This window comes from Martinezella sp. CNPSo 3795 (assembly GCF_057784475.1).
In genome coordinates, this window is record NZ_JBXSOQ010000007.1 from 1 (window position 1) to 114,206 (window position 114,206).

General features: G+C 60.6%; 102 protein-coding genes, 1 tRNA gene and 1 pseudogene (1 of these 104 running past the window's edge). 47 read left to right on the top strand and 57 right to left on the bottom strand.

Features of this window, described 5'->3' with window-relative positions; all coding sequences use genetic code 11:
* The 3 genes and pseudogenes from AC13QY_RS19555 to dapF all read right to left on the bottom strand — a co-directional run.
* Positions 1 to 567 (bottom strand): annotated as a pseudogene (locus AC13QY_RS19555) (signal recognition particle-docking protein FtsY); the annotation flags it as partial.
* Positions 568 to 585: 18 nt separating this feature from the next.
* Positions 586 to 1,860, bottom strand: a complete 1,275-nt coding sequence (gene mtaB / locus AC13QY_RS19560; RefSeq protein ID WP_269244565.1) for a tRNA (N(6)-L-threonylcarbamoyladenosine(37)-C(2))-methylthiotransferase MtaB — start codon at positions 1,858 to 1,860, stop codon at positions 586 to 588.
* Entirely contained in the window at positions 1,857 to 2,762 is a 906-nt protein-coding gene (gene dapF / locus AC13QY_RS19565) for a diaminopimelate epimerase (RefSeq protein WP_069614770.1), read from the bottom strand. The genes mtaB and dapF overlap by 4 nt, the downstream gene beginning before the upstream one ends.
* Before the next feature lie 430 nt (positions 2,763 to 3,192).
* On the opposite strand from dapF, the gene AC13QY_RS19570 reads away from it, so the two are divergent.
* A complete protein-coding gene (locus tag AC13QY_RS19570; protein ID WP_162746327.1) occupies positions 3,193 to 3,636 on the top strand; it encodes an SRPBCC family protein in 444 nt (147 codons plus the stop codon).
* Between the two features lie 173 nt (positions 3,637 to 3,809).
* Here AC13QY_RS19570 and AC13QY_RS19575 read toward each other — a convergent pair whose 3' ends face one another.
* On the bottom strand, positions 3,810 to 4,826 hold the full coding sequence (locus AC13QY_RS19575) for an MBL fold metallo-hydrolase (RefSeq protein ID WP_269244566.1): 1,017 nt from the start codon (positions 4,824 to 4,826) through the stop codon (positions 3,810 to 3,812).
* A complete protein-coding gene (locus tag AC13QY_RS19580) occupies positions 4,823 to 5,812 on the bottom strand; it encodes a hypothetical protein (RefSeq protein WP_269244567.1) in 990 nt (329 codons plus the stop codon). Before AC13QY_RS19580 ends, AC13QY_RS19575 begins: the two co-directional genes overlap by 4 nt.
* Before the next feature lie 378 nt (positions 5,813 to 6,190).
* Here AC13QY_RS19580 and ffh point away from each other — a divergent pair, with 378 nt between their 5' ends.
* The 10 genes from ffh to AC13QY_RS19630 all read left to right on the top strand — a co-directional run bounded on the left by ffh (position 6,191) and on the right by AC13QY_RS19630 (position 16,713).
* The gene (gene ffh, locus AC13QY_RS19585; protein WP_269244568.1) at positions 6,191 to 7,771 is read left to right on the top strand and encodes a signal recognition particle protein; all 1,581 of its coding nucleotides are present in this window, start codon (positions 6,191 to 6,193) and stop codon (positions 7,769 to 7,771) included.
* Between the two features lie 15 nt (positions 7,772 to 7,786).
* Positions 7,787 to 8,089, top strand: a complete 303-nt coding sequence (locus tag AC13QY_RS19590; RefSeq protein ID WP_069614775.1) for a chorismate mutase — start codon at positions 7,787 to 7,789, stop codon at positions 8,087 to 8,089.
* A gap of 124 nt (positions 8,090 to 8,213) precedes the next feature.
* The gene (rpsP, locus tag AC13QY_RS19595) at positions 8,214 to 8,573 is read left to right on the top strand and encodes a 30S ribosomal protein S16 (protein ID WP_069614776.1); all 360 of its coding nucleotides are present in this window, start codon (positions 8,214 to 8,216) and stop codon (positions 8,571 to 8,573) included.
* 185 nt (positions 8,574 to 8,758) lie between these two features.
* The gene (gene rimM / locus AC13QY_RS19600; protein WP_269244569.1) at positions 8,759 to 9,340 is read left to right on the top strand and encodes a ribosome maturation factor RimM; all 582 of its coding nucleotides are present in this window, start codon (positions 8,759 to 8,761) and stop codon (positions 9,338 to 9,340) included.
* Between the two features lie 24 nt (positions 9,341 to 9,364).
* The gene (trmD, locus tag AC13QY_RS19605; protein ID WP_269244570.1) at positions 9,365 to 10,057 is read left to right on the top strand and encodes a tRNA (guanosine(37)-N1)-methyltransferase TrmD; all 693 of its coding nucleotides are present in this window, start codon (positions 9,365 to 9,367) and stop codon (positions 10,055 to 10,057) included.
* Positions 10,058 to 10,326: 269 nt separating this feature from the next.
* Positions 10,327 to 10,863, top strand: coding sequence for a 50S ribosomal protein L19 (rplS, locus tag AC13QY_RS19610; RefSeq protein WP_069614778.1), 537 nt, complete (start codon positions 10,327 to 10,329; stop codon positions 10,861 to 10,863).
* 324 nt (positions 10,864 to 11,187) lie between these two features.
* Positions 11,188 to 11,985 (top strand): transporter substrate-binding domain-containing protein, encoded by a 798-nt coding sequence (locus AC13QY_RS19615; protein ID WP_145321986.1) that lies wholly within the window; start codon positions 11,188 to 11,190, stop codon positions 11,983 to 11,985.
* Between the two features lie 34 nt (positions 11,986 to 12,019).
* Positions 12,020 to 12,898 (top strand): amino acid ABC transporter permease, encoded by an 879-nt coding sequence (locus AC13QY_RS19620; protein ID WP_113352922.1) that lies wholly within the window; start codon positions 12,020 to 12,022, stop codon positions 12,896 to 12,898.
* A 267-nt stretch (positions 12,899 to 13,165) separates the two neighbouring features.
* A complete protein-coding gene (gene leuC / locus AC13QY_RS19625; RefSeq protein ID WP_069614781.1) occupies positions 13,166 to 14,575 on the top strand; it encodes a 3-isopropylmalate dehydratase large subunit in 1,410 nt (469 codons plus the stop codon).
* A 257-nt stretch (positions 14,576 to 14,832) separates the two neighbouring features.
* Positions 14,833 to 16,713: an ABC transporter ATP-binding protein gene (locus AC13QY_RS19630; protein WP_488493811.1), complete on the top strand. Its 1,881-nt coding sequence runs from the start codon at positions 14,833 to 14,835 to the stop codon at positions 16,711 to 16,713.
* 142 nt (positions 16,714 to 16,855) lie between these two features.
* Here AC13QY_RS19630 and AC13QY_RS19635 read toward each other — a convergent pair whose 3' ends face one another.
* Positions 16,856 to 17,758, bottom strand: coding sequence for an EamA family transporter (locus tag AC13QY_RS19635; RefSeq protein ID WP_488493812.1), 903 nt, complete (start codon positions 17,756 to 17,758; stop codon positions 16,856 to 16,858).
* Positions 17,759 to 17,840: 82 nt separating this feature from the next.
* Between AC13QY_RS19635 and AC13QY_RS19640 the strand changes: the two genes are divergently transcribed.
* Positions 17,841 to 18,329, top strand: coding sequence for a MarR family winged helix-turn-helix transcriptional regulator (locus AC13QY_RS19640; protein ID WP_488493813.1), 489 nt, complete (start codon positions 17,841 to 17,843; stop codon positions 18,327 to 18,329).
* Here the strand turns inward: AC13QY_RS19640 and AC13QY_RS19645 are convergent.
* On the bottom strand, positions 18,302 to 19,231 hold the full coding sequence (locus tag AC13QY_RS19645; protein ID WP_488493814.1) for a LysR family transcriptional regulator: 930 nt from the start codon (positions 19,229 to 19,231) through the stop codon (positions 18,302 to 18,304). The genes AC13QY_RS19640 and AC13QY_RS19645 overlap by 28 nt on opposite strands.
* A 137-nt stretch (positions 19,232 to 19,368) precedes the next feature.
* Between AC13QY_RS19645 and AC13QY_RS19650 the strand changes: the two genes are divergently transcribed.
* On the top strand, positions 19,369 to 20,823 hold the full coding sequence (locus tag AC13QY_RS19650) for an MFS transporter (RefSeq protein WP_488493815.1): 1,455 nt from the start codon (positions 19,369 to 19,371) through the stop codon (positions 20,821 to 20,823).
* 42 nt (positions 20,824 to 20,865) lie between these two features.
* On the opposite strand, the gene AC13QY_RS19655 is transcribed toward AC13QY_RS19650, so the two are convergent.
* Positions 20,866 to 21,762 carry a LysR family transcriptional regulator gene (locus tag AC13QY_RS19655; protein ID WP_488493816.1) on the bottom strand — a complete coding sequence of 299 codons (897 nt, stop codon included), beginning with the start codon at positions 21,760 to 21,762 and terminating at the stop codon, positions 20,866 to 20,868.
* Positions 21,763 to 21,828: 66 nt separating this feature from the next.
* Between AC13QY_RS19655 and AC13QY_RS19660 the strand changes: the two genes are divergently transcribed.
* Positions 21,829 to 22,488 (top strand): NADPH-dependent F420 reductase, encoded by a 660-nt coding sequence (locus tag AC13QY_RS19660; RefSeq protein WP_488493817.1) that lies wholly within the window; start codon positions 21,829 to 21,831, stop codon positions 22,486 to 22,488.
* A 188-nt stretch (positions 22,489 to 22,676) separates the two neighbouring features.
* On the opposite strand, the gene AC13QY_RS19665 is transcribed toward AC13QY_RS19660, so the two are convergent.
* Entirely contained in the window at positions 22,677 to 23,507 is an 831-nt protein-coding gene (locus AC13QY_RS19665; protein ID WP_488493818.1) for an aldo/keto reductase, read from the bottom strand.
* A 143-nt stretch (positions 23,508 to 23,650) separates the two neighbouring features.
* A complete protein-coding gene (locus tag AC13QY_RS19670; protein ID WP_488493819.1) occupies positions 23,651 to 24,199 on the bottom strand; it encodes a L,D-transpeptidase family protein in 549 nt (182 codons plus the stop codon).
* A 148-nt stretch (positions 24,200 to 24,347) separates the two neighbouring features.
* Between AC13QY_RS19670 and AC13QY_RS19675 the strand changes: the two genes are divergently transcribed.
* Positions 24,348 to 25,031: a response regulator transcription factor gene (locus tag AC13QY_RS19675; RefSeq protein ID WP_069614787.1), complete on the top strand. Its 684-nt coding sequence runs from the start codon at positions 24,348 to 24,350 to the stop codon at positions 25,029 to 25,031.
* 7 nt (positions 25,032 to 25,038) lie between these two features.
* Positions 25,039 to 25,494 (top strand): cyclic nucleotide-binding domain-containing protein, encoded by a 456-nt coding sequence (locus AC13QY_RS19680; RefSeq protein WP_113352930.1) that lies wholly within the window; start codon positions 25,039 to 25,041, stop codon positions 25,492 to 25,494.
* 118 nt (positions 25,495 to 25,612) lie between these two features.
* Here AC13QY_RS19680 and AC13QY_RS19685 read toward each other — a convergent pair whose 3' ends face one another.
* The 6 genes from AC13QY_RS19685 to tesB all read right to left on the bottom strand — a co-directional run bounded on the left by AC13QY_RS19685 (position 25,613) and on the right by tesB (position 33,210).
* Positions 25,613 to 26,416, bottom strand: a complete 804-nt coding sequence (locus AC13QY_RS19685) for an exodeoxyribonuclease III (protein ID WP_183809642.1) — start codon at positions 26,414 to 26,416, stop codon at positions 25,613 to 25,615.
* 202 nt (positions 26,417 to 26,618) lie between these two features.
* Positions 26,619 to 27,287, bottom strand: a complete 669-nt coding sequence (locus AC13QY_RS19690; RefSeq protein WP_113352970.1) for an outer-membrane lipoprotein carrier protein LolA — start codon at positions 27,285 to 27,287, stop codon at positions 26,619 to 26,621.
* A 136-nt stretch (positions 27,288 to 27,423) separates the two neighbouring features.
* On the bottom strand, positions 27,424 to 30,093 hold the full coding sequence (locus AC13QY_RS19695) for an FtsK/SpoIIIE family DNA translocase (protein WP_488493820.1): 2,670 nt from the start codon (positions 30,091 to 30,093) through the stop codon (positions 27,424 to 27,426).
* Between the two features lie 273 nt (positions 30,094 to 30,366).
* The gene (locus AC13QY_RS19700; RefSeq protein ID WP_113330874.1) at positions 30,367 to 31,734 is read right to left on the bottom strand and encodes an ammonium transporter; all 1,368 of its coding nucleotides are present in this window, start codon (positions 31,732 to 31,734) and stop codon (positions 30,367 to 30,369) included.
* A gap of 27 nt (positions 31,735 to 31,761) precedes the next feature.
* The gene (locus AC13QY_RS19705) at positions 31,762 to 32,112 is read right to left on the bottom strand and encodes a P-II family nitrogen regulator (protein ID WP_015341499.1); all 351 of its coding nucleotides are present in this window, start codon (positions 32,110 to 32,112) and stop codon (positions 31,762 to 31,764) included.
* A gap of 213 nt (positions 32,113 to 32,325) precedes the next feature.
* Positions 32,326 to 33,210, bottom strand: coding sequence for an acyl-CoA thioesterase II (gene tesB / locus AC13QY_RS19710; protein ID WP_488493821.1), 885 nt, complete (start codon positions 33,208 to 33,210; stop codon positions 32,326 to 32,328).
* An 83-nt stretch (positions 33,211 to 33,293) separates the two neighbouring features.
* Between tesB and AC13QY_RS19715 the strand changes: the two genes are divergently transcribed.
* Together AC13QY_RS19715 and AC13QY_RS19720 are read left to right on the top strand one after the other, a co-directional pair.
* Positions 33,294 to 34,508, top strand: coding sequence for a ubiquinone biosynthesis hydroxylase (locus AC13QY_RS19715; RefSeq protein ID WP_488493822.1), 1,215 nt, complete (start codon positions 33,294 to 33,296; stop codon positions 34,506 to 34,508).
* 126 nt (positions 34,509 to 34,634) lie between these two features.
* On the top strand, positions 34,635 to 34,931 hold the full coding sequence (locus AC13QY_RS19720; RefSeq protein ID WP_488493823.1) for a hypothetical protein: 297 nt from the start codon (positions 34,635 to 34,637) through the stop codon (positions 34,929 to 34,931).
* 244 nt (positions 34,932 to 35,175) lie between these two features.
* On the opposite strand, the gene AC13QY_RS19725 is transcribed toward AC13QY_RS19720, so the two are convergent.
* From AC13QY_RS19725 to AC13QY_RS19745, 5 genes are all read right to left on the bottom strand, one after another.
* Complete coding sequence (locus AC13QY_RS19725) at positions 35,176 to 35,991, bottom strand: hypothetical protein (protein WP_488493824.1); 816 nt, start codon at positions 35,989 to 35,991, stop codon at positions 35,176 to 35,178.
* Between the two features lie 596 nt (positions 35,992 to 36,587).
* Complete coding sequence (locus AC13QY_RS19730; protein ID WP_037154712.1) at positions 36,588 to 36,776, bottom strand: Trm112 family protein; 189 nt, start codon at positions 36,774 to 36,776, stop codon at positions 36,588 to 36,590.
* A 9-nt stretch (positions 36,777 to 36,785) separates the two neighbouring features.
* Positions 36,786 to 37,445, bottom strand: coding sequence for an LON peptidase substrate-binding domain-containing protein (locus AC13QY_RS19735; RefSeq protein ID WP_488493906.1), 660 nt, complete (start codon positions 37,443 to 37,445; stop codon positions 36,786 to 36,788).
* 253 nt (positions 37,446 to 37,698) lie between these two features.
* Positions 37,699 to 38,670 carry a thioredoxin gene (trxA, locus tag AC13QY_RS19740; RefSeq protein ID WP_113420384.1) on the bottom strand — a complete coding sequence of 324 codons (972 nt, stop codon included), beginning with the start codon at positions 38,668 to 38,670 and terminating at the stop codon, positions 37,699 to 37,701.
* A gap of 159 nt (positions 38,671 to 38,829) precedes the next feature.
* Positions 38,830 to 39,339: a prolyl-tRNA synthetase associated domain-containing protein gene (locus tag AC13QY_RS19745; RefSeq protein WP_488493825.1), complete on the bottom strand. Its 510-nt coding sequence runs from the start codon at positions 39,337 to 39,339 to the stop codon at positions 38,830 to 38,832.
* Positions 39,340 to 39,583: 244 nt separating this feature from the next.
* Here AC13QY_RS19745 and AC13QY_RS19750 point away from each other — a divergent pair.
* Positions 39,584 to 39,658, top strand: a tRNA-Gly gene (locus AC13QY_RS19750).
* A 198-nt stretch (positions 39,659 to 39,856) separates the two neighbouring features.
* The gene (locus AC13QY_RS19755) at positions 39,857 to 40,498 is read left to right on the top strand and encodes a DUF1007 family protein (RefSeq protein WP_488493826.1); all 642 of its coding nucleotides are present in this window, start codon (positions 39,857 to 39,859) and stop codon (positions 40,496 to 40,498) included.
* A gap of 21 nt (positions 40,499 to 40,519) precedes the next feature.
* Here AC13QY_RS19755 and AC13QY_RS19760 read toward each other — a convergent pair whose 3' ends face one another.
* On the bottom strand, positions 40,520 to 41,266 hold the full coding sequence (locus AC13QY_RS19760; RefSeq protein ID WP_488493827.1) for a phosphatase PAP2 family protein: 747 nt from the start codon (positions 41,264 to 41,266) through the stop codon (positions 40,520 to 40,522).
* A gap of 402 nt (positions 41,267 to 41,668) precedes the next feature.
* On the opposite strand from AC13QY_RS19760, the gene AC13QY_RS19765 reads away from it, so the two are divergent.
* Positions 41,669 to 42,517, top strand: a complete 849-nt coding sequence (locus AC13QY_RS19765) for a MipA/OmpV family protein (protein ID WP_113352939.1) — start codon at positions 41,669 to 41,671, stop codon at positions 42,515 to 42,517.
* Here the strand turns inward: AC13QY_RS19765 and AC13QY_RS19770 are convergent.
* The 12 genes from AC13QY_RS19770 to AC13QY_RS19825 form a co-directional block, all read right to left on the bottom strand.
* The gene (locus tag AC13QY_RS19770) at positions 42,458 to 43,789 is read right to left on the bottom strand and encodes a class I SAM-dependent methyltransferase (RefSeq protein ID WP_488493907.1); all 1,332 of its coding nucleotides are present in this window, start codon (positions 43,787 to 43,789) and stop codon (positions 42,458 to 42,460) included. The two genes, AC13QY_RS19765 and AC13QY_RS19770, sit on opposite strands and share 60 nt — an antisense overlap.
* Positions 43,790 to 43,797: 8 nt before the next feature.
* Positions 43,798 to 44,229 (bottom strand): DMT family transporter, encoded by a 432-nt coding sequence (locus AC13QY_RS19775; RefSeq protein ID WP_113330890.1) that lies wholly within the window; start codon positions 44,227 to 44,229, stop codon positions 43,798 to 43,800.
* Positions 44,229 to 45,377 carry a peptidogalycan biosysnthesis protein gene (locus tag AC13QY_RS19780; RefSeq protein WP_488493828.1) on the bottom strand — a complete coding sequence of 383 codons (1,149 nt, stop codon included), beginning with the start codon at positions 45,375 to 45,377 and terminating at the stop codon, positions 44,229 to 44,231. The genes AC13QY_RS19775 and AC13QY_RS19780 overlap by 1 nt, the downstream gene beginning before the upstream one ends.
* On the bottom strand, positions 45,358 to 46,173 hold the full coding sequence (locus AC13QY_RS19785; RefSeq protein ID WP_113330892.1) for an alpha/beta fold hydrolase: 816 nt from the start codon (positions 46,171 to 46,173) through the stop codon (positions 45,358 to 45,360). Before AC13QY_RS19785 ends, AC13QY_RS19780 begins: the two co-directional genes overlap by 20 nt.
* On the bottom strand, positions 46,163 to 47,035 hold the full coding sequence (locus AC13QY_RS19790) for a fatty acid desaturase (protein ID WP_113330893.1): 873 nt from the start codon (positions 47,033 to 47,035) through the stop codon (positions 46,163 to 46,165). Before AC13QY_RS19790 ends, AC13QY_RS19785 begins: the two co-directional genes overlap by 11 nt.
* On the bottom strand, positions 47,032 to 47,385 hold the full coding sequence (locus tag AC13QY_RS19795; RefSeq protein WP_069614805.1) for a DMT family transporter: 354 nt from the start codon (positions 47,383 to 47,385) through the stop codon (positions 47,032 to 47,034). The genes AC13QY_RS19790 and AC13QY_RS19795 overlap by 4 nt, the downstream gene beginning before the upstream one ends.
* Positions 47,382 to 48,335 carry an arginase family protein gene (locus AC13QY_RS19800; protein ID WP_488493829.1) on the bottom strand — a complete coding sequence of 318 codons (954 nt, stop codon included), beginning with the start codon at positions 48,333 to 48,335 and terminating at the stop codon, positions 47,382 to 47,384. The genes AC13QY_RS19795 and AC13QY_RS19800 overlap by 4 nt, the downstream gene beginning before the upstream one ends.
* Before the next feature lie 4 nt (positions 48,336 to 48,339).
* Positions 48,340 to 49,758, bottom strand: a complete 1,419-nt coding sequence (locus tag AC13QY_RS19805) for an aspartate aminotransferase family protein (protein ID WP_488493830.1) — start codon at positions 49,756 to 49,758, stop codon at positions 48,340 to 48,342.
* A 20-nt stretch (positions 49,759 to 49,778) separates the two neighbouring features.
* Entirely contained in the window at positions 49,779 to 50,462 is a 684-nt protein-coding gene (locus AC13QY_RS19810) for an MtnX-like HAD-IB family phosphatase (protein ID WP_113352947.1), read from the bottom strand.
* Positions 50,463 to 50,566: 104 nt separating this feature from the next.
* The gene (locus AC13QY_RS19815) at positions 50,567 to 51,943 is read right to left on the bottom strand and encodes a sensor histidine kinase (protein ID WP_113330897.1); all 1,377 of its coding nucleotides are present in this window, start codon (positions 51,941 to 51,943) and stop codon (positions 50,567 to 50,569) included.
* Positions 51,940 to 52,596 (bottom strand): response regulator transcription factor, encoded by a 657-nt coding sequence (locus AC13QY_RS19820; RefSeq protein ID WP_069614823.1) that lies wholly within the window; start codon positions 52,594 to 52,596, stop codon positions 51,940 to 51,942. The genes AC13QY_RS19815 and AC13QY_RS19820 overlap by 4 nt, the downstream gene beginning before the upstream one ends.
* Positions 52,597 to 52,757: 161 nt before the next feature.
* Entirely contained in the window at positions 52,758 to 54,167 is a 1,410-nt protein-coding gene (locus AC13QY_RS19825) for an aminotransferase-like domain-containing protein (RefSeq protein ID WP_488493831.1), read from the bottom strand.
* A gap of 108 nt (positions 54,168 to 54,275) precedes the next feature.
* Between AC13QY_RS19825 and AC13QY_RS19830 the strand changes: the two genes are divergently transcribed.
* The 4 genes from AC13QY_RS19830 to AC13QY_RS19845 all read left to right on the top strand — a co-directional run bounded on the left by AC13QY_RS19830 (position 54,276) and on the right by AC13QY_RS19845 (position 57,849).
* Positions 54,276 to 55,139, top strand: coding sequence for a DMT family transporter (locus AC13QY_RS19830; protein ID WP_152094831.1), 864 nt, complete (start codon positions 54,276 to 54,278; stop codon positions 55,137 to 55,139).
* A gap of 83 nt (positions 55,140 to 55,222) precedes the next feature.
* Complete coding sequence (locus AC13QY_RS19835; protein ID WP_488493832.1) at positions 55,223 to 55,687, top strand: nuclear transport factor 2 family protein; 465 nt, start codon at positions 55,223 to 55,225, stop codon at positions 55,685 to 55,687.
* Between the two features lies 1 nt (position 55,688).
* Positions 55,689 to 56,252 carry a TetR/AcrR family transcriptional regulator gene (locus AC13QY_RS19840; protein WP_488493833.1) on the top strand — a complete coding sequence of 188 codons (564 nt, stop codon included), beginning with the start codon at positions 55,689 to 55,691 and terminating at the stop codon, positions 56,250 to 56,252.
* A 280-nt stretch (positions 56,253 to 56,532) separates the two neighbouring features.
* Positions 56,533 to 57,849 carry a glucoamylase family protein gene (locus AC13QY_RS19845; RefSeq protein WP_488493834.1) on the top strand — a complete coding sequence of 439 codons (1,317 nt, stop codon included), beginning with the start codon at positions 56,533 to 56,535 and terminating at the stop codon, positions 57,847 to 57,849.
* Positions 57,850 to 58,514: 665 nt separating this feature from the next.
* Here the strand turns inward: AC13QY_RS19845 and AC13QY_RS19850 are convergent.
* From AC13QY_RS19850 to AC13QY_RS19860, 3 genes are all read right to left on the bottom strand, one after another.
* Entirely contained in the window at positions 58,515 to 59,504 is a 990-nt protein-coding gene (locus AC13QY_RS19850) for an Ldh family oxidoreductase (protein ID WP_488493835.1), read from the bottom strand.
* Positions 59,505 to 59,588: 84 nt separating this feature from the next.
* Complete coding sequence (gene amaB / locus AC13QY_RS19855) at positions 59,589 to 61,124, bottom strand: L-piperidine-6-carboxylate dehydrogenase (protein WP_488493836.1); 1,536 nt, start codon at positions 61,122 to 61,124, stop codon at positions 59,589 to 59,591.
* Positions 61,125 to 61,161: 37 nt separating this feature from the next.
* The gene (locus tag AC13QY_RS19860; RefSeq protein WP_488493837.1) at positions 61,162 to 62,445 is read right to left on the bottom strand and encodes an NAD(P)/FAD-dependent oxidoreductase; all 1,284 of its coding nucleotides are present in this window, start codon (positions 62,443 to 62,445) and stop codon (positions 61,162 to 61,164) included.
* A 207-nt stretch (positions 62,446 to 62,652) separates the two neighbouring features.
* Here AC13QY_RS19860 and AC13QY_RS19865 point away from each other — a divergent pair, with 207 nt between their 5' ends.
* Positions 62,653 to 62,889, top strand: coding sequence for an Lrp/AsnC ligand binding domain-containing protein (locus AC13QY_RS19865; RefSeq protein WP_015341532.1), 237 nt, complete (start codon positions 62,653 to 62,655; stop codon positions 62,887 to 62,889).
* A 562-nt stretch (positions 62,890 to 63,451) separates the two neighbouring features.
* Positions 63,452 to 64,654, top strand: a complete 1,203-nt coding sequence (locus tag AC13QY_RS19870; RefSeq protein WP_488493838.1) for a glycosyltransferase family 4 protein — start codon at positions 63,452 to 63,454, stop codon at positions 64,652 to 64,654.
* Here AC13QY_RS19870 and AC13QY_RS19875 read toward each other — a convergent pair.
* The gene (locus tag AC13QY_RS19875; protein WP_488493839.1) at positions 64,621 to 65,475 is read right to left on the bottom strand and encodes a glycosyltransferase family 2 protein; all 855 of its coding nucleotides are present in this window, start codon (positions 65,473 to 65,475) and stop codon (positions 64,621 to 64,623) included. The two genes, AC13QY_RS19870 and AC13QY_RS19875, sit on opposite strands and share 34 nt — an antisense overlap.
* Positions 65,476 to 65,677: 202 nt before the next feature.
* Here AC13QY_RS19875 and AC13QY_RS19880 point away from each other — a divergent pair, with 202 nt between their 5' ends.
* From AC13QY_RS19880 to AC13QY_RS19895, 4 genes are all read left to right on the top strand, one after another.
* Positions 65,678 to 67,177, top strand: a complete 1,500-nt coding sequence (locus AC13QY_RS19880; RefSeq protein ID WP_488493840.1) for a lipopolysaccharide biosynthesis protein — start codon at positions 65,678 to 65,680, stop codon at positions 67,175 to 67,177.
* A 10-nt stretch (positions 67,178 to 67,187) separates the two neighbouring features.
* On the top strand, positions 67,188 to 68,978 hold the full coding sequence (locus tag AC13QY_RS19885) for an alpha/beta fold hydrolase (protein WP_488493841.1): 1,791 nt from the start codon (positions 67,188 to 67,190) through the stop codon (positions 68,976 to 68,978).
* 63 nt (positions 68,979 to 69,041) lie between these two features.
* Entirely contained in the window at positions 69,042 to 69,710 is a 669-nt protein-coding gene (locus AC13QY_RS19890; protein WP_095433066.1) for a response regulator, read from the top strand.
* Entirely contained in the window at positions 69,700 to 71,115 is a 1,416-nt protein-coding gene (locus AC13QY_RS19895; protein WP_488493842.1) for a sensor histidine kinase, read from the top strand. Before AC13QY_RS19890 ends, AC13QY_RS19895 begins: the two co-directional genes overlap by 11 nt.
* A gap of 357 nt (positions 71,116 to 71,472) precedes the next feature.
* Here the strand turns inward: AC13QY_RS19895 and AC13QY_RS19900 are convergent, their stop codons facing one another.
* The 4 genes from AC13QY_RS19900 to AC13QY_RS19915 form a co-directional block, all read right to left on the bottom strand.
* Entirely contained in the window at positions 71,473 to 72,354 is an 882-nt protein-coding gene (locus tag AC13QY_RS19900) for an ABC transporter permease (protein WP_113352962.1), read from the bottom strand.
* A gap of 13 nt (positions 72,355 to 72,367) precedes the next feature.
* Positions 72,368 to 73,186: an ABC transporter ATP-binding protein gene (locus AC13QY_RS19905; protein ID WP_113249660.1), complete on the bottom strand. Its 819-nt coding sequence runs from the start codon at positions 73,184 to 73,186 to the stop codon at positions 72,368 to 72,370.
* Positions 73,187 to 73,295: 109 nt separating this feature from the next.
* The gene (locus AC13QY_RS19910; protein ID WP_069611619.1) at positions 73,296 to 74,309 is read right to left on the bottom strand and encodes an ABC transporter substrate-binding protein; all 1,014 of its coding nucleotides are present in this window, start codon (positions 74,307 to 74,309) and stop codon (positions 73,296 to 73,298) included.
* 196 nt (positions 74,310 to 74,505) lie between these two features.
* On the bottom strand, positions 74,506 to 75,519 hold the full coding sequence (locus tag AC13QY_RS19915; protein ID WP_488493843.1) for an ABC transporter substrate-binding protein: 1,014 nt from the start codon (positions 75,517 to 75,519) through the stop codon (positions 74,506 to 74,508).
* 273 nt (positions 75,520 to 75,792) lie between these two features.
* Between AC13QY_RS19915 and AC13QY_RS19920 the strand changes: the two genes are divergently transcribed.
* The 3 genes from AC13QY_RS19920 to AC13QY_RS19930 all read left to right on the top strand — a co-directional run bounded on the left by AC13QY_RS19920 (position 75,793) and on the right by AC13QY_RS19930 (position 77,421).
* Complete coding sequence (locus AC13QY_RS19920) at positions 75,793 to 76,101, top strand: hypothetical protein (RefSeq protein WP_113331586.1); 309 nt, start codon at positions 75,793 to 75,795, stop codon at positions 76,099 to 76,101.
* Between the two features lie 186 nt (positions 76,102 to 76,287).
* Positions 76,288 to 76,746, top strand: a complete 459-nt coding sequence (locus tag AC13QY_RS19925; RefSeq protein WP_488493844.1) for a helix-turn-helix domain-containing protein — start codon at positions 76,288 to 76,290, stop codon at positions 76,744 to 76,746.
* A 435-nt stretch (positions 76,747 to 77,181) separates the two neighbouring features.
* Positions 77,182 to 77,421 (top strand): hypothetical protein, encoded by a 240-nt coding sequence (locus AC13QY_RS19930; protein ID WP_092719326.1) that lies wholly within the window; start codon positions 77,182 to 77,184, stop codon positions 77,419 to 77,421.
* Between the two features lie 205 nt (positions 77,422 to 77,626).
* On the opposite strand, the gene AC13QY_RS19935 is transcribed toward AC13QY_RS19930, so the two are convergent.
* On the bottom strand, positions 77,627 to 78,304 hold the full coding sequence (locus tag AC13QY_RS19935) for a TetR/AcrR family transcriptional regulator (protein WP_233788632.1): 678 nt from the start codon (positions 78,302 to 78,304) through the stop codon (positions 77,627 to 77,629).
* A 101-nt stretch (positions 78,305 to 78,405) separates the two neighbouring features.
* On the opposite strand from AC13QY_RS19935, the gene AC13QY_RS19940 reads away from it, so the two are divergent.
* From AC13QY_RS19940 to AC13QY_RS19955, 4 genes are all read left to right on the top strand, one after another.
* Positions 78,406 to 79,710: an efflux RND transporter periplasmic adaptor subunit gene (locus AC13QY_RS19940; RefSeq protein WP_113331583.1), complete on the top strand. Its 1,305-nt coding sequence runs from the start codon at positions 78,406 to 78,408 to the stop codon at positions 79,708 to 79,710.
* A gap of 9 nt (positions 79,711 to 79,719) precedes the next feature.
* Positions 79,720 to 82,863 (top strand): efflux RND transporter permease subunit, encoded by a 3,144-nt coding sequence (locus AC13QY_RS19945; RefSeq protein ID WP_145635868.1) that lies wholly within the window; start codon positions 79,720 to 79,722, stop codon positions 82,861 to 82,863.
* 113 nt (positions 82,864 to 82,976) lie between these two features.
* Positions 82,977 to 83,255, top strand: a complete 279-nt coding sequence (locus tag AC13QY_RS19950) for a FitA-like ribbon-helix-helix domain-containing protein (RefSeq protein ID WP_488493908.1) — start codon at positions 82,977 to 82,979, stop codon at positions 83,253 to 83,255.
* Positions 83,252 to 83,677, top strand: a complete 426-nt coding sequence (locus AC13QY_RS19955) for a PIN domain-containing protein (protein ID WP_488493845.1) — start codon at positions 83,252 to 83,254, stop codon at positions 83,675 to 83,677. The genes AC13QY_RS19950 and AC13QY_RS19955 overlap by 4 nt, the downstream gene beginning before the upstream one ends.
* Positions 83,678 to 83,783: 106 nt before the next feature.
* Here AC13QY_RS19955 and AC13QY_RS19960 read toward each other — a convergent pair whose 3' ends face one another.
* The 4 genes from AC13QY_RS19960 to AC13QY_RS19975 all read right to left on the bottom strand — a co-directional run bounded on the left by AC13QY_RS19960 (position 83,784) and on the right by AC13QY_RS19975 (position 92,833).
* The gene (locus AC13QY_RS19960; protein WP_145635865.1) at positions 83,784 to 86,894 is read right to left on the bottom strand and encodes an efflux RND transporter permease subunit; all 3,111 of its coding nucleotides are present in this window, start codon (positions 86,892 to 86,894) and stop codon (positions 83,784 to 83,786) included.
* Positions 86,891 to 90,010, bottom strand: a complete 3,120-nt coding sequence (locus tag AC13QY_RS19965) for an efflux RND transporter permease subunit (protein WP_488493846.1) — start codon at positions 90,008 to 90,010, stop codon at positions 86,891 to 86,893. Before AC13QY_RS19965 ends, AC13QY_RS19960 begins: the two co-directional genes overlap by 4 nt.
* Entirely contained in the window at positions 90,007 to 91,509 is a 1,503-nt protein-coding gene (locus AC13QY_RS19970; RefSeq protein WP_488493847.1) for an efflux RND transporter periplasmic adaptor subunit, read from the bottom strand. The genes AC13QY_RS19965 and AC13QY_RS19970 overlap by 4 nt, the downstream gene beginning before the upstream one ends.
* Positions 91,510 to 91,723: 214 nt before the next feature.
* Complete coding sequence (locus AC13QY_RS19975) at positions 91,724 to 92,833, bottom strand: RHE_PE00001 family protein (protein ID WP_488493848.1); 1,110 nt, start codon at positions 92,831 to 92,833, stop codon at positions 91,724 to 91,726.
* Positions 92,834 to 93,004: 171 nt separating this feature from the next.
* Here AC13QY_RS19975 and AC13QY_RS19980 point away from each other — a divergent pair, with 171 nt between their 5' ends.
* Positions 93,005 to 95,512, top strand: coding sequence for a heavy metal translocating P-type ATPase (locus AC13QY_RS19980; RefSeq protein WP_488493849.1), 2,508 nt, complete (start codon positions 93,005 to 93,007; stop codon positions 95,510 to 95,512).
* 339 nt (positions 95,513 to 95,851) lie between these two features.
* On the opposite strand, the gene AC13QY_RS19985 is transcribed toward AC13QY_RS19980, so the two are convergent.
* Positions 95,852 to 97,042: an acetyl-CoA C-acyltransferase gene (locus AC13QY_RS19985; RefSeq protein WP_488493850.1), complete on the bottom strand. Its 1,191-nt coding sequence runs from the start codon at positions 97,040 to 97,042 to the stop codon at positions 95,852 to 95,854.
* A 167-nt stretch (positions 97,043 to 97,209) separates the two neighbouring features.
* On the opposite strand from AC13QY_RS19985, the gene AC13QY_RS19990 reads away from it, so the two are divergent.
* Together AC13QY_RS19990 and AC13QY_RS19995 are read left to right on the top strand one after the other, a co-directional pair.
* Positions 97,210 to 97,437: a type II toxin-antitoxin system VapB family antitoxin gene (locus tag AC13QY_RS19990; RefSeq protein WP_152094421.1), complete on the top strand. Its 228-nt coding sequence runs from the start codon at positions 97,210 to 97,212 to the stop codon at positions 97,435 to 97,437.
* Complete coding sequence (locus tag AC13QY_RS19995) at positions 97,437 to 97,832, top strand: type II toxin-antitoxin system VapC family toxin (protein ID WP_488493851.1); 396 nt, start codon at positions 97,437 to 97,439, stop codon at positions 97,830 to 97,832. The genes AC13QY_RS19990 and AC13QY_RS19995 overlap by 1 nt, the downstream gene beginning before the upstream one ends.
* A 23-nt stretch (positions 97,833 to 97,855) precedes the next feature.
* On the opposite strand, the gene AC13QY_RS20000 is transcribed toward AC13QY_RS19995, so the two are convergent.
* The 7 genes from AC13QY_RS20000 to hutI all read right to left on the bottom strand — a co-directional run bounded on the left by AC13QY_RS20000 (position 97,856) and on the right by hutI (position 105,683).
* Positions 97,856 to 98,161 (bottom strand): hypothetical protein, encoded by a 306-nt coding sequence (locus AC13QY_RS20000; RefSeq protein ID WP_112341489.1) that lies wholly within the window; start codon positions 98,159 to 98,161, stop codon positions 97,856 to 97,858.
* 103 nt (positions 98,162 to 98,264) lie between these two features.
* Entirely contained in the window at positions 98,265 to 99,704 is a 1,440-nt protein-coding gene (locus AC13QY_RS20005) for an MFS transporter (RefSeq protein ID WP_488493852.1), read from the bottom strand.
* 197 nt (positions 99,705 to 99,901) lie between these two features.
* Entirely contained in the window at positions 99,902 to 100,564 is a 663-nt protein-coding gene (locus tag AC13QY_RS20010) for a sulfite oxidase-like oxidoreductase (RefSeq protein WP_488493853.1), read from the bottom strand.
* Between the two features lie 78 nt (positions 100,565 to 100,642).
* A complete protein-coding gene (locus AC13QY_RS20015; protein ID WP_488493854.1) occupies positions 100,643 to 101,206 on the bottom strand; it encodes a HutD/Ves family protein in 564 nt (187 codons plus the stop codon).
* A gap of 1 nt (position 101,207) precedes the next feature.
* Entirely contained in the window at positions 101,208 to 102,893 is a 1,686-nt protein-coding gene (gene hutU, locus AC13QY_RS20020; RefSeq protein ID WP_113331567.1) for a urocanate hydratase, read from the bottom strand.
* A 1-nt stretch (position 102,894) separates the two neighbouring features.
* Positions 102,895 to 104,430, bottom strand: a complete 1,536-nt coding sequence (hutH, locus tag AC13QY_RS20025; protein ID WP_488493855.1) for a histidine ammonia-lyase — start codon at positions 104,428 to 104,430, stop codon at positions 102,895 to 102,897.
* Entirely contained in the window at positions 104,427 to 105,683 is a 1,257-nt protein-coding gene (gene hutI / locus AC13QY_RS20030) for an imidazolonepropionase (protein ID WP_488493856.1), read from the bottom strand. Before hutI ends, hutH begins: the two co-directional genes overlap by 4 nt.
* A gap of 101 nt (positions 105,684 to 105,784) precedes the next feature.
* On the opposite strand from hutI, the gene AC13QY_RS20035 reads away from it, so the two are divergent.
* Together AC13QY_RS20035 and hutC are read left to right on the top strand one after the other, a co-directional pair.
* Positions 105,785 to 107,128: a formimidoylglutamate deiminase gene (locus tag AC13QY_RS20035; RefSeq protein WP_488493857.1), complete on the top strand. Its 1,344-nt coding sequence runs from the start codon at positions 105,785 to 105,787 to the stop codon at positions 107,126 to 107,128.
* A 79-nt stretch (positions 107,129 to 107,207) separates the two neighbouring features.
* Positions 107,208 to 107,927, top strand: coding sequence for a histidine utilization transcriptional repressor HutC (gene hutC, locus AC13QY_RS20040; RefSeq protein ID WP_113331602.1), 720 nt, complete (start codon positions 107,208 to 107,210; stop codon positions 107,925 to 107,927).
* A gap of 17 nt (positions 107,928 to 107,944) precedes the next feature.
* On the opposite strand, the gene AC13QY_RS20045 is transcribed toward hutC, so the two are convergent.
* Positions 107,945 to 108,097: a hypothetical protein gene (locus AC13QY_RS20045; protein WP_173002556.1), complete on the bottom strand. Its 153-nt coding sequence runs from the start codon at positions 108,095 to 108,097 to the stop codon at positions 107,945 to 107,947.
* 312 nt (positions 108,098 to 108,409) lie between these two features.
* Here AC13QY_RS20045 and AC13QY_RS20050 point away from each other — a divergent pair, with 312 nt between their 5' ends.
* Entirely contained in the window at positions 108,410 to 109,024 is a 615-nt protein-coding gene (locus tag AC13QY_RS20050; protein WP_488493858.1) for a single stranded DNA-binding domain-containing protein, read from the top strand.
* 96 nt (positions 109,025 to 109,120) lie between these two features.
* On the opposite strand, the gene AC13QY_RS20055 is transcribed toward AC13QY_RS20050, so the two are convergent.
* The gene (locus tag AC13QY_RS20055) at positions 109,121 to 109,591 is read right to left on the bottom strand and encodes an Lrp/AsnC family transcriptional regulator (RefSeq protein WP_488493859.1); all 471 of its coding nucleotides are present in this window, start codon (positions 109,589 to 109,591) and stop codon (positions 109,121 to 109,123) included.
* Between the two features lie 149 nt (positions 109,592 to 109,740).
* Between AC13QY_RS20055 and AC13QY_RS20060 the strand changes: the two genes are divergently transcribed.
* From AC13QY_RS20060 to AC13QY_RS20070, 3 genes are all read left to right on the top strand, one after another.
* The gene (locus AC13QY_RS20060; protein ID WP_069611656.1) at positions 109,741 to 110,490 is read left to right on the top strand and encodes a tryptophan 2,3-dioxygenase family protein; all 750 of its coding nucleotides are present in this window, start codon (positions 109,741 to 109,743) and stop codon (positions 110,488 to 110,490) included.
* Between the two features lie 408 nt (positions 110,491 to 110,898).
* On the top strand, positions 110,899 to 112,257 hold the full coding sequence (locus AC13QY_RS20065) for an Nramp family divalent metal transporter (RefSeq protein ID WP_488493860.1): 1,359 nt from the start codon (positions 110,899 to 110,901) through the stop codon (positions 112,255 to 112,257).
* 132 nt (positions 112,258 to 112,389) lie between these two features.
* On the top strand, positions 112,390 to 114,206 hold the 5' portion of the coding sequence (locus AC13QY_RS20070) for a peptidoglycan DD-metalloendopeptidase family protein (protein WP_488493861.1). The gene runs 55 nt beyond the window's last position; only the first 1,817 of its 1,872 coding nucleotides appear in the window; its start codon is at positions 112,390 to 112,392; its stop codon lies beyond the right edge, outside the window.

The window sequence follows — 114,206 nt, forward strand, 5'->3', positions numbered from 1 at the left end:
GGGGGCTTCGACCGAGGGTTCGCTGCTTTCGGATGAGGGTTCCGGGGAGGCCTCGGTTTCTATGCTTTCCGACGAAGATTTCGAGTTCGTCGGAACCTCCTCACCCCCCTCTGTCCTGTCGGACATCTCCCCCACAAGGGGGGAGATTGGTTCGTTGGGGCGCTCTTCCGAAATTACATTCGCTTCAGGATCGGCAGGTTGCTCCGGTTCGATCGCCTGAAGATCGTCGTGCTGTTCTTCCGACTCGGATTCGAGGGAACGGGCAGCCTCAGCGGCCTCAATCTCCTTCGCGTCAGACGCATCTGCCTGGCTTTCAGCCTGTTGCTCCTGCTCGGCCGGCGCGGCATCCTCCAACCGATCTCCCCCCATGTGGGGGAGATGTCCCGAAGGGACAGAGGGGGACGGCGCAGGCTCGGCAGGTTCGGAAGCCGGCGAAACATCTACAGCAGGCGCTTCCTGTTCTACAACAGGCACCTCAACCCTCGCCAAATCCTCCGCAGGCGCCTGCTCCTCAGCCGGCTTCTCACGGCCGAAGGTGAAGACTTTTTTAATGAAACCGAGCGCCATGAAGTGTCCGTTGAAGCATTAAGCCGCGTCGGCGGCCAGAAGTTGCATGTCGAGATGCTTGCCATTGTGGCCGGTGATTGCGACCTGCACAAGGTCGCGCGGGCAAAGGCCAGGAGCGGCGACAAGCGTGAAGTTTTCCGTATGCGCCAGTCCGCCATTCTCCACAAGCAGCCATTGCCGTGTGCCGACCATCTTGTCCAGATGGGCTTGGTGCAATCTCTGCCCGGCCTCGCGCAGGCGGGCGGCGCGCTCCTTGATCACGCCGCGATCGAGCTGCGGCATGCGGGCGGCCGGTGTACCGGGGCGTGGGCTATAAGGGAAGACGTGCAGATGCGCGATACCGGCCTCCTCTGCGAGACCGATAGCATTGGCAAACATTTCTTCCGTCTCTGTCGGAAAGCCGGCGATCATATCGGCGCCGAAGCTCGTCTCCGGGCGCAGACGGCGCACATCCTCGATGAAACGGATAGCATCGGTGCGCGAGTGCCGCCGCTTCATGCGCTTGAGGATCATGTCATCGCCATGCTGCAGCGACAGATGCAGATGCGGCATGAAGCGCGGCTCGTCGGCGATGAGATCCATCAGATGCCGGTCGGCCTCGATGCTGTCGATGGAGGAGAGACGCAACCGGCGGATCTCCGGAATCTGCTTCAGCAGCGTCTTGGCAAGCAGGCCGAGCGTCGGCGTTCCCGGCAGGTCGGCGCCATAGCTCGTGGCATCGACGCCGGTCAGCACGATTTCGCGATAGCCGCTTTCGACGAGATTGCGGGCTTGATCGACCACAGCGCCCATCGGCACCGAACGTGAATTGCCGCGGCCATAGGGAATGATGCAGAAGGTGCAGCGGTGGTCGCAGCCGTTCTGCACCTGGATGAAAGCCCGCACATGGCCATCGATATGGCGGATCATCTGCGGCGCAGTCGCCCGCACGCTCATGATGTCGTTGACGCGCAGCTTCTCTTCGGCCGACACACCGAAATCCGGAAGCGCCTGGTAGGAGGCGCTCTTCAGCTTCTCCTCGTTGCCGAGCACGGCATCGACTTCCGCCATTTCGGCGAAGGTCTGCTTCTCGGTCTGCGCGGCGCAGCCTGTGACGATGATGCGGGCATGCGGATTGTCGCGCCGCGCGCGGCGGATTGCCTGCCGCGCCTGGCGCACGGCCTCGCCCGTCACGGCGCAGGTATTGACCAGAATGGCATTGTTGAGCCCGGCTTTCTCCGCCTCGGCCCTCATCACTTCGGATTCATAGGTATTGAGACGGCAGCCGAAGGTAATGACCTCGACCCCGCTCACCGCGCCTGAGCCCCCTGCTCCGGATCGCGCGAAAAGCTGCCCGTCACCGGATCAACGGTGCCGGACCACTCCCATTCGGCAGGCCCGGTCATCACGACATGGTCGTTACTATCCAGCCATTCGATGGTGAGCTTGCCCGGCGCGGGTGCGGAGGCAACCTCGATCGTCACCTTGCGGCCGGTGCGGCCGGTGCGCGCGGCGCTGACGGCGGCAGCACAAGCGGCCGAACCGCAGGCAAGTGTCAGGCCGGCGCCGCGCTCCCAGGTGCGGGTACGCAGCGAAGATGGGGACAGCACCTGTGCGAGCGTGATATTGGCGCGCTCGGGAAACATCGGGTGGTTTTCGAGCAGCGGGCCGAAACGATCGAGATCGAAGGACATCGGGTCCTTGTCGACCCAGAAAATCGCATGCGGATTGCCCATCGACATCGCCGAAGGCGAATGCAGGACCGGATTGTCGATCGGCCCGATCTGCAGCTCGATGCGGCTGGTATCGGAAAATTCCTCGGCAAGCGGGATCTTGTCCCAGTCAAAAACGGGCGTGCCCATATCGACCGAGATCGTGCCGTCCTCATGCTCTCTGGCATTGAGGATTCCGGCGACGGTCTGGAAGGTGAAAACCTTCTTGCCGGTTTCGGCCGCCAGCGCCTGTACGACGCAGCGCGTGCCGTTGCCGCAGGCCTGCGCCTTGGTTCCGTCGCAGTTCAGAATGTCGATCCAGGCATCGGTGCCCTGCAGCTTCGGATCGTGGATCGCCATGATCTGGTCGAACTGGGTGGCCGGATCGGCATTGAGCGCAATCGCCGCCGCGGGCGTCACCACATCCTTGCGGCCGCGCATGTCGATAACCAGGATCTTGTTGCCAAGCCCGTTCATCCTCGCGAATTCGACCGTATTGCTCATGAGATCATTCCTGTTGTCGAGCTGTATATGGCGGAAATGCGGGGGAATTACCAGTGGTGCGTGAAGGACGGCACTTTCAAGATTTACCAGAGTGATCCGGGCCGTCTCTATCCTTCGAGGCTTCGCTCTTCGAGCTCCGCACCTCAGGATGAGGCGGGGTTAACATCGTCGCTGCGCCATGATTTGTGCTGCAGTGCCTAGTTTCCGGAAATGTATGGTCGACACAAGAGATTAGCCCTCATGGTGAGGAGGCCTGCAGGGCCGTCTCGAACCACGAGGGCGGGTGGCTCGTCCTTTGACCACAGCGAAGACCTCACCCAGAAACCTTGACGGAATTCATTTCGAGAAAAAATCATCCATCGATGTCGGATTATCAAAAGCTGCCACGTCCTAGGCTCGTCCACTCCGTCAAACCATAGGGATTATGACCATGCCGAACACCATACGCCTGCACCGCGTTCTGGCCACCAGCCCGGAAAAGGTCTATCGCGCATTTATCGAGGCCGACGCACTTGCCAAGTGGCTGCCGCCGAACGGCTTTACCTGCAGCGTGCACCACTTCGAGGGAAAAGTCGGCGGCACGTTTAAGATGTCGTTCCGCAACTTCACGACCGGCGAGAGCCACTCTTTCGGCGGCGATTTCCGCGAACTGATCCCGGGCGAACTTGTGCGCTACACCGACAAGTTCGACGATCCGAACCTACCCGGCGAAATGGAAGTGACCGTGACCTTGAAGAAGGTTCTCGTCGGAACCGAGGTCAACATCACACAGGCGGGCGTACCCGATGTCATCCCGCCGGAAGCCTGCTATCTCGGCTGGCAGGAATCGCTGATCAATCTGGCGAAACTGGTCGAGCCTGAGATTAAGCAGTAAGGCTCGCCGACGCACGACGCAATCCTTCTCCCCTCGGGGAGAAGGTGCCGACAGGCGGATGAGGGAGCTTGCCCGAGCACACTGAACTCAATGAATTCGAGGCGACTTAACCCCCTCATCCGACCCTTCGGGCCACCTTCTCCCCAGGGGGAGAAGGGATATTTGGCGCCCCCTCACACAATCGGCACATCGAAAACTTCGCCAGCCCGGAGCGGGCGAAAGCGATCCGGCTCCACACCCTCGGCCTTCAGCGCGGCATCCAGCGCCTGAACGGGCGCATCGATGCCCTCGTCCGTCAGCTGGAAGGTCGCGAAATGATGACCGGCGACATAGGCTGCATTGCAGAGCTTCATGCCCTTCACCGCCTCTTCCGGATTCTGGTGCTGGCCCTTCATGAACCAGCGCGGCTCATAGGCGCCGAACGGCAGGATTGCGAGGCGGAAGCCGCCATGTTTTTGCCGGGCGGCCTCATAATTGATGCCGTCGTGAAAGCCCGTATCACCGACATGGTAGATCTTGCCCGCTGGCGTGTTGAGCACGAACGCCGCCCAGAGCGCCATGCGCCGGTCGCCCATGCCGCGCGCCGACCAGTGATGGCAAGGTCCGACATCGATGATCACACCGGCCTTGAGGGCGATACGATCGCCCCAGTCGACAACAGTGATGTCGGCATCTGGAACGGCGCGGCGGATGATCGTGTCGTTGCCGAGCGGCGTGACGATCTTTGGCCGGTGCGCCTGCTGCAGGCGGGCAAGGGTCACGAGATCGAGATGGTCGTAGTGATTATGCGTCACCAGCACGAGGTCGATATGTGGCAGGTCCTCGAAGCGGATGCCAGGCGGCACCACGCGCTTCGGCCCGACGGAGCGGAAGGGGCTCACCCGCTCCGACCAGACCGGGTCAGTCAGAACGTTCATTCCTGCAATCTGCACCAGCATCGAGGCGTGCCCGACCATAGTCACCCGCATCTGATTGCCGAAGACATGCCGGTCGGGCTTGGCCAGCGGAAAGGCGCTGATGACAGGATGGGGCCAGCGCACCCTCCCGCCGCCGAGCTGCCAGCGCAAAAGATCGAACGCGCCGCCAGGCTCGACGCCGCCGGGATTGAAGAAACGTTGGCCATCGAAGTGGTCGGATACCGGACCCTGATAGTAGGGGTTTTTCCTAGCCGAGCGGGATGAGCTTGTCATGCCTTGTCCGCTCCTTGCGCGCCCGTCGCTTCGCCGGCCGGCACACCAATCCTGGCGAGCCATTCCACCACCTTCTGCGTCGTCAGCGCCTCATCGAGCACGACGTTCGCCGGCATTGCGAATAGCTGCGGCGTGAAGAAACTCGTGTCCCACAATGCCGCGCCTGCCACCGGCGGGGAAAGCAGGATGACCTGCCGGCCATCGATGCGCGAAATCGTCTCGACAGAGGCCTCGCCGGAAATGTCGACAAGAGCTGGCTCATCCGGCCGCATCGTCTGATAGCACCACCAAGGCTCGTCATTGCCCTCTTCTGCCACGGTCACGCAGCGCGCCATATCGACAATGAACCTGTTGGGCGTACGGCCGCCCGGCAATCTCTCGCCGAAGGCTGCCTGGATAAGCGTGAACAGATGAAAGCAATTGACGATATTCTCATACCGCAGACGAAAGCCCTGGCGGCTCGGTAGATGCAGCACCAGCAGATCGTCGCTGCGGCTCAACAGCACCTGACGGACCCAGGCGGCACCCGGCGTATAATCCTGCAGTTCGGCAAGCTGCGCCATCAGCGCCTTGTCGCCAGCCGCAAGCTTACGCTGCTCCGGCATGCCGGAAAGATGCGAAACCGCCGATTGGCCAAGCAGCTGGAAGGCGTCGAACAACTGCCTTTGCCGCGGGCTCAGCTCCTTGCTGCCGGCAAAGCCGCGATGGATCTGCGGCAGCCAGGCCAGATAAAGCTCCCATACGGCCGGACCGCTGCGCTCCACCGCGCCACCCTTCTCGACGATGGTGCCGAGCATATTGGCAAGGATCGCAGCACCCGGTGGCGGCAGGCGGCCAAGCTCGCGCGCTGCCCGCGCCGCGATCTTCGGCTGGGCCACGGCAGTCGCGTAGAAGGCCTGCGCCACCGCGTTGAAACGGGCGTCGACCCGGCCACCGGCATAGTTTCGGCAGGCGGCGAGGAGATCGGTCAGGGCTGCATCATTCATTCGGAACTGTCTCGGGGAATCATTTGGCGGCCGGGGATCGATACAACAATTCGAAGACGGTGGTATGGTCAAATCGACATCGATATTGTGATGTCATCCGTGCATTTCAGGCATTTCGGCCGCCTTGGGTTGACTTTGCCGGCCTTTTCCTGTTTATCGCCCGCAATCTGCGACGAGCACAAGCCTCCGAGCCACCGACCGGGACCCATTAAGGTATAAAGAGATCCCGGAGGTCAACACCCGACAGCGCGATGCGCCCTCGGGTGCTTTTTGGCTTTGCGTCTTGTTTTCGTCATGGAAAAGCACGACGTTTTCGGGCGAGGAACCGCGCAAACTTGCGCCAAGTCCAAATCCCAAGCGATCGATAAGGAAGAAACGATGTTTGAAAACCTCCAGGACCGTCTTGGTTCCATTCTGAATGGACTGACAGGCCGCGGCGCGCTTTCGGAAGCCGATGTTTCCGCGGCACTGCGCGAGGTTCGCCGCGCGCTGCTCGAAGCCGACGTGGCGCTTGACGTCGTGCGCTCCTTTACCGATCGCGTCCGCGAAAAGGCCGTCGGCGCCGAAATCCTGAAGTCGATCAAGCCCGGTCAGATGGTCGTCAAGATCGTCCATGACGAGCTGATCGAGATGCTCGGCGGCGAAGGCGTCGGCATCGACCTGAATGCGCCCGCCCCGGTCGTCGTCATGATGGTCGGCCTGCAGGGCTCGGGTAAGACCACTACCACGGCCAAGATCGCCAACCGCCTGACCAGCCGCGACCGCAAGAAGGTCCTGATGGCCTCGCTGGACACGCGCCGTCCGGCCGCGCAGGAGCAACTGCGCCAGCTCGGCGTGCAGACCGGTATCGACACGCTACCGATCATCGCGGGCCAGTCGCCGACCGACATTGCCGCGCGCGCCGTGCAGGCCGCCAAGCTCGGCGGCCATGACGTCGTCATCCTCGACACCGCCGGCCGTACGCATATCGACGAGCCGCTCATGGTCGAGATGGCGGATATCAAGAAGAAATCCAATCCGCACGAAATCCTGCTGGTCGCCGATAGCTTGACCGGTCAGGACGCCGTCAATCTCGCCCGCAATTTCGACGAGCGCGTCGGCATTACCGGCCTCGTGCTGACCCGCATGGACGGCGACGGCCGCGGCGGTGCCGCCCTTTCGATGCGCGCAATCACCGGCAAGCCGATCAAACTGATCGGCGTCGGCGAAAAGATGGGCGAGCTGGAGGAATTCCATCCCCGCCGTATCGCCGACCGTATCCTCGGCATGGGCGACATCGTCTCGCTCGTCGAGAAGGCGGCCGAAAATATTGACGCCGAAAAGGCAGCCGCCATGGCCGCCAAGATGGCCAAGGGCAAGTTTGATCTGAACGATCTGGCCGACCAGCTGAAGCAGATGCAGAAGATGGGCGGCATGGGCGGCATTATGGGCCTGATGCCCGGCATGTCCGGCATGAAGGACAAGATGGCTGCTGCCGGCCTCGACGACCGCCTGTTCAAGCGCCAGCTCGCCATCATCTCCTCGATGACCAAGGCCGAGCGCGCCAATCCGGATCTCCTCAAGCATTCCCGCAAGAAGCGCATCGCAGCCGGCTCCGGCACCGATGCCTCCGACATCAACAAGCTTCTGAAAATGCACCGCCAGATGGCCGACATGATGAAGATGATGGGCGGCAAGGGCAAAGGCGGCATGATGAAGCAGCTGATGGGCGGCCTTGCCGGCAAGATGGGTCTCGGCGGCGGTATGGGCGGCATGCCCGACCTGTCGAACATCGACCCCAAGCAGCTCGAAGCCCTGCAGAAGCAGGCCGAAGCAGCTGGCCTCGGCCGTCCCGGCGGCCTGCCGGGTGGTTTGCCTGGCCTGGGTGGCGGGGGCGGTTTGCCGGGCCTCGGCGGCGCCAAGCTGCCTGGTCTCGGCGGTGGTTTCCCGGGCCTCCCCGGTTTGCCGAAGAAGAAGTGAGAGGGATCGCTGACCATGATTGATCCAGACGTCAAAGCCCAACTGGGCAAATACCGCCAGTCGATCGACAATATCGATGCTGCACTGGTGCACATGCTGGCCGAGCGCTTCCGCTGCACCAAAGAGGTCGGCGTGCTGAAGGCCAAGTACGACCTGCCGCCGGCCGACCCGGCACGCGAAGAATTTCAGATCGAGCGTCTGCGCCGCCTGGCAAAGGACGCCAATCTGGACCCGGATTTCGCCGAGAAGTTCCTGAACTTCGTCATCAAGGAAGTCATCCGGCATCATGAACAGATCGCTGCGGATTTCAAAGGGTAACCCCCTGGCCGCATGATCCCGAAGACGCAGGACGTTTTCAGGGGATCACGCAGCAAGAAAAAAGCAGCGCGACGTAACCATACCGCACAACGAAGCGGTCAAGAAAAGCCTAAGGAGAATGAACATGGCATTGAAAATTCGTCTCGCCCGCGGTGGCTCCAAGAAGCGCCCGTACTACCACGTTGTCGTAGCCGACGCTCGCTCGCCGCGCGACGGCCGTTTCCTGGAGACTCTGGGCTCCTGGAACCCGATGCTTGCCAAGGACGACGCCAAGCGCGTTGAACTGAAGGTCGAACGCATCAAGCACTGGCTCGACCACGGCGCACAGCCGACCGACCGCGTTCTGCGCTTCCTCAACGAAGCCGGCATCGCAAAGCGCGAAGCCAAGAATAACCCGGAAAAGGCAAAGCCGGGCAAGAAGGCTCAGGAGCGCGCTGCCGAAAAGGCACAGAAGGCTGCTGACGCCGCTGCTGCTTCCGAGTAATCGGACCCCGCATTGATTGAAAACGGGTGGCATGGCGACATGCCGCCCGTTTTTTGTTTCCCATCGGCAAATGTTCAGCCTATGAGAGAACCAAAGACAGCGCCGCGTGTCACAAATGAGTGCCAAGGTCGGTCGCTGTAGCATTTTGGATCTGCTGCATAATCCCGGCAATCGGCGAAGAGACCATGACGAAACTGCAAAATCCGGTATTGATGGCCACCATCGGCGCCGCACAGGGCCTGAGGGGCGAGGTGCGTGCCCGCGCCTATACATCCGATCCGACCGCGCTTGGCGATTACGGCCACCTGCACAGCATGGATGGCCGCAGCTTCGAAGTTCTGGAAATCCGCGAGGCCAAGAATGTCGTCATCGTGCGCTTTCGCGGCATCAACGACCGCAATGCCGCCGAGGCACTGAACGGCCTGGAACTCTATGTCGAGCGCGACAACCTGCCGGATGACGAGCTCGACGACGACGAATTCTTCTACACCGATCTCGAAGGGCTGGAAGCCGTCGACGACCAGGGCGTCGGCTACGGCACCGTCAGCGGCATCTATGATTTCGGTGCGGGCGACCTGCTGGAGCTGAAGGGGCCGGGCAAGCGGCCCGTGCTGATCCCCTTTTCCGAAGCCGCCGTGCTCGAAATCGATCTCGAGGGCGGCAAGATCCTGATCGATCCGCTGGCCGCCGGCCTGATCGACAACCCCGACGATCTTATCGGCAAGCCGGCAAAGCCGGAAAAGCCCCAAGGCAAGCCGAAGAAGTGATCCTTATTGGGAAGTGACCGCGCCATGAGTTTTCGGGCGACTATCCTGACGCTCTATCCCGAGATGTTTCCCGGCCATCTCGGCACGTCGCTTGCCGGCAAGGCGATGGAACGCGGGCAATGGTCGCTGGACACCGTGCAGATCCGCGATTTCGCCACCGACAAGCACCGCACCGTCGACGACACGCCGGCCGGCGGTGGCGCCGGCATGGTGCTGAAGCCTGACGTTCTTGCCCGCGCGATTGACCATGCCAGCGAAAACGACAGCCGCCCCCGCCTGCTGATGAGCCCTCGCGGCAAGCCGCTGACGCAAAAGCGCGTGCGCGAGCTTGCAGGCGGCGATGGCGTCATCATCGTCTGCGGCCGCTTCGAAGGCGTCGACCAGCGCGTCATCGACGGCCGTGGCCTCGAGGAAGTCTCGATTGGCGACTATATCCTCTCGGGCGGCGAGCCGGCCGCCCTTATCCTGCTCGACGCTATCGTCCGCATCCTGCCCGGCGTCATGGGCAATGATCTTTCCGGCCTGCACGAAAGCTTCGAAGGCGGCCTGCTGGAACACCCGCACTATACCCGCCCGCAAATCTGGGAGGGCCGAGAGATCCCCGCCATTCTCACCTCTGGCAATCACGCGGCGATCGCCAAATGGCAGAGGGAGCAGGCTGAGAAGCTGACGAAAGAGCGGCGGCCGGATTTGCTGGACGAGTTGCGAAAGAAGTAGCGACAACACGTCTGGATGAACGACATTGGTTCAAGCGCGCCGCAAAACTGGCGCTAATCGCCACTTAATTCAGCCGCAAGGGGTGACAAAGGCGTGACAATAGGGTATGTGCGCGCCCGGCATGGGAAGTTTCCCATCAACCAGCAAAGAAGAGCAGACGTATTCGCTCCTGCCTGAACGGGCATATTATCCGAGGCGTGATCTCCGGGTCCGACCAAAGATAGAATGATGAGCGCTCTGGCTGTTGAACCAACAACGAGGTTGATACTATGAACATCATTCAGCAGTTGGAAGCCGAACAGGCTGCCAAGATCGAAGCCAAACGCACGCTTCCCGAATTTTCCGCTGGCGACACCGTTCGCGTCAACGTGAAGGTCACGGAAGGCAACCGTACCCGCGTTCAGGCCTATGAAGGCGTTTGCATCGCTCGCTCCGGCGGCGGCCTGCAGGAAAACTTCACCGTTCGCAAGATCTCCTACGGCGAAGGCGTCGAGCGCGTATTCCCGGTTTACTCGCCGATGATCGAAAGCGTCGAAGTCGTTCGCCGCGGTAAGGTCCGTCGCGCCAAGCTTTACTACCTGCGCGACCTGCGCGGTAAGGCTGCCCGTATCGTCGAAAACACCGGCACTCGCGCCCGCAAGCTCAACGATGCCGAGCGTCAGGCTCTGGCCGATGAGAAGGCACGCATCGAAGCCGAGAAGGTTGCAGCCGCTCAGGCGCTCGCAGCCGAGAAGGCAGCAGCCGAAGCCGCAGAAGCAAAGGCAGCTGCAGAAGCTGCTGCTGCAGCCGAACCGGCAGCAGAATAAGTTTCGATCCACTTGGGATCGCAAAGCTTGAAGGCGGCCCTCGGGTCGCCTTTTTGCTTCCAGCCGTTGGCGTCCGACAAACGGAAATTTCTCCGTCAGCCGTCTGTTTTAGAGTTGCTTTTCCATTTTTCTGATTGCAGCCAAGGCAACAGCCTTGCCAGCAGCTTTCCAAATATGACAGTTTTCCGCCAGCCTGGCGTTGGATGATTTTAGGTCAAATCGACCCCAAATCTGAATCAGCGCCAGAATCAAATAATGAGAGCATGATGTCGTCCGAAAACCGCTGACACTTTTCGGCATCATGCTCTAATCGGGGAGATTTTCATGGCATTCCGTCGTTCGTTCCTTCTGGGCCTTGGCGCCCTCGTGCTTGCACCTTTCGCCGCCTTCGCCGCCGATCTGCCGAACCTGAACGGCAGGACCGTCGTCGTCGTCACAGAGAACGCCTATCCGCCGTTGCAGTTCATCGACCCAAAGACGAACAAGGCGATCGGCTGGGAATATGACGCGATGAACGAGATCGCCAAGCGTCTGAACTTCAAGGTCGAGTACCAGAACACCAGCTGGGACGCGATGATCCAGGCCGTTTCCGAAGGCCAATACAATATCGGCATGACCGGCATCACCATCAAGGAAGACCGCAAGCAGAAGGTCGATTTCTCGGATCCCTATATGCGCTCGCAGCAGTTCATGCTCGTGCGTGGCGACGAGAAGCGCTTCACCGATGCCAAGAGCTTCGCCGCGGTCAAGGAGGCCCTGATCGGCGCGCAGCCGGGCACGACGCCCTTCTACACCGCCGTCTATGAAGTCCTCGACGGCAACGAGCAGAACCCGCGCATCAAGACCTTCGAAACCTTCGGTGCGACAGTGCAGGCACTGAAGACGGGAGACGTCGACATGGTGCTGACCGATGGCACCGCCGGCAAGGGCTATGTCGATGCCTCCAACGGCGGTCTGAAGCTGGTCGGCGGCCCGCTCGGCACCGAGGATTTCGGCTTTATCTTCCAGAAGGGTTCCGATCTCGTCGCCCCGATCAACGCCGCCATCGCCAGCCTCAAGGCCGACGGCACGCTCGACGCGCTGAACAAGAAGTGGTTCCTCGACTACAAGATGGGCCAATGAGCTCTGAAGACCGATATATTGGAAGCCCGCTCTGATGGCACCTTTGGCAGGTCCGGGCGGGCACCGCGGCAAGGAAGACTTTCCCTGGTGGCTGGTCGCCCTCGCTATCCTCGGCATCGCCGCCTCATTCGCAATTGCAGCGAACGGCCTCTATGCCCAGATTTTCTCTCTTCTGCTGAATGGCATCGGCGTCACGGTCTTCGTGACGCTGGTCGCCTTTACGCTGGCCATGCTGCTCGGCCTGGCACTGGCGCTGCTCGGCCTTTCCGATTTCCTCGTGCTCAGGCAGATGGCGCGCTTCTATATCGAGATCGTGCGCGGCATCCCGATGCTGGTGCTGCTCTCCTATGTCGCCTTCGTCGGCACGCCGGCCTTCGTCGCTGTCTATAATTTCATCACGTCTCCATTGGCCTCCGCTGGCTGGACGACACCGCTCGTCACCCGCGATGTGCCTTTCGTCTGGCGCACGATCATCGCGCTGACGATTGGCTATTCGTCCTTCATCGCTGAAATCTTTCGCGCCGGCATCCAGGCCGTCGACCAGGGCCAGATCGAAGCGGCAAAAGCGCTAGGCCTCAGCCGCTTCCAGCGCTTCCGGCTCGTCGTCTTCCCCCAGGCGATCCGCGTCATCTTGCCGCCGCTGTCGAACGATTTCATCGCCATGGTGAAGGACAGTTCGCTCGTGTCCGTGCTCGGCGTCGCCGATATCAGTCAGCTCGCCAAGCTCTATTACTCGGCCAATTTCCGCTACTTCGAAACGCTGTCGATCCTCGCCTTCATCTATCTGCTGCTGACGATCGGTCTCTCGCTTTTACTCCGGCAGCTCGAAGCCTGGATGCGCCGCCGCTCCGGCAGCGACCGCTCCGCCTTCCCCCGTCTGGCCGCGGGCCAGCCGCCCGGCGCGCAAGTATGATGGCCAAAGGCGACCGTACCGATACTGCCTATCGTCGCCATTGCCGAAGGTTTTGAAAATTGATATGAGCATGGCCATGAGTAAGATCATGAGCAAAGACGGACGTTACGTCACGGCTTTCGTGCTGCAGGACCATAAGCGCCTGCCGGCACGTTTCTTTGCGATGATTTCGGGCGCGCTCAACAGCCGACTTCGCTGATCACACCCGAGGCCGGCGGTCCTGATCCGTCACCCCCCCTTCGATAATGCCAATATGGATCTGTAGCCATGAGCGCTCCACGCACACTGTACGACAAAATCTGGGACGACCATCTGGTCGACGCCCAAGACGACGGCACCTGTCTTCTCTATATCGACCGTCATCTCGTTCACGAGGTGACGTCGCCGCAGGCTTTCGAAGGTCTGCGCATGTCCGGCCGCAAGGTTCACGCGCCGCAAAAGACGCTGGCCGTCGTCGACCATAACGTGCCAACCTCGCCGGATCGCCACCTCGGCATCAAGAACGAGGAAAGCCGCATCCAGGTCGAACAGCTCGCCAAGAATGCCGCTGAATTCGGCGTGGAATACTACTCCGAAAACGACAAGCGTCAGGGCATCGTCCACATCATTGGCCCCGAGCAAGGCTTCACCTTGCCCGGCATGACCATCGTCTGCGGCGACAGCCACACCTCGACCCACGGCGCCTTCGGCTCGCTCGCCCATGGTATCGGCACCTCCGAGGTCGAGCATGTGCTCGCCACGCAGACGCTGATCCAGAAGAAGGCCAAGAACATGCTGGTGCAGGTCGACGGCCAGCTGCCGCCGGGCGTCACCGCCAAGGACATCATCCTCGCCATCATCGGTGAAATCGGCACCGCAGGCGGCACCGGCTACGTCATCGAATATGCCGGCGAAGCCATCCGCTCGCTGTCGATGGAAGGCCGCATGACCATCTGCAACATGTCGATCGAAGGCGGCGCTCGCGCCGGCCTGATCGCTCCGGACGAGGTCACCTTCGAATATATCAAGGGCAAGCCGCGCGCGCCGAAGGGCGAGGCGCTGGAGCAGGCAATCGCCTACTGGAAGACGCTGAAGTCGGATGAAGGCGCACATTACGACCGCATCGTCAAGCTTGATGCCGCCAACCTGCCGCCGATCGTGTCCTGGGGCTCCTCGCCGGAGGACGTCATCTCCATTCAGGGTATCGTTCCGAACCCGGATGAGATCCAGGATGAAACCAAGCGTGCTTCCAAGTGGCGTGCGCTCGACTATATGGGCCTGAAGCCGGGCACGCCGATGACCGAGATCAACATCGATCGCGTCTTCATCGGCTCCTGCACCAACGGCCGCATCGAAGACCTGCGCGCCGTTGCCAAGGTCGTCGAAGGCAAGACGGTGGCTTCGACCGTCGACGCCATGATCGTTCCGGGCTCCGGCCTCGTGAAGGAACAGGCGGAAGCCGAAGGCCTCGACAAGATCTTCAAGGCTGCCGGCTTCGATTGGCGCGAGCCTGGCTGTTCCATGTGCCTCGCCATGAACGACGACCGCCTGAAGCCGGGCGAGCGCTGTGCTTCAACCTCGAACCGCAACTTCGAAGGCCGCCAGGGCTTCAAGGGCCGCACGCATCTGGTTTCGCCGGCTATGGCCGCCGCCGCCGCGATCGCCGGCCACTTCGTCGATATCCGCGAGTGGAAATGATCTGCTTCGATTGATTGACTGCAAAAGGCGGCCTCAGAGCCGCCTTTTTTCTCTGCTGTGAAAATTCTCCCACCTGAGCCGTCTATCTCAGAATTCAGCGACAGCTCTCAGCCCTACCGCCTCAGGCCCGGCTTTTGCGACACCGCTCCCCTTATATATTCTGAAATTTCTATTTGAGATTGCAGCCGGAAGATGATTTTATGCCGCCCGTCTGACTCATTCCCCGCGAACCTCCCGATTTTTGATCCGAGAGGCCCATGTCGATTTCAGATAAGATCTACCGCCCTTTCGAAAGGTTGATCCGGCCGCTCGACATCCCCTACCGGCCACTGACTCCCTCGGGGCCACTGGCCGTTCTTCTTCACTTCATTCTCATGTTTCGCGGCATCCTGATCACGCTCGCCCTCTGCACCATGGCGATTGAAGTCATGAGCCTGACCATCGTTTGGGGCCTGTCCGTCATTGTTGATGGTGTCACGCAGCAGGGTGCTGCCGCTTTCCTGCACAATGACCGGATGCTGCTGATCTTCCTTGGGCTGATGCTTTTCCCCTGCATCCCGATTGGCTCTTTCCTCGTCAATACGTTGAACTCGCATACGCTTGGCATCGGCATGCCGGCCGCCATTCAATGGCAAGGCCACAGGGCGGTGGAGCGGCAGGATCTCGCATTCTTCCACGATCTCTATGCCGGCCAGGTCGCCTCGCGCCTGCAGCAGGTAGCCTCAGCCGTCCAGCAGCAGGTCGTTTCGGCCTTCCAGTCCATTCCGCGCTTTATCATGCAGATGGTCGGCTCCGTCATCCTTCTGGGCGCGCTCTCCTGGCAGCTTGCCCTTCCGTCCATCATCTGGATCACGCTCAACGTGCTTCTCGCCGTCAGGCTGGCACCTGTCTTCACTGAGCGCTCACGCCGCTCGGCCAAGCGTCGCAGCCTGATTTCCGGCGCCATCACCGATCTCTACGCCAATATGCAAATGGTCAAGCAATTCGCCGCGGAAGACAGCGAGGCCGGCGCCATCAGAGGCATAATCGGCAAGGCGATCGAAGCTCAGCAGAGCGAACAACGCATCTACCGTACCGCTGAGGTCATCGTCGTCGTTCTCAACATGATGCACTGGCTGGCTATCCTGTCGATCGGCTTTACCGGGCTCGTGGATGGCTTCGTCACGATCGGCGAATTCACCGCCGCCGTTTATGTTCTCAACCGCCTCTCCGGTCACACATTTACTTTCCTGCAGATGGGCCAGCAGATCTTCCAGGCGATCGGCACGATCAAGGACGCCATGCCAGTCATGACGACGCCGCCTACCATTACCGACGGGCCGGACGCGCGGGATCTTGTCGTCCCGAACGGCGAAATCCGCTTCGAGAATGTTCGTTTCGCCTACAAATCTGGCAAGCCCGTCATCAATGACCTTTCGCTGACGGTGCGGCCGGGCGAAAAGGTCGGCCTCGTCGGCCTCTCAGGCGCGGGTAAGACGACGCTCGCCAACCTGCTCCTGCGCTTCTACGAAATTAAGGACGGCGCGATCCTGATCGACGGGCAGGATATCCGCGCCATCACGCAGGCAAGTCTTCGCCGCGCGATCGGCGTCATCGCGCAAGATGTGGCGCTGCTGCATCGTTCGGTCGGTGACAATATCCGCTACGGACGGCCGGAGGCGACCAAGGACGAAATCGAGGAGGTCGCGAAAATGGCTAGCGCCGATGCCTTCATTGCCGATCTCGCAGACAGCGAAGGCCGCAAGGGCTATGACGCCTTCGTCGGCGACCGCGGCATTAAGCTTTCCGGCGGCCAGCGCCAACGCGTGGCCATCGCCCGCGCCCTGTTGAAAGACGCACCGATCCTGGTGCTGGATGAGGCAACCTCGGCGCTGGACAGCGAATCCGAAGCCGCCATCCAGGATAGGCTCAATTTGGTGATGGAGGGCAAGACGGTGATTGCCATCGCTCATCGCCTCTCCACCATTGCGAAGATGGACCGCATCGTTGTGCTCGATCACGGGCGCATCGTGGAAGAAGGCAGGCCCGAGGAACTGGCCGAACAGAATGGCCTGTTTGCCCGCCTGTGGAAACGCCAGACCGGCGGCTTCATTCCCGAAGACATCAACGAACTCCTGCCGACATCGTCTACGAGCTGATGTCAGAAGTCTGCAGGCAACTGCTGCCTCAAGCATGTCGCGCAAAAATACGAAGCGGTTTTACGATAACGACATGCGCAAAATCACGAGCCCCGAGCGCGGCGAGCGAATCTGAAAGATCGCCAAGCGCCTTAGCAGCCTTCTATCCCCTCGACGCGGCTGCGGGGCGCCCGGTGGGTGTTGATTTTTCGGTGGATGGGGCCTGCTGCGCCCGCTGGCTCAGCCAGACGCTGCCGAGCACGACGACAATGCCGAAGATCTGCATCGTGCTCAGCTGCTGGCCGAGCACGACCCACCCCAGGATCACCGCCGTTGTCGGACTGAGAAAGCCAAGCGGCGAGACCATCGAAGGCTCGAGCCGGGACAGACCCCGGAACCAAAGAATATAGGTGAGTGCTGCGCCGATCAGCCCGAGATAGGCGAAGCCGAGAATGTTGGCGCCGGTCAGATGCGGTAGTGGCGGCTCCAGCAGCAGCGCCACCGGTAGCAAAAGCACGCCGCCTGCAGTCAGCTGCCATGCCGTAAAGGTCAGCGGCGAGACATCAGGCCGCCAGCGGCGGCTGAGCACAGTGCCAGCTGCCATAGAGAAGGCACCGGCAATACCCGCAGCGATGCCGATCGGATCGAGCGTCGCATTCGGCGTCAGGATCAGCAGCGCGACACCGCCGATGCCGGCAATGGCGGCAACAATCGAAAGGCCGCGGATCGGCGATCCCAGCAGCAAGCGCGCCAGCACGATGACGATCAGCGGCTGGACTGCACCGACCGTCGCGGCCACACCACCGGGCAGGCGATAGGCCGAAATGAACAGCAGCCACCAGAAGACGGAGAAGTTCAGTGCGCCGAGGGCCAGCGTTTTCAACCACCAGATCCCGCGCGGCAGCCGCCGCACGATCACAAGCAGCAGCAGCCCGGCCGGCAGGGCGCGCAGCATAGCGACCGTGAGGGGATAGCCCGCCGGCAGCAGTTGCGTCGTTACCAGATAGGTGCTGCCCCAGATCGCCGGCGCGATGGCGGTCAGCAACAGGTCGAGATTGCGGTTCATGATCTTGGCCTCGAATTTATCTCGACCTCAAGATAACCTGAAATACCTTGACGTCAAGATAAATTCATGGCGAAGTTCCGGCATGGATCGCATCGACAAAATTCTCGCCCAGTGGCGCCGCGAACGACCGGATCTCGACACCACGGCCATGGGCCTGTTCGGGCGCTTGCGCAATCTCGCGCTCCATCTCTCGCGCGAGATTGAGAAGACCTTCGGCCGCTTCGGCCTGAACTCGGCAAATTTCGACATGCTGGCGACCCTGCGCCGCTCGGGCGAGCCTTATACTCTCTCCCCCAGCGACCTTATGGAGACGATGATGGTCTCGTCGGGCACGATGACCAATCGCATCGATCAGCTGGAGAGGGCCGGCCTCGTCGCTCGCAGCCAGAACCCGGATGATGGCCGCAGCTTCCTGATATCTCTGACGCCGAAAGGCTTCGAGCTTATCGATGCGGCGGTGACGGCGCATGTCGAAACACAGAAACGCCTGATCTCCACCCTTTCCGAAGGCGAACGCATGGCTCTTGACCGCCTGCTGCGCAATTATTTAGCCGACTTCGAATCTGATTGATCGCTCCGACGCGATCCGGCGCAGACGTCGCGAATGCAGCCCCTCAGCCAGCGGTGCGCCGGGTCCGCATCCATGCGCGGATGCCAGAGCAGCGAGATCGTCACATCGGATGTCGGCACCGGCAGCGCGAAACTATGCATGCCGACACGCAGATTGCCCGTATAGCGCTCCGGCACACTGACGATCAGGTCGGAGGTGCGCGCCAAGGCCAGCGTCGCCGAGAAGCTGCCGACAATCGTTGCGATCTGCCGCGCCAGCCCCAGTTTCTCCAGCGCCTCGTCGATCTGTCCCTTCTGCAGGCCACGCCGCGAAACGAGAATATGCCGGCCGGAGGCATAACACTCCGGGGTGATCTCCCCTTCGCTAAACGGATGCCCGCTTCGGACCACGCCGATGAAGCGATCATGAAACAGCGCCTGCGTCCTGAGCTCTGGGCCGGTATCGTCTCCCACGACGCCGGTCTCGAAATCGATCGTGCCGTCGCGCAGAGGCATGCTGTCCTTGTCCAGCTTCTGAGTGAAGTAGAGCCGAACGCCAGGCGCCTGCTCGGCAATGCGTGCGATCAGTTCGGCGCCGAAATTCTCCACGAAGCCTTCGCGGGTGCGCAACGTGAAGATTCGCGCAAGCTGCTTCAGATCGAGGCTTTCGGCGGGCCGCAAGGCCGCTTCCGCCTCCTGAACAAGATGACCGACACGCTCGCGTAGCTCCAGCGCCCGCGGCGTCGGCACCAGCCCTCGCCCGGCCCTGACCAACAATGGATCGCCCGTCGTCTCGCGCAGCCGCGCCAGCTGCCTACTCATGGCCGACGGGCTCAATCGCAATCGCCGGGCGGCGCGCGCGACGCTGCCCTCGGCAAGCAGGACATTGAGAGTGACGAGCAGGTTGAGATCAGGCGTGGACATGATGCGACCATAACATGGTTTTCTCAATGCATAGCGTCAAATGCACTGATCAAGTGCAAATGCTGCGTATTCCGCCATATCATGCCGAGAGCTACCTTTCTGCCGGAAGTTTTATTACGTCACTAGAAATGGAGCTCATGTTGCAGCCAACCATTGAAGATCCGGCCAAAGCCGGCCAGACAAAGTCCACATCCTCCATCCGCTGGGCCCTTACCAGCCTATCGCTCTCCATGCTGATGCCTTCGCTCGACACCAGCATTGCCAATGTCGGGTTGCCAACGCTCGCCCAGGCATTCGGCGCCTCCTTTCAGCAGGTGCAGTGGATCGTGCTTGCCTATCTGCTCGCCATCTCCACGCTGATCGTCAGCGTCGGACGGCTGGGTGACATTTTTGGCAGGCGGCGTCTGCTGCTGATCGGTATCAGCCTTTTCACCCTCGCCTCGCTCTTCTGCGGCATTGCGCCGACACTCTGGCTATTGCTCGCCGCCAGAGGTCTGCAAGGTCTCGGCGCCGCCATGATGATGGCGCTCACTGTCGCGATGGTCGGTGAAACCGTGCCGAAAGAGCGCACAGGCAGCGCCATGGGCCTGCTCGGCACAATGTCTGCGATCGGCACTACGCTCGGCCCGTCGCTCGGTGGCATCTTGATCGCCAGCTTTGGCTGGAAAACCATCTTCCTCGTCAACGTGCCGCTCGGGATCGTGAATTTCCTGCTCGCTGCGCGTTTCCTGCCAACTGAGCGGCAAAACAGCAAAAGAGCTCAGGGACGCCCGGACGGGATCGGCACTTTTCTGCTGGCCCTGACGCTGGCTGCCTATGCGCTGGCAATGACGATCGGGCATGGAAGCTTTGGCGCTTTGAATATCGGCCTGCTGTTGGCCGCAGCTTTAGGCATCGCCCTGTTTGCCTTCACCGAAACGAAGGTAAAGTCGCCGCTGCTGCGCCTTTCCATGTTCCGCGATCCTAAGCTCAGCACGGGTCTTGTCATGAGCACCCTCGTTTCCACCGTCATCATGACGACGCTGGTGGTCGGGCCTTTCTATCTCTCCCGCGCTCTCGGCTTCGATGCGGCCCAGGTCGGCGCCATCATGTCCGTCGGCCCGCTGGTGTCAGCGCTGACGGGAGTGCCGGCCGGTCGCATCGTCGATCGCTTCGGCGCCCACCGCATGACCATGACAGGTCTTGTGGGCATGATCATCGGCCTGGTCCTGATGGCAGCACTGCAAGGCAGATTCGGAGCCGCCGGCTATATCGGGCCACTGGTCATCATCACCTCCAGCTACGCGATGTTTCAGGCATCCAACAACACCGCGATCATGAAGGGCATAGGCTCCGAGCAACGCGGCGTCGTTTCAGGCATGCTGAGCCTGTCGCGAAACCTCGGGCTGATAACGGGCGCGTCTGTCATGGGCGCCATCTTCACACTAGGATCGGGAACGAGCGATATTATCACGGCACGCCCGGAGGCCATTGCAACAGGCATGCAGATCACCTTTGTCGTCGGCGCCCTGCTGATCGTCGCGACGCTGGCCATCGCCGTCACAGGCATGGCACGTTCAAGGCGTGGCGCCCTTGCGCAAGAGGTCTCGTGAGGATGAGCCGAGAGGATGGCGGAGGATAATCCCGCCATCCGGTCACACCGGTCCGTGGCCGCCGAATTGCGCCGAAACGAAATCGAGAAAGCTGCGGAGCTTCGGCGTGATGCGGCGATCCGGCGCATAGAGAACATGCAGCTGGCGCGTCGGCACGCTATACCCGGGCAAAAGCGGCACCAGTGCTCCGGTTTCCAGGCTCGACTGAATGAGTTCGGACGACTGCAGAACGATACCGAGCCCTGCCAGCGCGGCTTTCAGCAGCGCCTCACCATTGTCGATCATCAGCCGGCCAGAAATCGGAACGCTCACTTTCCCCTGTGGTCCTTCAAAATCCCAATGAGTCCTCAGCATTGTATGCGAGAAGATCAGGCACTCATGATTTCGGAGATCGTCCGGCGTGGAGGGGGTGCCGTGGGCGCGCAGATAGCTCGGCGCAGCACAGATCATTAGACGATAAGGCCCTAGACGGCGGGCGATCAATCCGCTGTCAGCAAGCTCACCGATGCGAAAGACCGCGTCATAGCCCTCATCGATCAGATCCACCATGCGGTTCGTCAGCGACAAATCGATCGAAACTTCCGGATGCGCATTCAGATATTTCGGAAGCACCGGAGCGAGCGCATGGATACCGAAGGTGACCGGGGCATTGACCCTCAGCTTGCCGCGCGGCACGGCCCGGGTTTCCGCCGCCAACGCCTCTGCTGCCTCGACTTCTGCCAGAATATTGCGCGAGCGCTCGTAAAACTGGCTGCCGACCTCCGTCAGGTGCTGACGGCGCGTGGTGCGGTGGAGAAGCCGAACACCAAGATGTTGTTCGAGAAATTGTACATGTTTGCCGACGAGCTGCGGCGACATGTTCAAGGCCTCTGCCGCGGCGCTGAATGAGCCGAGCTCGACTGCCTTGACGAAGATGCTCATGCCGGACAATCGATCCATTAGAAACGATCCGTTTCAAGTATTGATATATTTAGATCATTTATCCGAATATGGATATAATTTTATGTGTTTGTCAGTCACAACAAGGAGCTGACGAACATGAAAATCGCTGTCATTGGTACCGGAAATATGGGAGCGGGGCTGGCTCGTCTGCTGACCGCAGCAGGGTCTGACGTGGTCATTGGCCATCGCGATCCCGCAAAGGCAGCAGCCTTTGCCGCCGAACTGGGCGCTGGCATCGAAGCGGGCGGCGTTGCCGCCGCTATCAAGCTTGCCGATATCGTCATACTGGCGCTGCCCTATAGCGTTATCGCGGAAACGCTGAAGGAAGCCGGAAATCTCAAGGGCAAGGTGCTGATCGATATCAGCAATCCCGTCACCGCAGATTTCAGCGGCCTCGTCGTCGGGCACTCGAGTTCGGCCGCCGAAGAAATCCAGGCGCTTGCGCCCGAGGCGACGGTGGTGAAGGCTTTTAATACGATTTTCGCACCGCTGCTGCCCGTCGAGGGACGTAACAGCAAGGTGCTGCAGGTCTTCATTGCCGGAGACGACGAGAAGGCCAAGCGCGCCGTATCCAGCCTCGTTAAATCCATCGGCTTCGAGCCGGTCGACGCGGGTCCGCTCCGCAATGCCCGTTTCATCGAACCGATCGGCGAGATGAACATCCACTTCGGCTTCTTCCTCGGCAAAGGTCCGACGGTGGCACCGGCCTGGGTCCAGCTCTGACGGCACTCAGGACTCTAAAGCGCGTCGCGCGATCTTTCAGAGTCGTTTCCCGCGCTTTAGGTCTTTGATTTTGTGCATGTCGTTGTCGCAAAACCGCCGCGCACTTTTGCGCGACATGCTTTAGGATGAAAAAAGGGCTCGGAGCCTTCACTCCGAGCCCCTTTGCATAAGCGGATCGCAACCTGCGATCAGAAACTCGCCGTCAGCGGGTCCGGGCCGATGCGGCCACTGGCCGAATCGAGCTTGGCCATCTCGGCCAGATCTTCGCCGTCGAGCTTGAAATCGAAAACCTCGAAGTTCTCCTCGATGCGGTTCGGCGTCACCGATTTCGGGATGACGATCAGGCCGTTGTCGATATGCCAGCGGATGATGACCTGTGCTGGCGTGCGGCCATGTTTGGCGGCGACCTTGCCGATGGCGGCGTTGGTGAGAAGCTTGCCCTGGCCGAGCGGGCTCCAGGATTCTGTCTTGATGCCGAGCTTGTCGTGAACGGCACGCAGTTCCTTCTGCTGGAAGGTGGGATGCAGCTCGATCTGATTCAGCACGGGCGTCACGCCGGTCTCGCCGATGATACGTTCGAGATGCGCGGCGGCAAAATTGGAAACGCCGATCGAACGGGCGCGGCCTTCTTCCTTCAGGCGCACGAAAGCCTTCCAGGTGTCGAGATAGCGGTTGCGATGCGGCGAGGGCCAATGGATAAGGTAAAGGTCGATATAGTCGGTGCCGAGCCGTTTCAGGCTTTCGTCGAAGGCCTTCAGCGTGGAATCGAAGCCCTGCGCCTCGTTCCAGAGCTTGGTTGTGAGATAGATATCCTTGCGGGCGACGCCGGACTGGCGCATGCCTTCGCCGACGCCGTCCTCGTTGGCATAGATGGCTGCGGTATCGACATGGCGATAGCCGGCTTTCAAAGCCGTGCTGACGGCCATCGGCGCGACATTCTCCGGCGTCTGCCAGACGCCGAGGCCGACCTGCGGAATGGAATGGCCATCATTGAACGTGATTGTTGGTTGCGTGGTCACGATAAGTCTCCAAAGGATGATAAGTGGGTGGAGTGAAGGCGTGATTTAAATTCTGAAAGGAAAGGGCCGGCCTGGTCCGCACAAGCGACCGGTCGAAATCCCATATAGTGGAGAATATCGGGATGTTAACCCCGGGCGACCTTTCAGACAACCCGGACCGTCATACCTCTTCGCAATGATGGCAGGATGCGCTTCATGTCGCGCAGGCTGACCGCGATGCACCCGGCCGTCGGCTCGTATCCTGGCCTGATCAGGTGAAAGAAGATCGCCGAGCCGCGGTTGCGCCTGCGAGAGCTCACATTCCAGTCGAGCACCAGGCAGACGTCGTAGAGGCCGTCGCCTCGCCGCAATTCCTCATGGCTCGGCCCGAAAGGAGCCTTCACCAGCCTGTTGTAGTTGGGATCGCCGGGCTGGTCGCACCAGAGCATATCCTCCCGGATATGCCGCATCGGCAGCGCCGTCCGCAAAAAGCGGACCCGATCGCCGCGCGTGAAGCCGTGAAGCAACTTCATATCCGCAATTGGCGTCGCGCCGTCGCCCTCTCGCTTCAATATGCTGCGCCCGGATCTGCCGATCGCCGCCGGTACCGTCATGCTCCCCACCTGTACCAGCGCCCGCGTTTTCTTACCCGGCGCAGGACGCACGACGATTGTCGAAGCGGTCCGCCTGGCCCCCGCCCTTGTCTTTTGCATTTTCCTCACATGTTTTTGCTTTGCGCGTGATTTCATTTGAAATCATAGCAGTTTCAACCAAACGACCAAGCCTGAGCCACGTCGCGACTTGCTAAAAATGCAATTTGGCGTAGGACTTAAGTGGGATTAGAACGAGGACCCGAACGGCATGACCGCACGCACCATTCTCCTGGTGGACGATGATAACGACCTGCGTGAAATGTTGGTCGAGCAATTATCGCTTTACGAGGAATTCAACGTCCTGCAGGAGGCGACCGCCGGAAAAGGCGTGCAGACCGCGCGCACCGTGCCTGTCGATCTCCTCATCATGGATGTCGGCCTGCCCGATATGGATGGCCGCGAAGCCGTGAAGCTGCTGCGCAAGAACGGCTTCAAGCCGCCGATCATCATGCTGACGGGGCATGACACGGATTCCGACACTATCCTCGGCCTCGAAGCCGGCGCCAACGACTATGTGACGAAGCCCTTCCGCTTCGCTGTACTGCTTGCCCGCATCCGCGCACAATTGCGCCAGCACGAGCAGAGCGAGGATGCGACCTTCACGGTGGGACGCTACCTCTTCAAGCCAAGCCAGAAGCTGCTCACCACGGAAGACGGCCAGAAGATCCGCCTGACGGAAAAGGAAGCCGCCATCATCCGCTATCTCTATCGCGCCGACCAGAAGGTCGTCACCCGCGACATCCTTCTCGAAGAGGTCTGGGGCTATAATTCCGGCGTGACCACCCATACGCTCGAAACCCACGTCTATCGCCTTCGCCAGAAGATCGAGCGCGATCCCTCCAACGCCGAAATCCTTGTCACGGAAAACGGCGGCTACAAGATCATTCCATAGGCGATCGATGGCGCTGAACGACGATATCCGACTGCTGTCGCAACTGCCGCTGTTTCACGGCATGGGCGATGAGCCGCTGCGGCTGATCGCCTTCGGCGCCGACCGCCGCCATGTGAATGAGGGCCAGACGCTGTTCCGGGAAAAATCGCCGGCCGAATGCGCCTATGTCATCACGCGCGGCAGTTTCGAGCTCAGCACCATCGATGCCGACGGCCAGAAACAGGTGGAGGCGATTGTCCAGGCAGGCACCATGCTTTCGGAACTGGCGATGGTGACCTTGGTGGAACGGAAATACACGGCTGTTGCCGCCGAAGAGTCCGACGTGATCCGCATTACCCGCGCCCTCTTTCACCGCTTGATCGAGGAATATCCAGACGCAGGTCTGCTGATCCAGAACCGTATCCGCGAAAACTTCGCCGCCCTTGCCAGACAGGCAGCCGCAATGCTCGGCCGCTTTTCCTGAAGCAATTCCAGGAAGAGTGCGAAGCGGCTTTCCGTCCGGAATTGCGTAAATACAAAAGGATAGAGCGTTTTCGTGATTCAAAGAAAAGCGCAAACGCTCTAACAAGTTCAATTCCGCTTCAGAGATTGAAATGCGCTATGACCGGCACGTGGTCGGACGGACGGTCCCAGCCGCGCGCCGCTTTCAGGATCTCGATGCGCTGCAGATGTGGACCGAGATCGGAGGAAGACCAAATATGGTCGAGGCGGCGGCCGCGGTCGGCAGCCTCCCAATCCTTGGCGCGATAGCTCCACCACGTATAGAGCTTCTCGCTTTCCGGCACCTGCTGGCGCATCAGGTCGAGCCAGGCGCCGCGTTTCATCACCTCGAGCAACCCTTCGGTCTCTACAGGCGTATGGCTTACGATCTTCAGGAGCTGCTTGTGCGACCAAACGTCGTGCTCCAGCGGAGCGATATTGAGATCGCCGACGAGGATCGCGGAGGTGTTCTGCTCGGCATTGGCATGCAGCTTCTTCATCTCCTCGATGAAATCGAGCTTGTGACCGAATTTCGGATTGATGGCGCGATCCGGCTCGTCGCCGCCGGCCGGAACATAGAAATTATGAAGGCGGATGCGCCGGCCGCCGCGCTCGAAGATGGCCGAGATATGCCTGCTGTCGCCGACATTGCAATAATCCTGGCGATGATCCTCGGTCAGCGGGAAACGCGAGGCGATGGCCACGCCGTGATAGCCCTTCTGGCCATGGATGATGATATGTTCATAGCCAAGCGCCCGGAGCGGCGCATGGGGGAAAAGCTCGTTCGGAACCTTGGTTTCCTGCAGGCAGAGAATATCGGGCCGGGCCTGCATGACGAACTGCTCGACGATCGGCATACGCAGCCGCACCGAATTGATATTCCAGGTCGCAATCGAAAATCCCATGCCCGAGCCTTTTCCTTGGAGCAATTCGAGGAAAAGTGCGCAGCGGTTTTCCGTCCGGAATTGCGTCAAAACAGACAGCCGGAGCGACTCGGCGATTCGATGAATCACCGGTCTCTCCGGTCAGCGTAAGGCTTTAGACCGGCTGTAGCGGAAAGAAAAGCGCCATTCGCCGCTTGCCTGCGGCGCAGGATGGAAGCGACGCTTAGCGCGTATAGTCGATGCGGAAAACGCTGTCGTCGAAGGCGACGTTGGTCTTCACATTGTTGATGATGACGTCGGTCGTCTTGCCCTGCGGATCGATAACGGTCCATTGGCGCAGGTCGTAACTCTTCGAATCGAAGATCATCGTGATCGTCGAATCGCCGAATACGGTGCGGTTGCCGAGCGTGATCTTGGTCAGATCCGGCTGCGAATCGACATTGCGCACCATGTCGGCCGAAAGGTCGATCTTGTTGGCGAGCAGCAGGCTGAGCGGCGTCTTCGATAGCTGATACATATTTCTTGTCTGCGTCTGGTCGTTGATGACCTGTACGTTATTGCCGTCGCAGATCACGCGCATGCGCGACGGCGGATCGTAGTTGAAACGCATCTTGCCGGGCCGCTGGATGAAGAATGCGCCGCTCATCTGATCGCCGCGCGGTCCGATCTGCAGGAAACCGCCCTTCATCGACTTGATGGACGAGAAATGATCGGCAATGGCCTGGGCGATACCGGGATTGAGGGTCGCTGCAGCTGCCTGCGTCTGTGCTTGAGCCTGCGCGAAAGCCGAAACCGGCAGAGCGCCTGCCGCGCCGACGGCGAGCACGGCGCCGAGTAGGTGCCGGCGGGTCAGGGACAGTCGGCTAGACGGCTGCGCATCAAATTTCGTCATCGAATTCTCCTTCATGCTTCGTCCATGGCGCGCAAAATCGGCGTCTTCATGGCGCAACGGCCCAGGGCCGGTAAGGGGCGGCAATCAAATTTCCCTGAACATAGACGGGATATGCGACACGGAAAGGCTGATTGCCTCAGCGATCGAGAATATCGGCTTCGGTCGGAACGAGGATTTCACGCTTGCCGGCGTGGTTGGCCGGGCCGATCACACCTTCCTGCTCCATGCGCTCGATCAGCGACGCCGCACGATTGTAGCCGATGCCGAGGCGGCGCTGGATGTAGGAGGTCGAGGCTTTGCCGTCGCGCAGTACGATCGCAACAGCCTGATCATAGGGATCTTCCGAATCGGAGAGATTGGACGTGCCGACCGGGCCGTGGCCGTCTTCATCCTCGTCATCATCGGCGGTGATGGCATCGAGATATTGCGGTGCGCCCTGCGTCTTCAGATAGGCGACGATATCCTCCACCTCGCCATCGGAGACGAAGGGGCCGTGAACGCGCTGGATGCGCCCGCCGCCGGCCATGTAGAGCATGTCGCCCATGCCGAGCAGCTGTTCCGCACCCTGCTCGCCGAGAATGGTGCGGCTGTCGATCTTCGACGTCACCTGGAAGGAGATGCGGGTCGGGAAGTTCGCCTTAATCGTGCCGGTGATGACGTCGACGGACGGACGCTGCGTTGCCATGATGACATGGATGCCGGCGGCACGCGCCATCTGCGCCAGACGCTGCACGGCGCCTTCGATATCCTTGCCGGCGACCATCATCAGATCGGCCATTTCGTCAATGATGACGACGATGTAGGGCATCGGCTTTAGGTCGAATTCTTCCGTCTCATAGATCGCCTCGCCGGTCTGGCGATCGAAGCCGGTCTGCACGGTCCGGCTGATCGCCTCACCCTTTGCGACGGCCTGCTCGACGCGCGTATTGAAGCCGTCGATGTTGCGCACGCCGATCTTCGACATCTTTTTGTAGCGCTCCTCCATCTCACGGACGGTCCATTTGAGCGCGACGACGGCCTTCTTCGGATCCGTGACGACGGGCGAGAGCAGATGCGGAATGCCGTCATAGACGGAGAGTTCGAGCATCTTCGGATCGATCATAATCAGGCGGCACTGCTCCGGCGTCATGCGATAGAGCAGCGACAGGATCATGGTGTTGATCGCAACGGATTTACCCGAGCCGGTGGTGCCGGCCACGAGCAGATGCGGCATCTTGGCGAGATCGGCAATCACGGGTTCGCCGCCGATCGTCTTGCCGAGCGACATGGCAAGCTTCGCCTTGGAGGTTTCGAAATCGCGGCTGGCGATGAGCTCGCGCAGATAGACCGTTTCGCGCGTCGAGTTCGGCAGCTCGATGCCGATGGCGTTGCGGCCGGGCACGACGGCGACGCGCGCGGCGATCGCGCTCATCGAACGGGCGATATCATCGGCAAGGCCGATGACGCGGGACGATTTGATGCCGGGCGCCGGCTCCAGCTCGTAGAGTGTGACGACCGGGCCGGGGCGGACGTGGATGATCTCGCCCTTGACGCCGAAATCCTCGAGCACGCCTTCGAGCATGCGGGCATTCTGCTCCAGCGCATCGGCCGAGAGCGTCGCATCGCGGGCGACGGCCTTCGGCTCGGCAAGCAGATGGACGGCGGGGAGCTGGAAGCCATAGGGACGGATGAAGGAGGTCTGCGCCTCGCGTTCCGCCCGCGCACCCGGTTTCGGACGCGGCGCGGCCGGAGTGACGCGATGGCCGGCAGCGGCTCCCTTTGGAGCAGCCGGGGCCAACGGCCACTCGTCATCCTCATCGTCAGGCAGGATATCGGCCGGGCGCCGCGGATCGCGATCATAGATCGAATCCTCGTCTTCATCCTCGTCATCGCCGAGACTGATCGACGGCGCGGAAACGACGCGGCGCGCCGGACCATCCATGGACGGCTCCAGACGGTCGCCCCGAGCCATGGGTGCCTTGGCGCGCACCGGCTCGTTCAGCGTACCGAATTCGTCGTCGTTGAAATCATAAGGCGCATCGAAGGCATGGTCGCGGCGCTTGCGCGGCCCCATGCCGAACAGCCGGCGCAGGCGAGCCTGCGTGTTGTACCAGGCATGCATGACCGCACCATAGGCCATGAAATTGGCGAGGAAACCGCCACGGTCGTCATCCTCGTCCTCATCGCCGACCCGGCGGGCACGGCTGCGGGTTTCCTCGTAATCGTCCTCATCACTTTCGTCTTCCACGAGGTTTTCGCCGATGACGCCCGAGGCGAAGAGCATGAGCCAAATGGCCGGAACGGCGAGGACCGAACCGATGATGATGGCGACGACACCGCTCGGATAGGTACCGATGAAGAGGGCTGGAAGACGCAGAAGAAGATCGCCGACGACACCGCCGATACCGTTCGGAATCGGCCAGGTGGGCGGCGCCGGGAAGCAGGCGATCGAGCCGGCCGCGACGATGCAGCCGCCGAACCAGGCGCCGAGGCGCGAGGGCACACGATGAAGCTTGCGGTTGGCAATCAGCGCGAAGGCCCAGGCGACGACGGGTAGCATCGCCAGGATCGAGGTGAGGCCGAGCGACTGCATCATGATATCGGCAAAAGCGGCGCCGGGAAAACCGAGCAGGTTGGTCGGCGCATTGGCAGTTGCGTAGGAATAGCTCGGGTCCATGACGTTCCAGGTCGCCAGCGCTGCAACCGCAAGCGCCAGCAGGAACAGTATCGCGAAACCTGTCAGGCCCTTGACCTGACGCCAAACCACGCTCGATAGCGATAAACGGTCGGGGCGACCGCTCAACGCCGCCGAATTGCTTCTGCCCATGATATCCAGCCCCGTTCCTGTCCAAAGCGCAAACGAATCGGTCCATGCCCACTCGCCGGCAGGTTAGCCATACCTAATCAGAGGAGGGTTAATGGCATGTTAACCATGCACGCCAACCTCATGAATCGCCTGTCGTCTGAAGAAAAATGGCTGTGCACGAACGAAAAGGGCCCGAACCGAGGTCCGGGCCAAGAGCGACCTATTTGCGATGAAATAGGACGCGACGGGATGTTGAGCGAAACCGGAGCCTTGCCCCGGTTTCGCAAGCTCCAATCAGGAATTGTGGTAGGCGGCTTCGCCGTGCGAGGCGAGGTCGAGGCCTTCGCGTTCGGCTTCCGGAGCGACGCGCAGGCCGATGATGACGTCGACGACCTTGTAGAGGATCGCCGAGCCGATGCCGCACCACAGGATTGTCGTGACGACGGCGGTCAGCTGGACAACGACCTGGCTGCTCATCGTGACGCCATCGGCATAGCCGACGCCGCCGAGCGAGGCGCTGGCGAAGATGCCGGTTGCGATGGCGCCGAAGATACCACCAATGCAGTGTACGCCGAAGACGTCAGCCGTATCGTCGTAGCCGAACTTGTTCTTCACGACCGAGACGAAGAAGTAGCAGAGCGGCGAGACGATCAGGCCCATGACGATCGCGCCCATCGGACCGGCGATGCCGGCTGCAGGCGTGATGGCGACGAGGCCGGCAACCATGCCCGAAGCGCCACCGAGCATGGAAGCCTTGCCGCGGGTGAAGGTTTCAACCAGCGACCAGGAGATGATGGCGGCGGCCGTTGCGACGAAGGTGTTGACGGTTGCGAGCATCGCGCCACCGGAAGCTTCGAGGTTGGAGCCGGCATTGAAGCCGAACCAGCCGACCCAGAGCATGGATGCGCCGACCATGGTGAGCGTCATGGAGTGCGGAGCCATCATGTCCTTGCCGAAGCCGACGCGCTTGCCGACGAGAATGGCGCCGACGATGCCTGCAATACCGGCATTGATGTGAACGACGGTGCCGCCGGCGAAGTCGAGTGCGCCCATCTTGAAGAGCATGCCGTTGGAATCCCAGACCATGTGAGCGATCGGGAAGTAGACGAAGGTCGCCCACAGCGCGCAGAAGAGCACGGCTGCGCCGAACTTGATGCGCTCGGCGAAGGCGCCGATGATGAGCGCCGGCGTAATGGCGGCAAAGGTCATCTGGAACAGCATGAAGATGAATTCAGGGATGACCACGCCCTTGGTGAAGGTCGATGCCGTCGTCGAGGTCGAGACGCCCGACAGGAACATCTTGGCCGTGCCGCCCCAATAAGGGCTCGAACCGCCGCCGAAGGCGAAGGAATAGCCGTAGAGAACCCAGAGGATCATCACGACCGCGCCGATCATCGTGCACTGCATCAGAACCGAGAGCATGTTCTTGGCGCGGACGAGACCGCCATAAAACAGCGCCAGACCCGGCACGAGCATGAAGAGCACGAGAATGGTGGAGATGAACATGAAGGCGGTGTCGCCCTTGTCCGGAACCGGTGCGGCGGCGGTCGCAGCGGCTGCAGCCGGAGCGGTCTCCTGCGCAAAGGCGATCGCCGGCGCAAGCAAGGCCGCAGAAAGCGCACCCACCCGTGTCAAGGCGGAGGAAAGCTTAGAAAATGACATGCAAATAACTCCCTGATCCGCCGTGTCTTACAGCGCTTCTGAATCGGTTTCGCCCGTACGGATGCGTACGGCGTGGTCAATGGAATAGACAAAGATCTTGCCGTCGCCGATCTGGCCGGTCTTGGCGGCCGACGCGATGGCCTCGACGGCCTTGTCAACGGTTTCGGATGCGACTGCGACCTCGATCTTCAGCTTCGGCAGGAAGCTGACTGCATATTCGGTGCCGCGATAAATCTCGGTATGCCCCTTCTGGCGCCCGTAACCCTTCACTTCGGTCACAGTCAGGCCCTGGATGCCGACAGCCGTGAGGGCCTCACGGACCTCATCGAGCTTGAACGGCTTGATAATGGCCATCACAATTTTCATCTGGTTTCCCATCCTTTGTTAGCCTCGGCACGGAGCCGACTCTCCTTGCCGCCGACGAGTGTTTCTGCAGCGACTGGCCATATACATTCAAAGGACGTGCCAGATTCGTGACACATTTATAACGTGTTGAAATAAAACAGTTTTATTGCACAGACCCAATAAAGCGGCATTTCTCATTGCGAGAGCCGCACAAATAAAGTGCAAATTTATAAATTTGCCACTTATTTAAGCATTTGCCTTTTTACGAATCAGCCCTTCCTGCGCCACCGACGCAATCAGGATACCGGATCGCGTAAACAGGCTGCCGCGGGTAAATCCGCGGGCGCCGGAGGCACTCGGGCTCTCCTGGCTGTAGAGCAGCCAGTCGTCGAGCTTGAAGGGACGATGGAACCACATGGCATGGTCGAGGCTCGCCACCTGGACGGTCGGATCCAGTACCGATGTGCCATGCGCATTCAGGGAAACATCGAGCAGCGTCATGTCGGAGAGATAGGCAAGCACGGCATTCTGATAGAGCCGGTTATCCGGCACCGGTCCCGTCACCCGAACCCAGATATTCTGCTTCTGGCTCGGCTGTGCGCGGGAAAAATAGCTCTCGATCGATACAGGCCTGATTTCGATCGCCCGTTTGCGCTCCCAGTAGCGGCGCACATTCTCCGGCGCGTGAGCAAGATAGCGCTGCTTCACCTGCTCCTCGTCCATTAGTTCCTCCGGCATCGGCACGTCGGGCATGTCGCCCTGATGATCGAAACCGGGCTCGTCGACTTGGAAGGACGCCGTCAGCGCAAAGATCGCCTTGCCATGCTGGATAGCCAGTACACGCCGCGTATTGAAGCTCGAACCGTCACGCAGGCGATCGACTTGATAGAGGATCGGCACCGAGGGATCGCCGGGCAGCATGAAATAGGCGTGCAGCGAATGCGCGAAGCGATCGCCATCCACTGTTCGCTGCGCCGCCATTAAGGCTTGGCCGATGACCTGCCCGCCGAAGACGCGCTGCCAGCCGACCTGCGGGCTATTGCCGCGAAACAGGTTCATCTCGATCGTTTCGAGATCCAATGTCGCCAGTACGGTTTCCATCGGGGTGAGCTTCTCGGTCTCTCGCGACATTTTGCTTGAACTCCCATGGTAGGAACCGTCAACAGGATGCTCTATATAGAGCAGGACGTGACAGTAAGACACAGGGAAGCGCTATGTTGGACATGCTGGTAGTGGGTGGCGGATATGTGGGTCTTGCCGCAGCGGTCGCAGTCAAGCAGGCAGCCCCCCACCTCGATGTCATGATCGTGGAAGCTGCCCCCGAATCCGCCTGGAAGAAGGATATGCGCGCATCGGCGATCATCGCCGCCGCCTCCAAGATGCTTGAAGTTCTGGGTGTCTGGAACGAGATCGCGCCGGAGGCCGAGCCGATCACCCGCATGATCGTCACCGATTCGCGCACAGGCGATCCCGTCCGCCCGGTCTTTCTCACCTTCGACGGCGAAGTGGCCGACGGCCAGCCCTTCGCCCATATGGTGCCGAACCTCACCATGGTCGGCGCGCTTCGCGGCGCCTGCGAGCGCTTGGGCATACCGATCAAGCATGGCCTCAGCGCCACCGGCTTCACAACCGAAGACAACAAGACCACCCTCACCCTATCGGATGGCAGCACGCTGGAAACGCGGCTTCTGGTCGCCTGCGATGGCGTGCGCTCGAAGCTGCGCGACATGGCCGGCATCAAGACGGTCAATTGGGATTACGGCCAGTCCGGCATCGTCGTTACCGTCGAACATGAGCGACCGCATGGCGGCTGTGCCGAGGAGCATTTTCTGCCCTCCGGCCCCTTCGCCATCCTGCCCTTGAAGAACAATCGCTCCTCGCTCGTCTGGACGGAGCGCACCCCCGACGCCGAACGACTTGTGGCTTCCGACGATCTCTTGTTCGAAGAGGAACTGGAGCGCCGCTTCGGCCATAAGCTCGGCACACTGCGCACGATCGGCGACCGCCGCGCCTTCCCGCTCGGCCTGACGCTGGCCCGCGCTTTCGTCGCGCCGCGCTTTGCGCTGGCCGGCGATGCCGCCCACGGCATTCACCCGATCTCCGGCCAGGGCCTCAATCTCGGCTTCAAGGATGTCGCGGCCCTTGCCGAAACCATCGTCGAGGCCGACCGCCTCGGCCTCGATATCGGCTCGATCAACACCCTCGAACGCTACCAGACCTGGCGCCGCTTCGACACCTTCCGCATGGGGGTGACGACCGACGTGCTGAACCGGCTGTTTTCCAACGACAACACGCCGCTGCGCATCGCCCGCGACTTCGGGCTGGGGATCGTCGACCGCCTGCCCAGCCTCAAATCCTTTTTCATCGGCCAGGCAGCGGGGACGACTGCAAGGGATAATCCGCGGCTGTTGGCTGGTGAGGCGATCTGAAGGATTTCTGGGAAAAGTGCGCGGCCGTTTTCCGTCCGGAATGCGCAAACAAGGCGATTACATACCTCAGACATCCACGCGAATTTTTGGTATGCATAAATCTCCCATTGATTGAGGAGCTTCGGAATGACCTTGCATACTCCATGCGAAGCTTTACGGTTAGGTAAGTGCCTTGAACTCCGATATGACGGATATTTCCGCGTGGTCGAAGTCCATGCTGTCGGCGTTACCGAGGACGGGCACAGCATCATGCGCGTGTGGCAAGTCCGAGGCGGCAGCAATAGCGGTGAACGTCAAGGCTGGAAGCTGATGCGGCTCGACGAAACATTCTCTACCCATGTGATTGACGAAAAATCCTCGGCGCCCCGTACCGGGTATAAACGCGGGGACAAAATCATGGCTTCCATACGATGCCAGATCTAATCTGCCACAGTCACATTCACCGCCAGAATGGATAGCCCAGTCTGATACGTGCATTCTTCACCCGATAAAAAAGCCCGCTCATTTTGCGGGCTTCCTGGTTTCCTGTTTTTCGCCTTTCAGTGGCGACGATCTGGTTATTTGCGTAGCCGCTTGTCAAAGTACTTCTGATCGTCGTCCGTCTCAAGTTCGCAGGCGGCTTCCTCCGAATTTTTGTCTTTGAGTTTTGTCGCCCAATTTTGCTTTCCTAAGGGTCGATTCCATCGTTACCTTCATAGACCAAATCGAAGCTGTTTTCGAGGATTTGTAACCAAAGTTTTCTCTTCGACTTAGGCCAATTTGTTCCAGAAGGCGGCAGACGATCGATTAGCCCTCTAATGATTGGATCAATATCAGGTGGCTCATATCCGCCTCCGTTCCCTATTCCTCTGCGTCTGCCTTCGACTTCTTGGACAGACGGAATTGGTGACGATGACGCCTCCACACCGGGTGAACTGTAAGGAGCTTCCGTGCGTGGTCTTACCAATCTATCTTTCCCGCTATCCGAAAAACCTGCGTATTGGGCCGATTTTTCGAAAGCTTGGCGTGCTCTGTCCGTTTGCTTACGCGGAACGCCCATTGTTTCCATTTCACGTTCCAGCGCCTTTGCTGGAGGAAGATTGCGCCCACGAAATCTGTCATAGATTTGCTGATACAAGGGGACACATAGGAATGCGTCCACTTTGGCCGACTGCTCCGTTTCCGCGGAGACTATGCGCTTTCCGATCTCACTTAATCGAAATGCGCTTCGTCCGTCTTTCTCTACTAAACCGAAAATCTTCGCGGCTCCGGTTTTCATCCGGAATGCCCCACTTAGAGTTTGGTTCATTTGAGCAGCCAACTCGTCTTGATCGCACGACCCGAAGCCACACCGTGCATATATCGCCCTGGCTACTTCGGTGGCACCTTCCAGCGAGATATATGGGAAATCTATGGCAGATCGCTCGCGTTTAGCACGATCTTCGGTCGCGTTTTCTTGCGCAGCTTCCGCCGCCGCTTGGAAATCAACTTTCTCGCCTGCCATACAGACACCTCGCGCCTTGTGAATGGGCGGTACAATACCGGAACATTACTCTTAGCACAAGATGATTGCATAACGAACGCGCAAACTGGGAAGGCGCGTATTGTGCGGCTTCGATTCGTTCGTTATACATATGCGTGCTGGTCCTGATTCCAGCCAACATGCACGGATGGATATGATGAAAAGACTTAAGTAGCCCCTCGCGCTCTGGCCATTGGCGTTAGAGGGGAGACTAAAAGGAAAAGCCGCCAATCCCGACTGCAACGGGACGGCGGCCTAGATGACCAAACACCGATAGGGGTGGTATACCCCGGCGATATTTGACGCTTCCAACTCTTAGAATCGCATGTATGCCACTTCCTTTCAAGGCCCTTCGCTTAGAAAGGAGGAGACGATATGGTTTGGGTTAATCCTTACCACCGTATCCGCTTCGGCAAGCTCGAATTTGTCTGCGGACATTTTCGTAGCCGTTAATTGGGCTTAGGCGGCTCAGGCCGCTCGCCTCTATCTTCAACAACTTGCCGGGAGGTTATTTGTCTCCCGGCTTTTTCTTTGGATAGTCACCCTTGCGCTGCAAGCAAAGGCCAAAAGAACCGACCTCAATCCTCGATACGTCTTGCCTCCGAAATCAGCATGATCGGAATGCCGTCGCGGATCGGATAGGCGAGACGCGCCTTTTCCGAGATCAGCTCGTTCTTTTCCCGGTCGTAGCTCAGCCGCCCCTTGGTCAGCGGGCAGACGAGAAGATCGAGCAGTTTTGGGTCGACCTTGCTGACGGTGACATCCATCTGAAACTCCTACTGCAGCAGGGAATCGGTGTCGCCGGAGCCGGCGAGCACGATTTTGACGATGGCGATGAAGGTTTCTGCCCGGGTCTTCAGGTCAGGCGCCTCGAGAAGGGCCTGTTTCTCAGCCGGATCGAAGGGCGCCATGATCGATAGCGAATTGACCAGCATCATGTTGTCGGCCCGCTCGACGCTTTCCCAATCTGCCTCCAGCCTGTTGGCCTCCAGATAGGCACGGAAAGCCGAAAGCAGTGCCGGGCGATCGACCGTGCCTTCCTCGTGATGGGATTTCAGGTCCGAGATGAAGGGGGTGATGCGGAATGTGCGATAGGGCTGGTGGGCAGTGATTTCATCCATCAGCCGGAAACGGCATATGCCCGTCAGCGCAGCGATATAACGCCCATCGCCGGTCTCCGAGAGGGAGGTGATGCGTCCGAGGCAGCCGACATGCGCCAGATTGGACGAATCCGGCGGCTCTCCCAGCGCCGGCTGGATCATGCCGATCAAACGATTTCCGGCGATGGCTGCATCGAACATGGCGAGATAGCGAGGCTCGAAGACATTGAGCGGCAGTTGCGCCCCGGGCAGCAGCAGCGCGCCGGATAAGGGAAAGACGACCACCGATTCGGGCAGATCGCCCGGCTTCAGATATCTCGCATTGCCGACTTGCATCTTTTCCATCCCGCTAGATCGACCCGACGCGCTGCGCGCCGCAGTGAGCCGCGCAGGAACGACACACATTCGCGGTCATCGCCCCTTTTTGCGCCGCGTCACCGACAATGTGAGCCCGTCTGCCGAAAACACAAGAGTATTTTCGATGAAAACGCCGATGGGAGCCGTTTGCCGGATACATAGGACGGCCGTCTAACAAGCGATCGCCCGGAAGGTTCCGCGTGATCGCCATGCTCGTAGGACAACTGACCCGTTACGAAAACAGAATAGAGGAAAGCTTGCGCCGCGCCGCGATCGTGGCGGGATCCTTGGCACCCCATACCTCGAAGAACTCCAGCAGCTGGCGGCGCGCGCCGTCATCGTCGTAGCTGCGATCCTTGCGCATGACGGTCAGAAGATGATCGGCCGCCTCTTCCCGCTTGCCTTCGACATTGCGGATCTTGGCGAGCTTGATGCGCTGCTCGTGATTGTCGGGATTGGATGCCAGTTCCCGTTCGATCGCCACAGGATCGCCGAGCTTGCGGGCTTCGTCGATCTGGTCGAGCTTCTTGACCACGGCCTGGATACCGGCATCGTTGGCGAGCGTCTCCGGCAGATCGGCCAGCGCCTCGCGGGCGCGCTGGCTCTGGCCGGCGGCGATCATGCATTCGGCCATGCCGGCGAGCGCCTTGGCATTTTCCGGGTCCGCCTGCAGCACCGCGCCAAAAAGCTCGGCCGCGCCATTGACGTCGCCGGCGGCAAGCAGGCCGCTTGCCTCTTCCAGAACGGCAGCAATCTCGGCTGCCGGATCGTCGCCGCCAGCGGGACCGCCGAGGCGATCGATGAACTGGCGAACCTGGCTTTCCGGCACCGCACCCATGAAGCCATCGGCCGGGCGGCCGTTAACGAAGGCGATCACGGCCGGGATCGACTGGATGCCGAGCTGGCCGGCGATCGAGGGATGATCGTCGATATTCATCTTGACCAGCTTGACGCGGCCCTTCGCCTCGGTGACGACCTTTTCGAGCACCGGCGTCAGCTGCTTGCACGGGCCGCACCAGGGCGCCCAGAAATCGACCAGCACCGGCTGGTTGCGCGATTCCTCGATAACGTCCTTGGCGAAGGTCGCTGTCGTCGTATCCTTGATCGGCGAAGCGCCGCCAGCGGCTGGCGTGGCGCCGAAGGATGCCGAGGCCGACATCTGCCCGCCGAAGGAAGCGTTATAGGGATTGTTCGAACCGCTCATGAGTGTCTCCCGCCTGCCGGCATCCTTGATTTTGTGAGAAGCATGATCTCCAGACGAGACGACGAGGTTCGCCTGCCAGCACGCTTCATGAAGTGGCCAAAGCGACCGGACAATCCGAAGAGAAGCCGACCGCTATAATCTTAGCGTTAAAATCGTACGTTAGCTCGTCACTTTCAAGACTAGCGGCGTATGACCCGTCGCCTCCATAAAGCGCAGGAGATCACCGCTGGCAATCGAGGTGGTCGCATCGTTCGACAGGGGATGGCAATTGACGATGTCATGCGCCATCAGCTCGGAATCGAGAACGAAGGTGACATTGTTGGCGATGTCGTTGATCGCGCCGAAGGCCGTGACGGAGCCCGGGATGACGCCAAGATATTCCATCAGCTTTTCCGGCTTGCCGAAGGACACCTTGCTGGCCGCACCGATCAGCGTGTGCACGGTCTTCAGGTCGACCGTCGCGTTTTCCTCGACGGTCAGCAGGAAGAAATTATCCTTCTTGTCCTTCACGAAGAGGTTTTTCGTATGGCCGCCCGGAATTTCGTCACGCAGCGATACCGATTCGGCGACGGTGAAGACCGGAGCATGATCCTTGGTCGTATGGCTGATACCGAGCCCATCCAGGAATCGGAAAAGATCGTCGCGGGTTTTCGGGCTGGTCTCTGTCATGACGTCTCGCAATCAAAAATGGTTCGCCCCTGATACGTCGCCCACAATTTCATTGCAATCTTCGAGACGACAAAGCCCGGCGTTTCCGGGCTTTCCAATGGTTGGCGAAAAGAAGATGCAATTTTTCTTCGCGAACTCGTCATTTCCCTGTTGCATTTGAAAAATGGTTAGGCCATATAGCGCCCGTCGCCGCAAGACGACGCCCAGCGGTCCAACACACTACCCCGGATCGCGACGGGAATGAGCGGGTGTAGCTCAGGGGTAGAGCACAACCTTGCCAAGGTTGGGGTCGAGGGTTCGAATCCCTTCGCCCGCTCCAGTTTTCCAAGATCTTTCTCGAAGAGAAGAAGTCACGGCTCAGGCCGAGGCTGGCATTTTGCCGAAAAGGCAAGTTTGCGTATTCCTGTTTCCTTCCCTTGCATCTATGCCTTGCCCGCGCGCCCAGGGTCTCAAATCAGTCTCATTTAACGTTCAGGTCTGAGCATCGGATGGGCTTATGGAACTTGGTATTGCACGCATGAAAAGAAAAACCTCCCTGCTGATGGCGATGCTTTTGCTTCTGCCCGTTCCCGCATTTGCCCATCCGCATATCTTCATCGATGCCAAATTCGAGGTCGTCTCGGCGCCCGATGGCTCGATCAGCGAGCTGCGCAATGTCTGGAGCTTCGACGAAGTGTTCACCTCTTCCGTCCTTATGGATTACGGCAAGAGCGGCGACCAAGCTTTGAGCGCAACCGAGCTCAAGGCGGTGGGAAAGACGGTTCGGGATTCGCTGGCGCAGTATGATTACTACACGAACGTCACCAGCAACGGCAAAACAGTGCCGATGGCCAAGCCGGATGCGATCCAGGCGGACTACAAGGATGGTTCGCTGACGCTGACCTTTTCGCTGAAGCCGGAGCAGAAGACCTTTCTCAAGGGAACCACCATCTTCGGGATCTACGACAAGACGCTCTATACGGCGGTCGATTTCGCCACCGACAACGATTTGAGCACATCGGGACCGGCCTTCGGCCGCTGCAAGCGCAAGGTCATCAGACCCAACCCCAAGGAAGTCATGGCGGAAAACCAGGCCGCGCTGACAAGCATGTTCTTCAGCGATCCCAAGGGCACGGACTACTCGCTGCTGGTGGCGACGCGGCTCGAAGTCCAGTGCTGATCCTGCCAAGGACACCTTCCCTCACTCGAAAGGCGGACCGTCGTCTTCGGCAGGCCTCTTGCCGCTTGCAGCAGGCGATATATAGCGGCGGGCGATGATCCAGCAGGCGAGCGCCCAGCTCGCACCGGCACACCAGCCGCCGAGGACGTCGGTCGGGTAATGCACGCCGAGATAGATCCGGCTCGCGCCGATCATCAACGTCAGCAGAATACCGGCCGCGACGATGAAGACCCGGGTCGAGCGATAGGTTCGCGTGCCTGAGATCAGCGCGGCAAGGGTCAGATAGGTCACGGCGGACACCATCGCATGGCCGCTCGGAAAGCTTAGATCGTGAACCTCGACCAAATGCGGTACGATATCCGGCCGCGGCCGCGCGACACCAACCTTCAAGGCTGCGCTCAGCGCCCATCCGCCCAGCACAGAAACGAGGATAAAGATGGCGATGGCGCGCTGCCGGTCGAGCAACAGATAGATCGTCACCAGCGCCGTCATCAGCGCAAGCACAGTCGTTCCGCCGAGGCTTGTTATGTCCTTGACCGCATGGGTCAGCCAACCCGGACCGATCGGCACAGAGAGATCGCCGGGCTGACGAAGCGCCAGCAGGATCGCCTCGTCGAATCCCTTCGTGCTGCCTTCGAGCACCTCTCCTGTGAGATAGATGAAAAGAAGAATTCCGCCCGAAAGTGCGGCGAACATTACAAGCAGCAAGGGCTCATAGCGGTTCAACCATCCAGGAATACCCGATGTGCCTAACGGCCGATCCTTCATACGCTAAAACCCGCCTTGCCTGCTCTCATATCGTTTCGTCCACGAACAAAGCCCGGACAAACCCTATCTAGGAATAAAATGCGCGGGTTCCAATCAATCAAAGCCGCGATGCTATGTTCGGTGCCGCAGGCGCTTCAGGTTCGTGAAATAAACTGTCTCTATCTTGACGCGAATTTGCTGCAGCCGGCGCAGGGAGGATGTGGTCGGCGTCGTTTCCTGCTCAAGGATCACGATAAAGGATACCGTCAATGAACCAGACCAGCATCGCCTCCACGAGCCGTGCAAAAGGCAATTCGGCAACAGGTTAGACGACGTGTTTGCTTTCGAACTTTCCGCTATTTTCCAGGCCGCGAGCTGTGCTAGTAGTGCTGCAGGGGCGATCAGGCATCAGGTGTTTTCAGAGTGTTAAATGTTGGGACATCTTTCTCCGCCCGGCTGTCTGCGCTGGCCGGAACGGGGCTGCTGGCAGCGTCTATTGTCGGCATGTTTCCCGCCTCATCCAGGGCGGACGATGCAGCCAAATCCTCATCCGATACCTGGGTCGTGACGCTTGGCGCGACCGTGGAATATGGCCCGAGCTATGAGGGATCGAAGCATTATACCTTCGGTGCCCTGCCGTCCTTCGATATTCACCGTTTGGGTGAGGCGCAGGAATACAGTGCCCCGGACGACAATTTCGATTACCAGCTCTTCGATCTCGGAGGCCTCGAAATCGGCCCTGTGGTCGGCTTGAGAGACGATCGCTTCGATCTCAATGATTTGCATCTGCAAAGCCAGCGCAAGGTGCGCTGGAATTTCGATGCGGGCGGCTTCGCCCAATATTGGCTCATGGATAATCGGCTCCGCTTCCGCACGGAGATCCGCCAGTCGCTTTGGGGCGGCGATGGACTGGTCGGCGATTTCGCCCTCGATTGGTTCCAGCCGCTCGGAGACAAATGGCTATTGTCCGCCGGCCCTCGCCTGTCGATGGCAAATTCGGTCTATATGCGCACCAACTTCGGCATCTCGGAAAGTGAAGCCGCGAGGCATGGCCATATCAATGCCTTCGATGCCGGTGCCGGCGTGAAATCGGTCGGCTTCACCGTGGCTGCGACCTATACGATCTCGCCGGAATGGAGCGTACAGGTTTACGGAAAATATAACCGTCTGGTGGGCGATGCGGCCGACAGCCCGATCACCTCGCGCTTCGGCTCACCCGACCAGAACATCATCGGCTTTACGCTCAATAGAACCTTCAACGTCAAGTTTTGAAGCGCTGCGCGCTTCATTCTCGGCGATATAATTGCGCGTCAGCGGAATGATGTCATTTCGCTTGGCAATCTGGATCTGGAAGACGACGAGATCCTCGTAGCGGAAGGCGGCCTCCGCCGTCGAAAGATAATATTCCCACATGCGGCAGAAGCGCTCGTCGTAGAGCTTGGCGGCGTCGTCCCAACGTGCCATGAAACGCTCCCGCCACGCCTCCAGCGTCTTGGCATAATGCAGCCGCAACACCTCGACATCGGTGACGGCAAGCCCCGCCGCCTCGATCTCCGGCACGATCTCCGACAGAGCCGGAATATAACCGCCTGGAAAGATGTATTTGTCGAGCCACGGCGTCGTGAAGCCCGGGGTTGCCGAACAGCCGATAGTGTGCAGCACCATGATGCCGTCATCCTCCAGCAGCTCAGCACACTTACGGAAGAAGGTGCGATAGGACGCAAGCCCGACATGCTCGAACATGCCGACGGAAACGATCCTGTCGAAGCGGCCGGTCAGGCTGCGATAGTCCCTCAGCGCAAATTGCACCTCAGCCGGCGTTCCCCTGGCCCTGTCGGCAACCCGCTTGGAGGCATAGTCGTGCTGCTCCTCTGAGAGGGTCACGCCAAGCACGTAACCGCCCGGCGCATGTTCGGCCATATGCAGCGCGAGGCCGCCCCAGCCGCAGCCGATATCGAGGATGCTGTTGTTCGGCTCGATCAAAAGCTTGGCGGCGAGATGCCGCTTCTTGGCGATCTGCGCGTCATCAAGCGATTGGTCGGCATGCTCGAAATAGGCGCAGGAATATTGCCGGTCCTGATCGAGGAAGAGCTCGTAGAGCCGGCCGTCGAGATCGTAATGATGGGCGACATTGGCTTTCGAGCGCCCGGGCAGGTTACGATGGCGGAAGATCCTGAGCTTGGTCCGGATATGATCGATGATGCGGGCAATAAGAGGGTGGGTGCTGTTCTGCCCCTCACGCAGCATCATCGCCACGAAATCGTAAAGCGTGCCGCATTCGACGATAAAGCGACCATCCATATAGAGTTCGCCCAGCCGCTTATCGGCGTCGATGAGGAGCGCCCATTCAGCACGGTCATCGGTGAAACGGACATGGACCGGCGCGCCCGTGCCGTCGCCGAAGGTCAGCACTCGGCCGCTTGCCGTGGTCACGGTCAGCGCGCCCCGCGTGACAATGGAGGAAAGTCCGCGTTTCAGGCACCAGTCGACAAGGCTGGAGAAAATGGCGGGGGTTTTGCCCTTGGGGCGGTTGTCAGCTTGCATGTTGGACATCACCTATCCTTGCCGGTCCCCGTACGCAGTTCCTCCTGCTTCGGCTCCAATTCCTCATGATGCTCCTCCGTCTCGACACCGGCGCCTGCAATCAGCCAGACGCCCGTCAGGATCAAGCCGCTGCCGACCATCTGCAGGGCGACCACCCGCTCGCCGAAGACGAACCAGCCGGTCGCGACGATCAGCACATAGCTGATGCCCGTCAGCGGAAAGGCGCGGCTGAGATCGAGCTCGGCCAGCACACTCATCCAGATGAAGAAACCGACGATCTCGATGGCGATAGCCACCAGTATCCATGGAGAGGAGAGAGCCTGCCAGAGCCATGCCTGCATACCTTCATCGTGCAATTGCCCGGCGCCGAGCTTGATGAGGACTTGGTACAGGGTGCTCAACACCGGCACGGCAAGCCAGAAAAACCGCATATTGGGCATTACGCATCCGCCTCGTCTGTCGAGAACAGCGGCGATACCAGTCGCAGCACACTCTGAAGCAAGGGATTGCGATGGTGAAAATACATCGCATTGGCGGTCAGCCTGCTGCCGAGGCGCACCTTGTTTGCATAGTGAGCCTGCCCGCTCTGATAACGGCCCAGGCCGTTCTCCAGGCAGTAACGCAGATTGGTAAACCAGCTGATGAAATAGAGATTATAGGGCCGGCCCTTTTCCCCATCCATGCAGAAGAACTTGTCGATAGCCACGCGCTCGTTATGCACGATCAGATTGGCGGCAAGCAGCTTCTCCTCGACGAAATAGAAGGCGCAGAAAGAGCGGCCGGGCATATGGGCGAGAATGCCCTGGAAATAGGCAGGAGTCAGCTCCTCGAACTGCCATTCGCTGCGATTGCGCGTATCATGATAGAGCGCCATCACCTGAGGCAGGAACTCGCCGAAATCCGTCCGCATCTCCACCCTGACCTGGTCGAAGGATTTCATCTTGCGGCGCATATCCTTGCGGGTGCCAGCCGAAAGCCTGGCGAGATATTCGTCGATCGTCTTGAAATCGATGTCGAGCCACGCCGTCGGAAGAGCGCCGATCGAGGCATAGCCGCGCGCGGCAAACAGATCGCCGAACTCGGCCGAAGCCTGCTCCGGGATATCCTTGAGACCAATCAGCGCACACCGCTCCGTCACGGCAACCTGCTCGAAGAAGGACAACATCTCCGTCAGCAGGACGCGACGACGCTCCTGCGGGATGTCGGGATGAAAGCCGATCGCACCGGTTTCGGTGCAGGGCGATCCCAAACATGCAAGGCGCAGCTTCAGAAAACCTGGAAAATATCGCTGCACCCTGCGCACGGACCGGCGCAGGAATCCCTCATCCAGCGTCGTATCGAGAGCGTAGAGGCAGAGAAAGGCCGGCATGGCGACGCTCACGCGCCCACCCTCCGTAACGGTGATATAGCGCCATTCGAATCCTTCGAGGCCGGCTTCCTCGATCGCCAGCAGGCAATCATAATCCTCGACGTCATTCGGGAAGCATGCATTCCATGCGTCGCGGCCGATGGCGCGGATGCTGAAGTGAACTTCGGCCACCGGGTCACCCATCGACTGCGGCACGATTTTAAGCAGCGGCTGCGACATGACGCGCCTCGAAGAAGTCGGCCGTGAAATCGGCCACCTGCCGATGCTGCCGGTCGACATGGATCATATGATAGCTGTCCGTGATCCATTTCAGCTCATGCGGAGCACCGATATGCTCGGAAATATAGCGGGCATGCTTCGGGCTGGCGAGATCGTCATCCTCGGCATGCAGGATCAGCGTCGGCGTCTGCATCTGCGGCAGCAGGCTGCGAAGCGTCTTACCCAGCCGATGCATCTCGACCAGGCCCTTGCCGGGGAATTTTTCCAGAACCCCTTCGCTCGCCATGCCTTCGATCAGCCGGCGCATGCGCTCGTCCTTGATCCCGAGCGAGGTGGTCTCGCTGAAGCTCAGCCGGTCGAGGAACGGAACGCGCGACAGCCAGCCGATCTGCGAGGCCAGCAGCGGATAGTAGAAGGGAACGTCCCAGCCGTCATAACTGAAGCAAGGCGAATAGATCGCCACCGCACTGATGGTCTTCTTCTGCTGTTCGGCAGCCAGCATAGCGAGCTTGCCACCGACGCAGATGCCGGCGGCAAAGACCTCCTGCGTTCTGGATGCCAGCAGCTCCGACGCTTCGACGACCGAGGCGAGCCAGTCTTCCCAGCGGGTCTGGCGCAACGTCTTCGCATCGACGCCGTGGCCCGCCAGCAGCGGTGCATAGACGCTGTAGCCCCTGCGGTTGAGATGCCGAGCCACCAGTTTCATTTCGGCAGGCGCACCCGTCAGTCCGTGGACCAGAAGGACGCCCTTGCCATTTGAGCCCTCCATGAAGAAGCTCAATTCATCAGCTTTCATGAGGTAGCTCCGACTGCCGGTTTTCCTTGGCCATGAAGCCAAGCGCATGGCAGGTGCTGATGACATGCGTCCCGTTCTTTTCCTGCTCTTCCTTGATTTGCTCGTGCAGCGCCTGCAGCTTCGTCCAGTGGGTGCGGGGACGATAATGGTGCTCGGCATGATAGCCATTGCCGAACCAGAGCCAGTTGTAGAAAGGCTTGTGACTCGAAACGCCCCAGGCGATCGGCTCGTCCGGATCGCCGTTCAGATGCTCGTAATAGCCGTTCAGCGACGACAGGCAATTGCCGATATAGTAGAACGGCACGAAGAACAGCACCGCCTTCCAATCGTAGATCAGCGCGACCGCGGCAAGCCCCAAGAAGAAATAGAGCTCGAAACGCCCCCAAGCCGCATCGAAGGGGCGGTTGCGGGCAATCGCTTTGTGGATGTCGCCAAGGCTGTCCCGGAAGAAGCTCAGGAGCGTATAGGACCAGACGTTTTCCGGTTGGCCGTCGCGGCCATAGCGATAGATCGAGAGCATGTCGATCGTCTCGCCCTTTTCATTCGGACGGTCGCTATTGCCCGAATGATGGCGCATATGCACCCAATGATAATAGGTCTGCGAAAAGCCGATCGCGACCGACTCCAGGAGACTGAAGCCGTAGTTCATCCAGCGCGGCTTGAAATAGGGCGTGTGGATGAAATTGTGCGATATGCTGTTGATGTTCCAGGAGATCGAAACGGCATAAAGGCAGCCGAGAATGGCCGAGAGCCAAAGTGGCCGGCTTTCGAAGCCGACGATCAGATAGACGTCGAAGGCGAGATGGGCGACGGCGGCAAGCACCGGTGCCAGATCCCATCGGGTGTGCGCAAAGATTTTCATAGTCCTGTGACTCCCACGCAAACCACACCGGCGGTGACGAGAAATACGCCCGTCGCGTGGCGCAGGTTGATGTTTTCCTTGAAGATGACGGCGCCGGCGAGCACGATGACGACATAGCTCATCGCCATCAGCGGAAAGGCGATGGTCAGTGGCACGTGCTCCAGAACGGCCGTCCAGGCGAAAAGCTCCACGGCCCAGAGCAGAATGCCGAGCCAGGTGACCGGTTTTGCCAGTGCCTTAAAGGGGGCGTTCTCACTGGCGGATTGCTTGAAGCAGACTTCGCGGGCGGTTTCCGCGACCACGCAGAACAAGATGAGCCCAAGCATGGGAAGTGTCAGGCTGCCAGTCATTGCATATACTCCGCCAGCACCTCCAGCAGGGCATGATTGGCCGCGCTGTTGATGTTTCTCATCGTTTCAGCACCCTGCCGCATACGCGGCTGATCGATGAAGATCTCCGCGCGCTTCATGAACTGTGTCCGAAGGCTGCCAGCATAACTCGGGGTCGAATAATCCCCGATGACATCGGCGCCGATGATGCGGTGACGGCTGCCGATTTCGCTGATGAGGGAGAGGAGATAGGGCAATCGCATGCGGCCCTGATCCCAATTGGTAACGGCATCGTCGGCGGCCAGCACGTCCTTATCGATCGTCACATAGACCGCCTCGGTGCGAATGCGGCTGAGCATATGGTCGATGAAATTTTCCTCGCCGATTTCGACGATCGATTTCCAGTGCAGCGCACCTCTTTCCTGCCGGTAGCTGGCACCGGTACCGTAGTCGGCAAGTACGCGGCTCGGCGGATGTTCGTAAGGATAGAGTTCCAGCTTGCCGTCAGCAAGCCAGTGCAAATTGGCGCCCTTGCGCTCGGGACTGCGAAGATCATGGCTGCAGACGCCGATCGTGATGACCTTCTGGATGCAGGGATTGGCAAGGGCGCGATTGACCCAGGAGCCGCAATGCATGCCGCCGTCGAATTTCACCCAATCCGGATGATTGTCGAAATGGATCAGTGTGGCCGCACCGGATTGTCGCTCGAGTGCGCCATCGAGCAGCAAGGCCGTGACATGGTGGAAATCGCCGGAGCCCATGAAGCACAATTGCGGGTCCTTGCCGGTCGTTGGCCTGTTCTTGACGATCTCGCGACTGAGATCATCAAGGGCGCTCTGTTTGCTCCACAGCCGAACCTGTTGCCCCGCATTCTTGCCGAAATACTGGTGCGCGCCGGCAAATTTGCAGGCGCGCACAAAGTCAGGCTGCAACTCCAAAGCATCATCGAGATGAAGAAGCAGCAGCTGCACCGTCTTATCTCCGGGCAGCACGCGTCAGAAGCTGATCGAGCAGGGCAAGCGCCAGATCGATCTCTTCGCGGGTGATCAGCAGGTTCGGAGCGAAGGTGATGACGTTCTTGTGGTAGCCGCCGACATCGAGCACGAGGCCGTAGGTCCTGCCGCCGACCTGAAGGTCGCCCTTCATGCCTTCGTCGCACATCCAGTCCATCGTCGCCTTGTCCGGCGTGTAGCTGTCGTCCTTGCAGATTTCCATGCGCAGGGCGAGGCCGAGACCGTCGACTTCGCCGACGATGGCATGGCGCTTCTGCAGCTGCTTCAGCCCGTCGAGGAAATGCGCGCCCTTTTCCATGATCGCAGCGCCGAAATCCTGCTCTTCCAGCATCTTCATCGTTTCGAGCGCGACGGCGGTGCCCATCGGATTGCTGGCGAAGGTCGAATGCGTGGAGCCGGGCGGGAAGATCGTCGGGTTGATCAGCTCTTCGCGAGCCCAGACGCCGGAAAGCGGATTGAGGCCGTTGGTGATCGCCTTGCCGAAGATCAGCGCATCCGGCGAAACGCCGAAGTGCTCGATCGACCAGAGCTTGCCGGTGCGGTAGACGCCCATCTGGATTTCGTCGACGACGAGCAGGATGCCGTGATCGTCGAGCACCTTCTTCAGTTCGACGAAGAAGTTCATCGGCGGAATGACGTAGCCGCCCGTGCCTTGGATCGGCTCGATATAGAAGGCCGCATATTCGGACTTGCCGGCCTTCGGGTCCCAGACGCCGTTATATTCGCTTTCGAACAGGCGGGCGAATTTCTGGACGCAGTAATGCCCGTACTCTTCCTTCGACATACCCTTCGGACCGCGGAAGTAATAGGGGAATTCAACGAACTGGGCACGATCGCCGAAATGGCCGTAGCGGCGGCGATAGCGGTAGCTCGAGGTGATTGCCGAGGCGCCGAGCGTGCGGCCGTGATAGCCGCCCTCGAAGGCGAACATCAGGCTCTTGCCGCCCGTATAGTTGCGCACGAGCTTCAGGGAATCCTCGACGGCCTGGGAGCCGCCGACGTTGAAGTGCACGCGGCCCTTATGGCCGAATTTACGCTCGGCATCCTGGGCGATCAGTGCGGCAAGCTCTACCTTCTCGCGATGCAGATATTGCGACGCGACCTGCGGGAGACGGTCGAGCTGGCGATGGGCGGCTTCGTTCAGGCGCTCGTTGCGATAGCCGAAATTGACGGCGGAGTACCACATCTGCAGATCGAGGAACGGTGTGCCGGTCCGATCGTAGACATAGGAGCCTTCGCATTCCTCGAAGAATTTGGGCTTATCCGTGTAGTGAACCGTATCGCCATGGGAGCAATAGAGCTCCTCAAGAGCGCGCAATTCCTCTTCGGAGCGGACGGACTCGGTCTCGCCGCTGAAGGCTTCGGCTACATTCGTTTTCATTCAATGCCTCTTGGTCTGGTTCACGCCGTCTTGACTTGCGGCAGTGCACGGGAGCGTCGCTCGACGCTCGGGAGAACGGCTTCCATCTTTGGAAGCAGATCGGAGAAGTCTTCGAAGCCGACATAGGGAATGCCGTTTTCCTCGCAGTAATCGACAAGCTTGGCCTTGGCGAAAACGAGGTCGACCTTGTCGGAAACACAAAAGTCGCTACGCCCGTCGCCGATATAGACGTGCAGGTCGCTGCTATCGACGACGCGGCATTTGCAGACACCGGCACCGGATACGCAGCCCGTCGCCGTAAACGGCGGAAACAGCGAATAGGATTCGCGGCCCTGCGAAACGCTGCAGGTCAGCACATTGGCGACGATCGGCAGACCCTCGATGCCGTGACGCGCCAGGATGCGCCGGATGAAATAGTCCACACCATCGCTGACGATCGTGACAGGCAATTCGTCGCGGCGGCAAAAGGACAGGAAACTCTCGAAGCCCGAATCGATCGACAGCGTGTCGAGAAACCGGTCGAGCTCGCCCCGGCTTGCCTGGATGAGAGCGATCTGCCGGCGCATGCATTCACCGGAGCCGATCAGCCCCTGCTTCCACAGCTGCTCGATATCTTCCCACTCGGGGCCGGCGAAACGGGACAACACCATATCCGTCGCGTCTTCGATGGATATGGTTCCATCAAAATCGCAAAACACCTGCATGAAATACCCCTTCGCCTAATCCTAAGTTGCGTCTAACAACCTCAGATGAGCCGGGCATGAGCGGAAAATGATGCGAAAATGAAAAACGACGAGGCGTTGTACTTTTAACTCAAGGGCAATCTCAGATCGACCTGAAGACCGTTACCCAAACGTGAGGTAGAAAGATCGACCGTTGCCGAGAGACGGTCCGCCGTATCCGCAACGATAGCGAGACCGAGGCCGGCCCCTTCCGTGTGAAGCGTGTTGAGGCGATAGAAGCGCTGGAATACCGCTTCCCTCTCATGCGGCGGGATGCCGGGACCGCTGTCGCTGATGGAAATGCAGCCAAAACCGTCCTCCGAAGCGATCGAAACTTTGATCTCCCCTCCAACGGGCGTGTATTTGATGGCATTGTCGAGCAGATTGGTGACCAGCATGCGTAGCAGCGACTCGTCCGTCCTGACCTGGATCGGCTCGTCCCCTTCGAGCACGACCTCGAGCTCGCGGCTGGTGATGATGTTGCCGAATTCGGCAATGAGCGACGCCATCCAGTGATAGAGCGGCACCGATGTCAGATTGAGGGGATGGTGGCTGACCCTGGCGAGCCGCAGCAGCTGCTCGATCAGATGGATGGTACGGTTGTTGCTGGCCACGAGATCGGAAATGATCGCCTGCCGCTCGTGATCGCTGTCGCTGTGTTCGAGCATCCGCAAAAGCAGCTTTACGCTCGCCTGGGGTGTGCGCAACTGATGCGCGGCAAGGTCGGAGAAGCGCCGCTCCAGTGTCAGCGACTGGCCGAGCTTTTCCAGCAGCTGATTGATCGACCGGCCAAGCGGGAGCAGATCGCGCGGCAGCTCTTCAACGGGGATAGCCGATAGATCATCGGGCGATCGCGTGCGGATCTGCCGCACCAGCCCGTGGATGGTGCGCAGACCACTATTGATGCCGAGCCAGATGAGAAAGCCGATGACCGGCACCAGCATCAGCAGCGGAAAGAACAGATTGAGGAGAATGTTGGAAACGAGCGTTTCGCGAAGCGCGATCTTTTCGCCGAGCTCGATCACGATGGTCGTGTTCGGGATCGGCAGGGAATAGACGCGCCACTCGTCTCCGCCATAGGTCAGCGTGGTGAAGCCGACCTTCTGCTGCGGTACATCGGAGAGAAAGGCCGTGCTGCTGTAGAAGCGGATATTGCCATCGACCCAGGCGCGAAACATGTGCGCATCGGCATAATCATCGGCGTCTTCATTGAAGGCCAGCTGATTGTCCATGTTGAAGTCGATATCGTCGATCTGCTTGGCCGTATGGTCCGGATTCTTCTCCAGCGGGCGGCGCAGCAGGCTCCAGATCACATTCGCATCGTCGATGAGCTGGGCATCGTAGATATTGTTGATCTCCCGCGTCGCGCTGTTGAAGGCGAAAGCTGCGATCACGACGATCGTCACCACGACGACAGGCGCGATGCGCAGAAACAGCTTGCGGGTAAGCGTGGAATTGTTCATCGCTCGATCATGTAACCGACGCCGCGGATCGACTTGATGAAATCCGTGCCGAGCTTCTTGCGCAGATTGTAGATCGTCACTTCGATCGTGTTGCTCTCGACGGTGTTTTCCGCGTCATAGAGCGCATATTCAATATCGTTCTTCGTCACATATCGGCCGCTGCGCTCCATCAGCAGCTTCAGGAGATGGAATTCCTTCGCCGTGGTATGGACCTGCACATTGCCTTTGCGCGCCACCATGGCAGAGGGGTCGACTTCCACGTCGCCGCAGCGGATGACGCTTTCAGTCCGCCCGTCGCGCCGGCGGATGAGCGCGCGCAGCCGCGCCAGCAGCTCGTCGAGATCGAAAGGCTTGACCAGGTAGTCGTCGGCACCCTCATCGAGGCCCTCGACCTTCTGGCGCACGGAATCCATCGCCGTCAGCAGCAGCACGGGCACGGAATTTCCCCGCTGGCGGATGCGCCGCAACACCTCCATGCCGCTCAGCTGCGGCAGATTGATATCGAGCACGATCGCTGCGAAATGGGAATGCGCCGCCGCCTCGAGGCCGGATTCGCCATCGCGCATCCAGTCGACGCCATAAGCGTGCTTTTCCAGTGCCTTCTTCAGCGATGATCCGAGGATATTGTCGTCTTCAACAAGCAGAACGCGCACGACCAACCTCATTTAGCCGAATATTTCATAGCCGATATCGGCCGCAATTGGAGCGGCGATGTGGCAAAGCTATGACGGATCATTTCCGCCTGGCAAGAGCGCGGGCGTCCTGCATCTTCCGAACAGGCCGAAAACGCTCCGCAATCCACTGGCGGAAAATACTATCTCAGTTTCCGCATGGAGGCCTCCAGCGCCTCGAAGATCCGGGGATCGGTCGACTGCGCGACATTGAAGCGCATGAAGCGTCCGGCCGTATCCGAGAGGCTGAAAACATTGCCGGGCGCAAGGACGATGCCTTCAGCAAGGCAGCCACGCGCGACATCGGCAGCATCGAGCCCTTCCGGCAGCCGGCACCATAGAAACATCCCGGCCCGGGGCTTCAGCCAAGGCACGATGCCGATCGCCTCGAGCCGAGTCGACACCTCCGCCATGGTCTTGGCAAGCCGTACCCGCAGGGCCTCGACATGCCGGCGATAGCTGCCGTCCTTCAGTGCGAGATGGACAAGCTCGGCCGACAATTGCCCGCAGCTGAAGCTGCTGGCAACCTTCAGATCGGCGAGCCCGTCGATCCAATCCCTCCGCACCGCGATGAAGCCGCAGCGCACCGAGGCCGAAAGCGTCTTCGAAAAGCTGCCGATATGGATCACCCGGTCGAGCCCGTCATAGGCAGCGAGACGCGGCGCCGGAACATCCTCGAAATCGGCGAAGATATCGTCCTCGATGATCGTCAGCCCGGCAGCATCCGCCAGCTTCAGCAGCCGGTGTGCCGTCACGGGCGAGAGCGTCGCACCCGTCGGATTGTGGATGGCTGAATTGGTGATGTAGAGCCGTGGTTTGTGCCGTTCGAGGATCTGCCCGAACAGCTCGACATCCGGCCCCGTGGGCGTGAAAGGTACGGAGACGACATTGGCACGATGCGCCCGCAGGAGCGCATGAAAATTGAAATAGCAGGGATCGTCCACGAGCACGGTATCGCCCGGCTCGAGCAGGAAACGGCAGAGAAGATCGATCGCCTGCGTGCCGGATTCCGTCAGCAAGATCTGATCCGGCGACACCGTGATACCATGTTCGCCAAGGCGCCGGGCGAGCAACTGCCGCAGCGGCGGCAGGCCCAGCGGCGTGCCGTAATTGGCAAGCGTTCCCATGTCTCCACGCGCCAGCGTTCGCATCGCCCTGCGCAACGCCGCCTGCGGCAACCAGGAGGGTGGAAGCCAGCCGCAGCCGGGCTTCAGGACATCGTCTCCCACCTCCAGCGATTGCCTGGAAATCCAGAGCGGATCGACGTTGCGATCCGATCTTGCTCCGGTCTCGGACAAGGAAAGCGGCGGCAGCGGGCCGCAGACGTAAAATCCGGCACCCGGCCGTGAACGGATCGTGCCCTCTGCGGCAAGCCGCTCATAGGCCTCGACCACGGTTGAAACAGACACCTGCATCGTCTTTGCGAAGCTGCGCACAGAGGGAAGCCGGGCGCCTGGCATCAGGCTGCGAGTGGCGATACGGTCAGAAATCGCAGCCATCACTCCCTCGATGCGCGTGCCGCCGCCTGCGCTTGCCACCGACAGACCATCCATCCGTACTGCCCCTTACACCATAACAGTTCCTATGAATTGTACTGCACCGTCTCTGGCTTGGCCACACAAATGCGCCGATACCGCGAAGATCAAGACGGAGCATGCGCGATGGACAGGACGACGACAGGATGGATCTATGGTTTGGCGGGAGTGGTCATCTTCAGCGGCTCCCTGCCGGCGACGCGGGTGGCCGTGATGGATTTCGACCCTCTGTTCCTGACGGTTGCCCGAGCCGCAATCGCCGGCCTCCTGGGCCTCGGCCTGCTATTCGCTTTTCGCGAAAAGCGCCCGACCCGCGGCGATATCACCTCGCTCGTCATCGTCGCCCTCGGCTGCGTCGTCGGCTTTCCGCTCTTGACGGCACTGGCGCTAAAGCACGTCACATCGGCCCATTCCATTGTCTTCATCGGCTTGCTGCCGCTGGCAACCGCCATCTTCGGCGTGATGCGCGGCGGCGAGCGGCCACGCCCGGCCTTCTGGATATTCTCCATCCTCGGCAGTGCGCTGGTCTGCGGCTATGCGCTTGCGCAAGGCATGTCGGCCTCGCCTGTCGGCGACCTCCTGATGCTTGCAGCCGTGATCATCTGCGGCCTTGGCTATGCCGAAGGTGCTGTGCTCTCGCGGCGGCTCGGCGGCTGGCAGGTCATCTGCTGGGCTCTGGTCCTGTCCCTGCCCGTCACCGTCGCGCTCTGCTTCATGACCATGCCGCACAGCATTGACGGCATCGGCGGTCCTGCCTGGCTCGGCCTCCTCTATGTCTCGCTCTTCAGCATGCTGATCGGCTTCATCTTCTGGTATCGCGGGCTCGCCCAGGGCGGCATTGCAGCTGTCGGCCAGCTGCAATTCCTGCAGCCCTTCTTCGGCTTTGCGCTTGCCGCAGCCCTCCTCAAGGAAAGCGTCAGCTGGTCGATGCTCGTCGTGACCCTGGCCGTCGTCGCCTGCGTCGCCGGAGCGCGAAAATTCGCCCATTGAGTCCATCACCCGGCAAATCACGGCGCTTGACCTTCTAAACCGATCCGTCTATTAACGACAAATCGGTTTAGAAGGAGCACATCATGCCGACCCCACTCGTCCCGCCTTTCACCCGCGAAACCGCCATCGCCAAGGTCCGCATGGCCGAGGATGGCTGGAACAGCCGCGATCCGGAACGCGTCTCCAAGGTCTATACGGAAGACAGCCAGTGGCGGAACCGCGCCGAATTCCCGCGCGGCCGCAAGGAAATCGTCGAATTCCTGACGCGCAAATGGGCACGTGAACTGGACTATCGGCTGATCAAGGAACTCTGGGCCTTCGAGGGCAATCGCATCGCCGTGCGTTTTGCCTATGAATGGCATGACGACAGCGGCCATTGGTTCCGCTCATACGGCAATGAGAACTGGGAATTCGATGCCGACGGCCTGATGCAGCGCCGTTTCGCCTCCATCAACGACATGCCGATCAGAGAAGAGGACCGGAAATTCCACTGGCCGCTCGGCCGCCGTCCGGACAATCATCCCGGCCTCTCCGACCTCGGCCTTTGAGATGGTGCGTACCGTCTTCGAAAGATCCGATGCCATCGCCCTCGTTGCCGAAGTCTTCCGCGAACTCGGCTACGAAGGTGCGTCGATGAGCGAGATCACCGCCCGCACGAAATTGTCGAAAGGCAGCCTCTATCACTTCTTTCCGGGCGGCAAGGAAGAAATGGCGGCGGAGATCATGGCCAATATCGATGCCTGGTTCGTGACGGAGATGTTCAAGCCGCTGGAAGAGGGCGAGCCACGGTCAGCGATTGCCCGCATGTGGGAGACGACAGACAGCTATTTCCGCTCCGGCCGCCGGGTCTGCCTGATCGGCGCCTTCGCGCTCGACGAAACGCGCGATCGCTTTTCCACCGCTATACGTGACTATTTCCATCGCTGGATCGAAGCGCTTGCCGGCGCTCTGCTCAGGGCCGGCGCGCCAGGCACCGAGGCGAAAATGCTCGCCGAAGAGGCCGTCATCGGCATACAGGGCGCTTTGACCCTTGCCAGAGCCCTTGGAGATGAGGCAGTGTTTGGCAGAACCTTGGCGCGGCTGAAGCGACGGCTGGAAACGGCGCTCGGCTAAACCATTTTATCGACACGAATCACAGCATAGCCAATGCTTCGCCCCTTGTTCGAACAGGCTCGCGCCGACCGCTATTCGTGCGCTTCTGCTGGCGATATCGCCGAAAATCACCTGGAAAGGACATCTTCAAGCCCTCAGGGTTGGGGATGACCACCTCAACAACCCACTGATATTAAAGAATCCTCCACAAAAGTATGTCATCGTTAATCATGTTTGATTTGCAACTATCCAAGCTCCCATGTTCAGCAGGGAATGGGAGCATCGAGGAGATGGATAGAAGATGCTGCAGCAGGTAAATGAAACCGACGACGCGCTGATCGACCGATTGCAACGTTCGGCCTTCGACTATTTCATGCTTTACACCAATCCGGAAAACGGACTGGTGGCGGATACGTCGATCAAGACGAGCCATTGCAGCATTGCTGCGGTCGGCTTTGCACTGTCGAGCTATCCGGTCGCCGTCGAGCGTGGCTGGATTAGCCGTGCCGATGCGGCCAAACGGGTGCTGGCCGCCCTGGATTTCTTCGCCAACAGCGATCAGGGCACCGAGCGTGGCGCCACCGGCCATCGCGGCTTCTACTATCACTTCCTCTATATGGAGACCGGCAACCGCGCCTGGAACAGCGAGCTTTCGACCATCGACACTGGTCTGCTGCTGCTCGGCGTGCTGACCGCAGCCGCTTATTTCACCGGAAACAGCCAGGTCGAGCGCGATCTCCGCAAGCAGGCGAAATTCCTCTATGAGCGCTGCGACTGGCATTGGGCCTTGAACAAGGGCCAGACCATCAGCATGGGCTGGAAGCCGGCCAGCGGTTTCCTGCGCTGGCGCTACCAGGGTTATGACGAGGCGATCTTCCTCTATGTGCTGGCGCTCGGCTCGCCCACGCATCCCGTCCCGCCATCAAGCTACGACGCCTTTGCCTCGACCTACACCTGGATGATGTTCAAGGACACGCCCTTCCTCTATGCCGGGCCGCTGTTCATCCACCTCTTCTCGCATGCCTGGATCGATTTTCGCGGCATCCGCGACAAGCATGTCGCCGACAAGGACATCGATTATTTCCGCAATACGCAAACGGCGATATCAGTGCAGCGCGACTATACCGAGCGCAATCCTGGCCATTTTGTCGGCTATACGAAGGATATCTGGGGCCTTTCCGCCTGCGACGGCCCGAACCCGACAGGAACCAAGCACAGCCTGCGCTATGCCCCGAAGGTCTTCGGATATGCCGCCCGCGGCGCCCCGCTCGGTCCCGACGACGGCACCATCGCCCCATGGGGACCGCTGTCCTGCCTCGCTTTCGACCGCCAGGCCGCACTCGACGGCACGCGGGCGCTGCTTTCGACCTATCCCAACCTGCTGCTCGACGGCCGTTTCCCCGGCGGCTTCAATCCGAGCGTCAAAGGCCCCGGCCCGGAAGGATGGGTGGACGACCGCTCCGTCGCCATCGACCAGGGCCTGCTGGTCATGATGATCGAAAACGCCCGCACTGGCATGATCTGGAACCTGATGCGGCAATCTCCGATCCTTCGCACCGGCCTGGAACGCGCCGGCTTCACCGGCGGCTGGCTGGACGAGAAGCCTGCGGTGGCATGATTGGCGGATTGTGGGTGGCCATCAGGTGTACCCACAAAACGGGAACAATATACCTTAGCTTTGATTTAGTCCTCTGTCGGCAATGCGGGACGAGAGGGCAATCGCGCTAACTAGCTACCCTCCCCGCACATCGACACGCTGTTTATGACAATAGCCAAAAGTCGTATGGAAAACGCTAGTGGTTTGTTCCACTATATGAAATCGTCTTGGTTGCACCAAAAACCGTCGCAGACTCTGAATATTGAGAACCACAAAATGCCTGATGCTGAAGTACTTACCATCCCGCGGATTATTTCTAGAGTTGGGATGCTCGTCTTCGTTGCTGCGATGGTCACCTATTTGGTGTGGGAAATGTTCAGCGAGAGCGCTGCTCTAAGTCGGCTCTCGGCGACCGCGCAAATTTATCACTATACGGAGAGATGCAACGCCGATGGCAACCCAATTTCGACCGGGCAACCCAACTGCGTCGATCTGAATCGATACGTATTTGTCCATGGCCCTCCCGACACAGCCTTTCGCAGGGCGTGTTCAAGGCAGACAGCGGAGATGCTGTCCTTTGAGAGGGGTAAAGTATCGACTTTCGAAATCAACCTCGTCGATAAGATGTTGCAGTTTCGAGCGCGAAATGGAGTGAGTTCTCCATGTTAGCGGCTTACCGAGACGCCTCAAAGCCTCTCGATCGCCGCGATCACCTCATCCTCGACGGTGATACCCTCTATCAGCGCCGACCGCCGCGAACTCTGACCGCGTCGCCCCGGCAGCCGGACACTGGCATCGCGGGTGATCTCGCCGGCCAGCAAGGCCAGCCGCTGCGCCGTATCCACAGCACTCGTCGCGGCCGGATTGATCGCGATGATCATATGGCCCAGCGCAGGCGGCGCCCCCTTGTCGTCGAAGAGCGAGGAGGCCTCGAAAGCATAATTGGCGCCGGTCAGGCCGGCTGCCAGAATTTCGACCATGAGAGCCAGTGCCGCACCCTTGGCATCGCCGGCCGGGATCATGGTGCCGGCCAAGGCCTCTTCGGCATCCGTGGTCGGCCTCCCCTCGCGGTCGAAAGCCCAGTCAGCCGGGATCGGGGCACCCTGTTGCCGCGCCGCCATCACCTTGCCACGCGCCACCTTCGACAGCGCCAGGTCGATGACAACAGGCTCCTCGCCGGGCAGCGGCGCAGCGAAAGCAATCGGATTGGTGCCGAAAACCGGTGTCTTGCCGCCCCAGGGCGCCATCGAGGCCGGCGCATTGGCGACCATCAGCGCCACCAGACCCTGATCGGCAAAACGCTCCACCGTCAGGCCCATAACACCGGCATGATGGGAGCGGCTGATGGCGGCAAGCGCAATCCCCTGTTCGCGGGCGACGGCTGGAAGCTCGGCAACGACAAGATCGAGCGCGGGATAGGCATAGCCATTGCCGGCATCGATGCGCAGCACGGCGGGAAAAGGTCGGCTAAGCTGCGGCCTGGCAAAACCGTCGGTCTTGCCGACCTTGGCCTGGCCGGCATAAGCAGGGACGCGGCGCAGACCATGGCCACCCTGCCCGGCAGCCTCCGCCGCGACAAGCGCGACAGCCACGGAACGAGCGTTCTCGGCACTGACCCTGTTTCGCTGCAAAGCCTCCATGACCAATGTTTCGGCTTCGGCAAGCGACAGATACATGGGACAAGACCTTGAAAACATATGGGAGGACAAAGGCTTTCTACGCCTTCATCCTCTCCATCGCAATGCAGCAAGGCTCTCGCGCTATGCCACGTCGAACTTGACGCCCTGGGCCAGCGGCAGCGTCCGGCCATAATTGATCGTGTTGGTCGCCCGACGCATATAGGCCTTCCAGGCATCCGAGCCGGATTCGCGGCCGCCACCCGTCTCCTTCTCGCCGCCGAATGCGCCACCGATCTCGGCACCGGAGGGGCCAAGATTGACGTTGGCAATGCCGCAATCCGATCCGCGAGCTGAGACGAAGGTTTCGGCTTCCCTCATGTCATTGGTGAAGATCGAGGAAGACAGGCCTTGCGGCACAGCATTATGCAGCGCCAGCGCCTTGTCGAAATCGCTGTACTTCATGACATAGAGGATCGGCGCAAAGGTTTCCTGCTCGACCGGACCTGTCTGTTCCGGCATTTCGACGAGAGCCGGTCGAACATAGAAGGCATCGGCTGAGCCGCTTTCAATGCGTTCACCGCCTGTCACCTTGCCGCCGGCCGCCTTCGCAGCTTCAAGCGCTGCCTGCATGCGGTCGAAAGCCTGCTTATCGATCAGCGGTCCAACCAGAGTACCGGCTTCAAGCGGATTTCCTATCGTGACCGAACCATAAGCCTTCTGCAGGCGCGGCACGAGCTGGTCGTAGACGCTTTCATGAACGAAAAGGCGGCGCAGCGTCGTGCAGCGCTGGCCGGCCGTGCCCATGGCGGAAAAGGCAACGCCACGCAGGGTGAGATCGAGATCGGCCGTCGGGCAGACGATTGCGGCATTGTTGCCGCCGAGTTCGAGGATGGCGCGGGCGAAACGGCCTGCAAGACGCGGGCCGACGGCGCGGCCCATGGCCGTCGATCCGGTCGCCGAGACCAGCGGCACTTGGCGATGATCGACCAGCAACTCGCCAAGATCGCGGCCACCGATCAGCAGGGTCGAAAGATTGGCGGGTGCCTCGCCGCCCTCGGCGACGTAGCGCTTCAGAGCCTTCTCGAACAAGGCCTGCACGGCAAGCGCCGTCAGCGGCGTCTTTTCCGATGGCTTCCAGATGGTGGAATTGCCGCAGACAATGGCAAGTGCTGCATTCCACGACCAGACGGCAACGGGGAAATTGAAGGCCGAGATGATGCCGATCGCGCCCAGCGGATGCCAGCTTTCCATCATCCGGTGCTCGGAGCGCTCCGTAGCGATGGTGAGACCATAAAGCTGGCGCGAGAGACCGACGGCGAAATCGCAGATATCGATCATCTCCTGCACTTCGCCGAGGCCCTCGGAGGTGATCTTGCCCACTTCGATCGAGACGAGACGCCCAAGGGCCGCCTTGCCGGCGCGCAACTCTTCACCAAGCAGGCGGATCAGCTCGCCGCGCTTCGGCGCCGGCACATTGCGCCAAGACAGAAACGCGTCGTGTGCCGCCGTAATCGCAGCACTCGCCTCATCAGTCGAATGCTCCCTCAGCCGGCCGATCTCGGCACCGGTTACAGGTGAGGTAACGGCAAGCGTTCCGCCGGTGTAGCGATCGGCTGAGACGCCAAGCTCCGTCATTATTGTCTTGGTTTCGGCAGCAAGATCTGATGTCGCGGTCATCTTGTTTCCTCTTCCCGTAATGCCGGTTCAGTTATTTTTAGACTCTGGCGCCGACGAAATGCGCGGCCTGGGCGCCAGCCTCGTACCACATTTCCTTCGCCGCCCTGAAGCTCGGCTCGACGATATCGGTCACCGGCAGCGGCAGATCGGCCTCGGAAATCTGTCCGAGAATGTGGCTGGCCAAAACCTTGCCGAACACGGTTCCTGGCGCGATGCCACGGCCGTTATAACCGGAGAAGCCGACGACATTCTGGTCCAGCTTGTGGAAGCGCGGCAGCGCGTTGTCGGTCATGCCGATCTTGCCATACCATTCGCATTCGAAAGGAATACCGCCAAGCTGCGGAAAGAGTTTTCTGATCGAACGCCGAGCCCAGCTCTTGTGAATGGCAAGACCTGTATTGCGCAGCGCCCCGACGCTGCCGAATACGAGCCGTCCGGCCTGGTCCATACGGAAGGACGAGAGCACTTCCTTGGTATCCCAGGCGCCTTCACGCCCCGGCAGCACGGATTTGCGCAAGTTGTCGCCAAGCGGGACGGTGGCGAAATTGAAATAGGGCAGATGCACCTGTTCGTTCCGAACCTTTTCCCACGGGCCGGTGCTATAGGCGTCCGTGGCCACCACGATCCAGTCGGCGCTGACCTTGCCGCCATCAGTCGAAACCACCCATTTCGCACCGCTTCTTTCAGTCGATGTCACCCGGCTACCGGTGTGAATGGTAGCGCCAGCCTTCACTACGGCATGGGCAAGGCCGCGCGCATAGGCAAGCGGCTGCAGGGTACCGGCGCGCATGTCGAGCAGCGCCCCGGTGTAGGCTGAGCTGCCGACGCGGCGCTGCGTTTCCCGCGCATCCAATACCGTGACCGGCGCACCGCGCTTTTCCCACTGCCGGGCGCGCTCCTCAATTTCCTTCAGCCCCTCCGGCCCGACAGCGCAATGCAGTGTGCCGTTTCGTTCCAGTTCGCAGGCGATGCCATGCTTGTCGATCAGCTCCATGACCAGCTTCGGCCCGTTGCCGAGCAGATCGAGCAGCCGCTCGCCGTGGACGGCACCGAGTTCGCCGGGCAAATCGTCCGGCATCACCCACATGCCGGCATTGATGAGGCCAACATTGCGACCCGCGCCGCCAAAGCCGATTTCATTGGCTTCCAGCAGCACGGCGCTGGTACCAGCTTCCGCCAGATGCAACGCCGTCGAAAGACCGGTATAGCCGCCCCCGACCACCACGACATCGGCATTGATATCACCGGAAAGCGGCTTGGTTGCCGGCGGTGGGGGAGCGGTCTTTTCCCAAAGACCGTGGGAGCGCGGGTCATTCAGCATGAAATCGGTCCAATCGACAGAGATAATCGCGCCAATCTAGCGCCATGCTCGAAATTGCGGAAGCGGCAAGAGCGACATCCGATGGACATGGCATGATGCCAAAAAATCATCGGCTCTGGAGAAAAACTTGCATGGCGAAGGCGCTTTCGACCATGATAGAGAAAAGCCGGCCGCTATGGCGGCGGCAGACAGAAGCAGGACATTCTCATGAAGCCCATTTTCGTTCAGCTCCAATGCGCCCCCGGCAAGACCTATGAGGTCGCCGATGCGATCTACCAGACGGAGCTGGTTTCGGAACTGTATTCCACCAGCGGCGACTACGATCTGCTGATGAAGGTCTACATCGCCGAAGAGCAGGATATCGGCAAGTTCATCAACGACCACATCGCCAATATCCCGGGCATCGTCCGCTCGCTGACGACACTGACCTTCCGAGCGTTTTGAGAGGCTTGGACTCGGGTCGCAATTGAAGTCACATTCGCGGGATTGCCCCTCACTCCCACCCTCTCCCCGCTTGCGGCAGGGCCATCGCATATGGAGGCGGACGAGCACTATGAGCTCCTTCTCCCCTTGGGGAGAAGGTGGCCCGAAGGGTCGGATGAGGGGGTTATCGATTTGAATTCATGGATTTTTGTGGTCGTGGCAGGCACCCCCTCATCCGCCTGGCGGCACCTTCTCCCCGCTGGGGAGAAGGAGGACAGCGGCAATCTCCGCTCATATGCGATAGCCCTGCCGCAAGCGGGGAGAGGGCTAGGGTGAGGGGCAGGTCACAGGGGCAACCGACAATCATGGTGTCGCGCCACCGCACATTCACCAGACAAGCTCCTCCCACTCCGCAAATCGGCCCGACATTAACCCTCTTGTCCGAAACCGCTCGGCTTTCTGCGCAGAATTAAACCCTTTTTAACCGACCCGATGATCTGCTTTTGCCGACTGATCAACGGGCGGCGCGCTGCAGCGCCGGATTGCCGGTGCATGGCGCGGCATAGGGGTCGAGGGTGGATCGATGACATCGGCTGTTGCGGATATTCAGGCAAACAAGCAGGCCGGGCCGCTGATCGTGCATGTCGTTCGCCAGTTCCTGCCGAACAAGGGCGGCCTGGAAGACGTTGTTGCCAATCTCTGCCGGCAGCTGGTTTCCCGCGGCTATCGCGTGCGCGTCGTTACCTGCAACAGCCTGTTTTCCGATCCCGGCCGGGAACTTGCCGAAAGCGAGACCATCGACGGCATCGAAATCGTCCGCATTCCCTGGTCCGGCTCCAGCCGATATCCGCTGGCGCCCAAGGTTTTCCGCCATCTGGCCGATGCCGACCTCGTTCATGTCCACGCCGTCGATTTCTTCTTCGATGCGCTGGCCTGGGGCAAGCTGATGCACGGACGGCCCATGGTCGCCACCACCCATGGCGGCTTCTTCCACACGCAGAAATATGCGGCCATCAAGAAGGTCTGGTTCAACACGGCAACGCGGCTTTCCGCGCTCGGTTATGCCTCTCTCATCTGCTGCAGCCAATCCGACGCGCGGCTCTTTGCGCAGATTGCCGAAAGTCGCGTCCACCTGATCGAAAACGGCGCCGACGTCGGCAAGTTTTCCAATTGCGCTGCGCTGGAAGCGCGCCGCCGCATCGTCACGATAGGCCGTTTCTCGGTCAACAAGCGGCTCGATCACCTGCTCGACGTCATGAAGGTGCTGGCAGGCCGCCATGAGGACTGGCATCTCGACATTATCGGCGCTGAATCGGATCTCGACCGGGCAACGCTGGAAAAGGAAATTGCCGTTCGCAATCTGGAGCGCAATGTCGCGCTGCATGTCTCGATCGACGAAGGCTCGATCCGCAACATCATCGCCCGCGCATCGCTCTTCGCCTCGGCCTCCGAGTACGAAGGCTTCGGTCTCGTGGCGATCGAAGCGATGAGCGCCGGCCTGCTGCCGGTGCTGAACGCCAACGAAGCCTATAAGGCGATGGCCGAAACCCACCCGGTCCTCATGCTCTCGGATTTCTCCAATCCGGAAGCTGCCGCCGATGCGCTGACCGCCGCCTTTGAGCGCCTACAGGGCGACGACCTGAGCCTGCGACAGGAGCTATTGCGCGATGCCCGCGCCTATGCCTGGGACGAGGTCGCCCAGCGCTATATGGATATCTATGCGGAAACCCTGACGCCGAAAGGCAAGTCGCCTCAGTTCCTGCGCCAGCGCGGCCAGGCGGCGTAACCTTCCAGAATGCCCACCAGCCAGGCGCGCTTGTAGCGGGCCGCATCAAGGTTGAATCGCGCCAGCGCCGCCAGCCAGCCGGCGACCGGGCGAAACAGGCGATAGCTGACATAATACAAGGGAAACGCCTGCTTGCGCATCAGCGCGCCGAAGCCACGCCCATATTTGCGCGCACGCTCCACCTGCCGCGGCCCGTATTCGCTCGTGACCTGATCGTGATGGACGATGAGCTCGGGAAAGAACATCGCTTGTCTGCCGGCGCCAAGCGCGCGCAGCAGGAAATCCGCCTCTTCGCCGCTCTGGAACGGCGATTCCGAGCCGACGCCGAGATCCTCGTCGAAACCACCGATATCGACCAGGGCCGCACGGCGCACGAAGATGCCATTGGAATTGCCGCACCTCAGATAGTTCCACCGGGTCAGGGCAAGCCGCGTCTCACCCGTCGGGCTGACGGAGGCAAGACCTTGGGCATCAAGCGTTCGGCCGGTGACGATCGCGAGGTCGGGGTGCTCGGCAAACAAAATCGCGGCCGTCGAAAGCGTATCGGCCTCGTACCAGCAGTCATCGTCGGGAAAACAGACGTAATCGCCCTCCGCAACCGCCATACCTTTGTTGCGCGCCCGCGAAAGTCCCTTCGGCGAACGGACGTGACGAATGAGGAAGGAGGGGGAAAAGCGGCCGATAAGCTCGCGCAGCCGGTCGTCGAGGTTCTGATCGACGACGATGACCTCGAAATCCTTATGACTCTGCCCCACCAGCGAACGGAATAGCCGCTCCAGCTGATCGAAACGATCGATCGTGCAGACGATAAGGCTGAACAATGAAACCCTCCGCACAAGCCCTCGATCGGCCAATATCAGAGAGAAAGAATATTAGCCGAAGTAAAAAATGAACTTAGCGCAGCATTAAACCCTAAATATTAAGGCATATGAAATAGAGCTGACGCTATCCCACGAAAAGCCGGACATGTGCGGTAGGTTCCGGCAATTTGAGGAACGGTCTATCTTCATGACGAAGAGCATAATGGCAAATTCGGTTTTGAACGCGGCGGCGGGATTGACCCTGCTTGCGACCGGCTTTGCATGTTCGATCATAGCGGCGCGCCTGCTAGGGCCTGAGGCCAATGGCATCATCGCCTTTTCTCTGTGGCTGACAACGACGGGAGCACTGATCGCCGAGCTCGGCGCCGGCGTTACCCTGCTGCGCATTCTGCCGCAGCTGAAGGGGAACGGCTATTCTACCGAAGAACGGCTTGGTTTTGCCGCGTATCTGCTGCAGCCGACGATTCTCGCAACCGTGATCCTGCTTGCAGGCTACGCCGCCTATTATTGGGATACGGAGCGGCTGCATTGGGCGGGCGATGCATCTGAAGTCATTGTCATCACGGGCGTATTCTTCGCTCTTCAGTCTCTCGGCGCCTACAGCAAGAACTATCTGATCGGCGAGCAGCAAGTCGGCGCGTTCCTGCGCATCACCATAATAAGTTCGGCACTGCAGCTCGTTACCGTCCTTGCAGGAGCGATCTTCTTCGGCGTCAGCGGCGCGCTCGCCGGTTATGCGATTGGGCAGCTGCCGATGTTCATCGCGACGCTCCGGATTGCGATCGCGCGCAAGAACAGCTGCGGCGTCGGCCTTTCCGCTCTCATCGGCTCGTCGCTCATCCTCTCGATCGAACTCATCAACAGCTCGATTTTTCTCAATCGTATCGAACTCGTCTTCCTGCAGCGCTACTGGGGCATCGAAGCGGTCGGCTTTTATGCCGTCGGCCTGTCGCTCGCCAATCTCGCACTGCAGTTGCCCGTACAATTAAGCGGCAGCCTTCTGCCTTATTATTCCGAACAGATGCATGCCCGGGCATCAGACAAGCTGCCGGTCGAGGTCTTTGCCGGCGTGGCGCGCAGCATAGCCTATATCACCCTGCCGATGAGCTTCGGACTTGCCGCCATTTCGCCGGAGCTTGTCGTGACGATCTTCGGCCCGGCCTTTGCGCCGAGCGGCGGCATGGTGGCGCTGCTGTCCCTGACCGCGGTGCCCTATGTCTTCATGCAGATTTGCACGCAATATCTTTATTCGCTGGATCGCGTGCGCGAACGCACCGTCCTCGGCGTCATCGCCAGCGTCATCATGGTCATCGGCTGCGTCATCGCCGTACCCTTTTTCGGAGGCGAGGGTGCGGCGCTGGTTCGTCTGCTCGCCTTTGTCGCCCTGTGCCTGATGACGGTACGCCGCATGGAATTCGAAGGATCGACGCGCGGTATGCTCATCAACCTTGCAAAAGTTACGGTTGCTGCCATTCTATGCGCGGTTGCAGCCTATGGTTTTGTTCAGGCGCTGACCGGTGTCGCAGGTCTCGTGGGCGCCATCATCGCCGGCGCTCTGGCTTATGGCATTGCGCTCAGAATGCTGAAAGCCGTTCCAGCCGAAGATATCGAGGTCATGCAGAAGATCGCGACGCGGTTGCCTGCACGTATCAATCCGATTGCCACTCAGGCTCTGGCTCTCTTAGCGCCGCGCCGAATGTGAGGAGACTAGCATGGCTGGTTGGGGAGCCGCCGAGGAAAAAGACAAAGGAAGGCAGTCGAGATCGGCAGCGGCCCCGGTAACCTTCGCCGGAACGGTCGGCCTGTTCACATCGGCCATGGCACCTTCGCGCAACACCGCCGCCCTGTTTCTAAGCCCCTGGGGCTTCGAGGAAATGTGCGTGCGCAAGTTCTGGCGGATTCTGGCGGAAGATCTCGCCGATATCGGCATAGCCAGCCTCCGCTTCGATTATATCGGCACGGGTGATGCGCTTGACCTGGCCGATGAAGGCGAAGGTCTGGAGCCGTGGCATGAAACCGCTCTCGCGGCGGCGGCAAAGCTGAAGGCGCTTTCCGGCTGCGAGCGGTTGATTCTCGTCAGCCAGGGGCTTGGCGGAACCATTGCCGCCACGCTCGCCGAACGGCTTGACGGCATTGACGGCGTCGCCTTTCTTGCACCGGTCATTTCAGGCCGCGCCTATCTTCGCGAACTGACCGTCTGGTCGAAGATGATCGATGAAAGCATGGGCCTTTCCGAAGCGCAGCGTCAGACCGAGGGCGTCACCGTCGCCAGCCTGCGCATGCCCGATAGTGCCACCGATGCGGTCAGGAAGCTGAACCTCATGACGCTTGATCGGCTGGCCACGCCGAATTGCTTGATACTGACACGCCCGGGCCGCCCGGGAGACGACGATTTCGCGCGTCATCTCGAAACGCTCGGCCCCCGGGTCACGCAGGCCTCCTATGATGGTTACGACGATCTCGTCTCGAACCCGACCATCGCCACCATGCCGACGGCAGCCCGCCGGAAAATAGCCGAATGGGTGCGGTCGATCGCCGGCAACACCACTGAAATCGCATCGCCCGATCTTACGCCGCCGGTCGCGGAACCTCTGATCGGCGAAGGCTTTCGCGAGACGCCGCTGCGTTTCGGCGCGGACAATCGACTGTTCGGCATTCTCTGCGAGCCGCAGGGTGCCCGAACGGGCGCGACCGCCCTGCTCCTGACGACAGCCTATGACCGACATGCGGGCTGGGGCCGGATGTCGGTCACCATGGCGCGTGCGCTTGCCCGGGACGGCATTGCCTCGCTGCGTTTCGATACGGCCAATGTCGGCGACAGCCCGCCGCTTTCCGGGGCACCCGAGCAGGTGCTCTATTCCCGCGACCAGCATCTCGATGTTATTGAGGCATTGGACTTTCTGGAGAAGCGGGGCTTGCTGCCAGCCTATGTGGTAGGACGCTGCAGCGGCGGCTATCTCGCCTTTCAGGCAGCGTTACGCGATGTGCGCTGCCGCGGCCTCATCACGGTCAATCCCTACAGCTTCCATTGGGACGAGAGCCGATCGGTCGATGAAGCGCTGCGCTTCGCTCCCCGATCGCTCGAAACCTATGGGCGCAAGCTCCTGCAGATGGAAACGCTGAAGCGGCTCTTCGGCGGCCAGATCGATGCAAGGAGCGCCATATGCAACATGGCGACCGGGCTCGGACGGCGGGCGATACGAACGGCTCGCCACCTGCTCGGTATGTTCCCCATCTTTGCTGCGGCTCAAGGACCTGTGCTGGGTGGTTTCCGAACGCTTACCAAACGCGGCGTCGACATGTCCCTGATCTACAGCGCCCATGATATCGGCCTCGATCACCTGCATGACGAGTTCGGCGAAAACGGCGCGGGCCTGAAGCATTTTCCGGATATACGCCTCACCATCATTCCCGAAGCCGACCACAATCTGACCCCGCCCTATGCGCGCAAGGTCTATCTGAGGGAGGTCCGTGAGATGGGCCTAAGGCTCGCCAGCCAGTGATCCACTGTCTGGAAAACCGCGGGAATTGTTCGCTATATCCGACACTTGCTGTATAGTCGCTTCATGAGGCTCCTGATCGTCGAAGACAACCGCGAACTGGCGTCCTGGCTCGGCAAGGCGCTGCGTCAGGCGCAGTATGTCGTCGACATCGCTTATGATGGCGAGGATGCCGAGCACATGCTGAAAGTGGCGGCCTACGCCATCGTCATCCTCGATCTGTCGCTACCGAAAATGGACGGGCTGACGCTGCTCAAGCGGCTGCGCCAGAGCGGCAATAAGGTGCCGGTCATCATCCTGACGGCCAATGCCAGTCTCGACGGCCGGGTCGCCGGCCTCGACAGCGGCGCCGACGACTACCTCGCCAAGCCTTTCGAGATTGCCGAGCTGGAAGCCCGCATACGCGCGGCCGTCCGCCGCGGCCACGATCGCGCCGCGCCGGAGATCGCCGTCGGCGACTTGGTGTTCGATGGCGGTACGCGGCAATTCTATCTGGCCGGCGAATCGCTGGCGCTGACGCCGCGCGAACATGCCGTGCTCGAACATCTCGTCATGAAAGCCGGCACGACCGTCACCAAGGCGACGCTTTCGGAAAGCGTCTTCGGCTTCGACGACCTCGCCGACACCAGCGCCATCGAGATCTATGTGCATCGCGTCCGAAAGAAGCTCGAAGGCAGCTCCGTGCAGATCGCGACACTGCGCGGCTTGGGCTATCTCCTCCGCCATGCACAATGACGAGACGTCTCCATCCAAAGGCCTTGTAAGCCGCGCCTTGAGCGGGGTAGCCAGTAGTCTTCGCGCGCAGCTGTTTGCCTGGGTCGTGTTGACCCTGATCGGCGCGATCTGCATCAACCTTTATCTAAGCTTCCGTTCGGCCGATGCGACGGCCGATCTTGTCACCGATCGGACGCTGCTCGCCTCGGCCCGCGTCATCGCGGAAGCGACGCATGTCGACGCAAGCGGCACCGTGCAGATCGATATCCCCCCGGCAGCGCTGGAAATGTTCGATACCGGCTATGGCGACCGCGTCTTCTATCAGGTGGTCACGGCGTGGGGGAACCTCATCGCCGGTTTTCCCGATCTGCCACGGCCGAAGCGGGATTTGAACGGCGAGGACATGACATTTCGGACCGATGGCGTCCGCGTACTCATGCTGAGCCACCCGGTTGTTGGCCTCGATCAGGACAGCACGATTTCCGTCACCGTTGCCGTTACCCATAACAGCCAGTATGCCATGCGCCGCAGGCTTTGGCTGTCCGATTTCACCAAGCAGCTTGCTCTCGTCCTGCTTGCCGGGTTGGTGACCATCATCGGCCTGCAGCGCGGGCTTGCTCCCGTGCTTCGGCTGCGTGATGCCGTGCGCGAACGCGGTCGCCAGCGCCTCGATCCGCTCGACCCTCACATGGTGCAGAATGAGCTTCGGCCGCTCGTCCACGCCCTCAACGATCATATGGAGCGGGTGCAGAACCAGATGGCGGCGCAGCGTCGCTTCGTCTCGAATGCCGCTCACCAGCTGCGGACACCGCTCGCCCTGATCTCGACGCAGGCAAGCTTTGCTGCCCGTGAGACCGACAATATCAGGCGCGACGAGGCGCTGACGGCATTGCGGTCCAGCACCCGGCAGGTGACGCGGCTTGCCAGCCAGCTCCTGACGCTTTCACGCGCTGAGCCCGGCAGCCGCCGGCCACGAAGCGATACGATCGATCTGGCGGAAACGGCCCGGCGCGTGCTGGAAACGCTCGCCGAGGAAGCCCTGCGGCGCAATATCGACCTTGGGCTCGAGGCGGACGAGACGGCGGTCCATATCGAAGGCGACGGCACCATGCTGCGCGAAATGCTGGTCAATCTCGTCGACAATGCGCTCCGCTACACGCAGCCGGGTGGCCGCGTGACGGTCGGCGTCAGTCGGGAAGGCGATACGGCTCTGCTATGGGTCGAAGACAACGGGCCGGGCATCCCGGAAGCCGAACGCACCCAAGTTTTCGAACGCTTCTATCGCATCATGGGCACCGAGCCGGAGGGCAGCGGCCTCGGCCTCGCCATCGTCCGCGAAGTCGTCGACGGCGCGGGCGGCTCGGTCAGGCTAGATGACGCACCCGATGGCGGGCTGCTGGTCAGCGTGCGGCTGCCGGCTGTTTGAAAGTGCGAGCGGCGCTTATGGCGGGATAGTCCCCTCTCCCCGCAAGCGGCAGGGGTATTGCATATGAGCGGAGATCACCGCCGTCCTTCTTCTCCCCATCGGGGAGAAGGTGCCGACAGGCGGATGAGGGGGTGCCTGCCAAGACCACCAAAATCGATGAATTCAAATCGATAACCCCCTCATCCGACCCTTCGGGCCACCTTCTCCCCAAGGGGAGAAGGAGCTTATCGTGCTCGTCCGCCTCCATATGCGATAGCCCTGCCGCAAGCGGGGAGAGAGAGTTCCTACATCGGTACAACAAAAAGGCCGGGCGAAACGCCCGGCCCCTGGCCTTGGGAGGTGCCAGAAAATCGACCCTTAATGCGTGTCGAGGCTCTGCTGCGGACGCCAGCGGGTGATGCGGTTTTCGATGAGCGTCATCACATATTCGGCGCCGAGCGTGACGATCATCACCAGGATGATCGCGGCATAGAGGCCGGCTGCGTCATAGGTGCCCTTGGCAATCGAGATCAGGTAGCCGATGCCGGCCAGCGATCCGACGAACTCACCGACGATTGCGCCGATGATGGCAAAGGAGAAGGAGATGTGCAGGCTTGCAAAAATCCAGCTCATCGCCGACGGCAAAATCACCTTGCGGGTGACCTGCCAGTTGGAAGCACCGAGAATGCGGGCATTGGCGATCATGTTGCGGTCGGCTTCGCGAACGCCCTGGAAGGCATTGGCGAACACGACGAAGAACACCATGATGAAGGCGAGCGCCACCTTCGACGCCAGGCCGAGACCCATGATCATCACGAAGATCGGCGCGAGAACGACGCGCGGGATCGAGTTGATCGCCTTGATGTAGATCGAGAGGATATCGGAAGCGAGCTTGTTGCGGCCAAGGGCGACGCCGACGAGAACGCCGGTCACAGAGCCGATGATAAAGCCGATCAGCGCTTCTTCCATGGTGACGCCGAGGTGATACCAGAGCGAGCCGCTCTCGGTGCCGTCGACGATCCACTCCCAGAGGCGCAGCGCGATGCCATAGGGGCTAGAATAGAAAAACGGATCGATCCAGTGCAGGTCGGAGGCGAGCTGCCAGAGGCCGAGGATGGCAAGCAAAATGCCGATCTGCCATGCCTTGACGACATACTTGCGACGAGCGAGCGCCTTCAGTGCTGCGGCTTCGATTTCCGCGTCCGAGGTGCCGGCGCGGAAGATCGGGGCATTGCCTGCTTCGAGAGCTGTGTTTGCCATGATCAATCCTCCCTTATGCCGCTTCCGCGGCACGGCGATAGCTGGTTTCGACTTCTTCGCGCAGGTCGTCCCAGATCGTCTTGCAATAGTCGATGAAGTTCTGCTCGTAACGGATTTCCGAGACGACGCGCGGGCGCGGCAGGTCGATCGTGTAGACCGATTTCACCGTCGCCGGCCCGGCCGTCAGGACATAGACCTTGTCGGCGAGCGCGACAGCCTCTTCGAGATCGTGTGTCACGAAGACGACCGAGGCCTGGCGCTCGGCCCAGAGCTTCAGCAGCTCCTCATGCATGACCGTGCGCGTCTGTACGTCGAGCGCCGAGAAAGGCTCGTCCATCAGCAGGATTTCCGGCTCGTTGATGAAGGTCTGCGCCAGCGAGACGCGCTTGCGCATGCCGCCCGACAGCTGATGCGGATAGTGATGCAGGAACTTGGAAAGACCGACGCGGGCAAGCCAGTCCTTGGCCATCTTTTCAGCCTCGGCCTTCGACTTGCCGCGGAACAGCGGGCCGGCCATGACGTTTTCGATGACATTCTGCCAGGGGAAGAGCGCATCCGTCTGGAAGGCGAAACCGACGCGCCGGTCGATGCCGTCGACCGGGCCGCCCATCAGGCGGACTTCGCCGGCGCTCGGCTTGGCAAGGCCAGTGACGAGATTGAGCGTCGTCGACTTGCCGCAGCCCGTCGGCCCGACAACCGCGACGAATTCGCCGCGCTCGACGGTCATATTGAAATCGCGCAGTGCGGTCAGCGACTTGCCGGTCGGCGATACGAAACGGCGGCTGACATTGATGAGTTCGATCGCCGGGGTACGGCGTTCATCCTGTTGCATGGTGCTGATCCTGACGCGTGCCTTTAGGGCGTGCACGCAAAGCCCAGTGAACTGCGAAGTCTCTTGGACCGCCGCTTCCGGAAACTGCCGGAAGCGGCGTCATGACTGCTTACTTGACGTTCTTCACGAATTCCGTCGTGTAGGTCTTCGACAGGTCGATCGTCTTGCCCTTGACGTTCTTGGAGAACTGCGAGAGCACGGCGAGAACCGTCTTCGGACCATCTTCCGGCATCACGCCGTCGGCCGTGAACATTTCCTTGCCGGCGTCGAGAGCCTTGATGTAGCCTTCCTTGTCGCCGACGTAGAAGTCCTTCGGCATCTTCTCGGCAATTTCAGCGGCGGAATGCGTATGGATGAAGCGCAGCGTCTTGACGAAGGCGTTCGCAAGCTTCTGCACTTCTTCCTTATGGGCGTCGACCCATGCGGCATCCATATAGAGCGAAGCAGCCGGATAGGTACCGCCGAGCGCTTCCTCGGTACCCTTCAGCGTGCGCAGATCAACGAGGATCTTGGCTTCGCCGGTCTTCAGCAGGCGCGAGATCGTCGGCTCGGTGGTCATGCCCACCTGGATGGCATCCTGCTGCATGGCGGCGATGAAGGTCTGGCCGGCACCGACCGGAACCGGCGTGATGTCAGCCGGGGAGAGGCCCGCCTTCGACGCCATATAGAGCGTCAGGAAGTTGGTGGACGAGCCGAGGCCGGTGACGCCAGCACGCTTGCCCTTCAGGTCGGCGAAGGACTTGATATCCGGATATTTGGCCGAAACCAGCTCGACTTCGCCCGGTGCCTGGCTGAACTGCACGACGGACTTGATGAACTTGCCCTTGGCCTGCAGGTCGACGCAGTGATCGTAGAAGCCGACGACGCCCTGAACGGCACCTGCCAGCAGCTGGTTTTCGGCGTCGACGCCGGCGGATTCGTTGAGAAGCTCGACCTCGAGGCCTTCATCCTTGAAGTAGCCGAGGGATTCGGCGAGCTTGGCCGGCAGATAGATCTGCTTTTCGTAGCCGCCCACCATGATGGAAATCTTGTCGGCAGCATTGGCGGCCGTGGCTGCAAGCGAAGCAGCAGTCATGACGAGGGAAAGGGCTACGGTATGAAAAAAGGTGCGCGATGGACGCATCAATGTCTCCTCCTGTTTTATTCTTGCGCCACACGACGCTCTGGAAAGGCGCTTCCTCCACGAAGCTCGGCGAGACTAGCGCGGGCAACCTTTCAGTCAGCTTTCAGTGCGCAACCCTGCGAGGGAACATTGCGATTTTATGAACGCAGACGCCGACGGCTGGACTATACCGCCGGCGCCGGAAACGCTATCGGCGCTATTTAGCGTTCTTGACGAACTCGGTCGTATAGGTCTTCGACAGATCGATCGACTTGCCTTGCACATTCTTCGAGAATTCGGAAAGTACGGCAAGAACGGTTTTCGGGCCATCTTCGGGCATCACGCCATCGGCGGTGAACATGGCCTTACCATTTTCGAGCGCCTTCACATAACCTTCCTTGTCGCCGACATAGAAATCTCTAGGCATCTTGTCGGCGATCTCGGCGGCCGAATGGGTGTTGATGAAATGCAGCGTCTTGACGAAAGCGTTCGCAAGCTTCTGCACCTCCGCCTTGTGATCCTTGACCCACGACTCCTGCATATAGAGGGACGCGGCAGGATAGGTCCCGCCCAGAGCGGCCCTTGTTCCGTCCATCGTGCGCATGTCGATCAGAACCTTGGCCTCGCCGGTCTTCAGGAGACGCGAGACCGTCGGCTCGGTCGTCATGCCGGCCTGAATGGCATCCTGCTGCATGGCAGCGATGAAGGTCTGACCGGCACCGACCGGAACGGAGGTAAATTCCCCCAGCTTCAAGCCGGCCTTGATGGCCAGATACTGGGTCAGGAAATTGGTCGACGAACCGAGGCCGGTGACGCCCAGGCTCTTGCCCTTGAAATCGGCGGCAGATTTGATTTCCGGATGCTTGGCCGACACCAGTTCGACTTCGCCCGGCGCCTGGCTGAACTGTACGACGGATTCGACGAATTTGCCCTTGCCCTGAAGATCGATGCAATGGTCGTAGAAGCCGACGACGCCCTGAACGGCGCCTGCCAGCATTTCGTTTTCCGCATCGACGCCTGCAGGCTCATTGAGAAGTTCGACGGTCAGCCCCTGTTCCTTGAAATAGCCAAGCCCTTCGGCAAGCTTGGCCGGCAGATAGATCTGCTTCTCATAGCCGCCCACCATGATGGAAATCTTGTCAGCGGCATTGGCCACAGTGGCAGCAAATCCGGCTGCAGCTATCGCAAGGGAAAAAATCGCGGAATATCTGAGAATGCTGGATGCACGCATGAAGTCCTCCTCTCCATTTGTGTACCGGCGCCGATTGACAACGGCACGGCACGCGCTTCCTCCTGAAGCGGAAAAGACATGCACGCCCAACCTTTCATTGAGCTGAAAGCAACTCGTCGCCCCATTTGGCAATTTACTTCAGGACGGCTGCGACTGCCGGCACCCGAACAGTGTGAAAGCATACAGCCGCACAACGGGAAGCGTCATTGCATCTTGGCATTTCCCGTATCGCGACTATTTTAGATTGAGCGCTTTCGCTGGGAGGAACCATCGATGAGGATCATTGCCGCAGCCCTTATTCTGACGGTGATGGCGATAGCCGGGCCGGCATCGGCAATTTCCCGCTATGAGTCGCTCGGCAAGACTTGCGCATCGGTGCAGCAACTGATTGCCGCCGAACGCGCGGTGATATTACGTTATCCATCGTCCCGTGGCGGCCCCGTTCTCTACGACCGCTATGTGGCTGGCCGCGGGCAATGCGACATCTCCGACTATGCCAGCCGCAGCTACGTGCCGACGAAAGATAACCCGGCCTGTCCTGTCTATAATTGCAAGCCGTCCTCGGTCTTCAATCCGCATTGACGCGAATCAGCTTTTCTGCGGTTTATGCGTGTACGGAGTCACAAAACTTAATATAAAAAGACTTTTAGTTGAGCTCCACCCACATTTAACGCACATTTCGCGGGCAGATAGAGCACGCGCCCTTTGTCGTTAAGGGCCAAAGTATGGTGTAATCCGCCAGCCCTATTTGAATAAGGAGATTGCGCAGTGAGTGCAAAAGTACCGAACCCGATCGATGCCTATGTAGGCTCTCGCGTCCGCACGCGCCGTCTTATGCTTGGCATGAGCCAGGAGCGGCTTGCCGAACAGATCGGCGTGACGTTTCAGCAGGTGCAGAAATACGAAAAGGGCACCAATCGCATCGGCGCCAGCCGACTGCAGGCCATTGCCGGCGTGCTCGCCGTGCCGGTTGCCTTCTTCTTCCAGCAGGACAATTCCCAGCCGCTGAACACCGACGGCCTCGGCGCAATCAACGGGCTGGAGGATCTGTCGGATTTCCTGACGTCCAAAGAGGGCCTGAGCCTCAACAAGGCGTTCATGAAAATCAACGATCCAAGCATTCGCCAGTCCGTGCTGACATTGATCAAATCGCTGGCAAGTACTTCCGATGCGCTGCCGGACCACCTTCCGCGCGCAACGAACGCATCGGTCGGCCTGCACAACTAAAGCATTTTGCGCAAAAGTGCGCAGCGCTTTTGCGAGGACGACATGCGCGAGATCAAGGCCCTAAAGCGCAAGGAGCGAATCCGAAGGATCGCGACTCTCTTTGGGTCCTGAACTCTCCCCGAAAATTCCAGTCCGTCTAGCCTGGCATCGGCGCGAAGCGGGCCGCCAAGATTGACATCCAGGCGGCACCAAGATCACGCTGATGGTGGAAGCATAGGCGGATTTTGCGCGCAAATGGCCGACGCGAAGCGCCTTCCTACTCCTTGCATGCCGTATTTCACGCCTTGAAATTGCAAAAGCAAAATTTTGCAGCAATCACGCATCGTGTCACGCTGCATGTCACGCGCCAAGCTGCAAAACATCCGTTACGGTTTGCTCATGTTTCCGGCCAGACACGATTCGTCTGCCGGGAACGGGGGCAATAGAGGGTACGAAATGACAGCAGCACTTCCGATCGACGCAGCATACCAGGATCCGGACTCGCTCAAGGAACTGGCCTCAATCGCTCGGCTCATCACTTATGCACGGCAGAGCGCCAAAAACCTGAATGCGGAATTCCCGGTCTGGTGCCTGGACTTGGCGCTCGGGGCCGTGCTGCAGGAAATGTATGAAAATGGCTTGCCCAATCCCTTGTTCGAAGAGGGAACGGACACGGCAAACGTGGTGGCACACTGAATTAAAGTAATCCCGGCCTTTGCCGGATACGGAACGATGCCGGTATGGCTCAGCAGGCCATGTCGGCATTTTTCTTCGTGAACCAAGATCGTCGGGGACAGCCGACTAAAAGCATGTCGCGCAGAAGCCTGCAGCGGCTTTGCGACAATGACCGCCATAAAATCAAAACCCCACGCAAGAAGCGAATTCAAAAGATCGCGGCGCTTCAGCAGCCACCTTTGCGCGGCTGGACGCCGGCGGTAAAAATCCCGATGCAATGGCGCAAATGGCGCAACCGCGTTTCGCGGTCCGGCCAATCTTTCGGACGACCCGGCCTCGAAATCATTGCATCGAAGATCATGCTCATAAGCATGCGCGCTCCGCTTGCCGCATCGGCAATTTCGATCAAGCCGCGCCGCTGCTGCTCGATAAGCCAATCCGCCAGCAACTGCTGTGATTGTCTGGCGCCATAAGTATGTAGCAGCCTGGCGATTTCCGGAGATTGCTGCGACTCACTGATGGCAAGTTGAATGAAGGCGTCCCGTTCGCGCTCCTGATCTTCATCGATGTCGATCATGAATATCAGTTCGAGCGCCTTGTCGAACGGCAAATTCTCGTCTGCAGGCCGCGGCAGGGCCAGCATCGATGCGCGATGCTCGGCGATGATGGCCGCGAAGAGATCGGTCTTGCTCGGAAACAACCTGTAGAGGGTCTGCTTCGAAATCCGGCACCGGGCAGCAACCAGATCCATGGTTGTGCCGCCGTAACCCAGCTCATAGAAGGTTGCGCGCGCCTCCGCGACGATCTCCGCGCGGCGCGCATCGTCGTTCACGGTTTTCGGGCGGCCGCGCGGGCGGCGCTTGGCAACCTGGTCGGCCTTGGCTGCTCGTTCCTTTGTCAGCACACCGTCTTGACCCCAACAGTCGAATACGATTGACATTTGAAGCAGTACAAATATTTTCTGTACGACTTGGTACTATAAATAAGGCAACAGGAAATAGCAACGTGCGAAAGCTCGCCCCTCCCACTTCTGTACCCGCATATCCGGTGATATCAGCCCGCCTTCCGGTTGGCCGCGGATCGCTGACCGCCGTCGGAATTGTCGCCGCGATGTTGCTGGTGGGCTGCAACCAGCAGAATTCCGCCCAGAGCACTGCTCCCGCCGTCAAGACGGAAGTGAGCGCGATGTCGCTGCATCCGCAATCCGTTGCCATCACCGCCGAACTGCCTGGCCGCACCAGCGCCTACCTCGTCGCCGAAGTGCGGCCGCAGGTTGGCGGCATCATCCGCAGCCGCAACTTCAAGGAGGGCAGCGAGGTCCGGGAAGGCGATGTGCTCTATGAGATCGATCCGTCCTCTTATCAGGCATCGTATGACAGCGCCGCAGCCTCGTTGCAGAAGGCGGAGGGCGCCGTGCCCAGCGCCCAGGCCAAGCTCGACCGCTACAAGGGCCTGAGCGCCCAGAACGCGGTCAGCAAGCAGGATTTCGATGACGCGCAGTCCACGCTCGTCCAGGCGCAGGCCGATGTCGCCTCTGCCAAGGCGGCGCTCGAGACGGCACGGATCAATCTCGATTATACCAAGATGAGAGCGCCGATCTCCGGCCGCGTCGATGCCTCCACCGTCACCGTCGGCGCGCTCGTCACTGCCGATCAGACCACGGCGCTGACCACCATTCGCCAGCTCGATCCAATCAACGTCGATGTCACGCAGTCGAGCACCAACCTGCTCGAATTCCGCCGCGCCGTCGCGGACGGCCGGCTTAAAACGAGCGGCGACAACGTTTCCGTGCATCTGACGCTTGAGGACGGCAGCCAATACAAGGAAACCGGCAAACTAGAATTTGCCGAATCCTCCGTTGCGGAAACGGTCGGCACCATCACCGTGCGCGCCGTCTTCCCCAATCCGGATCGCATCCTGCTGCCGGGCATGTATGTGCGCGCCACCATTCAGGAAGGCATTGCCGAAAACAGCTTCCTCGTGCCGCAGCGTGCCGTGACCCGCAACACGAAGGGCGAACCGATCGCCATGTTCGTGACCGCCGAGGGCAAGGTGCAGCAGCGGGTGTTGAAAGTGGAACGCAGCATCGGCAACAGCTGGCTTGTCAACCAGGGCGTTGCCGATGGCGATCGCGTGATCGTCGAAGGCGTCCAGCGTGTTCGCGACGGTCAGGAAGTCACCGTTTCTCCGGTAACGATTGACGATGCGACCGGCGAAGTGAAGCAGGCTGCCGCCGATAGCAAGCCGTCCGCGGAGCAGGCCGGCCTGGAAAAGACCGATATGAAAGCCGCCTCCGGCGTCCAGAAGTGAGGTTAGACGATGTCTCGTTTTTTCATCGACAGGCCGATCTTCGCCTGGGTGATCGCCATCGTCATCATGCTGGCGGGCACACTTTCGATCTTCACGCTGTCGATTTCGCAATATCCGCAGATCGCCCCGACGACAGTCAGCATCAGCGCCACCTATTCCGGGGCTGACGCCGCAACCGTCGAAAACTCGGTGACCAAGGTCATCGAGCAGGGCATGACCGGTATCGACAATCTCGACTACATGACATCGACATCGACCTCGACGGGTCAGGCCTCGATCTCATTGACCTTCACCAACAAGGCCGATCCCGACGTCGCGCAGATGCAGGTGCAGAACAAGCTGCAGCTCGTCACCGCCCAGCTGCCGCAGACCGTTCAAAATACCGGCATCACCGTTTCGAAATCGACCTCGAACTTTCTGATGGTCGTCGGCTTCGTGTCGACGGATGGCAAGCTCAACTCGAACGATCTTGCCGATTACGTCTCCAGCACCCTGAACGACACGCTGAAGCGTATCGAAGGCGTCGGCAATACGCAGATCTTCGGTGCCGGCTATGCCATGCGCATCTGGGTGGATCCGGACAAGCTTGCCAAATATCAGCTGATGGTGAGCGACGTAACGAGCGCAATCCAGGCCCAGAACTCGCAGGTCTCGGCTGGCCAGCTGGGTGCCTTGCCGCAGCGCAAGGGCCAGCAGCTCAATGCGACGGTCACCGCAAAGAGCCGCCTGCAGACGCCGCAGCAGTTCGAAAACATCATCCTGAAAAGCCAGTCCGACGGCTCGCTGGTGCGCATCAACGATGTCGCCACCGTGGAACTCGGAGCAGACAGCTATACGACGTCGACCACCTATAACGGTCATCCCTCCGCCGGTCTCGCGGTGATGCTCGCCTCCGGCGCCAACGCCATCAATACGGCCGAAGCGGTGCGGACAGCCATCGGCAATATGAGCGAGACCCTGCCGCCGAACGTGGAGATCGTCTATCCCTACGATACGACGCCTTTCGTGAAGCTGTCAATCGAGGACGTGGTCAAGACGCTGTTCGAAGCCATCGTGCTCGTCTTCATCGTCATGTTCGTCTTCCTGCAGAACCTACGCGCCACGCTGATCCCGACGCTCGCCGTCCCGGTCGTCCTGCTCGGCACCTTCGGTGTGCTGGCGATGTTCGGCTATTCCATCAACACATTGACCATGTTCGGCATGGTGCTGGCGATCGGCCTTCTGGTCGACGATGCCATCGTCGTCGTCGAAAATGTCGAGCGCGTGATGGAGGAAGAGGGATTGTCGCCACGCGAGGCGACGATCAAGTCGATGCAGGAAATCACCGGCGCGCTGATCGGCATCGCCACGGTCTTGTCGGCCGTGTTCATCCCGATGGCCTTCTTCTCCGGTTCGGTTGGCATCATCTACCGGCAGTTCTCGGTGACTATCGTCTCGGCGATGGTGCTCTCCGTCATCGTCGCTCTTATCCTCACGCCAGCTCTTTGCGCCACCATTCTCAGGCAGCCCAAACATGGTGCGAAGGAAAAGGGCGTCTTCGGCTGGTTCAACCGCAATTTCGAGCGGGGAACGAGAGGTTATCAGCGCGGCGTGCACGGCATGATCCGGCTGAGCATCGTCTTCCTGCTGGTGTTCGTCTTGATCGGCGGCGCGGTAGCCGTCCTGTTCAACCGCCTGCCGAGCTCCTTCCTTCCGGAGGAAGACCAGGGCATTCTGCTGACCGCGATCCAGCTGCCTCCGGGCGCCACGGATTCCCGTACCTGGGCGGTGCTCGACCAGGTGAGAGATTACTATCTCAACAACGAGAAGGACTATGTCGAGGGCGCATTCGCGGTCGCCGGATTCGGATTCAGCGGTCAGGGCCAGAATGTCGGCCTCGTCTTCGTCAGGTTGAAGGATTTCGATCAGCGCAAGACACCGCAGTCGAAGGCACAAGCCATCGCCGGTCGCGCCATGGGAGCCTTTTCCAAGATCAAGGACGGTAGCGTCTTCGCGCTGGCACCGCCGGCAATCCCCGGCTTCGGCAGCTCGAGCGGCTTCGATTTCTTCATCAAGGATATCAATGGCGCTGGCCATGATGCACTCATAGCGGCCCGTAATCAGCTGCTTGGGGCAGCCGCACAGAACCATAAGCTGCTCGGAACGCGCCCGAACGGCCAGGAAGACACGCCGCAATATTCCGTGAATATCGATCAGGAAAAGGCAAGCGCACTGAACATCGGCCTTTCGGATATCGACACGACGCTATCGACGGCCTGGGGCGGCACCTACGTCAACGACTTCATCGACCGCGGCCGCGTCAAGAAGGTGTATGTCCAGGCCGACAAGGATTTCCGCATGCAGCCCGAAGACCTGGGCCGCTGGTATGTGCGCAATTCCGGCGGCGACATGGTGCCATTCTCCGCTTTCTCGAGCGGCGAATGGACCTACGGTTCACCGCGTCTGGAGCGCTATAACGGCTCGTCCGCGGTCGAAATCCTCGGCTCCGCAGCGCCTGGCGTCTCCTCGGGCGACGCCATGAACGAGATCGACAAGATCATGGCAAGCCTGCCGCCGGGCTTCAGCCACGAATGGACCAGCCTGTCCGCTCAGGAAAAGCTCTCGGGTAACCAAGCAAGCCAGCTCTACGCGATTTCGATCCTGGTCGTCTTCCTGGCGCTTGCCGCCCTTTACGAGAGCTGGTCGATCCCGCTTGCCGTCATGCTGTCGGTCCCGATCGGCATCTTCGGCGCGCTGCTGGCCGCAACCATCTTCGGTCAGTCGAACGACGTCTACTTCAAGGTGGGCCTGCTGACAACAATCGGTCTGGCGGCAAAGAACGCCATCCTGATCGTCGAGTTCGCCATCGAGCAGCAGAACCAGGGCAAAAGCCTGATCGACGCAACGCTGGAAGCATCCCGCCAGCGCTTGCGACCGATCCTGATGACCTCGCTTGCCTTCATCCTCGGCGTGCTGCCGCTGGCGGTCGCCAACGGGGCCGGTTCTGGTAGCCAGAACTCGATCGGTATCGGCGTCATGGGCGGCATGATCTCGGCAACCGTGCTCGGCATCTTCTTCATCCCGCTGCTCTTCGTCTCCGTCCGCCGTGTCTTCAAGGGCAATGTTCGGTCGACGGCAGCTCCGGAGGCCACCAACCCTGACGTGGCGCATTAAGGCCTCTCCACTCGCTCTCTTTCGAAAGAGAGCGAGTGGAGATCTCGATCAGGCATCGGATGTGTCGTCTTGAATTGCCAAATTTGTCATCAATGATTAATATGCAATCATTGATGACAGGGTATTTCTATGGCCAGTATGACGATCCGCAACATCGACGATCATTTAACATCGACGATCATTTAAAGACCCGGCTCCGCATTCGCGCCGCCGCACACGGGCGATCGATGGAGGATGAGGCGCGAGACATTCTGCGGGCGGCCTTGTCGGCGGAAGAAAAGCGTCAACCCAATTTGGCCGAGACTATCCGTCGCCGCATGGCTGCAAGTGGTGGGGTCGTGCTGGATATGGCTCCACGTGAACCAATCCGGCCGGTCGATCTCGATCCATGATCGTTCTCGACACAAATGTCATTTCTGACCTATTGGCACCATCACCATCGCCCATGGTTGAAGCGTGGCTCGCCGCCCAGCCTCCTCTCGCCATCTTTACGACGGCAACGACGCAGGCGGAAATCCTTTACGGACTCCGGCTGCTGCCTATGGGCCGACACCGAAGCGAATTGGAAGCTGCTATTCTCCCCATATTCGAAGAGGATTTCGCCGGAAGAGCTTTACCCTTCGATAGCGAAGCCGCAGGAGCTTATTCCTTCATTGCAACATCGCGGCGTCGGGCCGGCAAGCCGATCAGCCAATTCGATGCTCAGATCGCCGCAATTGTAGCGTCGCGAGGAGCAAGCCTTGCCACCCGCAATGTGTCCGATTTCCTGGATACCGGAATAACTATCGTCAATCCGTGGGACTATAAGGGCTGATCCGGTCCATCCATGCACCGCTGGAGCCGGATGATTTTAGGTCGAGTCGGCCTAAGACCTGTCGTCCGAAATCCCATGACGCTTTTCGGCATCACGCTCTAACCCCTCAAGTTGATTGCGGCGATATTGGCGGTGCCGAAGCTTGCGCCTTCGGCGACCATTTCGCATGCAGCTTGGCAAGCATCAGGTAGATGATCGGCGTGGTATAGAGCGTCAGCACCTGCGACACGACGAGGCCGCCGACGATGGTGATCCCGAGCGGGCGTCGCAGCTCCGAACCGGGGCCGGTGGCGATGATCAGCGGGATGGCGCCCATCAATGCTGCCAGCGTCGTCATCAGGATCGGCCGGAAACGCTTCAGGCACGCCTGATAGATGGCCTCTTCCGAAGACAGGCCGAGTATGCGCTCGCCCTGCAGCGCGAAGTCCACCATCATGATGCCGTTCTTCTTGACGATGCCGATCAGCAGGATGATGCCGATGAAGGCGATGATCGTCAGCTCGGTACCGCTGATCGCAAGCGCCAGCAGCGCGCCGAGGCCGGCGGACGGCAGCGTCGAGATGATCGTCAGCGGATGCGCCAGGCTCTCATAGAGGATGCCGAGGACGATATAGACCGTCAGCAGTGCCGCCAGCAGCAAGAGCGGCTGGCTGCCGGAAGATTGGGTGACGCTCGCCGCATCGCCGGCGAAATCCGCATGCAGCGTGTCGGGCAGGTGCATGTCCAGCACCGCCTTCTGGATGGCATCGTTGGCGACCTGCAGCGGCGTGTTGAGCGCCAGATTGTAGGAGATGGTGACGGAGGGATATTGACCCTGGTGATTGACCACCAGCGGCGCCAGCGTGCGGTCGATCGACGCCACTGCGCTCAACGGCACCTGCGTACCGCCGGAGGCGGGCACGTAGAGCTTCGAAATGTCATGCGGATCGAGCGCATAGTTCGGGTCCGCCTCCAGCACGACGCGATACTGGTTGCGCTGCGTGTAGATCGTCGAGATCTGCCGCTGCGCGAAGGCATTGTTGAGCGCGGAATCGATAGACTGGATGTTGACGCCGAGCTGGGAGGCGAGACTGCGGTCGATATTGACGGTCGCCTGCAGGCCATTGGGCTGCCTGTCGGTCGCGACATCGGTCAATCCCGGCAGGGCCTGCATCCGCTCCAGCACCTTGGGCGCCCATTCCACCAGCTCATCGTAATTCGCACCCCAGAGCGTGAACTGATACTGCGATTGCGACTGGCGCGCGCCGGCGCGGATATCGCCCGGCGAAAACAGGAAGGTGCTGAGGCCGGGAACAGCCATCAGCTGCTTGCGCAGCCTGTCTATGACCTCGGCCGTTGGCGCACGCTCCGATTCCGGCTTCAGCGAGATGAAAAGCTGGCCACGATTGATGGAGCTGGAAAAGCCGCCACCGCCGACGGAAGAGCCAATACCGGAAACGGCGGGATCCTTCGAAGCGATATCCGCCGCCTGTTGCTGCAGCTTGACCATGGCGGGATAGGAAATATCGGTCGCAGCCTGCGTTCCGCCCTGGATGAAGCCGGTATCGTCCTGCGGGATGAAGCCCTTCGGAACCTTGACATAGAGATAGCCGGACATGACCACGCAAGCGATGATGACGACCACGGAAAGGAAACGGTGGTGCAGCACCGCCCGTAGCGTCCGGCCATAAAAGCCGGTAATCGCACCCAGTGTGCCCTCGACGATGCGGCCGAACAGGCCAGGCCGGGCATCGATATCGTGCTGGCGCAGGCGATGGCCGCAGATCATCGGCGTCAGCGTCAGGGACACGAGCGTCGAAACGACGATGGTAAAGCCGAGCGTCAGCGAGAAGGTCTGGAAGAAGCGGCCGACGATGCCGCCCATGAAAAATAGTGGAATGAAGGCGGCAAGCAACGACAGGCTGATCGAGATGACGGTAAAGCCGATCTGCTTGGCGCCTTCGAGCGCTGCCCGCATCGGCTTCATGCCCGTTTCCAGATTGGCATAGATATTCTCGATCATGACAATGGCATCGTCGACGACGAAGCCGACGGATACGGCAAGCGCCATCAGCGAGAGATTGTCGATCGACAGCCCGAAGAGCCACATCGCGGCAAAAGTGCCGGCGAGCGATAGCGGCACAGTGACGCCGGCAGCGACTGTGGGGGTAGTGCGCCGCAGGAACACGAAGACGACGGCCATGACCAGACAAATGGTGGCAAGCAGCGTCCACTGCATGTCGTTGACGCTGGCATGGATCGTGGTGGTGCGATCGGAAAGGATCGAGATATTCACACCGGCAGGAATGAGCCGCTGCAGTTCGGGGATCAGCTGCTTGACGCCATCGACGGTGGCGATGACGTTCGCATCCGCCTGCTTGGTGATGTTGAGCAGCACGGCTGGCTTGCCGTCATACCAGGCATCCGAGCGGCTGTTGCGCACCCCAGGCTCGACAGTGGCGATGTCGGAGAGGCGAACGGCGGTGCCATCCCCGCTCTGTACGATGATCCGTCCGTAGGCTTCCGGCGTCTTCAACTGGCTGTTGACGGCAACGGAGAAAGCGCCGCCGGCACCGTCGATCGAACCGAAAGGCCCGAGCACGTTGGCGTTGACGATCGCCGTACGGACCGCATCGAGCGACAGGCCCATCGCTGAAAGCCGGTCCGGATCCAGCCGGACGCGGATGGCGGGTTGATCGGCGCCGCTCACGGTCACCCCGCCGACGCCATCGACCTGCGAGATGCGCTGCACCACCACGGTATCCGCTGCATCATAAATGGCGCTCGGAGAGACATTATCCGACGTCAGCGCCAGGATGAGAACCGGGGCCGCTGCCGGATTGATCTTGCGGAAGGACGGGAGAGTGGGCAGATCGCCGGGCAGGTCCGTCGCAGCCGCGTTCAACGCCGCCTGCACATCCTGCGCTGCACCATCGACGCTACGCGAGAGATCGAACTGGACGATGATCGTGCTCGAGCCGAGCGAGCTGACGGACGTCAATTGCGTAACGCCGGCAATGGTCCCGAGATGACGCTCCAGAGGGGCGGCCACGCTCGCTGCCATACTGGCCGGATCGGCCCCTGGGCGGCTTGAGGAAACGACGATTGTCGGCAGATCGACGGTCGGCAGGCTCGCGACCGGCAGAAAGCGATAGGCAACGATGCCGAGGATCATCAGCCCGATCGCCAGAAGCGTCGTCCCGACAGGGCGTTTGATAAACGGCTCGGAGATGTTCATCTCTCGCCACCCGCCAATTCGTTCATCTCGGCGCTCGGCATGCCACTAGTGCGGCCGACGATCTTGGCGCGCAGGCGCTCGAAGGCGAGATAGATCACCGGCGTCGTATAGAGCGTCAGGAGTTGTGACAACACGAGACCGCCGATGATGGTGATGCCAAGCGGAATACGCAGCTCCGCCCCCGTACCCTGGGCCAGCGCCAGCGGCAAAGCGCCGAAGAGGGCTGCGAGCGTGGTCATCATGATCGGCCGGAAACGCAGGATCGAGGCTTTCAGAATGGCCTCGCGCGGCTCCAGGCCTTCCTTGCGCTCCGCCTCCAACGCGAAGTCGATCATCATGATCGCATTCTTCTTGACGATACCCATCAGGAGCACGATGCCAATGAGCGCGATAATCGACAGATCCTGCCCGAACAGCATCAGCGCCAGCAGAGCGCCGACACCGGCCGAAGGCAGCGTCGACAGGATCGTCACCGGATGCACGGCGCTCTCATAGAGCAGGCCGAGCACGATATAGATCGTCACGACCGCTGCCAGGATCAACCAGGGTTCACCCGCAAGCGAGGATGCAAATTCTTCGGCATCGCCCGAATATTTGCGCTGGATATTATCGGGCATCTCGATATCTCGCTCCGCCGCCTTGATCTCGGCGACGGCATCGCTGAGCGAGGCACCCTTGGCGAGATCGAAGCTGAGCGTCACGGCCGGGAACTGCTCATCATGGCTGATGACCAGTGGCGCGGTCGTGAAACTCGCCGTCGTGAAGGCGTTGAGCGGCACCTGCGTATCGCTGGCGCCGGCGACATAGAGCTTGTCGAGCGATTTCGGATCCGACTGATATTGCGGTGCCGCCTCCAGGATGACGCGATACTGGTTGGCCTGGCCGTAGATTGTCGCGATCTGCCGCTGGCCGAAGGCATCATTCAAAGTATCGCTGACAGCCTGCATCGATACACCGAGCCGCGAAGCAGTCTCGCGATTGACATCGACGAAGATACGCCCGCCGCCCATCTCCACTTCGGAGGCAACATCCGTCAGCTTCGGGCTTTCCTGCAGCCGCTGGACAAGCTTCTGCGCCCAGTCGACCACCGTATTCGTGTCCGTGCCCGTCAGGGTATATTGGTAGGGCGCACGACTGGCCCTGGTGCTGATCGAGATGTCGCGCACGCTCTGGAAGGTAACGTGGATGCCGGGCAAGCCCGTCACCTCGCCGCGCATCCTCTCGATGATCTTATCGGCGGACGCGTTACGCTCACTCCGCGGCTTCAGCACGAGACTGAGATTGCCGGTGTTGAGCGTCAGATTGCTCGCGCTGGCGCCTATGACGGCAACGACGCCAGCAACATCCGGATCCTTGCGCAGCCGGTCGGTCACATCAGCCTGGATCTGCTTCATGGTTTCGAAGGAGGTCGTCGGCTCGGCTTCGATGACGGCGGTGATGAGGCCCGTGTCCTGCGCCGGCAGAAAGCCCTTGGGGATGACGACATAAAGCGCGATCGTCGCAGCCAGCGTCACCACCGTCATCAGCAGCATGAGAGGGCTGCGATCCACGGCCCAGACAAGGCTGCGCCGATAGCCTTCAACCATCCAGTCGGTGAAACGGTCGGCACCGGCCAGAAAGCCGCCCTGATGCTCTTTTGGCTTGCGCAGGATGCGCGCGCACATCATCGGCGTGAGCGTCAGCGAGACCACGGCCGATACGACGACGGCAATGGTGAGCGTCAGCGCGAATTCGCGGAACATGCGCCCGACGATGCCAGTCATGAACAGCAGCGGAATGAAGACCGCAACCAGCGAGACGGTCAGCGAAATGATCGTGAAGCCGATTTCGCCGGCACCCTTCAGCGCCGCCTGCATCGGATTTTCGCCCTCTTCGATATGGCGCGCGATGTTCTCGATCATCACGATGGCGTCGTCGACGACGAAGCCGGTGCCGATGGTCAGTGCCATCAGCGAGAGATTGTCGAGACTGAAGCCGGCGAACCACATGACGCCGAAAGTGGCAATCAGCGACAGCGGCAGCGCGACGCCGGCAATGAAGGTCGCCGTCATCGTCCGCAAGAAGAGCAGGACGACGAGGATGACAAGACCGATGCTGATGACCAGCGTCCATTGCACATCATGGATCGAAGCACGGATGGTCTCGGTGCGATCATTGACGATATCGAGGGAGACGCCGGCCGGCATCGCCTGCTTCAGCTTCGGGATCTGCTTCAGCACATTCTCGACCGTCTGGATGACGTTGGCGCCCGGCTGACGCATGATATCGAGAATGACGGCGGGCTGGCCCTGATACCAGGCGCCGACACGGTTGTTTTCCAGTCCTTCGACGACGGTTGCGACGTCCTTCAATTGCACCGGCGCGCTGTTGCGGTAGGCAACGATGACCGATTTATAGACGTTCGGATCGACGATCTGGTCGTTGGCGGCAAGCGTGAAGCTTTGCTGCGTGCCGTCGAGCGAACCCTTCGCACCGGCAACGCTGGCATTGGTGATCGCCGTACGGATGTCCTCCAGGGCAAGTCCATAGGAGGCAAGACGCGGCAGATCCGCCTGGATGCGGATGGCAGGCTTGACGCCGCCCTGGATATTGACGTCGCCGACCCCCGACACTTCGCTCAGGCGCTGCGCCATCATGGTATCGGCAAAATCGCTGAGCTCGCGGATCGAATAGCTGTTGGAGCGCAGGGCCAGCGTCACGATCGGCGTATCGGCGGGGTTCACCTTCGAATAGGTCGGAGGATAGGGAAGCGTGCGCGGTAAGGTCGATCCGGCGGCGTTGATCGCCGCCTGAACATCCTGCGCCGCGCCATCGATATCGCGGCCAAGATCGAATTGCAGCGTGATCTGACTGATGCCAAAGGCGCTCGACGAGGTCATCGAAGCCAGCGACGGGATTTGGCCGAGCGGCCGCTCCAGTGGCGCCGTCACCAGCGCCGCCATTGTATCGGGATCGGCACCTGGAAGCTGCGTCGTCACCTGGATCGTCGGAAAATCGACTTGCGGCAACGGCGCGACCGGCAGGAAGAGAAAGCCGAGAATGCCGCCCAACAGCACCGCCACCCCGAGAAGCGAGGTGGCGATCGGCCTGGATATGAAGAGCGACGAGACGTTCATTGTTGCTGCGTCGGCGTAGCGGAGGAATTGTTGGAGGCCGAGCCGCTGCCCGTATCCGCACCCTGTTCGCCAGCGGCGCCAGGCTGACCATCCTGGCCGCGATGGCCATTATGACCGCCAGCACCGCCCTCCCCACCTTGACCACCCTGGCCATTGTGGCGGCGATGCGGACGTTCGCCCGCATTTGCGGTGCCTGGAGCAGCATTCTGTTGGTCGTTCTCTGCAACAGGCTGCCCGTTATTGTCGGTTGACGGAGCAGCCGGCGACGCCTGATCCGGATTGGCCGAAATCTGCACCTTCGACCCATTCTGAAGCCGCGCGAAACCTGTTGTCACCACCTTGTCGCCGGGCGTCACACCATCGGCGATGACGGCGAGCGTATCGTCCTGCTGGCGCACCTTGACCGGCTTCATCGCAACGGTCTGGTCCTGGCCGATGATATAGACGAAGGTTCCGTTCGGGCCACGCTGCACGGCGCCGCTCGGAATGACGGTAACGCCCTTCAGCGTCTCCACAAGCAGGCGGGCATTGACGAAGGCGCCGGGCCACAGCGCCAGCTTCTCGTTCGGGAAATTCGCCTTCAGCTTGACCGTACCCGTAGTGGGGTCGACCTGATTGTCGACCACGCCAAGCGAACCGTTGTCGACCACCGTCTCGCCGTCGTTGCCCAAAGCCTGGACAGAAAGCGTTCCGGCTGCGCTTGCCGCGTTGACGCGGGCAAGCTGTTGCTGCGGAATGGAAAACAGCACGGAGATCGGCTTGATCTGCGAGAGCGTTACGATACCGGTGGTGTCGCCCGAGCTGACGAGATTGCCGACATCGACGTTGCGGATGCCGGTGCGCCCATCGAAGGCTGCCCTGATCGTCGTATAGTCGAGTGTTGCCTGCGCGCTCTCGATCGCTGCCACATCCACCTGGACCTGTGCTGTATATTGGGCCACCAACGAGGTCTGCGTATCGACCTGCTGCTGCGTGCCGGAGGCGCTCTTCACCATCAGCTGATAGCGGACGAGATCGCGCTGGGCGCCTGCGAGCAGGGCTTCGTCCTGTGCCTTCTTGGCGATCGCCTGATCGAGCTGCGCCTTATAGACGGAATCGTCGATGCGGGCGATGACATCACCCTTCTTGATATCCTGCCCCTCGACGAAATTGATTTCGACGATTCGTCCGCTGACCTGCGCACGCACCGTCACTGTATTCAGGGCCTTTACCGATCCAACGCCGTTGATATAGACGGGGACATCGGCCGTCGTCGCATCGGCAGCAAGCACGGGAACCGGCCCGCTGAACTGCGACATGCTGCGCCGTCCGCCACTGCTGCCACCCTGCCTTTGGCCGCCACGGCGTCCGTCCTGGGCTTGTTCCCCCGGTGCTGCAGCATTCTGGTAGCCAAGCAGCTTCTCCGCCGGCCCAAGCCAACGATCGCGGGTCGCATAGGCGCCATATCCGACTGCGCCGATCACTGCCAACCAAACGACGACCCGAAACGTCCGAGCCATTCACGCACCTTTCTTCAAATCCCGGGGCGATCGACGATCCCCCGCTATTCATGGCGCGACCTTAGCTTGCATCGTGCCGCTTAGGAATTTGGTATGGCCATTAAATTTTGTCCATTTTAGCGCCACTTAGCGTAACAAACTGTAACATTGGACGAAAAACTAGGGTTGTGGTTGCAAGGTGGATGCGTCTACCCGCACAAACCGCTGCAGCGCCTCAAAGCACGCCCCAGCCACGGTAGCGACCACGGCCTGTCATCTCGCGCAGGCCGAGTTCGGCCACCAGATTGAGCGCACCTCTGGAGGTGACGCCGACATGACGCGCGATCATCTTCGCCGAAACGATCGGCCGCGACAGCACGATATCGATAACTTCGGGCAAGCTGCTGTTGGACCGCCGATCCTTGAGCCGGAGCTCCATCTGCAGCCGGGCAAGCGAAAGGCGATCGAGCTCCTTCAGACCTGAATCGGCCGAAAGTGCCATGGCCTCCAGAAAGGCTGTCAGCCGCGTGGTGCGATCTGGCGCACGCCGGCGGTCGTGACGGACGGCTTTCAGGCCGACATTCAGGCAAAAGAGATGGGATGTGACCTTGCCCCGGCTGCGCAGATAGGCGCTGACCAGCAAGCCACCGAGCCAATGCTGCCGCCGCAGTGGCTCTATTCGCTCCCAGGCATCGAAAAGCACCGCCGCGCCGAGAGCGGGCGGCAGCAGATCCGCCTCGCGAATGACAGCGCGCCAGCTCTCCAGCCGCTCATCCTCATCCCAATCCTCATCACGGATGAGTGCAAGGGGGTCGTCAACATCAACGGTCGGCTGCCGAGCTTCCGGAACGCCGCCATTCAGGATCTTGTCGGATCGGGCGAGGATCGCGTCGATCTCGGCGAAATCAACGCCGAAATCGTCTTCTTCATCCACCGGCTCGTCCGGCTCCATGGCCGGGGCAGGCGTCGAACGCGGCGCAATGATGTCTTCGGTTTCGCCGACGTCACCGCGCAGGACGGCAAGACCCGCCGCCTCCAGGCCCCAGGAAGGATCGGCGGTCCAAAGGCGGCGCCTGCTGCGCAGCACCGCATGGGCGATGGTCAACTCGTGCGTCGGTGTGCGCGTATCCATGCGCGCATCATGCAGGACGAGATCCTCCACATGCACAAGTTCGCCGCCGACCCAGAGCGCACCAGCGGCATCGAAAAAGTGCCCCCGCTCGCGAAAACCATCCGCCACCGCATGCCTCAAGACACGCTCATCCAGCCGCGCCAACATATCCTCCGCCTTGACGATGACAGGCAGAAGCGTGGCAAGTGGCAGCGTGGTCAGATCATATCGCATTGGAATCACATCATTGCATCGATCTAACGGAACTTATCATCGCCGTCCGCGGCGAGATAGGAAGGCAACCTTGTGAACTGTGGATGGCAATCACTATTTTCCGTCTTGACCTTCCAGCGATGGGAAGGTTCATAAGGCTTTCCGACGCCCTTTCGGGCAAAGGAGTATGACATGGCACAGCACAACGAGCACGATCACGGCCATCATGGCCACGGTCATCACCATCATCATGATGCCGACATTCAGGATGTGGTGATCCGCGATCCCGTCTGCGGCATGACCGTCGATCCCGATGCTGGCAAGCCATCGCTGGATTATCGCGGCCGTATTTTCCATTTCTGCAGTGACGGCTGCCGTACAAAGTTCCAGGCTGCACCGGAAAACTACCTCACGGCGAAAGACCCGGTCTGCGGCATGCCGGTGGACCGTGCCACCGCCCGCCACTTCCTGAAGCACGAGGGCGAAAAATTCTATTTCTGCTCGGCCAGTTGCAAGGCAAAGTTCGAGGCAAATCCATCGGCCTATCTCGACGGTAACAAGCCCGCGTCAAAACCGGTGCCGAAGGGTACGCTCTATACCTGCCCGATGCACCCCGAGGTCATCAGCGACCATCCCGGCGACTGCCCGAAATGCGGCATGGCGCTGGAGCCGATGGGTGTTCCCGCCGCCGATCACGGCCCGAACCCGGAGCTTGCCGATTTCACTCGCCGGTTCTGGATCAGTGCTGCCCTATCACTGCCGCTGCTTGTCATCAGCATGGGTCCGATGATCGGCTTGCCCATTCGCGACTGGATCGGCGAACCTCTTGCCACATGGGTCGAACTTCTGCTCGCGACGCCGGTCGTGCTTTGGGCGGCGCTGCCCTTCTTCCGCCGCGCCTGGAATTCGCTCGTCAACCGCAGCCCCAATATGTGGACGCTGATCGGCCTCGGCGTCGGCACCGCCTATGTCTACAGCGGCATCGCCACACTCGCCCCCGGCCTGTTTCCCATGAGCTTCCGAGGCCATGGTGAGAGCGTGCCCGTCTATTTCGAGGCAGCTTCCGTCATCGTCGCATTGGTCTTCGTCGGCCAGGTACTCGAGCTGAAGGCCCGCGAACGCACCGGCTCGGCCATCCGCGCGCTTCTCGATCTCGCCCCGAAAACGGCACGGCGCATCGGCGCCGATGGCAGCGAAACCGATGTGCCTGTCGATGAGATCCAAGCCGGCGACCGGGTGCGTGTGCGCCCGGGCGAACGCGTGCCCGTGGATGGTTCCGTCATCGAGGGACAATCGACCATCGATGAATCGATGATCACGGGCGAGCCCCTGCCCGTCGAAAAGGCCAAGGGCGACGCCGTGACCGGCGGCACAATCAACAAAAACGGCGCGCTCATCATGCAAGCCGAAAAGGTCGGCGCTGAGACCACCCTCTCACGCATCGTCGAGCTTGTCGCCAAGGCGCAACGCTCGCGCGCCCCGATCCAGACGATGGTCGATCGCGTCTCCGCCGTCTTCGTGCCGGCTGTGGTCGCGGCCGCCATTATCGCCTTCGTCGTCTGGGCCTTTGTCGGGCCGGAGCCGAGGCTGGCGCATGCGCTGCTTGCCGCCGTTGCGGTGCTCATCATCGCCTGCCCCTGTGCGCTGGGGCTGGCAACGCCCATGTCGATCATGATCGCCACGGGCCGAGGCGCACAGGAGGGCGTACTGGTGCGCGATGCCGAGGCGCTGGAACGCTTCGCCAAGGTGGACACGCTGATCGTCGACAAGACAGGCACGCTGACCGAGGGCAAGCCGAATCTGACCGACATCGTCCCCGCGACAGGCACAGACGAGGCCCGCCTGCTCTCGCTTGCTGCCAGCCTGGAGCGCGGCTCCGAACACCCGCTCGCCGAAGCGATCGTTGCCGGCGCCGAGGAACGCGGTGCCCGCTTTGTGGAGATCTCCGGCTTTGCGGCGGTGACGGGCAAAGGCGTCGAAGGCAGCGCCGGCGACACCGCGATCGCGCTCGGAAATGCCGCTATGATGGCCAATCTTGACGTTTCGACCGACGATTTGAAGGCCGAGACCGAGCGCCTGCGCGGCGAAGGCAAGACCGTCATGTTCGTCGCCATCGACAGGAAGCTGGCCGGCCTCGTCGCCGTCGCCGACCGGATCAAGCCGACCACGGCCGCCGCCATCAAGGCGCTGCATGAGAGCGGCCTGATCATCGTCATGGCAACCGGCGACAACGGCAAGACCGCCGCTGCCGTCGCGAAGCAGCTCGGCATCGACGAAGTGCGCGCCGATATGCTGCCGGAGGGCAAGAAGGCGCTCATCGACGAGCTGCGGGCCAAAGGCCGTGTCATCGCCATGGCCGGCGATGGCGTCAACGACGCACCCGCACTGGCCGCCGCGGATGTCGGCATCGCCATGGGCACGGGCGCCGATGTCGCCATGGAAAGCGCCGGGATCACTCTGGTGAAGGGCGATCTCAACGGCATCGTGCGGGCGCGCCACCTGTCGGAAGCGACCATCCGCAACATCAAGCAGAACCTTGCCTTCGCCTTCGGCTACAATGCGCTCGGCGTGCCGCTGGCAGCCGGCGTGCTCTATCCGGTCTTCGGCCTGCTTCTGTCGCCGATGATCGCTGCCGCCGCGATGAGCCTGTCCTCGGTCTCGGTGATCGCCAACGCGCTGCGACTGCGGCTGGCGAAATGAGGACATCGACCGCGTTTGTTCGCCTTCTCCGCACCCACGCGGTCCCTCACCCCTGCCCTCTCCCCGCCAGCGGGAGGACAATCGCATATGACCCGAAGTTGTTGTCGCGTCCCCTTCTCCCCTTGGGGAGAAGGAGCTTAGGATGCTCATCCGCACCATATGCGATACCCCTGCCGCCAGTGGGGAGAGGGGGCTTTGATCTAATAGCCTACGATCTGCCTGCAAATTCGCCGTCTGGCGCGGTCGTCCCTTCTCCCCGCCAAGCGGGGAGAAGGCTAGGATGAAGGGCATACTCGCAGGCGCGGCATCGGCAGATGCACCTGACTTGCCCGAATTTGCTTACCCAACCCGCTCCACAGCAATCGCCGTTGCCTCGCCGCCGCCGATGCAAAGGGCTGCGACGCCCTTCCTTGCACCCTGACGCTCGAGCGCATGCAGCAGCGTCACTATGAGACGCGCACCGGTGGCACCGATGGGATGGCCGAGCGCGCAGGCGCCGCCGTTGACATTGAGGCGGTCACGGGCAATGCCGAGCTCCTTGGCGGCCGCCATGGCGACGACGGCGAAGGCCTCGTTGATCTCGAAGAGATCGACATCGCCGATCTTCCATCCAGTCTTATCGAGCAGCTTGCGGATCGCCGGGATCGGCGCGGTGGTGTACCAGGCCGGCTCCTGGGAATGCGTCGCATGCGCCTTGATCTCGGCAAGAATCGGCAATCCCTCGCGCTCGGCAACCGAGCGGCGTGTCAGGATAAGCGCGGCCGCACCATCGGCATTGGCTGAGGCGCTGGCCGCCGTAATCGTGCCATCCTTGCGGAAGGCGGGCTTCAGTGTCGGGATTTTTTCCGGCGAGACCTTTTGCGGATGCTCGTCCTTGGCAATGGTAGTGGGGCCGCCCTTCGCCATGACGGAAACCGGCGTGATCTCGGCTTCGAAGGCGCCGTTCTCCGTTGCGGCACGGGCGCGCGATAAAGTCTCGACCGCATAGGCATCCTGATCGTCGCGGCTGAACTGATAGGCCTCGACCGCCAACTCGCCGAAATCGCCCATCGAGCGGCCCTTCTCATAGGCATCCTCGAGCCCGTCGAGCATCATATGGTCGAAGATGCGGTCATGGCCCATGCGGTAGCCGCCGCGTGCTTTTGCAAGCAGATAGGGCGCATTCGACATGGATTCCATGCCGCCGGCAACCGTGATCGAGGCTGAACCAGCGAGAAGTAGGTCATGCGCCAGCATGGTCGCCTTCATGCCGGAGCCGCAGACCTTGTTGATCGTAGTGGCGCCGACGGCATCCGGCAGACCTGCCCCGCGCGCAGCCTGCCGGGCCGGCGCCTGCCCTTGCCCCGCCGGCAGGACGCAGCCGAACAGAACTTCATCCACTCTCTCCGCCGAAAGACCGGCACGCGTCAGCGCCGCGCGGATGACATGCGCGCCAAGCTCGTGCGCCTGCAAGGGCGAGAGATCTCCCTGGAAACGGCCAACGGGCGTGCGGGTAGCGGAAATGATGACGATGGGATCGTTAGCGGACATGACATCTCCTCGCGGATAGCAAACCATATCTTCACACCATTCCTATCACGTTAGATGATGATCGTCATCTAAATATCGCAGAAAATAGGATGCAGCCGACGGCACGCATGATTGCCCTCCTCGCGCAGAGGACTTAAGGATATCCGCAGAATTTGAAGGGATATTCCGTGCCGCTTTACATCAAGGATGATGCCATTGATCGATTGGCGCGCCGTTATCAGGCACTGACCAAGGCCACGACCAAGACGGAAGCCGTGCGGCTTGCCTTGCAAAAGGCGCTGGATGAGGAGCTGACCAAGCCGGCGCTTGCCGACGTCGCGGTCACTTTCTGCCGCAATCTCAAACAGAAGGCCATCGCCAAAAGCGAAAGCGCCGGCATAGCGGAAGAGATTTGATGTTTATCGACGCTTCAGTGCTGTCGGCGATGATGACCGACGAGGAGGAGGCGCGCGCCTTCGCCATCCGCATACAGCCGGCAACAGCGCGAATGACCTCGCCGCTTGCCGCAGCGAATGCCGCAATCCTTGTCTCCGATACTTTGGGATTGTCGCCGACCGAGGCCGGCGAAGCTGTCCGCACGTTTCTGCAGCTTATGAACGTTCAGCTGCTTGCTGTGCCGCCCCGCGCCGCCACCTTGGCGACGGAAGCCTACGAGCGCTATGGCCAAGGCGACCATATAGCGCGCCTCAGCCTTGACGATTGCTTGACCTATGCCTGCGCTCGCTATTATCGCCAGCCGCTATTGTCGAAAAGCGACCGGTTCAAGCAGACGGATATCGAGCTGGCTTAAGACCAGCTCGAGCCATCACGCCGTTACGGGCAAAGCGAAGCGGAGCCTGCACTATAGGTGCTCGAACGAGCGCCGACGGAGTTAGGGGCAGCGGCGCATTGCAGGCGGGAAATGGAGTCGCCGGCGCGGATCGGACCTGTCACCGACGGATCGGTGTTGATGGTGCCGTCCGGGAGAATTGCGTCCTTGGAATGGTCGACATTGCCGACATCAGCCTGGAACGCCTCGACATTGACGCGCTTGGGATGATGCTTGTGAGCCTGCTCCGCCATGGCGGCGCTGGACATGCCGAGGACGAGAGCGGAGATGGCGAGGGTTCTGAGCAGCATGGGACTGCCTCCTGTGGGAGTTGACGCGGATTTCATATGGGAACTGGCAGCCCACTTTACAGCGGCTTGCCTGTCAATATCGTTAAGAATTTGAAGGTTTTGATCAGGTCTTCACTTTATGGCGGGATACCTCTGCACCGGCATCGTGCGGCAGGCTGATAAAACGCAATGCGGAGATGCCACCGATAAGGCCAACGATGAGGAAAGCCCAGCGAAAATCGACAAGCGAAAGCGTTTCCCCACCATGAATCGTGCGCGAGAGATTGAGAACCGCAGCAGCGACGGCAACGCCAAGCAGCAGTGAAACCTGCTGCAGCATGCTCGACAATGTGGAGGCGGAGCTGCGCTGCGCGGCATGGATATCGGCAAACCCCAGCGTATTCAGCGCCGTGAAATTCATCGACCGCGAAAGCCCGGCAATGAATAGCAGGCAATATATCAACAGCTCCGGTGTCGACGGAGACAGAAACGCGCATCCGGCAATGCTGGCCGACGAGATCAGGCCGTTGACGACGAGCACGTTGCGGAAACCGAAGATTCTCAACATCTGCGTGGTGATCGCCTTCATGCCGAGATTGCCGGCGAAATAGAAGAGCAGATAGGTGCCGGCATCGATCGTCGTGCGCCCGAAGCCGACCTGGAAGAGCAGCGGGATCAGGAACGGCGTGGCGTTGATCGCCACACGGCTCGCCGTGCCGGCCGAAAGCGTCGACATGGCGAAGGTCTGCACCTTGAAGGCGGAGAGATCGAGCAAGGGCCCATCAACCGTCATAAAATGCCGGGTGGCGATGATGGAAAACACCACGCCTGCAGCGATCAACCCGATGCTGGGCGCCAGCCCCGTCGTGCCCTGCACCACGAATTCAAGGCCGGCAAGCAAAAATGTCAGCCCTGCCGCCGATTGCAGGAAGCCGACGAAATCGAGGCGGGCGACCTTTTCCTCCCGCTGATCCGGCACGAAGCGCAGGACGAGACCCAGACCGATAATGCCGATCGGGATATTGATCAGGAAGTTCCAATGCCAGCTGAGATAGGTGGTGATGAAGCTGCCGAGGACGGGGCCGATGACAGGCGCCGTCAGCGCCGGCCAGGTGATCATCGACATCGCATGCACCAGATCGGACTTGCGCGCGTTTTTCAGCACGATGATGCGGCCGACAGGCGTCATCAGCGCGCTGCCGACACCCTGCACGGCGCGGGCAATGATGAACTCGGTCAAATTCCCCGAAAGACCGCAGAACAGCGATGCAACGGTGAAGATGGTGATCGACGCCAGGAACACCCGCCGTGCACCGTAGCGATCGCCAGCCCAGCCGGCCAGCGGCACGAAGGCGGCCATGGTGAGAAGATAGACCGTGATGCCGATGCTCATCGACACCGGCTCGACTCCAAAGGTTGTCGCCATCTGCGGCAGCGAGGTGGTGACGATGGTGCCGTCCAGGATCTGCATGAAGAAGGAGACGGCGACGACGAAGGCGATGATGCGGGACTGCCGGCCGAAACTTGCTTCGGAAGGCTCTTCTATGGTCCTGGCAACGGTCATGAGATGAAATTTCGGATATTGGCGTTCAAGGAAGCCGAGTACTCCCGGCAACAATCATACGATCATTGAATACGCCCATCATGGCGGCTTGCAAAGCCACAAACCCAGACGTCGCCATCAAAAATTGCCACGGTGACATAAGAACCGCGATTCGGAAGGGCCAGTGCAGGGTACTCACCCGCAAAGCGCCGAGGGCGTCAATCGTCCGAGTAACGCTGCTCCCGCCAGGGATCGCCATACATGTGATAGCCGTTCTTCTCCCAGAAGCCGGCCCTGTCGGCACCGATGAGCTCGATGCGGTTCAGCCACTTGGCGCTCTTCCAGAAGTAAAGATGCGGCACGACGAGACGCATCGGGCCGCCATGCTCGCCGGTCAGCGGCTGGCCCTCCCAGGCGGTGGCCAGAATCGCATCCTCAGCCGCGAAATCCGCAAGCGGCAGATTAGTAGTATAGCCGTCATAGCTCGTCAGCAGCACATGCTGCGCCTCCGCCGTCGGCATGGCGAGATCGAGGAGATCGCGCGTCGAAACCCCTTCCCAGCGATTGTCGTAGCGTGACCAGGTCGTCACGCAATGGATATCGCTGACACGGGTGCTTTGCTCTATCGCCTGGAAAGCGGTCCAATCGAGGCTGAGTCGATTTTCCACGAAGCCGATTACATCGAGCCGCCAGCTCGACTGCGAAATCTGCGGCTGGACGCCGAGATCCAGCACCGGCCAGTTCTTCACGAGATGCTGCCCCGGCGGCAGCCGCTCCGTCTCCGGCCGGCTGATACGCCCCGTCAGAAACTTACCCTCCGCCGCCCAGCGGCGCTTGGAGGTCGTGAGCTTGCTATCGGCGGGGATTTGATCGTCGCTCATGCGGCTATCCTCTCTGCTGCGCAGAAATAGGATAACCGACCCGGGCGGGTGTCAAGTCAAGGAACGGCAGATAGCTGACTATATTGCCGCGATGGCGATATGGAACAGCTGCCCCTTGCCCGAGATCGAGTGCCGCCCGGCGCTGTCGTTGGAAATCAAAAGGCAATCGCCCGCATCAAGCGCCATGCCATCGACCGCGGCATTGCCGCGATGGCAAAGAACCAGATTGATCCCGGTCTCCAGTGCAACTTCCCCCTTTCCGTCAACGGCGACACGCCGCACCGAATGCGTAAAACGGCCCCGCCGCGTCATGACATTGAGATCGGTGATCGTGCCATCGATCAACGTCGCTGAGGTCGGCGCGTCGGCTGCAAAGGGCAGCGGCTCGCTCGCCTGCGTCAGGCGTTCGGGCGCGCGCCCCTCGATGAAGAGGGTCATGCCCTCGCCATCGAGAATGGATAGTGTGCGATCGATGCCGGGAAAGACCGAGAACGGCCCATCTGTGGCAACAGTCGCCATGCTGACGCGCCAGTCGAAGTCGGCAAGCCCGGCGCCGTCGGGCGAAACGGCGATCTCCACCGTTTCGCCGCCGCCGTTTTTCCAGGGCATGCGCTTGTGGTCACTGGCGCGCAGCAGCTTCATCTTAGTTCCCCAGGATGGCCGGCAGGCGCAGGCCCTGCTTCTTGGCCCAGTCGAGCGCGATGTCGTAACCGGCATCGGCGTGGCGCATGACGCCGGTCGCCGGGTCGTTCCAGAGAACGCGCTCCAGGCGCTTGGCCGCATCATCCGTGCCGTCGGCGCAGATGACCATGCCGGAGTGCTGGGAAAAGCCCATGCCGACGCCGCCGCCATGATGCAGCGATACCCAGGTGGCGCCGGACGCGGTATTGAGCAGAGCGTTCAGGAGCGGCCAGTCGGACACGGCGTCCGAGCCGTCCTTCATGGCTTCCGTTTCGCGGTTCGGCGAAGCGACCGAGCCGGAGTCCAGATGGTCGCGGCCGATGACGACGGGCGCCTTCAGCTCGCCGTTCCTGACCATTTCGTTGAAGGCGAGGCCGAGGCGGTGGCGATCGCCGAGACCGACCCAGCAAATACGCGCCGGCAGACCCTGGAAAGAGATGCGCTCGCGCGCCATGTCCAGCCAGTTGTGCAGGTGCTTGTTGTCGGGCAGCAGCTCCTTCACCTTGGCGTCGGTCTTGTAGATATCTTCCGGATCGCCCGAGAGAGCAGCCCAGCGGAACGGACCGATGCCACGGCAGAAGAGCGGGCGGATATAGGCCGGCACGAAGCCCGGGAAAGCGAAGGCGTTTTCGAAACCCTCTTCCTTGGCAACCTGGCGGATGTTGTTGCCGTAGTCGAGCGTCGGTACGCCGGCATCCCAGAAGGCGACCATGGCTTCGACATGCACCTTCATCGAGGCACGGGCGGCGGCTTCGACGGCCTTCGGGTCGCTCTCGCGCTTGGCCCGATGTTCGGCCACCGTCCAGCCGATCGGCAGATAGCCGTTCAGCGGATCGTGGGCGGAGGTCTGGTCGGTGACGATATCCGGACGCGGGCCACCGGCCTTCATGCGCTTCACCAACTCAGGGAAGATCTCGGCGGCATTGCCGAGCAGGCCGACGGACTTGGCTTCGCCAGCCTTCGTCCACTTGTCGATCAAAGCAAGCGCTTCGTCGAGCGTCTTCGCCTTTTCGTCGACGTAGCGGGTGCGCAGGCGGAAATCAATGCGGGTTTCGTCTGATTCGACGGCAAGGCAGCAGGCGCCGGCCATGACGGCCGCCAGCGGCTGTGCGCCGCCCATGCCGCCGAGACCACCCGTCAGGATCCACTTGCCCTTGAGATTGCCGTTATAGTGCTGGCGACCAGCTTCGACGAAGGTTTCGTAAGTGCCCTGCACGATGCCCTGCGTGCCGATATAGATCCACGAGCCGGCCGTCATCTGGCCATACATGGCAAGGCCCTTCTTATCCAGCTCGTTGAAGTGATCCCAGGTCGCCCAATGCGGCACGAGGTTGGAATTGGCGATCAGCACGCGCGGCGCATCCTTGTGGGTGCGGAACACAGCGACCGGCTTGCCGGACTGCACGAGCAGCGTCTCGTCTTCGTTGAGCGTCTTCAGCGTCGCGGCGATACGGTCGAAATCGTCCCAGGTGCGGGCAGCGCGGCCGATGCCGCCATAGACGACCAGCTCGTTCGGGTTTTCCGCAACGTCCGGATCGAGATTGTTCATCAGCATGCGCAGCGGCGCTTCGGTCAGCCAGCTCTTGGCGTTGAGCTCCGGACCACGAGGCGCGCGGATTTCGCGGATATTATGGCGTGGGTTGGTCATGTCACATCTCCAAGGAGGGCAGGATGTCGGTTGAAATCGAGGCATTGAGCGCGCCGGAGCCGATAAGTTCGCTGGCGGCTTTCAGGTCGTTTGCCATGTAGCGGTCCTCTTCCAGCGACGGCACGGCGGCACGGATGGCGGCAATGGCAAGGGTCAGTTCCGGGCTGGTCGTCAGCGGCGCGCGCAGCTCGACGCCTTGGGCGGCAGTCAGCGCTTCGATGCCGATGATGCCGAAGAGGTTTTCGGTCATTTGCAGCAGGCGGCGCGCGCCATGGCAGGCCATGGAGACGTGGTCTTCCTGGTTGGCCGAGGTCGGGGTCGAGTCGACCGAAGCCGGATGCGACATCTGCTTGTTTTCGGACATCAGCGCCGCCGAGGTCACTTCGGCAATCATCAGGCCGGAATTCAGGCCCGGCTTCTTTGCGAGGAAGGCCGGCAGGCCGTAGCTGAGCGCGGGATCGACCAGCAGCGCGATACGACGCTGGGCGATCGCGCCGATTTCGCAGACAGCGATGGCAATCTGGTCGGCGGCAAAGGCAACCGGCTCAGCATGGAAATTGCCGCCGGAAACGACGGAATTATCCGAAAGCACCAAGGGATTGTCGGTGACGGCATTGGCCTCGACTTCAAGCGTGCGGCCGACAGAGCGCAGGAGGTCGAGGCAGGCGCCATCGACCTGAGGCTGGCAGCGGATGCAATAGGGATCCTGCACACGCTCGTCGCCTTCGATATGGCTTTCGCGGATCACGGAACCGGCCAGCAGCCCGCGAAGGGCTGCGGCGGAATCGATCTGCCCCTTATGGCCGCGCAGCGTATGAATATCGGGATGGAACGGGGCGGAGGAACCCATCGCAGCATCCGTCGACATCGCACCGGTGATGAGAGCGGCCTGGGCGGCACGATGGGCGCGGAAGAGACCCGCAAGCGCAAGACCGGTCGAGACCTGCGTACCGTTAATCAGCGCCAGCCCTTCCTTGGCGGCGAGCACGACCGGCGTCAGGCCGGCCTTTTCGAGCGCCGCCGCGCCGGAAAACCGCTCGCCGGCATAAAAGGCTTCCCCATGCCCCATCATGACGGCGGTCATATGCGCGAGCGGCGCGAGATCGCCGGACGCGCCGACGGAACCCTTTTCGGGAATGACGGGAACGACGCCCTTTTCGAGCATGCCTTCGATCAGCCGCACCAGCTCCAGCCGAACGCCGGAGGCACCCCGCCCGAGCGAAATGAGCTTCAGCGCCATGATGAGGCGAACGACGTTTTCAGGCAGCGGCTGGCCGACGCCGCAGCAATGCGAGAGGATGAGATTGCGCTGGAGCGTCGCGACATCGGCGCTGTCGATCTTGATCGATGCCAGTTTGCCGAAGCCGGTGTTGATGCCGTAAACCGGCGCATTGCCGGCAGCGATTTCGGCAATACGGGCGGCTGCTTTGGCGATGCCGGCATCGAAGGACGCATCGAGCTTAGCCGGCTCACCGCTCCAATAGATCGTCGCCAGCTGCTGCAGCGAGACGGAACCCGGATGGAGAACGACAGTCATCGGTTGAACCTCTTTCCCTTGAAGACATGTGCATGGAGGGGATTGAAGCCGATACGGTAGACAAGCTCCGCCAGGCTTTCGACATCCCAGATGGCAAAATCGGCCGACTTGCCGGCCTCGAGCGTCCCCGTTTCACTCAGAAGACCAAGGGCACGCGCGCCTTCGCGGGTGGCGCCGGCGATGCATTCCTCGACCGTCAGGCGGAAAAGGGTGGCCGCCATGTTCATGGTCAGCAGCAGCGAGGTCAGCGGCGAAGTGCCGGGATTGGAGTCGGTCGCAATGGCGATCGAGACGCCCGCTTCACGCAGGGCCTGAACCGGCGGCTTCTGTTTCTCGTTGATGGCATAGAAGGCGCCGGGCAGCAGCACGGCAACCGTACCCGCCGCAGCCATCGCCTTGACGCCATCCTCATCGAGATATTCGACGTGATCGGCTGATAAAGCACCATAGGAGGCGGCAAGCTTGGCACCGCCGAGATTGGAAAGCTGTTCGGCATGCAGCTTCACCGGAATACCGAGCGACTTGGCAAGATCGAAGACGCGCGCGATTTCCGCCGTCGAAAAGGCGATGCCTTCGCAGAAGCCGTCGACGGCATCGACAAGACCTTCGGCATGGGCCTGGCTGAGGCCCGGCAGCACGACGTCAGTGATATAGTCGCCATTACGACCTTTATACTCCGCTGGCGTCGCATGCGCGCCGAGATACGAGGTGACGACGCGAACCGGGCGGACTGCCTCCAGCTTGCGCGCGGCCCGCAGCATCTTCAGTTCGGATTCAATGTTGAGGCCGTAACCTGACTTTACTTCGATTGTCGTTAGGCCTTCGGATAGCAGCGTATCGAGGCGCGGCAAGGCCACAGCGACAAGCTCATCCACCGACAGCGCCCGCGTTGCATTGACAGAGGAGACGATACCGCCGCCGGCACGGGCGATTTCTTCGTAGCTCGCGCCTTCCAACCGCATTTCGAATTCGCGGGCGCGATTGCCGCCATAAACGATATGCGTATGGCAATCCACGAGCCCGGGTGTCACCCAGCGCCCTTCGAGGTCGATGCTTTCGGCGCCCGATGTATCGGGCAGATCGGCTTCGCTGCCGGCAAAGACGATACGGCCGCCCTTGGTCAGGATCGCGCCCTTCTCGATAGTACCGAGCCGGGCCTCGCCCTCTTTCAAGGTTGCAAGGCGAGCGTTGCGCCAGACGCGGCTTGCCGTATCGCCGTCCTTGCCATCTTCGGAAAAATTATTCCCACCCATCAGCTTTACGCCTTTCCTCGTTGGCTCATAATGTATATACATAATCGAAAGGCTGACAAGAGGGATTTTGGACTCCATGTCCGAAAGGAAAGGGTGAGACCATGACGAGACTTCATGCACGCTCGGTACTGCTTGGCGACGGATGGCACGAGAATGTAAGGCTGACCCTCGAAGGCGGCCGCATCGCCGAGATCGCGACCGATGTCGCTCCCGAAGCCGGTGACGACAGGCAGGATGTTCTGGTTCCGGCGATGCCGAACCTGCACAGCCACGCCTTCCAGCGCGCCATGGCCGGCCTTGCCGAAGTCCGCGGCCCGGCCAATGACAGCTTCTGGAGCTGGCGCACCGTCATGTACAAATTCGCTTTGTCGATGACGCCGGACCATGTCGAGGCCGTCGCCGCACAGCTCTATATGGAAATGCTCGAAGCCGGCTTCTCCCGCGTCGGTGAATTCCACTATTTGCATCATGACAAGGATGGCAGCCATTATGCCAATATCGCCGAGCTGGCCGAGCGCATTGGCGCCGCCAGCTCCGAAACCGGCATTGCGCTGACGCTGCTGCCCGTCTTCTACGCTCATTCCGGCTTCGGCGGTGCCGCTCCCATCGACGGCCAGCGCCGCTTTATCAATTCGATCGAGAGCTTCGAAGCCCTTATGGCCGGCTGCCGCCCGGTCACGAGCCGCCTGCCTGGCGCCGAACTCGGCATCGCGCCGCACAGCCTGCGGGCCGTGACACCGGAAGAGCTGGCAAAGCTCGTGCCGATCGCCGGCGATGGGCCGATCCACATCCATGTCGCCGAGCAGGTGAAAGAAGTGGAGGATTGCATCGCCTGGTCGGGTGCCCGGCCGGTGCAATGGCTGCTCGACAATGCGCCTGTCAATGAGCGCTGGTGCCTGATCCATGCCACGCACATGACCGAGGATGAGACGCGGCGCATGGCAAGAAGCGGCGCGATCGCCGGCCTTTGCCCGATCACTGAGGCCAATCTCGGCGACGGCGTGTTCCCGGCACCGCTATTCTTGGAGGAAGGCGGCCACTACGGCGTCGGTTCCGATTCCAATATTCTCATCTCCGTGCCGGAGGAGTTGCGGCAGCTCGAATATTCGCAGCGCCTGGCGCTGCGCGCCCGCAACGTCATAGCCACGACGGGCGGTTCGACCGCCCGCATGCTGTTCGACGGCACTCTGGCGGGCGGTGGCGCGGCTCTCAAGGCACCGGCCGGCCTCGCCGTCGGTAATCACGCCGATATCGTTTCGCTCGATGTAAGTGCGGTACCCTATCTCTCCGGCGACCGTATTCTCGATCACTGGACCTTCGCCGGCGGCGTCACCGTGGGCGGCGTGTGGGCCCTGGGTAAAAAGCAGGTGGACGGGGGCCGACATCTGAGGAGAGAGGCAATCACCACGCGATTCCGCAAGGCGATGGCTGAACTTATCGGTTAAAAACCGCTTTTCCTCCCATCGATTGACCCCTAAATAACTTGCGGGAAATCCCATGTCTCACACGGAACAGATGGGTGGCATGACCACGAGCAAAGAGGCGACCCTCCATCAGCGCATCTTGAGCGATATCGAGGGCCGGATCGTTTCCGGCGCCTGGCCTCCAGGACATCGCATTCCATTCGAGATGGACCTGGCGGAGCAGTATGACTGCTCGCGCATGACGGTAAACAAGGTGCTGACCCAGCTTGCGCGTGCCGGCCTGATCGAGCGGCGAAAGCGCTCGGGCAGCTTCGTCACGCATCCGCAGGCACAATCCGCCGTGCTTGAGATTCACGACATCAAGTCCGAGGTCCTGTCACTCAATCTGCCCTACTCGCACAGGCTGATAAAGCGTGCCGAGCGGCGTGGGCGGCCGGAGGACGCGCGCAGGCTGCAGTTCGTCGGCTCTATCCCGGTGATAGAGATCACCTGCATCCACTATGCCGGTCCGCGCCCCTTCTGCCTGGAAAATCGCGTCATCAATCTCGACGCGGTGCCGGAAGCGGCGAAGGCAGACTTCGAAACGCTGCCGCCAGGCCCCTGGCTCCTCAACCAGGTGCCGTGGAGCACCGCCGAACATCAGATCCGTGCCATATCGGCCGAAGGCGACGCCGCCGCCAATCTCGATATCCAGAAGGGTGCGGCATGCCTCGTCGTCGAACGGCGCACCTGGAGCGCCGCCGGTCCGATAACCCATGTCCGCCTCACCTATCCCGGTGATCGTCACAGCCTTGTGGCGCGCTTTACGCCCGCAAGCTGACCATTCCCGGCGCCAACTTAGGGGCGCTGCGGCGACTCTGTCGGCGGCGGAATGAGGCTATCGGATTGCCGGACAGGCTGGGCAGGATCGACCAGCAGGATACTGAGCGCAATCAGAACCAGTGCCAGAATCAGGAGGATTCCGATCAAAAGCGGACGAATCGCGGTCATTTCGTTCTCCAATCTCCCCAGCCCAGCGACAAGCGCGATAGGGAATTCGAGATAACCAGCGCAGTCTAACGGTAAACGTTAAGCAATGCTTGATGTTCTGCGAAAAAATGGGCCTTTTCCAGGAATTTCTGCCCGCGCCGAACGGGATGGCAATCTCACGCTTGTTTGAATGGCGGGTGATGGAAGCGGCGCATAGGATCGCGATGTAGACGGCTTCGAAGCCGCCCCGCGGCTTCCGTCGACCAATTCCAACCTTCTTATCAAGCACGACCGGCGCATCGCGCGGCCGATATCTCAAGGGAGACCCCACCCATGGATCGCAAACGTCTGATCGCGGCTGCGCTGACGCTCTCCGTCGCCATGCTTGCCGCGTTGCAAAGCGCCGAGGCTGCCGAGCGTGTAAGGGTGCGTGGCACCGTGGAAAGCCTCGATGGCGACACGCTCAAGGTCAAGTCCCGCGACGGCAAGGACGTGACAGTCGCGCTGAAATCCGGCTGGAACGTCGGTGGCGTCGTCAAGGCTGCCATCAGCGACATCAAACCCGGCGACTTCGTCGGCATCGCCTCGCAGCCGACCGACAGCGGCATCAACGGCGCGATCGAAGTTGTCATCTTCCCGACCTCGATGAAGGGAACCGGCGAAGGCGACCGCCCCTGGGATTCAGCGCCGAACAGCTCGATGACCAACGCCACGGTCGCCAATGCCGTGACGTCCGTCAGCGGCCCGACATTGACCCTCACCTACAAGGGCGGCGAACGCAAGATCAAGATCCCGGATGGCACGCCCGTCGTGACTCTGACGTCGGCAACGAAAGCAGATCTGAAGCCCGGTGCCGGCGTCTTCATCACCGGCGAGCAAACCGGCGAAACCACCGTCTCTGCCGATCGGGTTGCCGTCGGCCTCAACGGCACGGTGCCGCCGATGTGATCGCTTCGATCCTGTAACTCCTTTTCCCTTGTCGATGTCGGCGAACGACTGATACGCCGTGTCGTCGGCTCGACGCCATATGACGACGGCCGATAGTTATTCGCCGACATGCAGCATGGCCTCGGCCAACGAAATGTCCGACTTGATCTCCCGCGTCGACATCGACGTCACGGTATGCCGGACGCCCGGCAGCCGGTTGAGCTCCTGCCGAAGCAACCGGTCGAGCGCCGCCATATCGGTCGCCAGAATATGCAGGAGATAATCCGCCTCGCCCGTTGTCGCATGACAGCGCCAGATCAGCGGATGGCGGCGTACGGCGGCTTCGAAGGCATCGAAGCGCTCGACATCGATCGACACCTGCACGAAAGCCTCCAGCCCGAAGCCGAGCTTGGCCGGGTCGAGAAGCGTCCTGTATCCCCGGATCACACCCGCTTCCTCGAGCGCTTTTACGCGCTTCCAGCATGGCGTCTTGCTGAGACCGGCCAGATCGGCAAGCGCAGCAAAGGAGAGGCGGGCATCAGCTTCCAGCGCGGTAATGATCTTACGATCTAAGACATCTAACTCCATCGTTCTCTCCATAGCCGCACAGATGATCAATCGTACTCTATTTTTTCCGAAATGGATGACAAATAGGAACAATGTTCAAGCTGAATTTCGTATCCTTGAAAGCGAGCAAATATGCTGGACGGCCGAAGGCCGGAACAAAGGGGACGAAGATGCAGAAGAAAGACTATTACGCGCGCATCGAGGCGCCCGAAATGCGCGACTATGGCGTCTACCTGCAGTGCGACAAGCTACTCGCCTGTCAAAAGCCGTTGAACGGCATGGTCAACGGCGACGAACTGCAGTTCCAGATCGTCCATCAGGTCGAAGAACTCTGGATGAAGCTGATGGCCTATACGCTGGTCGATGTCATCGGCTTCATGGAGGAGCGCAACACGCATCGCGTCGTGACCCTTATGGGACGCGTGCACCGGATCATGCGCATGATGACGACCCAGCTCGATCTTCTGGAAACCATGTCCCCGAAGGAATATCAGCAGATTCGTCTGCAACTCGGCAATGGCAGCGGCCAGGAATCGCCCGGCTTCGGGTTTCTGCTGCGCATGCCACCGGATCTCTGGCACGCCTTCAAGGCGAACTATCTCGATGCCGCCGGCCTGACGGTCGCGGATATCTATGACGATAAATACGATCACGGCGACAGCTACGTGGTGGCCGAAGCGCTGGTCGAGTATGACGAACTGTTCCAGAAATTCCGCGCCAATCACATCTATCTGATCCAGCGTTCCATCGGCCTCGGCTCTAAATCGTTGAAAGGTCGTCCCGTGGAGCTGCTACAGGCCGGCACGCGCCATCGCTTCTTCCCCGATCTGTGGGATATTCGCCACGAAATGACCGATCGCTGGGGTGGCCAATATGGCGTCGTCCGCGATTCCATTTCCAAGCACGACGCCGCCGAATAGGTTCTGACCGGCGACCGTCTTCCGCCGCTTCGGTGGCGGAGGGCCGCCCGGACAAGATTAAGCGAGCTGCGCCAAGCCTCAGCACTCACGCTCTAAGACGCATCGGCCCGCCAGGGCAAAAGACACCGTCTCGCCGCTCGCAACCCCCTGGTTGATCCAACCTTCCCTTCACAGACGCAGGCATTACCAGCGCCGCCCACCCCGACACCCGTCTCCTAGGTCTTTGATTTTGTGCATGTCGTTGTCGCAAAACCGCTGCACACTTTTGCGCGACATGCTTTAGGACCGGCAGGCCACAGCCTCGGCCGGAAGCGATGCAATGACCATTGAAATATAGCCTATTGCATAATTTTGTTATCGGTCATATTTATTTAGTAGTCTCATAGCACGATCCTCCCGGAGCCCCGCATGACGCAAGTTCAGGAAGCTGCAGTACAGGGGCGCGCATGGCAATTTGCCAGCCGCGACGAGGACGATCGTCCGAGCCTTCCCGAAGTCAATGCCACAGTAAAGGTTCCTCACGGCGGCAGCTGGATTCGGCGCTTGATTGCTTTCGTCGGCCCCGGTTACATGATCTCCGTCGGCTATATGGACCCCGGCAATTGGGCGACCGATCTCGCCGGCGGCGCGCAGTTCGGCTATACGCTTCTCACCGTCATCATGCTGTCGAACCTGATGGCGATCCTGCTGCAGGCGCTTTCCGCAAGGCTCGGCATCGCCACCGGCCGTGATCTCGCCCAAGCCTGTCGCGATCACTATCCACGGCCGGTCAATCTGGCACTGTGGTTCGCCTGTGAACTCGCCATCATTGCCTGCGATCTTGCCGAAGTCATCGGTACGGCGATCGCATTGCAGCTGCTCTTCGGAATTCCGCTGATCGGCGGCGCGCTGATCACCGCGCTCGACGCATTTTTGTTGCTGCTGCTGATGAGCAAGGGCTTCCGCTACCTCGAAGCTTTCGTCATCGCGCTGCTGACCGTCATCGCCATCTGTTTTGCCATCCAGATCGCCGCGGCCGCACCGCCAGTGGCCGCGATCCTCCAAGGCTTCATCCCCTCGTCCGAAATCGTCACCAATCACGAGATGCTCTATATCGCCATGGGCATCATCGGCGCGACGGTCATGCCGCACAATCTCTATCTGCATTCCTCCATCGTCCAGACCCGCGCCTACAAACGCACTGAAGAGGGCCGTCGCGATGCGATCAAATGGGCAACCATCGACAGCACCGTCGCCCTCATGCTGGCGCTCTTCGTCAATGCTGCAATCCTGATCGTCGCAGCTGCCGCCTTCCACACCAGCGGCCATTCCGACGTCGCCGAGATCGGTCAGGCCTACGAGCTGTTGTCGCCGCTGCTCGGCCTCGGTATCGCCTCCACCCTTTTTGCGATCGCGTTGCTCGCATCCGGCCTCAACTCGACCGTAACGGCGACGCTTGCCGGCCAGATCGTGATGGAAGGCTTTCTCCGGCTCAGGATTCCGCACTGGGCAAGGCGACTTTTGACCCGCGGCCTCGCAATTATTCCGGTTGTGTGCGTGACCGCCATTTATGGTGAAAAGGGCACTGCGAACCTGCTCGTGCTGAGCCAGGTCGTGCTATCAATGCAATTGCCCTTTGCCGTCATTCCACTGGTCCAATTTGTCACGAATCGCGAGAAAATGGGCAGTTTCGTCATCCCCAGAAGCATCGCGGTTCTCTCGTGGATAGTTGCCGCGATCATCCTGGCGCTGAACTTCAAACTGCTCTACGACACCATCTTCGGTTGACGAATCATCTTGAACGCGCAAATCTCGCCCTGTGGATGATCACGGCAGTTAACCGACTCGTAATATTTGCCTAGATTTTGCCATGATTTGCCCTAGTTTGGGCCCACCGCAATCTGCAGGGTTCCTCACTTCATGGCCGAAAGTCCATTGCGCGTTCAATTTCCTGCAGAGGCTGCGATCCAGGCGCGGCCGCATCACGATTTTCATATTCCCTTTCTGCCGCGCTCTGCCCATCTTCGCCACCTGATCGTCATCGGTCTCGCAGGCACTGCTTCCTTCGGCCTGCTCGCCACCGTGCTCTATCCCTTGCTGGCGCGTCACACGATCGAACGGGCGACGCCGGTGCGCACGGCCCAGCTCGCGCGCTCTCAACCAGCCATGCGCAAAGCCAGCCGGCTGGCTGCAAAACAGCGCTTCGACGGCGCCCGCTTTGCGCAGGTGGCCGAAAAATTATCCAGCGGCGAAACCCGCATTTTCACCTATCATCGCACGACGCTGGTCTTCAAATCCGACGAAACCGCCCTGGCGCGTGACAGCGGAGGCGCCATCAGTGCCTCCTATGGCGACGAGCGAGCCGACAATGTGGCATTTTCGCCGCCTTCGCTTTCCGATATCCGCCACGGCATCTATCCGCAGACCACGCATTACGATGCCGTGCGCCGCTCTCGCTTTCCGGTTCGCGGCGTGCCGCTGAACGTCAGCGTAGCGCGCGCGACGACCGGCGAAGCCGGGCGCGAGTTCCACAGGCTCGTATCCATGCCGAAGGACAAGCAGGATCTTCAGGATATCCTGGCGTCTGCCGGCCTCGGCAGCGACGCCGGCGACGAACTGCAGCGCGCCCTGGAGACCGATACCGTTTCCCCCGGCGACAGCCTGGAACTGCTGCTAGAGAAAAAAGGCCCCAATGCCCGCCCGAAGCTGATCATGGCGCGCCTTAGCGGCGACAAGACGCCGGAGCGCGTCGTTGCCCGCGATGATGCCAATGGCTTTGTTCCGATGGCCAATGACAGGCTGTTTTCCACGCTCTACAGCGAAAGCCAGGCCGAAGCTCCATCCTCGACGGAGGTCGCCGCGGTCGATTTGAAGGGTGTCGACGAGAGCGACGAGCGGGCAGTCAGCGACAAGCTCGAAAGAGCCGGCCTCACCAAGGAATATGCCTCGCAGCTCATCAAGCTCGCTAAGGCCAAGGGCATTTCTCTCACCAGCATCGACGATGCTCCCGACAGCGTCGACCTGCTCTTCCGCAAGGCGGAAGACGGTCGCACCGAACTGATGTTCATCGAATTCCATGCCGACGGCGACACGCATCGTTTCTATCTGCATAAGAATGAAGGCGAAGGCCCCTCGGAATTCTACGATGAGAGCGGCCACTCGATCGCGAAGTCGCTTGTGCACCGGCCCGTGCCGAATGGCACGCTTGGTGACGGCTTTGCCTGGCGCATCCATCCCATTCTCGGCGTGAAGAAATTCCACAACGGCGTCGATTTCCGTGCGCCGATGGGAAGCCCTATCCAAGCCGCCGGCGACGGCGTCGTCGAAAAGATCTCCTGGGAAACCGGCTACGGCAAATATGTCCGCATCCGCCACGACGGCGGCTACGAGACCACCTATGCCCATATTTCGGCAACGCCGTCGGATCTTCGCGTCGGCCAGCGCGTCACCCAGGGCCAGGTCATCGCCTATGTCGGCTCGACGGGCTACTCCACCGGCCCGCATCTCTATTACGAACTGCGCGTCAACGGCCGTTACGAAAATCCGCTGACAGCGCAATTGCCCGCCGGCACCAATCTGACCGGCAAGTCGCTCGACAGCCTGCGCTCACAGGTCAACCATGTCGAGAACATCATGAGCTACCTCGACGTTCCGCCGGCTCGCAGCAATCCCTCCGCCCCCTTCGCCAACTTCGAGCAGGGGCCGAGCTTCGGGCCGAATTCAGGATCGGACTTCGG

Bases quoted from the DNA above. Each gene is read 5' to 3' on its own strand.
- dapF (WP_069614770.1), bottom strand. From the start codon at position 2,762: ATGAGCAATACGGTCGAATTCGCGAGGATGAACGGGCTTGGCAACAAG.
- AC13QY_RS19570 (WP_162746327.1), top strand. From the start codon at position 3,193: ATGCCGAACACCATACGCCTGCACCGCGTTCTGGCCACCAGCCCGGAA.
- AC13QY_RS19575 (WP_269244566.1), bottom strand. From the start codon at position 4,826: ATGACAAGCTCATCCCGCTCGGCTAGGAAAAACCCCTACTATCAGGGT.
- AC13QY_RS19580 (WP_269244567.1), bottom strand. From the start codon at position 5,812: ATGAATGATGCAGCCCTGACCGATCTCCTCGCCGCCTGCCGAAACTAT.
- ffh (WP_269244568.1), top strand. From the start codon at position 6,191: ATGTTTGAAAACCTCCAGGACCGTCTTGGTTCCATTCTGAATGGACTG.
- AC13QY_RS19590 (WP_069614775.1), top strand. From the start codon at position 7,787: ATGATTGATCCAGACGTCAAAGCCCAACTGGGCAAATACCGCCAGTCG.
- rpsP (WP_069614776.1), top strand. From the start codon at position 8,214: ATGGCATTGAAAATTCGTCTCGCCCGCGGTGGCTCCAAGAAGCGCCCG.
- rimM (WP_269244569.1), top strand. From the start codon at position 8,759: ATGACGAAACTGCAAAATCCGGTATTGATGGCCACCATCGGCGCCGCA.
- trmD (WP_269244570.1), top strand. From the start codon at position 9,365: ATGAGTTTTCGGGCGACTATCCTGACGCTCTATCCCGAGATGTTTCCC.
- rplS (WP_069614778.1), top strand. From the start codon at position 10,327: ATGAACATCATTCAGCAGTTGGAAGCCGAACAGGCTGCCAAGATCGAA.
- AC13QY_RS19615 (WP_145321986.1), top strand. From the start codon at position 11,188: ATGGCATTCCGTCGTTCGTTCCTTCTGGGCCTTGGCGCCCTCGTGCTT.
- AC13QY_RS19620 (WP_113352922.1), top strand. From the start codon at position 12,020: ATGGCACCTTTGGCAGGTCCGGGCGGGCACCGCGGCAAGGAAGACTTT.
- leuC (WP_069614781.1), top strand. From the start codon at position 13,166: ATGAGCGCTCCACGCACACTGTACGACAAAATCTGGGACGACCATCTG.
- AC13QY_RS19630 (WP_488493811.1), top strand. From the start codon at position 14,833: ATGTCGATTTCAGATAAGATCTACCGCCCTTTCGAAAGGTTGATCCGG.
- AC13QY_RS19635 (WP_488493812.1), bottom strand. From the start codon at position 17,758: ATGAACCGCAATCTCGACCTGTTGCTGACCGCCATCGCGCCGGCGATC.
- AC13QY_RS19640 (WP_488493813.1), top strand. From the start codon at position 17,841: ATGGATCGCATCGACAAAATTCTCGCCCAGTGGCGCCGCGAACGACCG.
- AC13QY_RS19645 (WP_488493814.1), bottom strand. From the start codon at position 19,231: ATGTCCACGCCTGATCTCAACCTGCTCGTCACTCTCAATGTCCTGCTT.
- AC13QY_RS19650 (WP_488493815.1), top strand. From the start codon at position 19,369: ATGTTGCAGCCAACCATTGAAGATCCGGCCAAAGCCGGCCAGACAAAG.
- AC13QY_RS19655 (WP_488493816.1), bottom strand. From the start codon at position 21,762: ATGGATCGATTGTCCGGCATGAGCATCTTCGTCAAGGCAGTCGAGCTC.
- AC13QY_RS19670 (WP_488493819.1), bottom strand. From the start codon at position 24,199: ATGCAAAAGACAAGGGCGGGGGCCAGGCGGACCGCTTCGACAATCGTC.
- AC13QY_RS19675 (WP_069614787.1), top strand. From the start codon at position 24,348: ATGACCGCACGCACCATTCTCCTGGTGGACGATGATAACGACCTGCGT.
- AC13QY_RS19680 (WP_113352930.1), top strand. From the start codon at position 25,039: ATGGCGCTGAACGACGATATCCGACTGCTGTCGCAACTGCCGCTGTTT.
- AC13QY_RS19685 (WP_183809642.1), bottom strand. From the start codon at position 26,416: ATGGGATTTTCGATTGCGACCTGGAATATCAATTCGGTGCGGCTGCGT.
- AC13QY_RS19690 (WP_113352970.1), bottom strand. From the start codon at position 27,287: ATGACGAAATTTGATGCGCAGCCGTCTAGCCGACTGTCCCTGACCCGC.
- AC13QY_RS19695 (WP_488493820.1), bottom strand. From the start codon at position 30,093: ATGGGCAGAAGCAATTCGGCGGCGTTGAGCGGTCGCCCCGACCGTTTA.
- AC13QY_RS19700 (WP_113330874.1), bottom strand. From the start codon at position 31,734: ATGTCATTTTCTAAGCTTTCCTCCGCCTTGACACGGGTGGGTGCGCTT.
- AC13QY_RS19705 (WP_015341499.1), bottom strand. From the start codon at position 32,112: ATGGGAAACCAGATGAAAATTGTGATGGCCATTATCAAGCCGTTCAAG.
- tesB (WP_488493821.1), bottom strand. From the start codon at position 33,210: ATGTCGCGAGAGACCGAGAAGCTCACCCCGATGGAAACCGTACTGGCG.
- AC13QY_RS19715 (WP_488493822.1), top strand. From the start codon at position 33,294: ATGTTGGACATGCTGGTAGTGGGTGGCGGATATGTGGGTCTTGCCGCA.
- AC13QY_RS19720 (WP_488493823.1), top strand. From the start codon at position 34,635: ATGACCTTGCATACTCCATGCGAAGCTTTACGGTTAGGTAAGTGCCTT.
- AC13QY_RS19725 (WP_488493824.1), bottom strand. From the start codon at position 35,991: ATGGCAGGCGAGAAAGTTGATTTCCAAGCGGCGGCGGAAGCTGCGCAA.
- AC13QY_RS19730 (WP_037154712.1), bottom strand. From the start codon at position 36,776: ATGGATGTCACCGTCAGCAAGGTCGACCCAAAACTGCTCGATCTTCTC.
- AC13QY_RS19735 (WP_488493906.1), bottom strand. From the start codon at position 37,445: ATGCAAGTCGGCAATGCGAGATATCTGAAGCCGGGCGATCTGCCCGAA.
- trxA (WP_113420384.1), bottom strand. From the start codon at position 38,670: ATGAGCGGTTCGAACAATCCCTATAACGCTTCCTTCGGCGGGCAGATG.
- AC13QY_RS19745 (WP_488493825.1), bottom strand. From the start codon at position 39,339: ATGACAGAGACCAGCCCGAAAACCCGCGACGATCTTTTCCGATTCCTG.
- AC13QY_RS19755 (WP_488493826.1), top strand. From the start codon at position 39,857: ATGAAAAGAAAAACCTCCCTGCTGATGGCGATGCTTTTGCTTCTGCCC.
- AC13QY_RS19760 (WP_488493827.1), bottom strand. From the start codon at position 41,266: ATGAAGGATCGGCCGTTAGGCACATCGGGTATTCCTGGATGGTTGAAC.
- AC13QY_RS19770 (WP_488493907.1), bottom strand. From the start codon at position 43,789: ATGCAAGCTGACAACCGCCCCAAGGGCAAAACCCCCGCCATTTTCTCC.
- AC13QY_RS19775 (WP_113330890.1), bottom strand. From the start codon at position 44,229: ATGCCCAATATGCGGTTTTTCTGGCTTGCCGTGCCGGTGTTGAGCACC.
- AC13QY_RS19780 (WP_488493828.1), bottom strand. From the start codon at position 45,377: ATGTCGCAGCCGCTGCTTAAAATCGTGCCGCAGTCGATGGGTGACCCG.
- AC13QY_RS19785 (WP_113330892.1), bottom strand. From the start codon at position 46,173: ATGAAAGCTGATGAATTGAGCTTCTTCATGGAGGGCTCAAATGGCAAG.
- AC13QY_RS19790 (WP_113330893.1), bottom strand. From the start codon at position 47,035: ATGAAAATCTTTGCGCACACCCGATGGGATCTGGCACCGGTGCTTGCC.
- AC13QY_RS19795 (WP_069614805.1), bottom strand. From the start codon at position 47,385: ATGACTGGCAGCCTGACACTTCCCATGCTTGGGCTCATCTTGTTCTGC.
- AC13QY_RS19805 (WP_488493830.1), bottom strand. From the start codon at position 49,758: ATGAAAACGAATGTAGCCGAAGCCTTCAGCGGCGAGACCGAGTCCGTC.
- AC13QY_RS19810 (WP_113352947.1), bottom strand. From the start codon at position 50,462: ATGCAGGTGTTTTGCGATTTTGATGGAACCATATCCATCGAAGACGCG.
- AC13QY_RS19815 (WP_113330897.1), bottom strand. From the start codon at position 51,943: ATGAACAATTCCACGCTTACCCGCAAGCTGTTTCTGCGCATCGCGCCT.
- AC13QY_RS19825 (WP_488493831.1), bottom strand. From the start codon at position 54,167: ATGGATGGTCTGTCGGTGGCAAGCGCAGGCGGCGGCACGCGCATCGAG.
- AC13QY_RS19830 (WP_152094831.1), top strand. From the start codon at position 54,276: ATGGACAGGACGACGACAGGATGGATCTATGGTTTGGCGGGAGTGGTC.
- AC13QY_RS19835 (WP_488493832.1), top strand. From the start codon at position 55,223: ATGCCGACCCCACTCGTCCCGCCTTTCACCCGCGAAACCGCCATCGCC.
- AC13QY_RS19840 (WP_488493833.1), top strand. From the start codon at position 55,689: ATGGTGCGTACCGTCTTCGAAAGATCCGATGCCATCGCCCTCGTTGCC.
- AC13QY_RS19845 (WP_488493834.1), top strand. From the start codon at position 56,533: ATGCTGCAGCAGGTAAATGAAACCGACGACGCGCTGATCGACCGATTG.
- AC13QY_RS19850 (WP_488493835.1), bottom strand. From the start codon at position 59,504: ATGTATCTGTCGCTTGCCGAAGCCGAAACATTGGTCATGGAGGCTTTG.
- amaB (WP_488493836.1), bottom strand. From the start codon at position 61,124: ATGACCGCGACATCAGATCTTGCTGCCGAAACCAAGACAATAATGACG.
- AC13QY_RS19860 (WP_488493837.1), bottom strand. From the start codon at position 62,445: ATGCTGAATGACCCGCGCTCCCACGGTCTTTGGGAAAAGACCGCTCCC.
- AC13QY_RS19865 (WP_015341532.1), top strand. From the start codon at position 62,653: ATGAAGCCCATTTTCGTTCAGCTCCAATGCGCCCCCGGCAAGACCTAT.
- AC13QY_RS19870 (WP_488493838.1), top strand. From the start codon at position 63,452: ATGACATCGGCTGTTGCGGATATTCAGGCAAACAAGCAGGCCGGGCCG.
- AC13QY_RS19880 (WP_488493840.1), top strand. From the start codon at position 65,678: ATGGCAAATTCGGTTTTGAACGCGGCGGCGGGATTGACCCTGCTTGCG.
- AC13QY_RS19885 (WP_488493841.1), top strand. From the start codon at position 67,188: ATGGCTGGTTGGGGAGCCGCCGAGGAAAAAGACAAAGGAAGGCAGTCG.
- AC13QY_RS19890 (WP_095433066.1), top strand. From the start codon at position 69,042: ATGAGGCTCCTGATCGTCGAAGACAACCGCGAACTGGCGTCCTGGCTC.
- AC13QY_RS19895 (WP_488493842.1), top strand. From the start codon at position 69,700: ATGCACAATGACGAGACGTCTCCATCCAAAGGCCTTGTAAGCCGCGCC.
- AC13QY_RS19900 (WP_113352962.1), bottom strand. From the start codon at position 72,354: ATGGCAAACACAGCTCTCGAAGCAGGCAATGCCCCGATCTTCCGCGCC.
- AC13QY_RS19905 (WP_113249660.1), bottom strand. From the start codon at position 73,186: ATGCAACAGGATGAACGCCGTACCCCGGCGATCGAACTCATCAATGTC.
- AC13QY_RS19910 (WP_069611619.1), bottom strand. From the start codon at position 74,309: ATGCGTCCATCGCGCACCTTTTTTCATACCGTAGCCCTTTCCCTCGTC.
- AC13QY_RS19915 (WP_488493843.1), bottom strand. From the start codon at position 75,519: ATGCGTGCATCCAGCATTCTCAGATATTCCGCGATTTTTTCCCTTGCG.
- AC13QY_RS19920 (WP_113331586.1), top strand. From the start codon at position 75,793: ATGAGGATCATTGCCGCAGCCCTTATTCTGACGGTGATGGCGATAGCC.
- AC13QY_RS19930 (WP_092719326.1), top strand. From the start codon at position 77,182: ATGACAGCAGCACTTCCGATCGACGCAGCATACCAGGATCCGGACTCG.
- AC13QY_RS19945 (WP_145635868.1), top strand. From the start codon at position 79,720: ATGTCTCGTTTTTTCATCGACAGGCCGATCTTCGCCTGGGTGATCGCC.
- AC13QY_RS19950 (WP_488493908.1), top strand. From the start codon at position 82,977: ATGACAGGGTATTTCTATGGCCAGTATGACGATCCGCAACATCGACGA.
- AC13QY_RS19955 (WP_488493845.1), top strand. From the start codon at position 83,252: ATGATCGTTCTCGACACAAATGTCATTTCTGACCTATTGGCACCATCA.
- AC13QY_RS19960 (WP_145635865.1), bottom strand. From the start codon at position 86,894: ATGAACATCTCCGAGCCGTTTATCAAACGCCCTGTCGGGACGACGCTT.
- AC13QY_RS19965 (WP_488493846.1), bottom strand. From the start codon at position 90,010: ATGAACGTCTCGTCGCTCTTCATATCCAGGCCGATCGCCACCTCGCTT.
- AC13QY_RS19970 (WP_488493847.1), bottom strand. From the start codon at position 91,509: ATGGCTCGGACGTTTCGGGTCGTCGTTTGGTTGGCAGTGATCGGCGCA.
- AC13QY_RS19975 (WP_488493848.1), bottom strand. From the start codon at position 92,833: ATGCGATATGATCTGACCACGCTGCCACTTGCCACGCTTCTGCCTGTC.
- AC13QY_RS19980 (WP_488493849.1), top strand. From the start codon at position 93,005: ATGGCACAGCACAACGAGCACGATCACGGCCATCATGGCCACGGTCAT.
- AC13QY_RS19985 (WP_488493850.1), bottom strand. From the start codon at position 97,042: ATGTCCGCTAACGATCCCATCGTCATCATTTCCGCTACCCGCACGCCC.
- AC13QY_RS19995 (WP_488493851.1), top strand. From the start codon at position 97,437: ATGTTTATCGACGCTTCAGTGCTGTCGGCGATGATGACCGACGAGGAG.
- AC13QY_RS20000 (WP_112341489.1), bottom strand. From the start codon at position 98,161: ATGCTGCTCAGAACCCTCGCCATCTCCGCTCTCGTCCTCGGCATGTCC.
- AC13QY_RS20005 (WP_488493852.1), bottom strand. From the start codon at position 99,704: ATGACCGTTGCCAGGACCATAGAAGAGCCTTCCGAAGCAAGTTTCGGC.
- AC13QY_RS20010 (WP_488493853.1), bottom strand. From the start codon at position 100,564: ATGAGCGACGATCAAATCCCCGCCGATAGCAAGCTCACGACCTCCAAG.
- AC13QY_RS20015 (WP_488493854.1), bottom strand. From the start codon at position 101,206: ATGAAGCTGCTGCGCGCCAGTGACCACAAGCGCATGCCCTGGAAAAAC.
- hutU (WP_113331567.1), bottom strand. From the start codon at position 102,893: ATGACCAACCCACGCCATAATATCCGCGAAATCCGCGCGCCTCGTGGT.
- hutH (WP_488493855.1), bottom strand. From the start codon at position 104,430: ATGACTGTCGTTCTCCATCCGGGTTCCGTCTCGCTGCAGCAGCTGGCG.
- hutI (WP_488493856.1), bottom strand. From the start codon at position 105,683: ATGGGTGGGAATAATTTTTCCGAAGATGGCAAGGACGGCGATACGGCA.
- AC13QY_RS20035 (WP_488493857.1), top strand. From the start codon at position 105,785: ATGACGAGACTTCATGCACGCTCGGTACTGCTTGGCGACGGATGGCAC.
- hutC (WP_113331602.1), top strand. From the start codon at position 107,208: ATGACCACGAGCAAAGAGGCGACCCTCCATCAGCGCATCTTGAGCGAT.
- AC13QY_RS20045 (WP_173002556.1), bottom strand. From the start codon at position 108,097: ATGACCGCGATTCGTCCGCTTTTGATCGGAATCCTCCTGATTCTGGCA.
- AC13QY_RS20050 (WP_488493858.1), top strand. From the start codon at position 108,410: ATGGATCGCAAACGTCTGATCGCGGCTGCGCTGACGCTCTCCGTCGCC.
- AC13QY_RS20055 (WP_488493859.1), bottom strand. From the start codon at position 109,591: ATGGAGTTAGATGTCTTAGATCGTAAGATCATTACCGCGCTGGAAGCT.
- AC13QY_RS20060 (WP_069611656.1), top strand. From the start codon at position 109,741: ATGCAGAAGAAAGACTATTACGCGCGCATCGAGGCGCCCGAAATGCGC.
- AC13QY_RS20065 (WP_488493860.1), top strand. From the start codon at position 110,899: ATGACGCAAGTTCAGGAAGCTGCAGTACAGGGGCGCGCATGGCAATTT.